Source organism: Streptococcus ferus DSM 20646 (genome assembly GCF_000372425.1).
Taxonomy (GTDB): Bacteria; Bacillota; Bacilli; order Lactobacillales; family Streptococcaceae; genus Streptococcus; species Streptococcus ferus.
The window spans coordinates 1-115,343 of sequence record NZ_AQVD01000002.1; the positions used below are offsets into that span (position 1 = coordinate 1).

107 protein-coding genes, 2 pseudogenes and 1 other annotated feature (1 of these 110 running past the window's edge) are annotated in these 115,343 nt (G+C 41.9%); of the genes and pseudogenes, 3 read left to right on the forward strand and 106 right to left on the reverse strand.

The window, feature by feature from the left end; translation table 11 throughout:
- The 9 genes from A3GY_RS0102945 to gloA form a co-directional block, all read right to left on the reverse strand.
- Window positions 1-514, reverse strand: a 514-nt coding sequence (locus A3GY_RS0102945; protein ID WP_018029914.1) for an Mbeg1-like protein, incomplete at its 3' end; no start/stop codon positions are given.
- Between the two features lie 2 nt (window positions 515-516).
- Entirely contained in the window at window positions 517-915 is a 399-nt protein-coding gene (locus tag A3GY_RS0102950; RefSeq protein ID WP_018029915.1) for a DUF1310 family protein, read from the reverse strand.
- A gap of 148 nt (window positions 916-1,063) precedes the next feature.
- Window positions 1,064-1,543 (reverse strand): thiol peroxidase, encoded by a 480-nt coding sequence (gene tpx / locus A3GY_RS0102955; protein ID WP_018029916.1) that lies wholly within the window; start codon window positions 1,541-1,543, stop codon window positions 1,064-1,066.
- A gap of 195 nt (window positions 1,544-1,738) precedes the next feature.
- Window positions 1,739-3,496 carry an ABC transporter ATP-binding protein gene (locus A3GY_RS0102960; protein WP_018029917.1) on the reverse strand — a complete coding sequence of 586 codons (1,758 nt, stop codon included), beginning with the start codon at window positions 3,494-3,496 and terminating at the stop codon, window positions 1,739-1,741.
- Window positions 3,486-5,288: an ABC transporter ATP-binding protein gene (locus A3GY_RS0102965; RefSeq protein WP_018029918.1), complete on the reverse strand. Its 1,803-nt coding sequence runs from the start codon at window positions 5,286-5,288 to the stop codon at window positions 3,486-3,488. The genes A3GY_RS0102960 and A3GY_RS0102965 overlap by 11 nt, the downstream gene beginning before the upstream one ends.
- Window positions 5,272-5,736, reverse strand: coding sequence for a MarR family winged helix-turn-helix transcriptional regulator (locus A3GY_RS0102970; RefSeq protein ID WP_018029919.1), 465 nt, complete (start codon window positions 5,734-5,736; stop codon window positions 5,272-5,274). The genes A3GY_RS0102965 and A3GY_RS0102970 overlap by 17 nt, the downstream gene beginning before the upstream one ends.
- Before the next feature lie 174 nt (window positions 5,737-5,910).
- Window positions 5,911-6,249 carry a GNAT family N-acetyltransferase gene (locus A3GY_RS10225; protein WP_111703017.1) on the reverse strand — a complete coding sequence of 113 codons (339 nt, stop codon included), beginning with the start codon at window positions 6,247-6,249 and terminating at the stop codon, window positions 5,911-5,913.
- A 347-nt stretch (window positions 6,250-6,596) separates the two neighbouring features.
- Window positions 6,597-7,946, reverse strand: a complete 1,350-nt coding sequence (gdhA, locus tag A3GY_RS0102985; RefSeq protein ID WP_018029922.1) for an NADP-specific glutamate dehydrogenase — start codon at window positions 7,944-7,946, stop codon at window positions 6,597-6,599.
- A 138-nt stretch (window positions 7,947-8,084) separates the two neighbouring features.
- Window positions 8,085-8,456, reverse strand: a complete 372-nt coding sequence (gene gloA, locus A3GY_RS0102990; RefSeq protein WP_018029923.1) for a lactoylglutathione lyase — start codon at window positions 8,454-8,456, stop codon at window positions 8,085-8,087.
- Window positions 8,457-8,594: 138 nt separating this feature from the next.
- On the opposite strand from gloA, the gene A3GY_RS0102995 reads away from it, so the two are divergent.
- Window positions 8,595-9,104 (forward strand): HdeD family acid-resistance protein, encoded by a 510-nt coding sequence (locus tag A3GY_RS0102995; protein ID WP_018029924.1) that lies wholly within the window; start codon window positions 8,595-8,597, stop codon window positions 9,102-9,104.
- Between the two features lie 122 nt (window positions 9,105-9,226).
- Here the strand turns inward: A3GY_RS0102995 and A3GY_RS0103000 are convergent.
- From A3GY_RS0103000 to A3GY_RS0103365, 74 genes and pseudogenes are all read right to left on the reverse strand, one after another.
- Window positions 9,227-13,600: pseudogene (locus A3GY_RS0103000) on the reverse strand (glycoside hydrolase family 70 protein); the annotation flags it as partial.
- A 252-nt stretch (window positions 13,601-13,852) separates the two neighbouring features.
- Window positions 13,853-14,773 (reverse strand): AEC family transporter, encoded by a 921-nt coding sequence (locus tag A3GY_RS0103005; RefSeq protein WP_018029926.1) that lies wholly within the window; start codon window positions 14,771-14,773, stop codon window positions 13,853-13,855.
- Window positions 14,774-14,838: 65 nt separating this feature from the next.
- On the reverse strand, window positions 14,839-16,611 hold the full coding sequence (locus A3GY_RS0103010; protein ID WP_018029927.1) for an ABC transporter ATP-binding protein: 1,773 nt from the start codon (window positions 16,609-16,611) through the stop codon (window positions 14,839-14,841).
- A 4-nt stretch (window positions 16,612-16,615) separates the two neighbouring features.
- Complete coding sequence (locus tag A3GY_RS0103015) at window positions 16,616-18,355, reverse strand: ABC transporter ATP-binding protein (RefSeq protein WP_018029928.1); 1,740 nt, start codon at window positions 18,353-18,355, stop codon at window positions 16,616-16,618.
- A 17-nt stretch (window positions 18,356-18,372) separates the two neighbouring features.
- Complete coding sequence (locus tag A3GY_RS0103020; protein WP_018029929.1) at window positions 18,373-18,846, reverse strand: GNAT family N-acetyltransferase; 474 nt, start codon at window positions 18,844-18,846, stop codon at window positions 18,373-18,375.
- Window positions 18,846-20,720 (reverse strand): ABC-F family ATP-binding cassette domain-containing protein, encoded by a 1,875-nt coding sequence (locus tag A3GY_RS0103025; RefSeq protein WP_018029930.1) that lies wholly within the window; start codon window positions 20,718-20,720, stop codon window positions 18,846-18,848. Before A3GY_RS0103025 ends, A3GY_RS0103020 begins: the two co-directional genes overlap by 1 nt.
- The gene (locus A3GY_RS0103030) at window positions 20,717-21,925 is read right to left on the reverse strand and encodes a CCA tRNA nucleotidyltransferase (RefSeq protein WP_018029931.1); all 1,209 of its coding nucleotides are present in this window, start codon (window positions 21,923-21,925) and stop codon (window positions 20,717-20,719) included. Before A3GY_RS0103030 ends, A3GY_RS0103025 begins: the two co-directional genes overlap by 4 nt.
- Window positions 21,922-22,689, reverse strand: coding sequence for a 4-hydroxy-tetrahydrodipicolinate reductase (dapB, locus tag A3GY_RS0103035; RefSeq protein WP_018029932.1), 768 nt, complete (start codon window positions 22,687-22,689; stop codon window positions 21,922-21,924). Before dapB ends, A3GY_RS0103030 begins: the two co-directional genes overlap by 4 nt.
- Before the next feature lie 12 nt (window positions 22,690-22,701).
- Window positions 22,702-23,544 (reverse strand): DegV family protein, encoded by an 843-nt coding sequence (locus A3GY_RS0103040; protein ID WP_018029933.1) that lies wholly within the window; start codon window positions 23,542-23,544, stop codon window positions 22,702-22,704.
- A gap of 4 nt (window positions 23,545-23,548) precedes the next feature.
- Window positions 23,549-23,923, reverse strand: coding sequence for a DUF1149 family protein (locus A3GY_RS0103045; protein WP_018029934.1), 375 nt, complete (start codon window positions 23,921-23,923; stop codon window positions 23,549-23,551).
- A gap of 68 nt (window positions 23,924-23,991) precedes the next feature.
- The gene (locus A3GY_RS0103050) at window positions 23,992-24,513 is read right to left on the reverse strand and encodes a hypothetical protein (RefSeq protein ID WP_018029935.1); all 522 of its coding nucleotides are present in this window, start codon (window positions 24,511-24,513) and stop codon (window positions 23,992-23,994) included.
- 52 nt (window positions 24,514-24,565) lie between these two features.
- Complete coding sequence (locus tag A3GY_RS10230) at window positions 24,566-24,778, reverse strand: hypothetical protein (protein WP_145980032.1); 213 nt, start codon at window positions 24,776-24,778, stop codon at window positions 24,566-24,568.
- Between the two features lie 99 nt (window positions 24,779-24,877).
- Window positions 24,878-26,710, reverse strand: a complete 1,833-nt coding sequence (locus tag A3GY_RS0103055; protein WP_018029936.1) for a bifunctional homocysteine S-methyltransferase/methylenetetrahydrofolate reductase — start codon at window positions 26,708-26,710, stop codon at window positions 24,878-24,880.
- Between the two features lie 12 nt (window positions 26,711-26,722).
- The gene (gene metE, locus A3GY_RS0103060) at window positions 26,723-28,960 is read right to left on the reverse strand and encodes a 5-methyltetrahydropteroyltriglutamate--homocysteine S-methyltransferase (protein ID WP_018029937.1); all 2,238 of its coding nucleotides are present in this window, start codon (window positions 28,958-28,960) and stop codon (window positions 26,723-26,725) included.
- A gap of 245 nt (window positions 28,961-29,205) precedes the next feature.
- The gene (locus tag A3GY_RS0103065) at window positions 29,206-31,155 is read right to left on the reverse strand and encodes a PTS fructose transporter subunit IIABC (protein ID WP_018029938.1); all 1,950 of its coding nucleotides are present in this window, start codon (window positions 31,153-31,155) and stop codon (window positions 29,206-29,208) included.
- On the reverse strand, window positions 31,152-32,063 hold the full coding sequence (gene pfkB, locus A3GY_RS0103070) for a 1-phosphofructokinase (RefSeq protein ID WP_018029939.1): 912 nt from the start codon (window positions 32,061-32,063) through the stop codon (window positions 31,152-31,154). The genes A3GY_RS0103065 and pfkB overlap by 4 nt, the downstream gene beginning before the upstream one ends.
- Window positions 32,060-32,803 carry a DeoR/GlpR family DNA-binding transcription regulator gene (locus tag A3GY_RS0103075; protein ID WP_282705052.1) on the reverse strand — a complete coding sequence of 248 codons (744 nt, stop codon included), beginning with the start codon at window positions 32,801-32,803 and terminating at the stop codon, window positions 32,060-32,062. The genes pfkB and A3GY_RS0103075 overlap by 4 nt, the downstream gene beginning before the upstream one ends.
- 149 nt (window positions 32,804-32,952) lie before the next feature.
- Entirely contained in the window at window positions 32,953-33,963 is a 1,011-nt protein-coding gene (locus A3GY_RS0103080; RefSeq protein ID WP_018029941.1) for an NAD(P)/FAD-dependent oxidoreductase, read from the reverse strand.
- A 71-nt stretch (window positions 33,964-34,034) separates the two neighbouring features.
- Window positions 34,035-34,748 carry a tRNA (guanosine(37)-N1)-methyltransferase TrmD gene (trmD, locus tag A3GY_RS0103085; RefSeq protein ID WP_026161899.1) on the reverse strand — a complete coding sequence of 238 codons (714 nt, stop codon included), beginning with the start codon at window positions 34,746-34,748 and terminating at the stop codon, window positions 34,035-34,037.
- Entirely contained in the window at window positions 34,738-35,256 is a 519-nt protein-coding gene (rimM, locus tag A3GY_RS0103090) for a ribosome maturation factor RimM (protein ID WP_018029943.1), read from the reverse strand. Before rimM ends, trmD begins: the two co-directional genes overlap by 11 nt.
- An 82-nt stretch (window positions 35,257-35,338) precedes the next feature.
- Window positions 35,339-35,578: a KH domain-containing protein gene (locus A3GY_RS0103095; protein ID WP_018029944.1), complete on the reverse strand. Its 240-nt coding sequence runs from the start codon at window positions 35,576-35,578 to the stop codon at window positions 35,339-35,341.
- A gap of 6 nt (window positions 35,579-35,584) precedes the next feature.
- Window positions 35,585-35,857, reverse strand: a complete 273-nt coding sequence (gene rpsP, locus A3GY_RS0103100) for a 30S ribosomal protein S16 (RefSeq protein WP_018029945.1) — start codon at window positions 35,855-35,857, stop codon at window positions 35,585-35,587.
- Window positions 35,858-36,012: 155 nt separating this feature from the next.
- Window positions 36,013-37,275, reverse strand: a complete 1,263-nt coding sequence (locus A3GY_RS0103105; protein ID WP_018029946.1) for an ABC transporter permease — start codon at window positions 37,273-37,275, stop codon at window positions 36,013-36,015.
- Window positions 37,276-37,291: 16 nt separating this feature from the next.
- Window positions 37,292-38,005, reverse strand: a complete 714-nt coding sequence (locus A3GY_RS0103110; RefSeq protein ID WP_018029947.1) for an ABC transporter ATP-binding protein — start codon at window positions 38,003-38,005, stop codon at window positions 37,292-37,294.
- 6 nt (window positions 38,006-38,011) lie between these two features.
- A complete protein-coding gene (locus tag A3GY_RS0103115) occupies window positions 38,012-39,211 on the reverse strand; it encodes an efflux RND transporter periplasmic adaptor subunit (RefSeq protein WP_018029948.1) in 1,200 nt (399 codons plus the stop codon).
- A gap of 187 nt (window positions 39,212-39,398) precedes the next feature.
- The gene (gene carB / locus A3GY_RS0103120; protein WP_018029949.1) at window positions 39,399-42,578 is read right to left on the reverse strand and encodes a carbamoyl-phosphate synthase large subunit; all 3,180 of its coding nucleotides are present in this window, start codon (window positions 42,576-42,578) and stop codon (window positions 39,399-39,401) included.
- An 80-nt stretch (window positions 42,579-42,658) separates the two neighbouring features.
- Window positions 42,659-42,985, reverse strand: coding sequence for a hypothetical protein (locus tag A3GY_RS0103125; protein WP_018029950.1), 327 nt, complete (start codon window positions 42,983-42,985; stop codon window positions 42,659-42,661).
- A gap of 14 nt (window positions 42,986-42,999) precedes the next feature.
- On the reverse strand, window positions 43,000-43,401 hold the full coding sequence (locus tag A3GY_RS0103130; RefSeq protein WP_018029951.1) for a hypothetical protein: 402 nt from the start codon (window positions 43,399-43,401) through the stop codon (window positions 43,000-43,002).
- Between the two features lie 10 nt (window positions 43,402-43,411).
- Entirely contained in the window at window positions 43,412-44,656 is a 1,245-nt protein-coding gene (locus A3GY_RS0103135) for a Tle-like phospholipase domain-containing protein (protein WP_018029952.1), read from the reverse strand.
- Window positions 44,657-44,666: 10 nt separating this feature from the next.
- On the reverse strand, window positions 44,667-45,281 hold the full coding sequence (locus tag A3GY_RS0103140; RefSeq protein ID WP_018029953.1) for a hypothetical protein: 615 nt from the start codon (window positions 45,279-45,281) through the stop codon (window positions 44,667-44,669).
- A 366-nt stretch (window positions 45,282-45,647) separates the two neighbouring features.
- Window positions 45,648-46,265 carry a hypothetical protein gene (locus tag A3GY_RS0103145; protein WP_018029954.1) on the reverse strand — a complete coding sequence of 206 codons (618 nt, stop codon included), beginning with the start codon at window positions 46,263-46,265 and terminating at the stop codon, window positions 45,648-45,650.
- Between the two features lie 98 nt (window positions 46,266-46,363).
- Complete coding sequence (locus A3GY_RS0103150; protein ID WP_018029955.1) at window positions 46,364-46,612, reverse strand: hypothetical protein; 249 nt, start codon at window positions 46,610-46,612, stop codon at window positions 46,364-46,366.
- An 18-nt stretch (window positions 46,613-46,630) separates the two neighbouring features.
- Window positions 46,631-47,332: a hypothetical protein gene (locus tag A3GY_RS0103155; protein ID WP_018029956.1), complete on the reverse strand. Its 702-nt coding sequence runs from the start codon at window positions 47,330-47,332 to the stop codon at window positions 46,631-46,633.
- 214 nt (window positions 47,333-47,546) lie between these two features.
- Entirely contained in the window at window positions 47,547-48,626 is a 1,080-nt protein-coding gene (locus A3GY_RS0103160; protein ID WP_018029957.1) for a carbamoyl phosphate synthase small subunit, read from the reverse strand.
- A gap of 43 nt (window positions 48,627-48,669) precedes the next feature.
- A complete protein-coding gene (locus A3GY_RS0103165) occupies window positions 48,670-49,596 on the reverse strand; it encodes an aspartate carbamoyltransferase catalytic subunit (RefSeq protein ID WP_018029958.1) in 927 nt (308 codons plus the stop codon).
- Between the two features lie 9 nt (window positions 49,597-49,605).
- Window positions 49,606-50,838 carry a uracil-xanthine permease family protein gene (locus A3GY_RS0103170; protein ID WP_040803831.1) on the reverse strand — a complete coding sequence of 411 codons (1,233 nt, stop codon included), beginning with the start codon at window positions 50,836-50,838 and terminating at the stop codon, window positions 49,606-49,608.
- A gap of 45 nt (window positions 50,839-50,883) precedes the next feature.
- Window positions 50,884-51,405, reverse strand: a complete 522-nt coding sequence (gene pyrR, locus A3GY_RS0103175) for a bifunctional pyr operon transcriptional regulator/uracil phosphoribosyltransferase PyrR (protein ID WP_018029960.1) — start codon at window positions 51,403-51,405, stop codon at window positions 50,884-50,886.
- 279 nt (window positions 51,406-51,684) lie between these two features.
- Window positions 51,685-53,157, reverse strand: coding sequence for a CHAP domain-containing protein (locus A3GY_RS0103180; RefSeq protein WP_040803723.1), 1,473 nt, complete (start codon window positions 53,155-53,157; stop codon window positions 51,685-51,687).
- Between the two features lie 300 nt (window positions 53,158-53,457).
- Window positions 53,458-53,625 (reverse strand): hypothetical protein, encoded by a 168-nt coding sequence (locus A3GY_RS10240; RefSeq protein WP_018029962.1) that lies wholly within the window; start codon window positions 53,623-53,625, stop codon window positions 53,458-53,460.
- A 72-nt stretch (window positions 53,626-53,697) separates the two neighbouring features.
- The gene (locus A3GY_RS0103190; RefSeq protein WP_018029963.1) at window positions 53,698-54,315 is read right to left on the reverse strand and encodes a TipC family immunity protein; all 618 of its coding nucleotides are present in this window, start codon (window positions 54,313-54,315) and stop codon (window positions 53,698-53,700) included.
- 1 nt (window position 54,316) lies between these two features.
- Window positions 54,317-56,008, reverse strand: a complete 1,692-nt coding sequence (locus A3GY_RS09885) for a T7SS effector LXG polymorphic toxin (RefSeq protein ID WP_018029964.1) — start codon at window positions 56,006-56,008, stop codon at window positions 54,317-54,319.
- A 155-nt stretch (window positions 56,009-56,163) separates the two neighbouring features.
- Complete coding sequence (locus A3GY_RS0103200) at window positions 56,164-56,559, reverse strand: hypothetical protein (RefSeq protein WP_018029965.1); 396 nt, start codon at window positions 56,557-56,559, stop codon at window positions 56,164-56,166.
- A gap of 209 nt (window positions 56,560-56,768) precedes the next feature.
- Complete coding sequence (locus A3GY_RS0103205) at window positions 56,769-57,044, reverse strand: DUF4176 domain-containing protein (protein ID WP_018029966.1); 276 nt, start codon at window positions 57,042-57,044, stop codon at window positions 56,769-56,771.
- A gap of 28 nt (window positions 57,045-57,072) precedes the next feature.
- On the reverse strand, window positions 57,073-57,726 hold the full coding sequence (locus A3GY_RS0103210; protein ID WP_018029967.1) for a DUF443 family protein: 654 nt from the start codon (window positions 57,724-57,726) through the stop codon (window positions 57,073-57,075).
- Between the two features lie 10 nt (window positions 57,727-57,736).
- Window positions 57,737-57,916, reverse strand: coding sequence for a hypothetical protein (locus A3GY_RS10245; RefSeq protein ID WP_145980034.1), 180 nt, complete (start codon window positions 57,914-57,916; stop codon window positions 57,737-57,739).
- Window positions 57,917-57,929: 13 nt separating this feature from the next.
- The gene (locus A3GY_RS0103220) at window positions 57,930-58,253 is read right to left on the reverse strand and encodes a hypothetical protein (protein ID WP_018029969.1); all 324 of its coding nucleotides are present in this window, start codon (window positions 58,251-58,253) and stop codon (window positions 57,930-57,932) included.
- Window positions 58,240-59,880 (reverse strand): T7SS effector LXG polymorphic toxin, encoded by a 1,641-nt coding sequence (locus A3GY_RS09890; protein WP_018029970.1) that lies wholly within the window; start codon window positions 59,878-59,880, stop codon window positions 58,240-58,242. Before A3GY_RS09890 ends, A3GY_RS0103220 begins: the two co-directional genes overlap by 14 nt.
- Window positions 59,881-60,052: 172 nt before the next feature.
- A complete protein-coding gene (locus A3GY_RS0103230) occupies window positions 60,053-60,508 on the reverse strand; it encodes a DUF5085 family protein (protein WP_018029971.1) in 456 nt (151 codons plus the stop codon).
- Window positions 60,508-60,924 carry a hypothetical protein gene (locus A3GY_RS0103235; RefSeq protein WP_051048378.1) on the reverse strand — a complete coding sequence of 139 codons (417 nt, stop codon included), beginning with the start codon at window positions 60,922-60,924 and terminating at the stop codon, window positions 60,508-60,510. Before A3GY_RS0103235 ends, A3GY_RS0103230 begins: the two co-directional genes overlap by 1 nt.
- Before the next feature lie 108 nt (window positions 60,925-61,032).
- Entirely contained in the window at window positions 61,033-61,683 is a 651-nt protein-coding gene (locus A3GY_RS0103240) for a hypothetical protein (RefSeq protein ID WP_040803726.1), read from the reverse strand.
- Window positions 61,684-61,685: 2 nt separating this feature from the next.
- Window positions 61,686-62,117, reverse strand: a complete 432-nt coding sequence (locus tag A3GY_RS09635) for a hypothetical protein (RefSeq protein WP_018029974.1) — start codon at window positions 62,115-62,117, stop codon at window positions 61,686-61,688.
- Window positions 62,118-62,165: 48 nt separating this feature from the next.
- Window positions 62,166-62,600, reverse strand: coding sequence for a hypothetical protein (locus A3GY_RS0103250; protein ID WP_018029975.1), 435 nt, complete (start codon window positions 62,598-62,600; stop codon window positions 62,166-62,168).
- A gap of 141 nt (window positions 62,601-62,741) precedes the next feature.
- Entirely contained in the window at window positions 62,742-63,050 is a 309-nt protein-coding gene (locus A3GY_RS0103255) for a DUF4176 domain-containing protein (RefSeq protein WP_026161907.1), read from the reverse strand.
- Window positions 63,043-63,927: a hypothetical protein gene (locus A3GY_RS0103260; RefSeq protein ID WP_018029977.1), complete on the reverse strand. Its 885-nt coding sequence runs from the start codon at window positions 63,925-63,927 to the stop codon at window positions 63,043-63,045. Before A3GY_RS0103260 ends, A3GY_RS0103255 begins: the two co-directional genes overlap by 8 nt.
- A 1,317-nt stretch (window positions 63,928-65,244) precedes the next feature.
- Window positions 65,245-65,541 (reverse strand): DUF4176 domain-containing protein, encoded by a 297-nt coding sequence (locus A3GY_RS0103270; protein WP_018029979.1) that lies wholly within the window; start codon window positions 65,539-65,541, stop codon window positions 65,245-65,247.
- Complete coding sequence (locus A3GY_RS10445) at window positions 65,541-66,233, reverse strand: hypothetical protein (protein WP_018029980.1); 693 nt, start codon at window positions 66,231-66,233, stop codon at window positions 65,541-65,543. Before A3GY_RS10445 ends, A3GY_RS0103270 begins: the two co-directional genes overlap by 1 nt.
- Window positions 66,227-67,831, reverse strand: coding sequence for a T7SS effector LXG polymorphic toxin (locus A3GY_RS10405; RefSeq protein ID WP_018029981.1), 1,605 nt, complete (start codon window positions 67,829-67,831; stop codon window positions 66,227-66,229). The genes A3GY_RS10445 and A3GY_RS10405 overlap by 7 nt, the downstream gene beginning before the upstream one ends.
- Before the next feature lie 18 nt (window positions 67,832-67,849).
- On the reverse strand, window positions 67,850-68,227 hold the full coding sequence (locus A3GY_RS0103285) for a TIGR04197 family type VII secretion effector (protein WP_018029982.1): 378 nt from the start codon (window positions 68,225-68,227) through the stop codon (window positions 67,850-67,852).
- Between the two features lie 15 nt (window positions 68,228-68,242).
- Window positions 68,243-72,592: a type VII secretion protein EssC gene (gene essC / locus A3GY_RS0103290; protein WP_018029983.1), complete on the reverse strand. Its 4,350-nt coding sequence runs from the start codon at window positions 72,590-72,592 to the stop codon at window positions 68,243-68,245.
- Window positions 72,593-72,604: 12 nt separating this feature from the next.
- The gene (essB, locus tag A3GY_RS0103295; protein ID WP_018029984.1) at window positions 72,605-73,819 is read right to left on the reverse strand and encodes a type VII secretion protein EssB; all 1,215 of its coding nucleotides are present in this window, start codon (window positions 73,817-73,819) and stop codon (window positions 72,605-72,607) included.
- Window positions 73,820-74,056, reverse strand: a complete 237-nt coding sequence (locus A3GY_RS0103300) for an EsaB/YukD family protein (RefSeq protein ID WP_018029985.1) — start codon at window positions 74,054-74,056, stop codon at window positions 73,820-73,822.
- A gap of 3 nt (window positions 74,057-74,059) precedes the next feature.
- Complete coding sequence (gene essA, locus A3GY_RS0103305) at window positions 74,060-74,515, reverse strand: type VII secretion protein EssA (RefSeq protein WP_018029986.1); 456 nt, start codon at window positions 74,513-74,515, stop codon at window positions 74,060-74,062.
- Between the two features lie 48 nt (window positions 74,516-74,563).
- Window positions 74,564-77,629, reverse strand: a complete 3,066-nt coding sequence (esaA, locus tag A3GY_RS0103310; RefSeq protein ID WP_018029987.1) for a type VII secretion protein EsaA — start codon at window positions 77,627-77,629, stop codon at window positions 74,564-74,566.
- 216 nt (window positions 77,630-77,845) lie between these two features.
- Window positions 77,846-78,142 (reverse strand): WXG100 family type VII secretion target, encoded by a 297-nt coding sequence (locus A3GY_RS0103315; protein WP_018029988.1) that lies wholly within the window; start codon window positions 78,140-78,142, stop codon window positions 77,846-77,848.
- A 112-nt stretch (window positions 78,143-78,254) separates the two neighbouring features.
- On the reverse strand, window positions 78,255-79,166 hold the full coding sequence (locus A3GY_RS0103320) for an RluA family pseudouridine synthase (RefSeq protein ID WP_018029989.1): 912 nt from the start codon (window positions 79,164-79,166) through the stop codon (window positions 78,255-78,257).
- Window positions 79,150-79,617: a signal peptidase II gene (lspA, locus tag A3GY_RS0103325; RefSeq protein WP_018029990.1), complete on the reverse strand. Its 468-nt coding sequence runs from the start codon at window positions 79,615-79,617 to the stop codon at window positions 79,150-79,152. Before lspA ends, A3GY_RS0103320 begins: the two co-directional genes overlap by 17 nt.
- 9 nt (window positions 79,618-79,626) lie before the next feature.
- Complete coding sequence (locus A3GY_RS0103330) at window positions 79,627-80,532, reverse strand: LysR family transcriptional regulator (protein ID WP_018029991.1); 906 nt, start codon at window positions 80,530-80,532, stop codon at window positions 79,627-79,629.
- Between the two features lie 93 nt (window positions 80,533-80,625).
- Window positions 80,626-81,135: an NAD(+) diphosphatase gene (locus tag A3GY_RS0103335; RefSeq protein WP_018029992.1), complete on the reverse strand. Its 510-nt coding sequence runs from the start codon at window positions 81,133-81,135 to the stop codon at window positions 80,626-80,628.
- A gap of 89 nt (window positions 81,136-81,224) precedes the next feature.
- The gene (gene rpmA / locus A3GY_RS0103340; protein ID WP_018029993.1) at window positions 81,225-81,518 is read right to left on the reverse strand and encodes a 50S ribosomal protein L27; all 294 of its coding nucleotides are present in this window, start codon (window positions 81,516-81,518) and stop codon (window positions 81,225-81,227) included.
- 16 nt (window positions 81,519-81,534) lie between these two features.
- Window positions 81,535-81,876: a ribosomal-processing cysteine protease Prp gene (locus A3GY_RS0103345; protein WP_018029994.1), complete on the reverse strand. Its 342-nt coding sequence runs from the start codon at window positions 81,874-81,876 to the stop codon at window positions 81,535-81,537.
- 8 nt (window positions 81,877-81,884) lie between these two features.
- Complete coding sequence (rplU, locus tag A3GY_RS0103350; RefSeq protein WP_018029995.1) at window positions 81,885-82,199, reverse strand: 50S ribosomal protein L21; 315 nt, start codon at window positions 82,197-82,199, stop codon at window positions 81,885-81,887.
- Between the two features lie 37 nt (window positions 82,200-82,236).
- Window positions 82,237-82,309 (reverse strand) — a sequence feature (ribosomal protein L21 leader region).
- A 149-nt stretch (window positions 82,310-82,458) separates the two neighbouring features.
- Window positions 82,459-83,640, reverse strand: coding sequence for a CapA family protein (locus A3GY_RS0103355; protein WP_018029996.1), 1,182 nt, complete (start codon window positions 83,638-83,640; stop codon window positions 82,459-82,461).
- 77 nt (window positions 83,641-83,717) lie between these two features.
- On the reverse strand, window positions 83,718-84,932 hold the full coding sequence (gene thiI, locus A3GY_RS0103360) for a tRNA uracil 4-sulfurtransferase ThiI (protein WP_018029997.1): 1,215 nt from the start codon (window positions 84,930-84,932) through the stop codon (window positions 83,718-83,720).
- Between the two features lie 3 nt (window positions 84,933-84,935).
- Complete coding sequence (locus tag A3GY_RS0103365) at window positions 84,936-86,078, reverse strand: cysteine desulfurase family protein (RefSeq protein ID WP_018029998.1); 1,143 nt, start codon at window positions 86,076-86,078, stop codon at window positions 84,936-84,938.
- Between the two features lie 129 nt (window positions 86,079-86,207).
- Here A3GY_RS0103365 and A3GY_RS0103370 point away from each other — a divergent pair, with 129 nt between their 5' ends.
- Window positions 86,208-86,624 (forward strand): DUF6556 family protein, encoded by a 417-nt coding sequence (locus tag A3GY_RS0103370; protein ID WP_018029999.1) that lies wholly within the window; start codon window positions 86,208-86,210, stop codon window positions 86,622-86,624.
- A gap of 74 nt (window positions 86,625-86,698) precedes the next feature.
- Here the strand turns inward: A3GY_RS0103370 and gorA are convergent, their stop codons facing one another.
- The 17 genes from gorA to A3GY_RS0103455 all read right to left on the reverse strand — a co-directional run bounded on the left by gorA (window position 86,699) and on the right by A3GY_RS0103455 (window position 108,831).
- Entirely contained in the window at window positions 86,699-88,051 is a 1,353-nt protein-coding gene (gene gorA, locus A3GY_RS0103375) for a glutathione-disulfide reductase (RefSeq protein WP_018030000.1), read from the reverse strand.
- Between the two features lie 120 nt (window positions 88,052-88,171).
- Window positions 88,172-89,014 (reverse strand): aldo/keto reductase, encoded by an 843-nt coding sequence (locus A3GY_RS0103380; protein ID WP_018030001.1) that lies wholly within the window; start codon window positions 89,012-89,014, stop codon window positions 88,172-88,174.
- A gap of 91 nt (window positions 89,015-89,105) precedes the next feature.
- The gene (locus A3GY_RS0103385; RefSeq protein WP_018030002.1) at window positions 89,106-90,737 is read right to left on the reverse strand and encodes a GBS Bsp-like repeat-containing protein; all 1,632 of its coding nucleotides are present in this window, start codon (window positions 90,735-90,737) and stop codon (window positions 89,106-89,108) included.
- Between the two features lie 89 nt (window positions 90,738-90,826).
- A complete protein-coding gene (locus tag A3GY_RS0103390) occupies window positions 90,827-91,753 on the reverse strand; it encodes a glycosyltransferase family 2 protein (protein ID WP_026161908.1) in 927 nt (308 codons plus the stop codon).
- 75 nt (window positions 91,754-91,828) lie between these two features.
- Window positions 91,829-93,091: a hypothetical protein gene (locus A3GY_RS0103395; protein WP_018030004.1), complete on the reverse strand. Its 1,263-nt coding sequence runs from the start codon at window positions 93,089-93,091 to the stop codon at window positions 91,829-91,831.
- 9 nt (window positions 93,092-93,100) lie between these two features.
- On the reverse strand, window positions 93,101-95,326 hold the full coding sequence (locus A3GY_RS09650; RefSeq protein ID WP_162137982.1) for a sulfatase-like hydrolase/transferase: 2,226 nt from the start codon (window positions 95,324-95,326) through the stop codon (window positions 93,101-93,103).
- A 233-nt stretch (window positions 95,327-95,559) separates the two neighbouring features.
- Window positions 95,560-97,311 carry a rhamnan synthesis F family protein gene (locus tag A3GY_RS0103405; protein WP_018030006.1) on the reverse strand — a complete coding sequence of 584 codons (1,752 nt, stop codon included), beginning with the start codon at window positions 97,309-97,311 and terminating at the stop codon, window positions 95,560-95,562.
- Entirely contained in the window at window positions 97,308-98,729 is a 1,422-nt protein-coding gene (locus A3GY_RS0103410; protein WP_018030007.1) for a glycosyltransferase family 2 protein, read from the reverse strand. Before A3GY_RS0103410 ends, A3GY_RS0103405 begins: the two co-directional genes overlap by 4 nt.
- A 23-nt stretch (window positions 98,730-98,752) precedes the next feature.
- Window positions 98,753-99,976, reverse strand: coding sequence for an ABC transporter ATP-binding protein (locus A3GY_RS0103415; RefSeq protein WP_018030008.1), 1,224 nt, complete (start codon window positions 99,974-99,976; stop codon window positions 98,753-98,755).
- Window positions 99,976-100,779: an ABC transporter permease gene (locus tag A3GY_RS0103420; protein WP_018030009.1), complete on the reverse strand. Its 804-nt coding sequence runs from the start codon at window positions 100,777-100,779 to the stop codon at window positions 99,976-99,978. Before A3GY_RS0103420 ends, A3GY_RS0103415 begins: the two co-directional genes overlap by 1 nt.
- Window positions 100,780-101,712, reverse strand: a complete 933-nt coding sequence (locus tag A3GY_RS0103425) for a glycosyltransferase family 2 protein (RefSeq protein WP_018030010.1) — start codon at window positions 101,710-101,712, stop codon at window positions 100,780-100,782.
- Window positions 101,702-102,856, reverse strand: coding sequence for a beta 1-4 rhamnosyltransferase Cps2T (gene cps2T, locus A3GY_RS0103430; protein WP_018030011.1), 1,155 nt, complete (start codon window positions 102,854-102,856; stop codon window positions 101,702-101,704). Before cps2T ends, A3GY_RS0103425 begins: the two co-directional genes overlap by 11 nt.
- Window positions 102,857-103,041: 185 nt before the next feature.
- The gene (gene rfbD, locus A3GY_RS0103435) at window positions 103,042-103,893 is read right to left on the reverse strand and encodes a dTDP-4-dehydrorhamnose reductase (protein WP_018030012.1); all 852 of its coding nucleotides are present in this window, start codon (window positions 103,891-103,893) and stop codon (window positions 103,042-103,044) included.
- A 123-nt stretch (window positions 103,894-104,016) separates the two neighbouring features.
- Window positions 104,017-104,352 (reverse strand): metal-sulfur cluster assembly factor, encoded by a 336-nt coding sequence (locus A3GY_RS0103440; protein ID WP_018030013.1) that lies wholly within the window; start codon window positions 104,350-104,352, stop codon window positions 104,017-104,019.
- 11 nt (window positions 104,353-104,363) lie between these two features.
- A complete protein-coding gene (rpoD, locus tag A3GY_RS0103445) occupies window positions 104,364-105,473 on the reverse strand; it encodes an RNA polymerase sigma factor RpoD (RefSeq protein ID WP_018030014.1) in 1,110 nt (369 codons plus the stop codon).
- Window positions 105,474-105,481: 8 nt separating this feature from the next.
- On the reverse strand, window positions 105,482-107,260 hold the full coding sequence (dnaG, locus tag A3GY_RS0103450; protein ID WP_018030015.1) for a DNA primase: 1,779 nt from the start codon (window positions 107,258-107,260) through the stop codon (window positions 105,482-105,484).
- 104 nt (window positions 107,261-107,364) lie between these two features.
- On the reverse strand, window positions 107,365-108,831 hold the full coding sequence (locus tag A3GY_RS0103455; protein ID WP_018030016.1) for a hypothetical protein: 1,467 nt from the start codon (window positions 108,829-108,831) through the stop codon (window positions 107,365-107,367).
- A 155-nt stretch (window positions 108,832-108,986) separates the two neighbouring features.
- Between A3GY_RS0103455 and mscL the strand changes: the two genes are divergently transcribed.
- Entirely contained in the window at window positions 108,987-109,358 is a 372-nt protein-coding gene (gene mscL / locus A3GY_RS0103460; protein WP_018030017.1) for a large conductance mechanosensitive channel protein MscL, read from the forward strand.
- 170 nt (window positions 109,359-109,528) lie between these two features.
- Here the strand turns inward: mscL and A3GY_RS0103465 are convergent, their stop codons facing one another.
- From A3GY_RS0103465 to A3GY_RS09900, 6 genes and pseudogenes are all read right to left on the reverse strand, one after another.
- Window positions 109,529-110,143, reverse strand: a complete 615-nt coding sequence (locus tag A3GY_RS0103465; protein ID WP_018030018.1) for a TipC family immunity protein — start codon at window positions 110,141-110,143, stop codon at window positions 109,529-109,531.
- Window positions 110,144-110,151: 8 nt separating this feature from the next.
- Window positions 110,152-111,805: pseudogene (locus A3GY_RS09655) on the reverse strand (T7SS effector LXG polymorphic toxin).
- Window positions 111,795-112,154: a DUF3958 family protein gene (locus A3GY_RS0103475; protein ID WP_018030019.1), complete on the reverse strand. Its 360-nt coding sequence runs from the start codon at window positions 112,152-112,154 to the stop codon at window positions 111,795-111,797. The pseudogene A3GY_RS09655 and the gene A3GY_RS0103475 overlap by 11 nt, the downstream one beginning before the upstream one ends.
- A 2-nt stretch (window positions 112,155-112,156) precedes the next feature.
- The gene (locus tag A3GY_RS0103480; protein ID WP_018030020.1) at window positions 112,157-112,432 is read right to left on the reverse strand and encodes a TIGR04197 family type VII secretion effector; all 276 of its coding nucleotides are present in this window, start codon (window positions 112,430-112,432) and stop codon (window positions 112,157-112,159) included.
- Window positions 112,433-112,673: 241 nt separating this feature from the next.
- Window positions 112,674-112,850 carry a 30S ribosomal protein S21 gene (gene rpsU, locus A3GY_RS0103485; protein ID WP_000048058.1) on the reverse strand — a complete coding sequence of 59 codons (177 nt, stop codon included), beginning with the start codon at window positions 112,848-112,850 and terminating at the stop codon, window positions 112,674-112,676.
- Between the two features lie 125 nt (window positions 112,851-112,975).
- Window positions 112,976-115,343, reverse strand: the 3' portion of a protein-coding gene (locus tag A3GY_RS09900) for a GBS Bsp-like repeat-containing protein (RefSeq protein WP_018030021.1). It continues 224 nt past the right edge of the window; only the last 2,368 of its 2,592 coding nucleotides appear in the window; the start codon falls outside the window, past its right edge; the stop codon is at window positions 112,976-112,978.

The following is a 115,343-nucleotide window of genomic DNA, read 5'->3' on the forward strand; positions in this document are numbered from 1 at the left end:
CACTATTGACACGGTTGAGGGCTTTTTCGGATAAATTAGCCATGGCGTACTGGGCATTCATCGAGCCTAGGGAATGACCGTAAAGATTGACCTTGGCATTGGGATAGGTTTTCATAATCTTATTCAAGGCATCTGAGGCTGCTCGTAATTGGGCAGTTGACTGGTCATAGTTCCGCGGATAGGGTGTTTTTTCTTCTGTCCAGATACGATTAGCCAGAACCATATCGTTTTCCAGCCAGTCATTCCGAAAATCCTCTGTCAGCACTTTGTCCGGACCTGCAGACCCTCGGAAGAGAACCGTCACTTCCTCAACCTCACTAGGCTTTTGATTGAGATTGTCTACTACCGCATAGACCTGCTCGCCAGCGCCAGAAGTATTGTCGTAGACTTTAGAAACATAACCTACAGTTTTACCATATTCAGTCTGGACTCGACGCTCAACCTTATCCATATTCGGCTGATACTCAGTCATAGCAATTTGAAGATTATCCTCGTTCAAATATTTGTCTTTCACCTCTATTCCTCCTTTCCATAGTATTTTTCTTGAGTTTTCCAAAACTTGGGAGAACTTGTATAATAAGCTGAATAGTATGTCCCATCTTCATTTTCGATTAAATTTAGGCCTACATCCATTTTTTTATCTTCATTGATAATTAATGTAACCATTAGCCCCCCCATGGGATTATAGTCCAAAGAACTTTTTTCTACTTGATAAGAATGGATAAATCCTTCACCAGTAAATGCATTAGGGTCTTCATTCTTCAAATAGTCCTCATAAACCTTCCTCGCCTCTGGGCTAGTGGCAATAGCAACCATTTTCTCATGTTCTCTGTGCTGCATGTAGGCTATTCCTCCTCCAATTGTGATAACGACTGTGGCAATAACAGCCAGAATAATTTTTACTTTCTTACTCATTACTTTAGCTCCTTTATGTTAGCCTATCAAGTAAGACAATGTCTTACCTCATAGTATAGCATAACTATCCTAAAATCTATATATCTAAATTAAATAAACAATCGGGCGATAGAATAACAAAAACCACAAGACTGTGGTTTTTTTTAAACTATTTGACTGCCTCAAGAGCGGCGTCGTAATCAGGGTGCTGAGACATTTCATCCAAGTACTCCACATAACTAATCTGATTGGTCTCATCAAGGACAAAGACTGCACGCGCCAACAGGTGCAGTTCCTTAATCCATACCCCGTAAGCCTCAGCAAAGGAATGGTCAAAATAATCCGATAAAATGCTCACGTGGTCAAGACCGGCCGCAGCACACCAACGCTTCTGAGCAAAGGGGAGATCAACCGAGACTGTAATCACAGCAACTCCACTATCAGCCAAAGCTTCATTGAAACGTCGCGTTTGCGCATCACAGACACCTGTATCAATAGACGGTACGACACTGATGATTTTGGGACCTTCAAAATCAGTCAAGCGCTTCTTACTCAAATCGGGTGCTGTCAGGAGAAAATCTGGTGCCAAATCTCCGACCGCTAAACGATTGCCTTCTAAAGTAATGGGTGAACCTTTGAATGTAGCCATATGTCAGCCTCCTTTATGCTTACATTCATTGTAAACCAAATCATATCGGCCTGCCAAACCATTTGATTGTGAAAAAAATCGTAAATCAGCTGACAGCGGATAAACTACCAAAAAAGAGACTGGGTAAAAGGTTCCAGCCTCTTTAGATAAGCCTGTAATCAGCTGACAGACCTGAGTGAAAATTATGCTTCTCTCTTAGGCTGCCTCTTCTGTAAACTGACTATTATACAAGTCAGCATAAAAACCGTTCTGAGCCATCAGCTCTTCATGATTTCCCTGTTCAATGATATTACCGTCTTTCATGACAAGGATTAAATCAGCGTTTCTGATAGTCGACAGGCGGTGGGCAATGACAAAGGAGGTACGTCCTTCCATCAGTTTATCCATGGCTTTTTGAATCAATTCTTCCGTTCTCGTATCAACCGAAGAAGTCGCTTCATCCAAAATCAGTAAAGGAGCGTTTTTCAGCAAGGCACGGGCAATCGTCATTAACTGTTTCTGACCAACTGATAAGCTAACCGAATCATCCAAGACCGTATCATAGCCCTGAGGAAGGGTCTTGATGAAATGATGTACTCCGACAGCCTTCGCCGCCCTTTCCACTTGATCATCACTGATACCTTCTTGATTAAAGATTAAATTCTCTTTGACCGTTCCTTCAAAAAGCCAGGTATCCTGAAGTACCATTGAAAAGGCATCATGTACTTCTTCGCGCTTCATGTCATGAATATTGACCCCATCAATCGCGATTTTACCGGTATCAATCTCATAAAAGCGCATTAACAGATTGACGATAGTGGTCTTACCGGCTCCCGTTGGACCGACAATCGCAACTTTCTGACCAGGCTTAGCCTGAGCGGTAAAGTCGTGAATAATGGTTTTGTTCGGATCATAGCCAAAGGAAACATTCTCAAAGTCAACCAGACCTTCCACCTTGTCAAGCTGCTGACTTTTTTGATCCTCTGCTTCCATTTCTTCCTCTCCTAGGAATTCAAACACACGTCCCATAGCAGCATTGGCCGACTGCAACTGGGTAATCCCTTGAGCAATCTGAGAAATTGGTTGAGTGAAAATACGAACATAAGTCATAAAGGCTACAATCGTCCCAATGGTAATATCCCCCTCAATCGCCAGACTGGCACCAACAATACAAACCATAACATAGCCAAAATTTCCGATGAACTGCATCATGGGCATCATAATACCTGAAAAGAATTGAGACTTCCACATACTGGCGTAAAGCTTCTGATTAAGAGACTCAAATGTATCCTTGCTTTGCTGACGGGCATTGTAACTGCTAACCACGTTATGACCTGAATAAATTTCCTCCACAAAACCGCTGATTTCAGCAAGATTAGCCTGCTGACGCTTAAAGAGAGGCTGACTTCTCACCATGATAATACTGCTAAGGGCAAAGCCGGCAAAAACAGAAATAATTGCTGTTGCTGCCAGACTGCCATTTGTCTTAATCATCATGAAAACAGAGCCAATCAAAAGGACAATAGAGGAGGTCATGGTGACCAAACTTTGGTTGAAAGACTGGGTCATCAAATCCACATCGTTGGTTACCCGCGACAGCGTATCCCCTTGAGAATGGCTGTCAAAGTAGCGAAGCGGAACCCTATTGATTTTATCGGCAATGGCATTTCGCAGCCGTTGTGAAAACTGTTGAATCAGAGTTGATACAATGAAGCTAGCAATATAAGAAACAAGGGCGCCACCAATGTAGAGCATGGCCAAGGTCAAGGCAATACTGGCAATTTTGTCCAGATCAATTGTGCCTTGAAGCCCTTTTGTAATGGTATCGGTCATCTCCTTAAGACGGTCTGGTCCCAGAACAGTAATAACACTTGAAATCGCCGTAAAGATAAGGGCCAGGCCAAAAGCTGCCTTGTAACCCTTTAAGTAAGGAGCCATCTGACCTAATAGTGATCTTGTCTTTTTAGTTTTCATTGTCCAACTCCTCCTTAGATAATTGTGAGTAAGCAATTTCCTGATAAATAGCATTGCTTTCAAGCAATTCTTTATGGGTTCCCTGACCAACAACCTTCCCTTGGTCTAAGACTAAGATCTGATCTGCATCCATAATGGTTGAAATTCGCTGAGCCACGATCAATTTTGTCATATCTTTCGTTTCCTCAGCCAAAGTTTGACGGAGCAGGCGATCCGTCTTGTAATCAAGCGCCGAGAAGGAATCATCGAAAATCAGAATCTCAGGTTTGCGGGCAAGGGCTCTGGCGATGGCCAATCTCTGTTTCTGACCGCCGGAAAAGTTAGAACCGGACTGAGCCACAGGACTGTCCAGCCCCTCTTCTTTGGCTTCAATAAAGTCTTTGGCTTGTGCCAATTCAAGAGCCTGCCAAATCGCCTCATCTGTCAAAGGAGAGGCTTTACTTTGGCCAAAGGTCATGTTCGATCTGACCGTACCGCTAAAGAGAACTGCTTTTTGAGGGATATAACCGACTTTATCATTCAAATCCTGATGAGAATAATCTTTCACATTAACCCCATCCACTAAAATTTTTCCTTCCGTCACATCGTAAAAACGCGGAATTAAATTAACCAAGGTTGACTTACCAGATCCAGTAGATCCGATAAAGGCAACCGTCTGACCTGCCTCAGCTTTGAACGAAACATGCTCAATAACCGCACGTGAATTTTTACTATAACGAAAAGAAACATCGTGAAATTCAATTTCTCCTGTCTGCCCATCTTCTGTCGCAGATGATGCTCTAAAGATGACAGAAGGTTCTAGATCCAAGACTTCATTGATCCGCTTAGCAGAAACCAAGGCTCTCGGAAGAATGATAAAGATAGCCACCATCATCATAAAGCCGATGACGACCTGCATGGCATAAGAAGAGAAAACAACCATATCGCTAAAGACGGATACTCTGTCTTTTATCGCTGAGGCTGCAGCAGCCATGCTGGTTTGAGGAATCTTGACATCATTAATCAGGTAGGCCCCTATCCAATAGATGGCTAAGGTCAGACCACTCGAAACCAAGGTCATGACTGGATTCATCAAAGACATGAGACGGTAAACAAAGAGGTTAAGCCTCGTCAAATTGTCATTGGCAGCCTTAAATTTATTGTCCTGATAATCTTCGGCATTATAAGCACGAACGACACGAACCCCTGTCAAGGATTCTCTTGTAATAGCATTAAGAGCATCTGTTAGTCCCTGTACCTTGCGCTGTTTAGGAAAAGCAACAAAAAGCAAAACACTTAAAAGAATCATTACGATAAAAACAGCAACCCCAACAGACATCGTCCATTCACTGCTTTTACCCCAGATTTTGGTCATGGCCCAAATTGCCATGATTGGCCCTTTGGTCACCACCTGCATCCCCATCGTAATTAACAGTTGGAGCTGGGTTAAATCATTCGTTGTCCGTGTCAAGAGACTAGGGATTGAAAAGCGCTTGACCTCCGCCTCTGAGTAATCCATGACCTGATGAAAAATATCAGACCGCAAACGAGTGGTAAAGCTGGCCGCTGTTCTAGCTGCAAGAAAACCAACTAAAACCGAGGTGAAAAAGCTGCCAAATGAAAAGAGGAGCATCTTGGAGCCTGGATCCATAATATCAGATACCTTTGTCCCCTTGGTTTGAAGCAGGGTTGTAATATCTGACATGTATTCAGGGGTTTTGAGGTCCATCCAAACAGCCAGTCCCACTAAAAGTGTACTGAGCAGAACCATCCCCCATTCTTTGGTATTTAATCGTTTAAAAATCTTCAGCATTCTCTTCTCCCTTCAACTGTTCCTGCCTGATATTTTCTTTCAGCTGCAGAATGACGCGCCTGACTGTTTCAAAATCCTCTGGACTTAGGTTCCTGCCCAACAATTCATGAACATGGTCCTTAAAGACTTGAAATTTCTTAGCTTTCTCCACACCATAATCGGTTAAGACAAGATATTTGACCCGCTTATCTGCCTGAGAGGGACAAACCCTGATAAAACCATTTTTTTCCATTCGCTTGATTAGGTTTGAAGTGACCGATTTAGAGGTCTCCAGCATCTTTTCGATATCCTTGATGGATAGCTGGGTCTCTTGATGGCTTAAGAGATAGGTGATGACCAGCCCTTGGGGTCCTCCTAGATGCTCAACACCGTGAATCTTAGCCTGATGATCCAAAAACTGCTCAACTTCCTTCACAAAACCTCTCAGCATTTGCAGTGGATTTACCATACAATCTCCTTTTGTTCTCATGAGAACCTTTTTTCGCTAAGAGTATTCTATCACTTTCTCCCCTCATGTCAAGAAAAAAAGTTCTCATGAGAACTTTTTTCACTCTTAAAGAATCCAATCCTAAACCACCTACGGTTTTCACGACACATAAAAAGGACTTGCCTAAAAGTCCTTTTACCTGAAATATGAAATCATATGCCCTTCCGACAACTTTTTCATCGCAAATAACTGGTAAAAATGGTTGTCTACGGGGTCTTCTAAATCTGTAACAACATGAAACATTCTGACATGGGAAAACTGATCCCAGACTTTTTGAAAAAGGGGTGCTGCCAATCCCTTGTTGCTGAAATGCTTTTTCACAATCAAATCTTGAACAAGTACCATATATTCTCCATCACCAATACAGCGGACAAAGCCTACTAAAACGTCCTTGTGATATGCCCCTAAAAGATAGAGAGAATGGTCAAAGGCACGCGCTAATTGTGGTTGTCGTCTGTTAAATAAGATAGCCAATTTGCTTCAGCGTAGATGTCTTTAACAGCTTCCAGCTCCTGACTGGTGACTTTTTTGTAAACAATCATCCCTTTTCTCCTTTTGTCGAAAAAATATAGACTCCTCGTTACTTATGTCTCCAGTCATAAATTGCAATAGTTGGTCTATCATTAGTTCCACCCCAAACGCTGATACTGTATTTTTCGTTAACTATAATCGAGTCATTTCCATCAAAATCATATCACAAGCAGTCAACCTTAGGCAAGTCAATAACATCTAAATGATAGATTGTTGTAGCGATGACAATTAGACGTCTGCTTAAATAAAAAAAGAAGCCTTAGGCTTCTTTTATCTTATTGGAGAACAACTTAAACAACACCTTGCGCTGACATGGCTTCGGCAACTTTGAGGAAGCCTGCAACGTTAGCACCCAGTACAAGATTGCCTTCTTGGCCAAATTCTTGAGCTGCTGCCGCTGCATTTTCATAGATGTCTTTCATGATACCGTAAAGTTTGGCATCCACTTCTTCGAAGGTCCAAGGCGTCCGCTGACTGTTTTGAGCCATTTCAAGGGCAGAGACAGCCACACCGCCTGCATTGGCAGCCTTGGCAGGACCGAAGGAGATACCTTCCTTATGGAAAACAGCAATCGCTTCAAGGGTTGAAGGCATATTGGCACCTTCGGCAACTGCGATACAGCCGTTAGCCGCCAGTGTTTTAGCGTCTTCTTCATTGAGTTCATTTTGAGTAGCGCATGGGAAAGCAAGGTCAGCTTCGATGGTCCAGATAGAAGGGCCGCCTGCTGGTGTAAAGACAGCACTCGGATGGTGTTCCGTATACTTCACAATACGGGCGCGTTCCACTTCTTTCAGCTGCTTCAAGGTATCCAGATCGATGCCATTTTCATCGTAAATATAACCTGATGAATCAGATACCGCAACAACCTTAGCCCCTAACTGGTGAAGCTTTTCTGTCGCATAGATAGCTACATTTCCTGATCCAGAAACAATGGCTGTCTTGCCGGCAAAGTCTTCACCGCGCGCTTTAAGCATTTGTTCTGCAAAGTAAACAGCACCGTAACCTGTCGCTTCTGTACGGGTCAGAGAACCGCCATAAGTCAAGCCTTTACCTGTCAAAACACCGGTATATTCGTTACGAAGACGTTTGTATTGACCGTAGAGATAGCCGATTTCGCGTCCGCCGACACCAATATCACCCGCAGGAACATCTGTATCTGCACCGATATGCTTGCTCAGCTCAGTCATAAAGCTTTGACAGAAACGCATGATTTCTTGGTCTGATTTTCCTTTAGGATCAAAGTTAGATCCTCCCTTACCGCCGCCAATAGGCTGACCTGTCAAGGAGTTCTTAAAGATTTGTTCAAACCCAAGGAATTTGATAATGGACTGATTAACTGATGGGTGGAAACGAAGACCGCCCTTATAAGGACCGATAGCGGATGAGAACTGTACACGGTAACCGCGGTTGACTTGTACTTGCCCTTGATCATCCACCCATGGCACACGGAAGGAAATAATCCGTTCCGGCTCAACCAAGCGCTCCAATAAGTTCTCTTCGATGTACTTAGGGTATTTGTCAAAGACGGGTACCAAAGATTCAAATACTTCTTCGACTGCCTGTAAAAATTCTGCTTCATGAGCGTTGTTGGCCTTCACTTTTTCGAACACACCAGCAACATACTCTCTGCCTTTTGTCATCTATCTTATCCTCCGTATCGGCTGTTTTAGCAATCAATCTAAGATTACCCTTAATATTATAAATTTTCAGAATATTCTTGTCAAGACTTTTTCCTAAAAAATAAGAAAGACGTGCTAAGGATAGCACGCCTAAGTTCCTTATAGTCTGATGACTTCCACCTTGTAGCCATCTGGATCGGTTACAAAATAATAGTGGGGCTGAGAGCCCGGAAGTCCTTTGAGGTCCGTAACGGTATAGCCCGCCGCCTGATGTTCGCTATGGCTCTTTTCTAAGTCTTCTACACCTACTGCCAGATGTCCATAGCCATTTCCCAGATCGTAGCCTTCATGACCGTAGTTATAGGTCAGTTCGATTTCAAAATCATCTCCTTGCGTCTTGAGAAAAACAAGTGTAAATTGGTGATCGGGAAAATCCTTACGGCGAACTTCCTTGAGCGGAAAAGCCTTGGTATAAAACTCAAGAGAGGCCTCCAAATCCTTGACACGGATACAGGTATGTAACATTTTCATCACATGACTCCTTTTTGATATGATATACTCATCATAGACCAAAATTTTGCCTTTGACAAGTAAAAAAAGCTTTTACTTTAGGGCTTTTTCTGTTATTCTTATAGGTAAGTTTTATCTAGATGATTAAGGAGATGTTTCATGAAAAATCTGACACTTGTTGTAGGTCTCTTAGCTCTTTTGCTGGGAATCTACCTTTTTACCAACCCCTTACTGACCGTAGCCTGGCTGGGCTGGCTGCTGGGACTGATTGTCTTGATTTCTGGAATTGTCGGTGTGGTCAGTTACCTCAATCGAGATGAAACCTCTAAAAATGTCTGGCAACTGATTCAATACCTCATCTCCATCTTTTTAGGGTTCCTGCTTTTGTCCAGTTCCATTTTCTCGATTACAAAAATCGCCTTCACCATCGTGGCCTATTGGACCGTTTTTATTGGCATCACACGCCTCATGGTTGGTTTTCGCCTCCGTCAGGCGGGTCTGACAAATGGCAATAGACATATCCTGTCAGCCCTTATCACTATTTTAATCGGCCTGATTTTTCTCTCACAGCCAATCTTGTCCTCCGCTATAATCGGTCGCTTTATTGCCCTTCTTTTTATCACAGCTGGGATTTCAACACTATTCTTATCCTTTAGACTGCCTTCTTAATAACCATTTAAGTCAAAAAACAGACGCCTAAAGCGTCTGTTTTTTTTGTCTCCTTACAAGTAGCGAGCTACGCCATTGCGGTCAATCGTAATGACTCGACCATTAGGAAGTGTTACCCGACGGCGATTATAGACAAGACTTCCTGTCTCTTTGTCATAATAACGCAGAATACCTCTTTCATCGGTTGCCACATCTCCTTTGACCTGAACTCCCTTATCGTTAAAGAAGAGTTTCTGACCGTTGATGGTTTGGCTGCCTTTAAGTGCCTTACCGTCCGCTCCGAGATAATACCAGTTGCCGTTGCTGTCTGCTTCAAAGCGGTTGGTTCTAAGTTCTCCAGAATTGGCATCATAGTAGGTCACATTGCCTTGCGCATCGGTGATAAAGACCCCTTTAGCTTGTTTGCCGTCGCTATAGAAATACAGTTTTTGACCATTGATGGTCTGACTGCCTGTGACAGCATTGCCGTTTTGGTTAAAGTAATACCAGTTATTCTGACTGTCAGCGACAAAACGATTAACAGCCAGCTCTCCGGAGTCTGCATCATAGTAGGTCTTTTGTCCTGAAGCTATTGTCACAATGACTCCTTTAGCCTGCTTGCCATCACTGTAGAAATACAGTTTTTGACCGTTGATGGTCTGGCTGCCTGTAACAGCACGGGCATTGGAAGCAAAATAGTACCAACTTTCACCTACTTGGACAAAACGATTGTAAACAATAGCGCCTGAGTCTGCGTCAAAGTAAACCAGACCGCCATTGTTCGGCAGGCTGACCAACTCGCCCTTGACCTGTTTACCATCAGCACCAAAGTAATAGACTGAACCGCTGATGGTCTGGAGACCTGTCAGGACAATGCCATCATTGCCGACATAGTACCAGTTGCCGTCGCTGTCGTTGGCAAAGCGATTGGCCGCCATAGTACCAGAATTATCATCAAAATAGCGTTTCTTGCCGTCTTTGTCTGTTACCCACTGTCCCTTAATCTGGAAACCATTGTCATCAAAATACTGGGTAACGCCATTAATCGTCTGAAGACCAACTGCCATACGACCGTCACTGAAGAAATAGCGCCAATTGGTGCCTGCTGCACTATCAAATGAATAATAGTTGTTCTTATATTGTTCTCCCAGATTACCAAAGTAGAACTTGCTGCCATCAGCATTTTCTAAGATAGCATTTCGTAATTGAACGCCATTAGAAAGGAAATAATAGGTCTCACCGTCTATGTCTTGCTTGCCATAAACCATGTAACCATTTTGATCAAAGTAATACCAATTATCTTTAGCGTCTTTAACGAAGGCTGCCTTGGCCTGATAACCGCTGGTCGAGTAGAAAGTCATGCCTTTGCTGTCTTTTACAAAGCCTGTCTTAGCCTCCTGATTCGTCAGCTGTTTTGGCAAATAGCTCTTGTCATCGCTCAGGGTGAAGTATTGGTCGCTCGCTCCATCTCCCAGAACATAATAAGCCCCTCTGCCCAGGATATTGGTTCCGTTGAAATACTTAGCTTCCCATTCGGTGATTTTTTCGTTTGTCGGCATCTTCTGACCATTTGAAATCTGTACTCGTTCAAAGATTTCTGGGTATTTAGCCTTAAGTTCATCTAAGAAGGCGCCACCATACTGACTTTGATAATCGCTGCCGCTTGACTTGGTATTGGCAACATAGAGTGTGTCCTTGATTTCTGATCCTTGACGGTAAACGCCATAATTATTGACACGTGTTGCTGTCACGACTTCTTTGCCAGGAAGATTATAAATTTGGTCTGGAACCCAGTCAGCAATCGCCTGAATGCCATTTCGGTGCAAGGTTTTCAGCACATTGATTAAATCTTCTTTGGAGCCGTATTTGTTATTCTTGCTCATCGCAAGGTCGTAGCGATCTTCAAAGGCATAACCATTGAGGATGATGGCATCAAGGAATGAGCCGTCTTCAGATGACACGTACTGAGGCGGAAGTTCAAACGAGGTAACGCCCCACTCTTTGAAGAGATTGATATTTTCAACAATCTTCTTATTGGTGTATTGAGACGGGTCTGTGACAAAGTCTTGGAAGTTTGAGAAGCCTTCGTAGATGAGCTGAGAGTCTAGGGCTGCTGAAGCATTGTAAACTTGACCGTCTGCATTAGCTTGATTACTGGCTGCAACGCGGACATCCTGATCCTCACTAGCTCCGACAGGAACCCAGACACCTAGGAAACCTGACACCTGAACATTGCTGTAGCCCTGAATATCAGCGGCTGTAAAGACAAGGTTACCGTTAGCATCTGTACGGCGGATTAAGCTGCTAGGTGTCTCTGCATCGGTAGCATAGATGGACAGGCCATTGGCTGTTGTTGTCACCAATGGACGGTAATCCTGATTGGCATGCGCTTTCCCCATGGCCAGAACCACTTGATCTGTTGCATTCAACTTCAGACTAGGATTATTGCTGGTAATGACACCCATTCCCTGTGTCCGAGTTGCTGCTGTTCCTGCGTCTGTTGCTTCATTGGCACCAGTACCATAGCGGACAGACGTTAGAACACCGTTATAAGACCAGTCCATATTGGCAGTATCTCCCTGAACATAGGTGATTTTCATGTCCTGACCGCCAGCAGCGTACTTGATACGGGCTCTTAGCAGGGCATCAATCGCATCATAATAAGGAGACTTGGTCGCCATATACTGTCCATCGTCCGTGTACATATCTCCATAATAAAGACGGGTAATCGAATCCTTATTGGACAGCATCAGGGCATAGGCCGTTGGGATGTTAAACTGGGTGTACTTCTTATCCGCCTGGCGCATATCTTCATTATAAATCTTAAAGGCCTGTTTCAGTTCATCTAGGGTAAAGGTCAAGCCATCGGTCTTAGGATTGATATTATCCTTGATGATTTTGGCAATAACAGTCTGCACCTCACTGTCATGGGCTCTAATGAAGATATAGTTAGCCATACGGTCACTGCTTTTGCCTTCTGCCGAACGGTCGTTCAAGCTATTGGTAATGGTTGGTTCTAGACCGCTGCGCTCGCTTAAGGGACGCGCCAAAGCGTACAAGAGAGATAGGCGCAATTTATTATCAATCGGCAGCTGAGCGCCTTTCGTATCCTGATTGTAGTATGGATCGTTGTCGGACCAGGCTTCCAAAATGGATAAGTGATTGATGGCATTGCTCTCGCTCTTATCAACTCCATAGTAGGATTTGAAATAGTCTGAAGCAATCTGCAAGAGGTCTGCATTGACATTATCGACAGCATCTACCCGAACACCGTCAAAGTTGGCTTCAGGATCATTGGCCACAATTGTCCCAAAATTCATCAGGTAATGCAGCCAGTTGAGCTGTTCTGCCTGTACGGCAGGGTTGGAGTTATCAATGTCATTGGCTAATAAGAATTCATAGCCACCTATTGAGTTGTCAACGAAATACTTCTGCTCTCCTGTCTGGCTGGTCGGTGTGCGATTCAGGAGACGATAGTCTGAATTAGCATAAGCTGTCAAATCACTATTTTCGTAAAGGAGGGCACCGCCCTGCAAATGATCTTTTGAGCTTGCTGAGGTGTCTGATTCCGTTGCGTTATTCCAATTATCCTGACTTTTAACAAAGCTCAGCATGATCTCACGCAGCCATTGAGTCCCCTTCACCTGAGAAATCTTAGCTTCAATTTTTTGCTGAACAAGCTGTGAAGCCAAGGTTAAATTTTCTTGACTGGTCTCAACATTATAGGTCACACCTGTTCCTAAACCTTGATCATTCATATAATTAAGGTAGGCCACCTGTGTCTGCTTATCAGGCCACCAAGTCATGAGCAAGGGTCTGAGATCACTTTCTGTGGAGGCAACCCACTCCTTACCATCTTTCAAAATGTCCTTAGGGCGGTACCAAGAATCGGCGGTCAGGTAATTGTCAACCGTTTCTAAGTTAGCGGATTCTAGAGAAAGAATCTGATTATGCGGCGTATAGTTGTTAACCAGTGAAGATAAACCTTCTGTAAACTGATAAGCAGAGGAATCTGTTACAGCACCTGTCTCCTTATCAAAGTAAAGCGTTTTTCCATCAACAGTAATGGCAAAATTCTTTTTAGCTTGTCCATCCTCGCCGATGTAGTAATATTTACCATCGATCTGTTTAACATTTGGGATATTAAGCAATGACTCAGTCGCACTAACCGCTGCAGCTGTCTGACTAGTGGTACTGGTCTGCGCTTGGCTGGAGGCTGTCCTACTGGCTTGAGTACTTAAAGTAGCCGATGATTCAGTGGTACTGGCCTGACTACTTGATGTGGTTTGCGCCTCCGTGGTGACCGTCTGAGTTGTCGTTTCCGCCTCAGTGCTGGAGCTGACAGCCTCTGTTCTTGACGAGCTGACCTGACTGGTCGTGGTCACTTGATTCGGATCGGTATCAGCTAGGACCGTCGAGCTTAGACCGGATCCTAAAACCACCACACTGGAAGCGACTGCGATAGTCACCCAATGTTTTTTAACTTTCCTAAGTTTGTAGATTATTTTCTTTTCCATAAAGAATCCTCCTTTTCTACACCCACATTATAAATTGGATTGATTATAAATAGTGTATCGTTTCCGTAACATTTTATAGACTTTGTTGCTATTTGGCGTCAAAAAAAGCCCAAAATAGCTTTCAAAGGCCTTTCTTTTCGTTATTGTCATCAAACTGTCATTAAAGGTTAGATTTGTTTTGATGATTCAAACCATAAATACCACAAAAAAGAGCCAAAAAGGCTCTTTGGAATAAAAACAATTTTATCAGTCTTATAAGTACAGAATATCTGCCAAAGCCATCAGCAAAGGAATACTGATGAGAGATAAGACGGTTGTTAAAAGAACAAGTCTCGAACCATATTCGTAGTCACCGCCATATACTTGACTGAGGAGAGCCGCATTTAAGGCTGTCGGTGAAATCGAGGCAATGGTCAAGGCTAGTTTGAGATCATGAGAGCCTACTGGTAAAAAGGCAATCATCATAATACTAATTAGTGAGGTCACGATAAGACGCAGAAAAGCGGTGTAATAAGCTGGTTTATATAAGAAAAGTTCCTTGAAGCTGGTCTTGTAAAAATAAGAACCAAGTACCAAGGTTGACAAGGGAGTATTGAGAAGGGCAAAAGAATCAATAGTGTCACTTAAGACAGCTGGCAGCTGAAAGGGAAGCATAAAAAGACTCAGCCCCACTGCTGTTCCGATAACCGCAGGATTGACAATCAAGGATTTCCAGTTAATCACCTTTCGGTCCTGCGAAATGAGGTAAAGGCCATAGGTCCACTGCATGCACTGGTTGGCGACAACAAAGCCCGAAATGAAAAAGACAGCATCGGCTCCGCCAACAGCATAAGCTAAAGGTGTTCCCATAAAACCAACATTAGCAAAGAGGGTGGCGTATTGGTCCGTGTTGCGGTGCTTAGGCAAAAGGAAGTTGACGATCGGAATTCTCACCAACAAAAGAACAAAGGCTGCCCCTATCATGATACCAAGAAGTCCCAAACGCTGCCAAGAAAAATCTTGTGCCACGAAGGAAGACACAAACAAACTTGGCGCTACAAAGCGTGTCAAGAGCTTAGATAGCTGAAACGTCACTTCCTTGCTAAAAATCTTTTGATGAGCAAAATAAAGCCCCAACAACATTAAAGCAAATAAAACCAGTAGTTTTTGAAATACCAATGCGGCAATCGTCATGACATCCTCCCTTGATAGCCTTTATTATAACATAAGAAGCACCGGATATCTGGTGCTTCTTGCAATTAAGCCTCTTTCTGACTGAACTGGCTCATATAGAGATCATAGTAAAACCCTTGAGCTTCTAAGAGACTTTGATGGTTTCCCTGTTCAATAATCTGACCGTCTTTGAGGACTAGAATTTTATCTGCCTCCTGAATTGTCGACAGACGGTGAGCAATGACAAAAGATGTCCGCCCTTCCATCAGACGCTTCATGGCTTTTTGAATCAGCAGCTCCAAGCGCGTATCCACCGAAGACGTCGCCTCGTCGAGAATCAAAATTTTAGGGTTGGCCAAGAGGGCTCGCGCAATGGTCAAGAGCTGCTTTTGTCCTAAGGAAATATTGCTTGACTCCTGATTCATTTCCATTTGATAGCCGCCCGGAAGCGTCCGAATAAAATGATCAACATTAGCTGCCTTGGCTGCCTCAATAATTTCCTCATCAGTCGCCTGCAGATTTCCGAAACGAAGATTGTCCTTGATACTGCCTTCGTAAAGCCAAGCATCCTGCAGCACCATACCGAACTGAGAGCGATAGGCTTGACGGGAGAGATGGCGAATATCATGTCCATCCACGGTGATGGCGCCTGAGGTGACATCGTAAAAGCGCATCAACAGATTGATAAGGGTTGTTTTTCCGGCTCCTGTCGGACCGACAATGGCAATCATCTGCCCCGGTTCAACATCTAGATTAAACTCTCGAATCAAAGACTTGTCTTCAACGTACTGAAAAGAGACATTTTTAAAAGAAACTTGGCCTGTCAGATCTTCTGACAACTCCTCCCTCACTTGAGAAATCTCATCGGCTTCGTCCAAGACTTGGAAAATCCGCTCCAGAGATGACTTGGCACTCTGCAAAACACCTGCCAGCTGGGTGATGGTCTGAATAGGCTGACCAACCTGCCAGATATACTGGACAAATGCCTGCATGTTACCAATCGTTAAAGTCCCAGACAAAACCTGTAAGCCTCCGAAAAAGGCAACCAAGAGGTAAGCCATATCTGAAATAGCATGCAGGACTGGCATCATTATTCCAGAGATGAAACTAGCCTTAAAACCAACTTCTTGCAATTCAGAAGTGATTTTCTGAAATTCCTTGCTAGAACGTTCTTCCCGTCCATAAAGTTTAAGGACATTAAAGCCAGTCAGATTCTCCTGGACAAATCCATTCATATCCCCAAGGACATTTGCCTGTTTTTTAAAATAAGGCTGAGACTTGCTCAGGATAAAGCGAGCACTGAAATAAGTTGCCGGAATACTGATGATCACAATCATGGCCAGCTGAAGATTGAGGTAGAGTACCATGCCAACCACTAAAATCAAGGTCAACACAGCATTGATGATTTGGAGAAAACTCTGCTGTAGCGCATTTGAAACGGTCTCGACGTCATTGGTGAAGCGTCCCAGCATATCTCCAAACTGATGCCGGTCAAAATAAGAGATGGGCATACGATTGATTTTCAAGCTCAAATCATGCCGCAGGTCTTTGATAGAGGCCTGAACAGCCTTAGTCATAAAATAGTTAGAACCATAAGAGCCAATCTCATAAAAGAGAGCCCGGGTAAAATAAAGCAAGAGAATCCAGAAGATATAAGGGGTGTTAATCTGAGCTCCTGGCAGCCCCTGCGCCATCGCTAGTAAGTTCTTGGTCAGTTCAGTGATTGCCAGACCCAAGATAAACGGCTCCAAAACACTCATTAGAGATGTCAGAGCCTTCAGAAAGACTGCCAATAGCAGAGAAACTTTGTAGGGTCTCAGATAAGACCAGGTTCTTAAAAAGACATTTTTTTCCTTCATGGACTCACCCCTCTTCCTGCAAGTGTTGGCTATTAAGCTGAGAATTGGCGATTTCACGATAGATTGGATTTGTTGCCACCAATTCCTCATGAGTGCCGCGACCCACAATTTCTCCCTGATCCAAGACAATAATCTGATCAGCGTCCATAATGGTTCCCACGCGCTGAGCGACAATTAAAACCGTCGCATCTTGAGTGATGCTTTTGAGGCGTCGCCTTAAAATAGCATCGGTTTTATAATCCAAGGCTGAAAAGGAATCATCAAAAATAAAGATATCAGGCCGTTTAATCACGGCTCTGGCAATAGATAAACGCTGCTTCTGACCACCAGACAGATTGCTGCCCCCTTCGGCCAGATGGGCTTCAAAGCCTTCCTCCCTGCTGTCAATAAACTCCTTAGCCTGAGAAACATCAGCCGCCTCTTCTAATTCAGACAGACTGGCATCTTCCTTACCATATTTTAGGTTGTCACCGATGGTTCCGGTAAACAAGAGAGCCTTCTGTGGGATAAAGCCAATCTTCGAACGCAGAGCCTTGACATGATAATCTCTGACATCAACGCCATCCACTAGGATTCTTCCTAAGGTCACATCGTAAAAACGGGGAATCAGGTTGACAAGCGAGGACTTGCCTGAGCCTGTTGAACCGATAAAAGCAATCGTCTCACCCGGTTTTGTCTTGAAGCTGATATTATGCAGGACAGGACTTTCTGTCTCCCCCGGATAGGCAAACGTCACATTATCAAACTCTAAATAACCTCTGGTCTTCGTTTCTTTAATGCCATCTTCGTTGGGATTGATGGAAATAGGCAAAGTCATCACTTCTTCAATCCGTTGACTGGAAACTGCCATCTTAGGATACATGGTAAAGAGATTGGCAAATATGAGGAAGGAAAACAGCGCATGGAAACTGTACTCAATAAAAGCAACCACATCACCAATCTGCAGCTGTCCCTTGGCTAACGGATCCAAAGCAAACCAAACAATGGCCACAATCATGGCAATGATAATCTGAACAAAGAAAGGTTCGGTCAGCCCCGTCAGAATGAACAGGCGTTTTGACGTATCCGCATAAAGCGCGTTTTTTTCTTCAAAGCGTTGCTCCTGAAACGCTTCACGGGCAAAGGCACGAATCACACGCAAGCCTGTTAGGTTCTCACGGACATACTGATTGAGTTTATCCAATGTCGCTTGTTGCTTTTCTGAGATAGGACGGGTTTTGACAGCCACATACCAGACCACAACAATCAAAAAAGGAATGGACACGGCAACGATCCAAGCCAAAGACGGACTGGTCAGTAAAATCATAACCACACTAAAGAGCATCATCATAGGCGTGACGATTCCCAGACGTAAGGCTTGTTCTGCAAACTGCATGAGAACAAAGGCATCGCTGGTCATGCGCGTCACCAAAGAAGACACGCCAATCTGCTCATATTCGTGATGTGAGTATTCCTGAAGCTTGTCATACATGTCATTACGCATATCCTTGATCATGCTTGTTGTCAATTTACCGGCTGCATAAATCAAAACAATACGGCCAAGAATACCAGCAAGCACAACCGCAAACATGACCCAGGTCCAAAAATAAAGAGCAGGCTCGTCATTCTTTGTCAGCCCCTGATCAATCATACGCGCTAAAACAGTCGGCAGTCCTAAATTAACCACTACAATGAAAAAGCCGCCAAAGATATCTAATATCAGCCATTTCGGGTATTTTTTTAAATAAGACCAGATGAGTTTCATAACATCCTTTCTTTTCCTTATAAATCTTTTAACATCCAAAGGTCCATGCTAGAGTGGCTACCAGCATCGGGTAGAGGAGCAGGCAAGGTCTGGAAACCGTAGGCTTCGTAAAGCCTTACGGCACTGACAAGTCTTGGCGTTGTTTCTAGATAGACCTGCTTATAGCCAAACTTTCTGGCTTCCTCAAGAACAAAGGTCAGCAGCTGACTGCCATAGCCCTGCCTGCGATAGGTTTTATCCGTGTAGAGTTTCTGAAGTTCACAAACCGTATCTGTAATAGGAGCGAGACCACCCCCTGCCACAACTGTCTTATCTTGCTTAATGACCCAGTAGCCAGCTCTGTTAATCCCTTGATAATAATGGTAAAGGTCGTCTAGCTGAGGATCCGTATAAGCAGTTCCTGGAATAGCCAGGCCTTCTGCTTCTAAAGAAGTCCGAATGAGGTTGGCAAGGTTCTCATTATCCTCAGGCGCCATCTTGCTGATTGTCATTAGGTCTCCAATTCACTTAAGTAGTCGTAGCGTTCGTATTTTTCAAGCAAGCGCTCGTTTTGAGTATCAACTTCTTCTTGCAGCTCCGACAATGCCGCAAAATCGCTGCCGCAGTCCTGCATAGCCTCTTCTAGACGAGAAATAGTCTCTTCAAGTTCAGCAATATCAGCCTCAATCGTTGCCCATTCTTGTTTTTCAAGGTAAGACATCCGGTCTTTAGATTTCTTTGGTTTTTCAGCTTTGGCAGAGACTTTTTCCATCAACGGATCCTTATCCTCCTGATGGTCTATAAACGCTTTTTCGTCCAAATAGTCCGTATAGTTTCCATAAAACTCTCGAATATCCCCTTCCTCAAAGGCTAAAACCTTAGTCGCTACCTTATCCAAAAAGTAACGGTCATGACTGACCGTGATAACAGGTCCTGAAAAATGCTGCAAAAATTGTTCTAAAACTGTTAAGGTGGCAATATCAAGATCATTAGTCGGTTCATCCAACAAGAGAAGATTAGGTTTTCCAAGTAGCAGTTTCAAGAGATAAAGCCTCTTCTTCTCACCTCCCGACAGTTTAGCAATCAGGGTTCCATGCATAGATCTAGGAAAGAGAAACTGTTCCAAAAGTTCTGAGACGCTGGTTTTTCCCAGACTTGTATCAACCTGATCAGCCACATCCTGAAGATAGGCAATCAAACGCTGGTTGGGATCCATATCCTTTATAACCTGTGAAAAATAAGCAATCCTCAGGGTCTCCCCTCTGATAATCTGACCAGAATCTTCTTGCAAATCCCCCTTGATCAAGTTTAGGAGGGTTGACTTCCCAACACCGTTATCCCCTACAATACCGATGCGATCCTTATTTTGAATCAGAAGATTAAACTGCCTTAAAATCTCTTTTGAGCCAAAGGAAAACGACACATTCTTAAATTCAACCACCTTTTTCCCAATACGACTGGTATCAAAATTCATTTCCAAGGAGGCAGACGAAGACACTCCTGTCAAATCACCTTTTAGGTTATGAAACCGATCAATGCGCGCCTGCTGCTTGGTCGCTCTGGCCTGAGGCTGTGTCCGCATCCAAGCCAGCTCCTGCTTATAGAGCTGCCTTTTCTTATGCAGACTGGCCGCATCACGCTCATCTTGCTCAGCTTTCAGGCGGACATAATCTTGATAGTTCCCTCGATACTCTGTCAGCTTTGCCTGATCTAGCTCAAAAATGCGTGTCGACACCTGATCTAAAAAATAACGGTCATGGGTGATAAAGAGGACCGTTTTTTTGCTGGTCTTCAAATAATCCGTCAGCCAGGCAATGGTTTCAATATCCAAATGGTTGGTTGGCTCATCCATAAGCAGCAAATTAACATCTGATAGAAGGACTTGAGCTAACTGGACACGGCGCTTCATTCCTCCTGATAGCTCTTTGATTTTCCCATGAATCGCTGTAATTCCCAATTTTGACAGAATTGTTTTGACTTCACTTTCAATTGCCCAGGCATTAAGCGAGTCCATTTCAGCCATAATTTGATTTAACTTCTCCTGATGACTGTCATCATAACCAGCCAAAAGTTCCTCATAAGCCTTGATAAGCTGCATTTCCCTCAGTTCTGATGACAGGACTGTCTTCAAAACAGTCTCTTCCTCATCAAAATAAGGTTGCTGCGTTAAATAAGCCATCCGATACTGACTTTTTGACGAAAAAGGAGACCGATCACCGTCAAATCCCAGTTTGCCCGACAGAACATCTAAAAGCGTTGATTTCCCTGTCCCATTGACACCGATAATGCCGATTCGGTCAAAAGCATGAATGATAAATGAAATGTTATGAAAGACAGTCTTATCACCGACTGTCTTGCTCAATCCTTCTACTAAAAAATCGCTCATTCGTGGTCTTTCTTTCTAATAAAATCAAAAATAGCTGCCTTGTTATTAGCCAACTGTCCTGCGACAATTAAGGCTTCTATTTCGTTCAGAAGACTGCCCAATTCCGGCCCCGGTTTAAGGTTCAGTTCTTTGATAAGGAGGCCTCCATTCACCACTATTTCATGACGGTTATGGATTAAAAGCCTCTTATCCAGTTCCTCAATTAAGTCAAAATCCACCTCTAATCCCTGAGCCTGCCTCAGCTCCTCACAGAGAAGCAACAAGTCTTTCCCATAGCGGTAAGCATCCATGGCCTGAAAGCTGCCAGATAACCGATATCGGTACAGAGATACCAGCTGGTCTACGGTTTTTTGAAAAGCATTTGACGTTTTCCACTTTTTTAAAAATAAATCTGGTTTTTGCTTGGCGATAGCCAGCAACAAAGCAGCCCAGGCTTGCTCAGAATTGGTAAAAACAAAATCGGGCTGATAAGCTGTCAGCAAATGCTTCAGACCCTCTTGGGCATCCTGCAATAGAGGAAGATAGCAATAAGCCTGACTCGTCAGCAAAAGCTCTATTCCTTTTTTCCAATAGGGGGCTGTCAGCAGCTTATCAAATTCGATAAAGGAACGCTCAACCGAAATTTTTTCCAAAAGCGGAGCGTGTGTTTTCATCGCTGCAAAGGTTTTTTCTTCAATCCTAAAATCAAGACTGGCAGCAAAACGCAAGCCTCGCATAATCCGTAGCGCATCTTCCTCGAAACGTTCGTCTGCTACTCCAACCGCCCGTAAAATCCCATTGTTTAGATCTTCCAGTCCCTTAAACTTATCAATCACCCTTGCTTCATCATCAAGAGCAAACGCATTGATGGTAAAATCACGGCGCTTGAGGTCTTCTTCTAAAGAGCGGACAAAAGACACCTGACTGGGCCTGCGATAGTCAACATAGACATCCTCAGTCCGAAAAGTTGTCACTTCATATTCGCGATTTCCTTCTAACACTAAGACCGTTCCGTGTTCAATTCCGACATCAATCGTTTTAGGAAAAATCGCCTTGGTTTCCGAAGGATAAGAACTACTGGCAATATCAACATCGTGAATAGGACGCTGCAATAAGGCGTCACGGACACTGCCTCCCACAAAATAAGCCTCATAGCCGGCTGCTTTGATTTTTTCCAATATGGGCAAAGCCTCCTGAAATTCAGAAGGCACGTTTTTTAATCTCATAACAAATGTTCCAAACCATAAACAAGCTGATGGCGTTTAACCACTTCTTTTATCCCAATGTTGACACCACTCATAAACGAAATCCGATCATAAGAGTCATGCCGAATCGTCAGGCCTTCTCCCTGAGCCCCAAAAATCACTTCCTGATGGGCAACCAGACCTGGCAAACGAACACTGTGAATCCGAAAACCGTCAAACTCAGCTCCGCGCGCACCTGCTAAACTTTCTGCCTCATCTTCTGCTCCTTGCTTTTTGAATTGACGGACATCACGAATCAATTCAGCGGTTTTTAGAGCCGTTCCACTCGGTGCATCCTTCTTCTTATCATGGTGAAGTTCGATAATCTCCAAATCTGGGAAATATTTAGAAGCCTTAGCTGCAAACTCCATCAGGAGAATAGCACCGATGGCAAAATTAGGTGCAATCAGCCCTCCTAGAGCTTTTTGCTGCGATAGCGCAATCAAGTCCTCAATCTGCTTTTCCGTAAAACCAGTTGTCCCAACGACCGGAGCAAAGCCATTCTCCAGCGCAAAATGAGTATTGTCATAGGCCACCTTAGGCATGGTAAAATCTACCCAGACATCAGCAGCAAACCCAACCAGCTGCTCCTTATCTTTAAAAACAGGAACACCGTCAAGTTCTTCTTCCTCAGCAAAAGGATCAAGTAAGGCAGCTAATTCTAAGTCTTTATCTCCTTTGACCATGTCAAGAGCGGTTGCCCCCATCTTTCCCTTAAATCCTGCAATGATGACCTTAATACTCATATTATCTCCTCCTTAAATAATCGGTGTAATCCCCAAAGCGATGGCCCCTTCACCCAAATGGGTCGCAATAATGCCATTAAAAGGCACTACTCTGACATTGTTGTGGTAGCCAGCCTCTGTCAGCATGTCTTTCAAGGCTTCCGCCTTAGAAGGCACATTGGCATGGATAATATCCACCGCATAGTTGCCTTCTGCCGTCACCTCATCCAAGATAGATAGAAGACGCTTGATTGCCTTTTTCTCTGTGCGTATCTTTTCATACACTTCAATCCGACCATCCTTAAAATATAGGATGGGTTTGATACTCAATAAATTCCCGAGAAGGGCAGCTCCATTAGACAGACGTCCGCCTTTAACCAGATGGTTCAAATCATCAACCAAGATAAAGGCATTTGTTCCGGCAATCTGCTGGTCCAATCTGACCAAAATATCCTCAAAGGCCAATTCTTCCTCTTCCCACTTAAAAATATTTTCAACCATCATTCCCAAAGGACTGCTGGTTATTTTTGAATCAGGAAAAGCAATTGTTAAGCCAGAATGCTCCTCTATCAAGTATTGAATGTTTTGATAAAACCCTGAAATACCGCTTGACAGAAAAAGACCAATCACATGAGTGTAGCCGTCATTTTCAAGATGCGTCAAGGTTTCGTCCAAAACTGCCAGACTGGGCTGGCTGGTCTTGGGAAGGTCCTTGGCCTGAGCCATTTTGCTGTAAAAAGACTCAAGTGTTAAGTTCTTACCTTCGATAAAACCTTGTCCATCAATCGAAATTTCAATATCAAGCACATAAAGGCCTTCGTGCCAATACCCTTGCGGAAGAAAGGCACTGGTGTCCGTGATAACCGCTAATTTCATTTACCTAAAACTCCAAATTAACACCAACGCGATCCAGCGCAATTTCAGTAACTTCGTATGTCAGACGATGCAGCATATCGAGCAAAGGCGCTGCTAACCCCTCAACTTCTTCTTGTGAGAACTCACACGGTTCATTGATAATTCTATCCTTAATCGTCACCATTTGCGAAATCACTCCGCTGATAACAAATTCTTCACGGACAATCATGAACTGGAGAACAGCAACCATCGTCGTTGCTTTTTGTTCCTCATCTTTATTGACTAGCTGAAAGGTCACTTCCACATTGGTCTCAGGTGTTCCGTTTTCTTTTTCCCATTCAAGATTCCGAGCATCATAATGGTATTGATTGACAAACTCTTGTTGACGTATAACTTCCATGGTTTTCTCCTTGTTTACATTACTTCCCATTATAACACAGTTAAGGGCAAAATTAAAGAAATCCTAGATTAGAATTTCTTTTTGGGATGCTTATCGATAATATCGGGATGCCGCTCCAGCAGCTCTTTCCCCTTGTCTGTCAGTAAGTAACCTCGGACGCTGAAAAGGTCCTCCAGCTCTGCCTGACTAAAGTTCGCTAGAAGCACTTGGTCAAGCTCCTGTCTTTTCAGTTTAGAGAGACCCTTGATGGCCTTCGTACCTAAAAATAGTTTAACTTGCCCTGCCGATAAATGGCGGAGCGACTCCATAGCTGATTCTACTCTGACATAGCCTTCTTTGATCAGCAGCTGCAGCTCTTTCTCCGCATCAATACCATAGCTCGTCGCAAAGTATTTATGATGTGGCGAATCCGTCCGATAGGTTCCAAACTTGATACGCCACAGCAGGATAATATGCCCCGGCAAAAACCCTTCTGCCGTTCTCACCATATTTCGCTTGGGAATCGGTTTAAGTATCAGTTCTTCCTTGTATTGTTCCGAAATAAATGGCATTTCTGCATGATCTTGATAGACGTCACTTAGTGTTTTCATGTTTTTATTATACCAAAAAGCCTCTTCTTCCGAAAAGGCTTATGCTCAGTGTTTATCGCCAAAATGAGCGTAACCAATTACCTAAGGTCGATTGTTCGGTCTCAATCCGGATATTTGGTCTCTGAGAACGCCGAGCAGTGCTTGATTGCTCCGGCCGCTTATTTTGCCGCTCTAAGGCTCTTTCAATGGCTTCGTTCATGAGATAAGGGTTCCTTGAGGATGTCTGCTGCTGCCTTGTTCTTGATAATAATGTACGGTTTGCCATGATAACGCCTCCTCTCTATATCCTATCAGGATAGTGGCAGTCTAACCAAGAAACCTTAATCTTAGCTTTTAGATTCCTTAAAAAATACTAAAAGAGCCCTCAGGCTCTTTTTTGTATGTAATCAATTAAACTACTCGTCAAATCATACCTCAGGAAAGGCGTAATAAGGTAAATCCCATTAAAATGCTCTAAGGCCTTATCAATCAATGCCTTACTCTCTTCCAGAGCCAGCTTCTGACAAGCTTCCTTGTCCTCTTTGACGGCTTCCAATCTGGCTAGGAATTCTTCTGACAAATCAATTCCCGGAACCTCATTGTGCAGAAAGACAGCATTGTTGTAAGAGGTGATTGGCATAATTCCAATGAAGAAAGGTTCTTCATAAGGCTTGGTCAGCTGACTGAGTTCGTCAATTTGATTTTGATTGAAAATAGGCTGGGTGATGAAATAATCCGCTCCCGCAGCTATCTTCTTTTCGATGAGGCGACCGGTTCGGCTGAGATTTTTCACATTAGGATTAAAGGCTGCTGCAACCGTGAAATTCGTCGCCTGCTTGATACTGGCACCACTGTACCCCTTCCCCTGATTTAGCTGTTTAATCATAGACAGAAGTTTAAAGCTGGTCGCATCATAGACACTGGTCGCACCTGGGAAGTCCCCGATTTTAGACGGGTCTCCTGTAATCGCCAGCAAGTGGTCAAAGCCATGAATGTGCATCCCTAAAAGTCGCGATTGAAGACCAATCATATTGTGATCGCGGCAGGCCAGATGGAGCAGAAAGGGTGTGTCAATCTCCTCCTTGAGAAGACTAGCAATGCTGACATTACAGATACGGGTCCTGGCCAGCGAATTATCGGCCAGCGTGATGGCTGCAATGCCTTTCTTATCCAGTGCCTTGACCCCTGCCACAAATCGGTCGATATCTAAAGTCTTAGGTGGATCAATTTCAGCGATAATAGTGACCTCTTTTTTGACCTTATCCACCAAGGTTTCACTTTTTTGAACCTGCTTAATCAGTTCTTCCTCCGTCATTAGAGGGGTGATGATTTTGCGGTCAATCGGTTTTAATCCTTTAATCCCGCGTTTAATAGCTTTAATGTGGTCTGGTGTGGTTCCGCAACAGCCACCAATTAGACGCACACCTTCTTCGACAAAAAGTTTAGCGCAGTGCTCAAAATAGTCAGCATTTTGGCTAAAAGCAAATTGATTCGTCTCACCATTATCCGAAAACGACAGCAGACTGGCATTCGGATAGACAGACAAATAGGACTGGGCAAACAACGGCACCTGCTTCAAAGACTGAATCATGTGGTAAGGCCCCAGATGGCAGTTGAGACCAACCACATCAGCCCCCAGCATGACCAGCTGACTAAAGGCCTCGACGAGAGGACGTCCATTTTCTGTAATACCTGCCTCATAAAGAGAAATATTGGCGATAATTGGCAGATCAGTGATTGGACGAATAGCCTTGAGAACAGCTGACAGCTCTTCAATATCGTAGTAGGTCTCAAACAGTAAACCATCAATCCTTGCCGTCTCAAGGAGATAGTTTACCTGTTCGACCGTTTCAGAAACAATCTCTTCTAAGGACAAATCACATTGCCTAAGGCCTCGAGAAGCACCAATAGTTCCCAGGACAAAAACATCTTTGCCTGCTGCTTGACGTGCCAAGGCTACCGCTTCCTGGTTGATGGCTTTGATTTGCCCATCATAGCCAAACCCTTTCAACTGGTGCCGCTTAGCGGCATACGTATTGGTCTGAATAATGTCAGCTCCGGCCTCAATATAGGCTTTGTGAATGGCTAAGATCTGCTGAGGCTGACTCAGGTTGTAGTATTCATGGCAAGATTCCAGTCCATTGGCATACAGGAGAGTGCCCATGGCACCGTCCGCCACTAGAATGTCTGTTTTCAGTTTATCTAGCAATTTGGACATGGCTTGCACCTCTTAATTCCCTAATTTTTCCCGCACTTCCTTGGTCGCCGCTACTAAAATCTCCAGAGCTGCAACCGTTTCTTTTTCCTGACGGGTCTTCAGACCGCAGTCAGGATTAACCCAAAATTGTTCCTTGGACAGCTGACGCAAAGGCCGTTCAATATTGGCAACCACTTCTTCTTTGGTCGGCACCCGCGGTGAGTGGATATCATAGACACCCAGACCAATTCCCAAAGGATAAACAGCTGTCTCAAAAGATTCGATAATATCTCCATGGCTTCGACTGGTTTCAATCGAGATAACATCCGCATCCAATTCCCGAATCGAGTCGATAATCTCATCAAACTTAGAATAGCACATGTGTGTATGAATCTGTGTCTCATCTTTAACCGACGAGGTGGCAATCCTAAAGGCATGTACCGCATCATCCAGATAAGCCTTTTGTTTCGCCTTACGAAGCGGCAATCCTTCACGCAGAGCGGCTTCATCTACCTGAATAATGGCAATATCGGCATCCTCTAAAAGTTTAATTTCATCTTTGATGGCTAAGCCGATTTGATTGAACAGCTGAGCACGAGGAATATCAGTCCTCTCAAAAGACCAGTTCGTAATGGTAATTGGACCAGTCAGCATCCCCTTGACAGGACGGTCTGTCAGACTTTGAGCGTAGACCGTTTCCTCAACAGTCAGAGGCTGGATATGCTGCACATCTCCATAGATAATGGGTGGCTTAACCGCTCTTGATCCATAAGACTGCACCCAGCCCAATTTGGTAGTGGTAAAACCAGCTAATTTTTGTCCAAAAAACTCTACCATATCGACCCGTTCAAACTCTCCATGAACGAGAACATCAAGATCTAAATCCTCCTGAATGCGAATCCAGCGTTCAATTTCGGCTTTGATAAAGTCAGTATAAGCCTGATCGCCGATGTTGCCGCGTTTCCAGGACAGACGTGTCCTTCTGATTTCCTGCGACTGAGGAAAGGAACCAATCGTTGTCGTTGGCAAAAGAGGCAGCTTCAGCTTATCCTGTTGGACTTGGTGACGCTCCGCAAAATCACTGGAGCGTCTCGTCGCAACTTCGTCAATATTTTCTAAGGCAACATTTCTAAAATCAGCCTGCTGCAAGGCATCGTACTGAGCAATATGTTCTTGATAGACAGGGTTGTCTATACCGTCCAGTTCATCAGCCAAAAGTTTAATCTCTAGCAACTTTTCATCCGCAAAGGCAAGCCCTTTTTGCAGAACGGGATCTAAATCTGTTTCATTGTTGGTCGTTACCGGCACATGGAGCAGTGAACAAGAAGGTTGAATGACCAAAGACCCGACCTTATCTTGAAGACTAGTCAAGAGCTGACTGGTACTAACAAAGTCATTGGCCCAAACATTACGCCCATCAACAACCCCTGCAAAGACTTCTTTGTCTTTGAAAAGACCACTTTCGACAGCTGCTAAATTGTCTTCCAGACCATGAACAAAATCCAAACCAAAAGCGGCCACAGGCAGGTCTGACAGTACTTCTGCATTGATCAAAGCTTCAAAATAAGTTTGGAAGATAAGGTTTGCCTGTGGAACTTCCTTGGCAAAATAAGCATAAACAGCCTTGGCTGCCTCCAGATAATCAGCTCCTTCATCGGTCGCAAAGATAGGTTCATCTACCTGGATATAGCTTGCACCTGCTTCTACTAACTCCGTAAAAATTTGTCGATAAAGCGGCAGTAAGCTCTTAACAGCCGCTGTAAAGTCCTCTACGCCTGTCGACAAAGCCACATAGGTAATCGGACCCGTAATGACAGGCTTTGCCTTATCTCCGACAACTTCTCTTGCCTCCACATAAAGATCCAAAAGACGCTGGTTGGTCAGCTGGGGCTTTTGTTTCGACCACTCCGGTAAAATGTAGTGATAGTTGGTATTGAACCACTTTTTCATCGAGGAAGCCACATTTTCCTTATTGCCACGAGCAATGGCAAAGTAGAGATCAATGTCATTTTCATCCTTAGCAAATCGCTTTGGAATAATGTTGAATTGAACGGACAAATCCAAAATCTGATCGTAGAGGGAAAAATCACCAACTGGAATCAGATCAAGACCGGCATCTGCCTGTTTCTTAAGAAAGGCCAGTCGCAATTGCTTAGCCTCTGCAAATAAATCTTCTTGGCTAATCTTCCGAGCCCAATAAGACTCAATCAATTTTTTCCATTCACGATTTTCTCCCAGGCGCGGATACCCCAAACTTGAAACTTTAGTCATTTCTTCCTCCCTTAGTCATAAGTTTTCCCAATGCCGAAAGAGCATCATAACCTATAAACTATAACTCTATTTTTTTACTTGACTTAAATAATACTAGATAAATACTGTAATGACAATAGATTTTGCCTTTTTATCTTTTTATGCCAAGGTATAGTTATCAACTATATATTTAGGGGTTGTTATAGCTAACAACTATATCTTAATCAAAAAAGCCGGGCCAAAGCCCGACTGTTGCGAATAGTATACTATTTAGCCTTACGAAGGTAGCCAAAGAGGAAACCTGACACAACCGCTCCAATAGCAACATAGAGAAGATAAAGGAGAGCATTGCTTGTCAGTGCGATAACGAAGATACCTCCGTGAGGTGCCATGAGTTTAATACCTGAAAGACCAACCAAAGCTCCTGTCAAGGCTGACCCTACAATGAAGCTTGGAATAGCACGCGCTGGATCTGCCGCACCAAATGGAATCGCTCCTTCTGTGATAAATGACAGTCCCATGATAATGTTGGTTAAACCAGCATCACGTTCTTCTTTAGTGAACTTATCTTTGAAGAGCAGAGTTGCTACAAAAACGGCGAGAGGAGGAACCATACCACCTGCCATAACTGCCGCCATGACGACGGAACCACCGCTTGTGACGGTTGCAGCTAAGGTCCCTGTACCAAAGACATAGGCTGCTTTGTTAACTGGACCTCCCATATCAACAGCCATCATACCACCAACAAGGAGACCTAGAAGAATAGCAGACCCGCCAGACAGACCATTCAGGAAGTTGTTCAGAGCTGTGTTGATGGCTGACATCGGAATGTTAACCGCCAGCATCAAAAGTCCTGTAATGATCACACCAAAGAGTGGCAAGATGAGGATAGATTTAGCCCCCTCAAGCGAGCGAGGAACTTTAACATATTTTTTAAGAGCTAATACAACGAAACCAGCTAAGAAGCCACCCACAAGCGCACCTAAGAAACCAGATGGAACACCTGCCAGCGCTAGGCTTGCCTTACCACCTGCCGCATAAGCTACCTTACCGTAGGCCAAGCCACTTGACGCAATAGCTCCTGCCACAAACCCTGATACCAGACCAGGTTTTTCAGCGATAGAATAGGCAACATAACCTGCAAAGACTGGAATCATGAAACCAAAGGCCGCCTGACCAATCTTCATAAAGATAGACGCAATCTCATTGTAAGAACCAAGATTAGACAACTGATCTTTTGGTACACCGATTATATTATCAAGCAAGAAGGCCAAGGCAATCATGATACCGCCACCAATAACAAATGGCAGCATTTGAGACACACCGCTCATTAAGTGCTTGTAGAAAGCACCTCCTAGGCTTGTTTTTTCGTCCGCTTCGTCTCTTGCTTCTCCAGCCTTAGCCTGATAGTTATCAGCCTTGCCATCCAAGATAATAGTGATGAGTTCTTCTGATTTTTTGATACCATCTGCTACTGGACGTGAGATCAAGGATTTGCCATCAAAACGAGCCATATCAACAGCCTTATCTGCAGCAATAATAACCCCTTTGGCTTTGGAGATGTCATCAGCGGTCAACTTATTGCCGACACCAGATGCCCCATTGGTTTCCACTTTAATACCTACTCCCATTTCAGCAGCTTGCTTTTTAAGGGCTTCTTCTGCCATGTAGGTGTGGGCAATCCCTGTTGTACAAGCTGTCACGGCAACAATAAAGTCTTGACCTGCTGCTGGAGCGGCAAGATCTTCAGTTGCTTTCTTTTCTTCCTCGGACGCATTAAAGAGATCAATAACCTGATCAGGACTTGTTACTTGGCGCAATTTATCCGCAAAACCATCTTTCAGCAGGTATTGAGATAACTCAGCTAAAGCTGCCAAATGCGTATCATTGGCACCGTCTGGAGCAGCTATCATAAAGAAGAGATCCGTCGGCTGGCCATCTAAGCTGGCATAATCAACGCCGTGATTTGATTTGGCAAACAGAACGGTCGCTTCCTTAACCGCAGCATTTTTACTATGTGGCATCGCAATACCATCACCAAGTCCTGTTGATGTTTGCGCCTCACGATTCATAATGCCTTCTTTGAAAGTATCAAAGTCAGTCACATCTCCATGCGCTACTAAACTGCCGATCATTTCATCAATAGCAGCTTCCTTAGTCCTTGCCTGAAGGTCAAGCAACATAACATCCTTTTTCAGTAAATCCTGAATTTTCATAATTTTTCTACCTCTACTTTATGATAAGTTTCTTTTATAAAATCAAGCTCTGCTAAGTCATCTGAGAAAGCTGTTGCGGTACCGCAAGCCACTCCCCATTTTAGAGCTTCGATAGGATCAGCCGTTTTGACAAACTCTCCCGTAAACCCTGCTACCATAGAATCACCAGCACCAACAGAATTCTTGACGGTTCCCTTAATCGGTTTCGCAAAATAGGCTGCATCCGGTGTTACCAGAAGGGCTCCGTCGCCTGCCATTGAAATGATGACATTCTGCGCTCCCATAGTCAAAATTTGACGGGCGTACCGTTCAACATCTGCCACACCAGCCAACTCTACTCCGAAAATAGCTTCCAGTTCATGATTATTAGGCTTAACCAAGAGGGGCTGATAAATAAGCGCATCTAGCAAGGTCTGACCTTCAAAATCGCAGACCACCTGAGCCCCAGCTTCCTTAACCAGAGAAATCAGACGTTTATAGACGGTATTCCCTAAACTTGATGGGGCACTACCTGCAAAAACAACCGTATCATCAGCTGACAGTTGGCCTAGCAAACCTTCTAACTCAGCTAGTTGTTGGTTTGAAATCTGGGGACCCGGACCGTTAATTTCGGTTTCCTGATCTGCCTTAATTTTGACATTGATTCGGGTATCTTGGTCAACATGGATAAAGTCTGCTTTAATACCTGCCTCAATCAAACCATCTTCAAGAAAGTTTCCTGTAAAGCCGCCGATAAAACCGGTCGCTGTGTTGTCATAGCCCAACGTTTTTAAAACGCGGCTGACGTTAATCCCTTTACCACCCACAAACTTATCATCACTGTCCATCCGATTGACACTGCCAATAGTGACTTTATCGATACGGACGATGTAGTCGATTGAGGGGTTCAAGGTTACTGTATAAATCATACTTCAATCACCTTTGTTTTCTTCTTTATTTGTTCTACTAAAGGGCTATTTGAACGGTTGGTAATCAGGCCGCCCTTTTCCAACCGATCCACTTTGACAAACGAAGTTTGGTCAAGTTTCGAGGCATCTGCTAGAACAAATACTTGATCAGCATTGTCCATAATGGCCTTTTTGACGGCCGCCTCCTCGATATCCGGTGTTGTGAAATAACTCTCATCAACTCCGTTCATTCCAATAAAAGCCTTATCAAAATTAAGCTGATGAATCTGCTCAATCGCAAAGCGCCCGATACTGGCATCTGTCACATTCTTGACAAAGCCACCGATAACTAGCGTCTTAACATCGTTTTCTACCAACTTGCTGGCATGATGAATGGAATTGGTCACTACTGTCAGCTCCTTTTGCTGCAAATACTGCAACAAGAGTTCTGTCGTTGTTCCCGCATCAATAAAAATGACATCTGCCTCTTCAATCAGGCTGCCTGCTTTCTGGGCGATAGCTGCTTTTTCCTGAACGTTTTTGATAGATTTTTGGAGATTGCTGAGTTCCTCCTGTAAAGAGTGGGCTCTTTCCGCACCTCCGTGAACGCGCTTCAATTTTTTTTCGTTTTCTAATTCGTCTAAATCTCTACGAACGGTTGATTCAGATGTACCGAGCATATCGACTAAGGCATCCAAGGTCACAAAGTTATCCTGAGACAGCCGATCCACAATAATCTGCTTACGTTCAGATTTTAAGATAAGGAACACCTCCTATCTGCCTGTAATCGTTTACAAAGTCTATTATACCTCCCGAACCTTTCATTGTCAAGCATAATCTTCCATTTTCTGTCATTTTTGTCGCTTGGCAGACCCAAAATAAAAAAGAAAGTTAAACACTTTCTTTGGGGCTAGTCCTGAATCAGCGAGGTCGAGTGAACAACACGATTATCACGATCCGGGTAGATATACTTGATGGCCTGATTAACGGCAATGGGGGCTTCACCAAATCCAGTAGCAATCAGAGCTACTTTTCCTTCATAATCAGCAGCATCTCCAATCGCATAAATCCCTTCCTGACTGGTTTCAAAAAGTGAAGACACGAGAATACTGGAACGTTTGCTGTCAAGCTGCCAAGTTTTGAGATTTTTATTGGAGGTCGAAAATCCATAGCTGACAATCAAGGCATCTAAGTCCAAGGTCGTCACTTGGTCTGTCTTAACTTTTTGGACCACGAGCGCTTCTGCCTTATCCCCCTGTCCCTTCAATTCAATCGGCAGGTAAGGCGTCATTAACGTCACTTTGGAATCTTTAAGAAGCTCAACACTATGTTCATGAGCTCTGAAGGCATCACGGCGATGGACCAAGGTCACGCTGTCTGCAAGATCGTCTAGTGCCAAAGCCCAGTCAACTGCGGAGTCACCACCACCGCAAATCACGACTTTTTGACCGGCAAATTGCTCTAACTGATGGACATTGTAAAATAAATTCTGATCTGCAAAAACTTCTTCATTTTCCAGCCCTAAGGTCCGCGGGGCAAAAGCGCCGTTGCCGCAGGCAATAATAATGGCTTTTGAAAAATGCTGTCGTTTGTCTGTTCCAATCGTAAAAATGCCGTCGACTTTATCAAAGGTTTTAACTTCTTCTTTCAGGCAGATGGCTGTTCTGTCAGCAAAACGATCCAGCTGCTTGAGGAGACTCTCAACCAGAGACTGGCCAGAAACAGCCGGGAAGGCTGGAATATCATAAATCATTTTTTCTGGGTAAAGAACTGCCGGCTGACCACCAAGTTCTGATAAACTTTCAATAATTTTAACCCGAACACCTCGCAAACCTGCATAAAAAGCGGCAAAAAGACCGACTGGCCCTCCGCCAACAATAGTGATATCGTAAAGATCATTTTCATTTATCATGAGTGACATGTCATTCTCCTTCAAACCAAAGTAAATCCATTATAGCATACTTAGAACTGCAAAAACAAAAAGAGCGATCTTCACTCGCCCTTTATTTTGCTTAATATGGCTTCTTCTTCTTCTGATAATGAGTAAGTCTCCAGTAAATCCGGACGTCGTTCATAGGTTTTCCGTAAAGCTTGCTCTAAGCGCCATTTACGGATATTTTCATGGTGGCCGGACATGAGGACGTCTGGTACAGTCATGCCTCGAAAATCGTAGGGACGGGTATACTGGGGGTATTCCAGCAAGCCAGACGAAAAAGAGTCCTCTTGGTGACTAGCTTCTTTGCCAATCACCTCTGGAATCAGACGAACCGTCGCATCAATGATAGTCATGGCTGCCAATTCTCCTCCCGTCAAAACAAAGTCTCCTAAAGAAATCTCATCTGTCACCAAGGTCTTGATACGTTCATCATAACCCTCATAGTGGCCACAAATAAAAATGAGCTCGTTTTCCTGAGCCAATTCCTCCGCATAGCTTTGATCAAAAGTCCGACCGGCTGGATCAAGGAGAATCACACGAGGCTTGTTGACATCAATTGTTTCAATTGTATCAAAAATCGGCTGAGCTCTCAGCAGCATTCCCTGCCCCCCGCCATAAGGTTCATCATCCACATGACGGGCTTTTTCCGCATAATCTCGAAAATTATGATAATGGATATCCAAGAGCCCCTTTTCCTTGGCCTTCCCAAGAATAGAGTGCTCCAGAGGCGCAAACATTTCTGGAAAAAGACTTAAAATATCAATCTTCATCATCCAATCCTTCTAATAGTTCCACATCAACACGATGATTTGGAATATCAACATTTAAAACGACAGGCGGAATATAAGGCAAAAGCAAATCACGCTTTCCTTTTCGTTTAACGACCCAAACATCATTGGCCCCTGGCTGAAGAATTTCTTTAACCTGACCAATCAAGTCCTCGCCTTCATAGACATCAAGGCCAATAATTTCATGGTAGTAAAACTCTCCATCTGCCAGTTCGGTTAAATCCTCTTCTGCGATTTTCAGGGTGAATTCCTTGTATTTCTCAACCTCATTGATATGATAAAGGCCCTTGAATTTCACAATATCAAAATTCTTATGCTTGCGATGACTGGCAATTTCAAGACTGGTCACAAACTGGTCTTTCTTATCAAAAAGCGCCAGACGGCTGCCTTTTTTAAAGCGTTCTTCCGCAAAATCAGTGACTGACAGCACACGAACTTCCCCCTGAAGCCCTTGTGTATTGACAATTTTTCCAACGTTAAAGTAATTCATGTTGACTCCCCAATCTTAATCTCTTTCATTCTATCATCTCAGTCAATCTTTCTCAAGCAAGAAAAAAGCAACAGCTGGGCTGCTACTTTTCATCAATAACAAGTCTTACTTTTTTACCTTGCGTCGGAACGGAATAGACGATTGATCTTATGGCAGTAATGGTGCGGCCCTTTTTACCGATAATGCGACCAATGTCAGTCGGATCCAAGTCAAGATGATACTCAAGAAAATCTGGAGTATCTTCGATTTTTATGGTGAAATTTTCCGGTTGTGAAATCAAGGGTTTCACAATTGCTACAATAAGGTTTTCAATCGTATCCATAGGCTTTTATTTTGAATATTTAGACTCGTGGAATTTTGTCATCACTCCAGCTTTTGAAAGAATGTTACGAACAGTATCTGAAGGCTGAGCTCCTTTAGACAACCAGTCAAGTACACGGTCTTCTTTAAGCGTTACTTGATTTTCAGCGACAAGCGGGTTGTAAGTACCAACAGTTTCGATGAAACGTCCGTCACGTGGTGCACGTGAATCAGCAACATTGATACGGTAGAAAGGTTTTTTCTTAGAACCCATACGAGTTAAACGGATTTTTACTGCCATTTTAAATAATCTCTTTTCTGTTTTTTGTTTGGTCCATAGCAGTGCTATGAACTTACTTTTACTATTATAGCAGATAAACAGATGGTGTCAAGTTTTTTTCTTGACACCACCCTCTTTTTTATCTTACTCCGCAGAAATTCCGCTAATCACTAGCGTTACTCATACCTTAACGCTTCAATCGGATCCAGTTTACTTGCCTTATTGGCTGGTAAAATACCAAAAACAACACCGACAAAAGCTGAGAAAATAAGGCTGATTACAACAACCTGCAGCGAAATAGCAGGAATGATATTTTGGGATTTTAAGACGGATGTCAGTCCCTTAACACCCAGATAGGCAAGTCCCAAGCCAATTAATCCTCCTAGAAGGGTCAATACAATAGACTCAATCAAGAATTGATTCAAAATCTTGCCTCTGGTTGCTCCCAGAGCTTTACGCAAACCAATTTCACGCGTCCGCTCGGTAACAGATACCAGCATAATATTCATCACTCCAATACCACCTACAAAGAGAGAAATCCCTGCAATAACCCCAAAAGCAATGGTGTACATAGAAGCTATCATATTAGCCTGTTCAATGATACTATCCATATTGAAATTTTCATAAAGACCATCTCTGGCACCTGATATTTTGGTCAGTTTTTCCCCGGTCTCTTTCCCGATTCGGTTGGCCTGGCTGACATCATCAATATGAAAGAAAATCTGATCATTTTCCTTAACGCCAAACTCACTGGCAACCTGAGTATTGGTCATAATGGCATTGCCTCCCGAAGTCATACCATAAAGGGACGAACCTGCATCAGGATCCTTATAAACACCCACAACCAGATAGCTCTTATTTGCTAGAGTAACGACTTTATTAAGCGCTTCGGTGTCTCCGCCAAATAATTTTTGAGCTAAGGCAGAATCAAGCATAATGATTCGGCCAAATTTGATATAGTCATTAGACACAAAAGAACGGCCAGCTATGATTTTAAATTTCTTAATAGAAAGATAGGTTTTGTTAATTCCTGTTATATTAACATTTTTAGCTGTTTTTTTCCCGTAGGCCACCGTAGCACTCGTGCTGTTGGTGATGTAATAACCTGAAACCCCTTTTGTATCCTTGGCTATTTTCTCGACCCAGGCCTCCTGAATATCAGGGGCTTTAGCCGTACTTGATTCACCAGCCGTACTTGATTCACCGGTTGGGTAATAGTTCGGGTCTTCCTCCGCCTTTTTTTCCTCTTTCGTCTTGTAGTAGACATTGAGGTTTTTTTGCGATTTATTTACCTGATCATCAATACCATTCTTTAAGCCCTGACCTAAAGCCATAATCAAGACAACAGAAGCCACACCAATAATAATCCCCAGCATGGTCAGAAAAGACCGCATCTTATGACTCAAGATTGAAGAGAGGGCAAATTTCCAATTTTCCATTATTTGTTCCCTCCTTCTATCCTTGGTCCGGCGTCAAACTGTCCTGCGTAATTTCACCATCACGAATCACAATTTGACGTTTGGCATAGGCTGCAATTTCCGGCTCATGGGTTACCATAATAATGGTTCGACCTTCCCGATTCAGCTCTGTCAGCAGCTCCATAATCTGGTTTCCCGTCTTGGTATCCAGAGCTCCAGTTGGCTCATCCGCTAAAACGATACTCGGATCATTGACCAAAGCCCGAGCAATAGCAACCCGCTGCTTTTGTCCACCGGATAATTCTGACGGTAAATGTTTCATCCGTTCAGTCAGTTCGACCTTTTCCAGGTAGTTCTTAGCCATTTTTTTGCGTTTTGAGGCGGGAACTCCTGCATAGATGAGAGGCAGTTCCACATTTTGCAAAGCATCCAGCTTGGAGAGCAGGAAAAACTGCTGAAAGACAAAACCAATCTCCATATTCCGGACATGGGCTAATTTGGCGTCGCTGAGACTTTCAACCGCCTGACCCGACAAATCATAAGAACCTGCCGTTGGCCGATCTAAAAGGCCGATGATATTCATCAGAGTTGATTTACCTGATCCCGAAGGACCCATAATCGCCAAAAACTCACCCTCATGAACAGACAAATCAATCCCTTTCAAGACCTCAAGTTCTTGATCCCCATTTCGGTATGATTTTGTAATCCCCTTAAGGTGTATCAGTTCTTTTTTACTATCATCTACTGTCATCAGAGATCACCCCTCTTCTGAAGAGGTCTTTTCCTCTTGGGGTTTATCAATCTTCTTGCCTTCTTTCAGGTTATTATCAGGATTGGTGATAATCTCTTGATCCTTTTCAAGACCTGTTAAAATTTCTTGAAGTTTCGCATCAGCATCACCTGCGGTGACTTCTTTGCGCAGGACACGTGAATTAGATTTATCGTAGAGCCAAACATAGTTCTTATCTCCCTTAGAAACAAGGGCTGATACTGGAACAACTAGGCTCTGCTGGTCATTGACCACTTCTACTGAAACGGTAAAGCCTTGTTTTAAATCTCCCAAATCACTGGTCAATTCAGCCTTGTACTCATAGCTTGGCGAACTGGTGCTACTGGAAGCAGTTGCATCAGCAGTTGCTGCCGTAGCCGATTGACTTGGATAATTTGAGATATACGTAATCTTACCATCCCATTCTTTATCAGGATAAACTTTGGATTTGATTTTGACAGCCTGATCCACCTTGATATTCGCTAGATCATATTCGGTCAAGGTTCCTTCAACTTCTAGTTTACCTTCGCTGGTAATATGAACCATGGCTTGATTTGATTTACCAGTTGGATCAATATTGTTGTTGACCTCAACAACTGTACCATTAACCTCACTCAAGGCAGAGGTGCTATTCAAAGCAATCTGTGCCTTATCAACCTCTCCTTGGGCATCAGCCTGCGCATCGTAAAGCGCCTGCAATTGCTCTTGATAAGTCCCTTGAGTTGTAATACCGCTAGTGGTAGTCTGACCTGTACTTTCATCAACTGATGTTTCCGGAGCAGAAGCTACACCAGTTGTCTTTAGGCTGGTAATTTGTCTTCCGATTTTATTGTAGTTTCGGACAGCTTGATCATAAGCCGCCTGAGCTGCAGTGGTGTCGTATTGAACCACTTGCTGTCCCATAGACACTTGATCACCAACATTAACCGTCACCGTAGGGTTACTTCCTTTGGTCGCATCGAAATAAACATACTGTTCAGATTGCGCCTTAATAGCCCCTGAGAGCAGGGTTGATGAGGCTACCTTGCCTTCTGTCACCTTGCTGATCGTATAGGTTTGGCTGCTAGCCTTGGTGCCTTGCAGAGATTGGGATTTCCACCATAGTAGACCTAGCAGGACAACCGCTGCAGCTCCTCCAAGGGCAAACCATTTCTTTTTCCCTTGTATCCTTTTGCTTTTCCTAGTCATGTGTCTCCTCCTTTGTTGCTTTCCTTTATCTTAACATAAAGCCTTTTACAAAAACTTACGCTTTTGTAAGATTCCTAAGATTTCATAACTTGTATTAATCTTATAGTTCAATTATACAACGTAATCAAACCCTTGTCAAACCATTATCAGATTTAGCAAAAAAGATGACAAATGTCATCTTTTCAATTTAGATAGGCTTCGTCAGGAAAGCCCGACTTTCCAGAACACGTATCATGGCATCCGCTGTATCAATGGCTGTAAAGAGAGGAACTCCCTGCTCGATAGCTGAGCTGCGAATGGCTTGCCCATCCTCATCAGCTGTTCGTTTCGTTCCGACAGTATTGATGATGGCCTGCACAGCCCCTTTGCGGACAAGAGCCGGGATATCATTCTCGTCATTTTCGCCTAATTTATTGACCAACTTTACAGCTAATCCATTTTGGGCAAAATAGTTGGCTGTTCCTTCAGTTGCGGCAATACTGTAACCGATATTATCAAAACGCTTCGCGAGTGCCAAAGCCTCTTCTTTGGTGTCGTCTGCGATTGTGAAAATGACATTTCCAAAAGTAGGCAAGTGGAAATAGGAAGCCTCAAAGGCCTTGTAAAGGGCTTTTTCCAGTGTGGCATCAGACCCCATCACTTCACCCGTAGATTTCATTTCAGGTCCCAGCAAGCTATCTACCTTAGCCAACTTGGTAAAGGAGAAGACGGGTGCTTTTACATGAACTTGCTGACTTTCAGGGTAAAGTCCATCCTTATAACCCAGATCTGTCAGAGATTTCCCCAAAATCAGCTGCGTCGCTACCTGGGCCATTGGGATATCGGTTACCTTGGATAAAAATGGAACGGTTCGACTGGCACGCGGATTGACCTCAATGACATAAACGGTTTCATCTTTAATAACAAATTGAATATTCATCATACCGATACAGTTAAGCCCAATCGCCAACCGCTTTGTATAGTCGGCAATCGTTTCTTGGACTTTCTGAGACAGATTTTGCGGTGGGTATACTGCCATGGAATCTCCTGAATGGACACCTGCTCGTTCGATATGTTCCATAATCCCTGGAATCAAGACATCTTTGCCATCTGAGATAGCATCTACCTCACACTCTTTTCCTACGATATAAGAATCAACCAAGACGGGATGATCCGGACTGGCCTTAACAGCAGTCCTCATATAAGCACGTAAATCTTCCTCGTTTTCAACAATTTCCATGGCACGGCCGCCAAGGACATAAGACGGTCTGACAAGAACTGGAAAACCAATCTTTCTGGCTGCCGCAACAGCTTCTTCTTCATTCGTCGCTGTGTGACCAGGAGGCTGCGGAATCCCAAGATCCTGGAGGGCCTGCTCAAAGAGATCGCGATCCTCCGCCCTGTCTAAATCAGCCACCTGTGTTCCCAATATCTTAACACCTGCCTGAGATAAAGGTTCCGCCAAGTTGATGGCCGTCTGACCGCCAAATTGAACAATCACACCTTTGGGTTGTTCGAGTTCGATGACATTCATCACGTCCTCAAACGTCAGCGGCTCAAAGTAGAGCTTGTCAGAAACAGAGAAGTCTGTTGAGACGGTCTCTGGGTTGGAGTTCATGATAATGGCTTCGTAGCCAGCTGCCTGGATGGCCTTGACAGAGTGGACAGTTGCATAGTCAAATTCCACGCCCTGACCGATACGAATGGGGCCTGAACCCAAGACGATAACGGATTCCTTGTCGGACTTGATGGATTCATTTTCCCATTCGTAGGTAGAATAGAAATAAGGGGTGGCAGATTCAAACTCGGCTGCACAGGTATCTACCATCTTGTAGACTGGGATAATCTTGTTATCGACACGACGTTTCCGAACGGCCTTGGCATCCATACTCCAGAGTTCCGCAATTTTGCGGTCTGCAAAGCCATAACGTTTGGCTTCTCTTAGCAGGTTCACATCCCCCACCTGAGCCGCCAGTTCTTGTTCTATTTCATAGATGTGCAGCAATTTGTCAAGGAAGAAAATATCTATTTTCGTCAATTCCGCAATTTCTTCGATAGTATAGCCACGGCGAATAGCTTCAGAGACATAAAAGAGACGGTCATCTTGAGCCTTGACAATTTTGGCCACTAAATCATCATCACTGACTTGCCCAAGTTCTGGTATTTCATTATGAAAGACACCGATTTCCAGAGAGCGACAGGCTTTTAAGAGGCTTTCTTCGATATTTCTGCCAATGGCCATGACTTCTCCCGTCGCCTTCATCTGTGTCCCTAGGCGGCGTTCTCCTTTTTCAAACTTATCGAATGGAAAACGAGGAATCTTCGCTACCACATAGTCAAGCGCCGGTTCAAACATGGCATAAGTGGTTCCGGTAACAGGATTAATCATCTCATCCAGTGTCAGACCGACTGCAATTTTAGCAGCCAATTTAGCGATCGGGTAGCCTGTCGCTTTAGAGGCTAAGGCTGATGAGCGAGACACCCGAGGGTTTACTTCTATAACATAGTATTTAAAACTATGCGGATCAAGCGCCAACTGGACATTACATCCCCCTTCAATTTTGAGGGCACGAATAATTTTTAGGCTGGCATCACGCAGCATTTGGTTTTCAATATCTGATAAGGTCTGGGTTGGTGCAAAGACAATAGAGTCTCCCGTATGAATACCCACGGGATCAAAGTTTTCCATGTTACAGACTACCAAAGCATTGTCGGCTGCATCACGCATCACTTCATACTCAATCTCTTTAAAACCAGCAATAGAACGCTCAATCAAGCACTGGGTTACTGGAGACAGTTTGAGGCCATTCTCAGCGATTTCTCGCAACTCTTCTTCATTGGCACACATACCGCCGCCTGTTCCTCCTAGGGTAAAGGCTGGTCTAACAATGACAGGATAGCCAATTTCAGCCGCAAAGGCAGCCGCTTCTTCTACTGTATTCACAATATCAGATTCGGGGATAGGCTGGTCTAGATCTTCCATCAGCTGTTTGAACAAGTCACGATCTTCGGCCTGATCAATGGCCGACAATTTGGTTCCTAAGAGTTCTACTCCCAGTTCCTCCAAAATACCCGCCTTGGACAATTCCATAGCCATGTTAAGCCCTGTCTGACCGCCCAAAGTTGGCAAAAGTGCATCTGGACGTTCTTTACGAAGGATTCGGGTCACAAACTCTAGGGTAATCGGCTCAATATAAACCTTGTCAGCAATTTCTTTATCCGTCATAATCGTTGCTGGATTAGAATTGACAAGAACAACACGATAGCCCTCTTCTTTCAGAGCTAAGCAGGCTTGTGTTCCCGCATAATCAAATTCCGCAGCCTGACCGATGATAATAGGACCAGATCCGATAACCATAATTTTCTTAATATCTGTACGTTTTGGCATCTTGTTACCTTTCTTCTATAATCTATTACACCTGTTAGTAAACCTTGTATACTGACCAAATTTAATGTTGACCATATCGTTTAGATATCATCCCAATCACCATTATTCTTAGTCAAACTAGTCTGAATTGCTGTTCCAAATTCTCCCTTAATATCACTATCAAGTTGGTTTCTGATAGATTCTATACCTCCTTTGGCATCTTCAGCAATATCATCAACAGTCTCATCAAAATCTTTCCTTATCGTTTTTCCCTTGGCTAATTTCAATGGTGCGTAAACCGTATTTACTAGTTCTCTCTCAAGTGCTTTTTCAACTCTGGCGTACGCATCCCAATCGCTCAGACCTTCTTTTAATCCATCGTAGGCATCTGTTATAGTGTTCCAGGTATTTGATAGTAGATTTCCCACGCTTCCCTCCATCATTATTCTTGTTCTAATTGTTTCAATTTGTGATAAATGTTTTCTATCCTTTCTTCTTGGAGGATAGACTGCTTTTTATAATTCTGATTAAGTTCGTCTGCTTTATCTTCTAGCTGAGCCAATTGAAGCCTATATACTTGGTCATTTGTTTCGAGATAGGTTTGAAAAACGTTGTTGGCAATGCTAAAGTAGTCACCTGCCTCTTGATTAGTTACGGCACGTAAGTGACTCTGTACACCGTCAATTTTGCTTTCCAGCCGCTCTCTAATTCCTCTGCTAAAGTGGTCAAGGCGAAAGCCTTCCTCCTCTAGCTCCCGTTTGGCGTATCGATAGGCTTCCTCCAAATCTTCTGCTTTTTGCTGCTCTTGTCTTAAGTTATCTAGTATTAAATCTCTCTTATCCATACCCTTTCCCTCACGATAAACCAAAGAGCTGAGCCAGCTCTGCATCTTGCTCAACCTTAGCCGCAATGCCACGCTCAATCTGACCTTGAAGCGTCGTGAAAGTGGTCGCAAGTTCGGAGACCTTCTTCCTCTTCTCAGAGCAATGCTCATCAATAGCCGTCACAATACTGTTATAATCAACACCTGCTTCGGCATAGGCTGCGCGCATTTCATCCGGAGTCAGGATAAAGTACCATGGCACATCATCGAGTTCCTGATATAGTTGCTCCGCTTCCTCATGGCTCTCTTTTTCCTTGGCTGTGACCAGTTCCAGAGCGGCTTCTGCCACTTGGCTAATCCCCGCTGAAACAATACTGGCTTGGACAGAATCTAGGTAAATCATCTCCCTGCCCGAAAGACTGCCGTCTGCCATAAAGGCCGATTTCTTGGCCGAAAGGTCAGCCATAGAAGCCTTGACTGCTTGGAGTGTTGTTGTCGGAGCAGCTACTGCAGTGAGAAGACTGCTAATTTGAGAAACTTGATTGGCATCATTAACGATAGCATCCAGACCGTGACCGCCGGAAGCGCTCAAGATATATTCTTGACCGAGATAAACGCCCTTTCCTTTATCCGCATAGCGATTAAGAGGGTCTTTTTCAGTAGTGATGCGGGTAACCTGCCCTGTAAAGGCCTTAAGATCCGACTGAATCGCTATAAGATTAACCATGCTATAAGGGGTACCGCCTATACCAGCCCCGACAGGAATATAAAGCGGCGCTGAATTGTAGACTGTGGTACGTTGGACATTATACCTCAGTGCCACCCGCTGGGCAATGTTCCCTCCCAAAGAGTGACCTGTCAGGTTAACTTTATCCGCCCCATACTTCTCAGCAATCTGCTCGTAAAAGGCAAAGGCCGGACCATAGTGCGTTCCTTGACCGAAGCCGATATCTGCGATATCCGTATAAATGTCCCTGCCATACTCCAGTTTGCCTCTAAGGCCTTCCCCGTTGGGATTAGTCCCTGTGTAGGCAATAATAATCTCACCCGTCTTTGTATCTTGAAAAGCCGTCCCACTGGTTCCCGTCCCACTGTCATAAAAGTCATCCACATAGCTGAGATTTTGCGGGATGGCTGTTTCTTCTCTGACTCGTTTTAAAAGATTCCTTGTATTATCAATATTCGGATAGTTCATGCGAACTCTTTCTACTTGATAGGATAAATTTGATGCATCAAGGCTTGGAATTAAGCTTCCCGTTTCTGTAACTATACTCAATATACTTCTCCTATTTTGGTGTACCTGCTATTGTTTCTCTAAAATAATAGTTTTCATTAGCCTTATCTTCAAAAATAACCGAATAATAATAACCACGATTACTGTTGCTTCCACCAAGTCTAAATTTAAGTTCCTTATTTTTAGGTTCATTAAGATAATTGTTAATCATTTTATCCACAATATCATAATCAATACCAAACGCTCCATTTTGAAAGTTATAGTGTTTGTCCGTCATATCTAAACGATTTAAGAATGACTTCTTGACAGCTAACTGTTGAAATAAAAAAACTTCATAAGGCCAAAATATTTTGGCCTTAGCCTCATCTGAAAAAACAAACTTTTTATCCTTATATTCAACATAAATGGTTGTGATTTTTTCTCCTGTTCCTTGATTAATTTGAGTTAAAGTCCCTTTTATAGACCGAGTATCACTATCACCAGATAATTCTATCTCATAGTCATAGTCTCCATCTGTATGTGTCTGTTCAATCCTAAACCCATCCGGAAATTCCTTAAACAAATCCTCCACATTTTGGGTCGGATAGACACGACTGAGCTCCGTTCCAAATTTATTTTCCAGCCATTCTCGGCTATTGCGCTTATCACAACCTGATAATAGTGTCATGATGATACCTCCTATTACAATTACAAATCCTAGTTTAAGTCTTTTTGTCACAGGAATGCTCCCTTTCTTATTAGTTACGTTCAATCAAGCAGAGGTGCTTAACTGAAAGCAGCTAATAAACTGAATATACGTCTGTCCTATCCACCTGAAAAACTATCCCACTGTCATAAAAGTCATCCACATAGCTGAGATTTTTAGGGAGGGTAGTTCCTCCTTCTTTTACTTTTCTTAAGAAACCTGAAGTTCTGTCAATGTTTGAACAATTTAATCCTAACTCGTTCTACCTGATAAGCCAAGTTCGAAGCATCTAGGGTTGGGATTAAGCTTCCCGTAGTTGAAACCGTACTCAAAACATGTTCTCCTTATCTAATCAGAAATAATTTCTGAGAATTCTGTAGCCTCATCATATTCTATTGAAAGTACATAATAATAATTATCTTTTTTATAGTTGCTTCCGGCAAGTCTTAGTGTAAAAAATTTATTTTTTTTCTTGTCTAAATAGTGATTAATATTCTCATTTTGACTATGATAACTAATGCTAAAAGCTCCATTTTGAAAGTTATAATTTTTATCAGTCATTTCTAAATTGTTTAAGTGAGATTTATCAACTGTCAAGTGCTGAAATAAAAATCCATTAAACGGCCAAATCTCCTTTGCTTTTTCCTCGTCGGAAAAAACAAGTTCTCCATTTTGGTATTCTACAACAACACTAGCAGTCTCTTTCTCATCCTTTGTAGAAAGATCAATCTGATTTAGAGTACCCAAAATTGAGTGTGTCTCACCATCACCTACTAAGACCATTTGTGTTAATAATCCGTGAGGCCCGCCAGTTCTGTAACTCTGGTCAATTTTAAACCCATCTGGAAATTCCTTAAATAAGTCTTCCACATTTTGGGTCGGATAGACACGACTGAGTTCCGTTCCAAACTTATTCTCCAGCCATTCGCGGTTATTGCGCTTATCACAACCTGATAATAATGTCATGATGATACCTCCTATTACAATTACAAATCCTAGTTTAAGTCCTTTTGTCACAGGAATGCTTCCTTTCTTATTAGTTACGTTCAATCAAGCAGAGGTGCTTAACTGAAAGCAGCTAATAAACTGAACATACGTCTGTCCTCTATCACCTGAAAAACTGTCCCACTGTCATAAAAGTCATCCACATAGCTGAGGTTCTGAGGGATGGCTGTTTCTTCTCTGACTCGTTTTAAAAGATTCCTTGTATTATCAATATTCGGATAGTTCATGCGAACTCTTTCTACTTGATAGGATAAATTTAATGCATCAAGGCTTGGAATTAAGCTTCCCGTAGTTGAAACCGTACTCATTTCACTCTCCTTTCACTCTTAATTGTTCGTATCAAAAATCCTTTCGCTAAAATTAAATTGATTGATACTTTTCCCTTCTCTAACAGATATAGAATAATAATAACCTCTATTACTGTTGCTACCTCCAAATGCAAGGATATGGCTTTTGCCATTATCAAGTTGGAGATAGTGACTAATTATAGAGTTATCTAATACATATTGAAGTCCAAAATCGCCATTTTGAAAGCTATACTGTTTGTCTTTTAACTTCTGACTAGATAAAAATGATTTATCAATAGAGAGATGTTGAAAAAGAAAACCATTATAAGGCCAAAGCGTTTTTGCCTTATCCTCATCTGAAAAAACAAATGACCCATTCTGATAGTCAACCTGAATGACGACCTCATCAACACCTGTTTTTCGTAAGGTTTGTTTCAAGACCCCACTAATTTGTCGTGTTTCACCATCTCCGCTTAATTCCATTTTTATACGATACTTCCCATCCGTATGAGTCTGTTCAATTCCAAACCCATCCGGAAATTCCTTAAATAAATCCTCCACATTTTGGGTCGGATAGACACGACTGAGCTCCGTTCCAAACTTATTTTCCAGCCATGATCGACTGGAACGACCATTAGTCAGTACGTTATTGAGCATTTCCAGTGCTATAAAGGGAACTATGAGTAGTAAGGCAAATACAGTCACTATTATTAAATTTTTGAGATTTCTTTTTTGTTTCATAGCATTTATTTCTATAAAATGTAATTCTATTATCAAGCAACAGACGTACGCTTCAGTATTCCTATCAGCCTTTTAAAAAATCATCATAGAGGCAGCTCACTCTATGATGATTTTCTGCGCTTGATGAAATACTAAAGTCAAAACCATCACTGATGAATAGGGCACCAATACGAATTATTGATGCCTCTCTTTCATCTCGGCAAATCAACTAAATCTAGCGAGAAGCCTTAAAAGCATCAATCATTTCTAAAAACTCATCAAAGAGGTAGGAGGCATCATGAGGCCCAGGTGCAGCATCGGGGTGGTACTGAACTGAAAAGGCTGGGTAGTAACGGTGCCGAATCCCCTCCACCGACTTATCGTTAATTTCTTCATGGGTGATAATCAGCTCATCAGGTAAATCCTCACGAGACACGGCATAACCATGATTCTGACTGGTGAAGTCAACCCGCCCGGTTGCAATTTCACGGACCGCATGGTTAAAACCACGGTGACCGAATTTCATTTTGTAGGTGCTGGCTCCATTGGCCATGCTGAGGAGCTGGTGACCAAGACAAATCCCAAAAATCGGAATCTTCCCTTGAATACCCCGGATCATGTCCAGCGCCATAGGGACATCCTGTGGGTTACCAGGACCATTGGAAAGCATGACGCCGTCAGGGTTGAGATTGAGAATCTCTTGGGCAGTTACATCATAGGGCATCACCGTCAGATTGCAATTGCGCTTTGAAAATTCTCGTAAAATCGAATGTTTGAGACCAAAGTCAACCACCACTATATTTTTCCCTACGCCGGGAGCCGGATAAGCGGTTTTGGTAGACACCTGTTCGACGTTGTTCGTCGGCAAAACAGTCGCCCGCAGCTGATCCTGAAGATGGCTAATCTCATCCCCTGCTGTCGCCAATGTCGCCTTCATCGTACCATGCTGGCGAATAATTTTTGTCAGGGCACGGGTATCAATTCCCGAAATCCCTGGAATATTCTTTGAGGCCAGAAATTCATCTAACGTCATTTGGTTACGCCAGTTATTCGCTCGGCGGGCATTTTCCGAAACAACAACCCCTTTACAGGTCGGCAGAATACTTTCGTAATCATCACGATTGATTCCGTAATTACCAACTAAAGGATAGGTAAAGGTTAATATCTGCCCATTGTAGGATTGGTCTGTAATGGATTCTTGGTAGCCTGTCATCCCTGTATTGAAGACAATCTCACCCGTCACATCAATATCTGCACCGAATGCCTGACCTTCAAATATCGTTCCGTCTTCTAAAATTAAAAGTCTTTTTGTCATTTTTATAACCTTTCGTAGGACCTCTCAGGTGTCCCTTAACGTTCTATGCTTTTCCATTTAGGATGGCTTCTAAGATGGCCATTCTCACAAAAACACCGTTTTGCATCTGTCTGGCAATACGTGATTTCGGAGCCTCAACCAAACTGTCTGCAATTTCCACATCGCGATTCACCGGGGCAGGGTGCATGATGATTGCAGACTCTTTCAGCTTTTTATAACGCTCTTGCGTCAGACCGAATGCCTCGTGGTAAGCTGTTTTTGCAAATGATTCTTTGCCATCATGGCGTTCATGCTGAACCCGCAGCAACATCATCACATCAGCCGTCTCAATGACCGCATCCAACTCCATATACTTACCATAAACATCAAACTCCGAGGAATACCATTCCTTGGGACCTGCAAAATAAAGCTCCGCCCCCAAACGCTTGAGAATTTGCATATTGGACTTGGCGACCCGCGAATGGGTCAGGTCCCCCGCGATAACCACCTTGAGATTTTCAAAATGACCAAATTCTTCGTAAATGGTCATCAAATCAAGAAGGCACTGGCTGGGATGCTGCCCTGAACCATCACCGCCATTAACAATCGCAGTCTGAATCGTCCGACTGTCAACCAAATCCTGATAATAGTCTTCATCTGAATGACGGATAACACAAATATCGACACCGAGGGCACTCATTGTCAGAACAGTATCATAAAGGGTTTCCCCCTTATTAACCGAACTTGTTTTGGCATCAAAGTCAATCACGTCAAGGCCCAGTTTCTTTTCAGCTACTTCAAAGGATTTGTGCGTCCGTGTGGACGATTCAAAGAAAAGATTGGCCGCAAAATACTGCCGCTTTAAACTGAAATCCGCCTGCTTATTCTTAAAGGCAAGCCCTCGGTTGATCAAACCCAGCACTTCCTCATTGGACAAGGTTTCCATTGTTACTAAATGCTTTAAAGAGACACCGTTATCTGTAATCGCCATAATTAAGCCCTAATCCTTTTCTGGAAGAATTTGATATAAAAGAATTCCTAATAGTGTCGAGAAGGTAACACCCGTAATCTGCAGTCCATTGATTTGAAGGGTTAAGCCGCCAATGCCTGTCACTAGAATAACACTGGCAATCAGCAGATTCTTTTTATTATCAAAATCAACCTTGTTGCTAATTAAAATTTTCAAACCGCTGGAAGCAATGACCCCGAAGAGGGCGATTGAGATACCGCCGATTACCGGTGCCGGAATGGAGGACAGCAAGGCTGAAACCTTACCGATAAAACTCATCGCCACTGCAATAAGAGCCGCACCGGCAATCACATAAACACTGTATATCTTATTAAGAACCATAACACCGATATTTTCACCATAAGAAGTTACCGGTGGAGCCCCAAAGAAACCGGCAATCATCTGCGCCAAGCCATCTCCCGCCAAGGTTCTATCCAACCCCGGATCCTTGAAAAAATCACGATTCGTTAGACTATTGAGCACCATAACATGGCCGAAATGCTCTGTCATCGTTACAAATGCAATGGGTGCCATGGTTAAAATAGCACTAGGGTATAATTTGAAACCATAGTCTAGGCCAATGATATCAAAGTTAGGTACCTGCAGCCAAGCAGCCTCTTCTACCCCACTGAAACTGATAATCTCCTGACCCGTTACAGCCCCCAAGACAAAAGCCAGACAATACCCAACAATTAAACCTAACAAAATCGGAATAATACTGATAAGACCACGACCGTAAATATTAAAGAGGATAACAGCCAGCAAGGTCACCAGACCAATCAGCAAATAGGTAAACTGGTACTTGCCATCTTTGAACATCACATCATTCACAGCAGTTGTCGCCAGACTTAAACCGATTACCATGATAATGGGACCAACCACGATAGGCGGCAGTATCTTGTCAATCCATTCATTGCCTGCAAATCTTACAATTAAAGCGACAATCAGGTAAACCAGACCGCCTGCGATAGCCCCCTGAGCAACTGCCGCAATCCCATCTGTCTTCATCAACGTCTGCATGGTAGCAATATAGGCAAAGCTTGAGCCCATGTAAGCAGGGATTTTAAACTTGGTCACACTGAGATGAGCCAAGGTTCCCAATCCACTCGAAAACAGAGCAATGGCTGGATCAATTCCCACCAAAATCGGAACCAGGACCGTCGCCCCAAACATCGCAAAAAGATGCTGGAAGGACAGGCCAATTAAGTGACCTGGTTTTGGCATATCTTGCACATCGTATTTTATATCCTTCACCTTGACCTCCTGCTACTAGGCATTTTCAACAATGCTGACGCGGTCCTGTCCGTCAATTTCGGTCATTTCAACCACAATCTCCTCAAGGCTGCTTGTCGGAATATTTTTTCCAACATAGTCCGCACGAATAGGCAGCTCACGGTGGCCTCGGTCAACTAAAACCGCGAGACTGACGCGAGCAGGCCGGCCAAGGCTGACCAAGTTGTCAATCGCAGCCCGGATCGTACGACCGGTATAGAGGACATCATCAATTAAGATGACATCTTTATTGGTAATGTCAATCGGCATATCTGTCGTATCTTCCTCAACCTTGACATCATCTCTAAAAGGCTTGGTATCTAACTCTCCAATCGGAACATCCAAGTCTTCAATCTGCTTAAGACGTTCCTGAATACGTCTAGCAATAAAGACTCCCCGTGTCTTAATACCGGCAAGGACAATCTGATCTAAATTCTTGTTTCGTTCGATAATTTCATAGGTAATACGCGTAATCGCACGCTTCATGGTCACATCATCGACAATTTCTTTTGCTTTCATAAAAGATCCTTTCTAAATACAAAAAATCTCCTTGACACAAGGAGATTCCACAAAATACGGCACCGTTTGACAGACAGCACACCTTATTGATCCATTCTCTCCTTGCCTGCCTCACGGGACAGTATTAAAGGATTTTATTTACTCTATATACTACCAAAATTATCACCGTTTGGCAAGAAATATCTGGGAAAAAAGAAGCAAGGGTCCCACCATGTTTAAGGACAAATATAAAAGACAGAATGATTACTATCATTCTGTCTTTTATATTTGGTAATTGTACTAGTCTAGACCATGTCCTTTGACATAAGTCAACTGTTTGGCTTCAGAAGCCTTGAAAGTTCTATAAGATACATTTCCTAAGCCCAATACATTTGACTCAGAGATTAAAATAGAGCCGTCTTCTTTCACCTCTTCTACAATAGCCACATGCCCGTATTTCCCATCAGCCCCTGCCTGTCCTGGTGAAAAGGACACCGCATAACCAACCGCGGGAACATGTGTCGTTTCATACCCTGCTTGAGACTGCCAATCGCCACCGTTCCCCATGAAGGCGCCAAAACTGGTTCCCAGTTCTAAGGCCCGATTATAGACATACCAGGTACACTGCCCCCAAGGATAAGCAGATGCTACATATCCTGACGAATCAATCGGTTTTGAAATATTGAAACCGGTAGGAATTTGAGAAACGCTCGAAATACCAACTACCTTCAGAGAATCTGGTATTTCAGGAGTACCTCCATGCTCATCGATCCACTTATCAATCTTCTCCATTATTTGGGCTCTTCGTTTACCAGAACCAGTCGTATCCGTAAAATAGACACCACCTTCTTTAGAAACATCTAACTTCCCAGAAGCATTTTTTAACGCCTTTTCATCTTGACGCTTAAAACTGGTATTTTGGTTTTTTATGATTGTAACTTGTGTCAGCTGCTTGATAGCCACATCATCATTATAGACTTTAGCATTATCAGGGTTATCATCAAAGGCGCCGTATCCAAAAGCGTTCGCCCCTTTTTCCCTTGCAACACCTGCAGTCCCAAGTGAGCTTTCCGACATCGCGATAGCGATGATTGCTCGGGCATCCAAACCACTTTCTTTTTCCCACTCTAATATTTTCTTACCGTTAAAACGTTCTGAATCGTATTGAATTCCTGTTGATTTCAAAAAACCATCAAGCTGTTCTGCCGTAATCCCGTAACGGTGAGACAGTATATTGTGAGTGTAAGCATCTTTACCAGTCCAGTGTTCTACATAAGTACTGCCATTAACAACTGTAAGCCCTCCATCCAGTATAAAAAGAGCCGAATCAAGGGACGACAAAGAAGGCTGGCTTGGGTTCTCTTCCTGAGGACCAATAACCTTCTCAGAAACAGCTGGCTGATTTGCCTCCGTTTGCACTTTTGTGACAGCAGAGGCTACTTTTTGACTTGTTTCTGTTTCTGCTGATGACTTTTGTGAAGATTCTGTTGAGGTTGTCTCCGTTGTTGTTGAACTGACTTCTGGTACTGCTTCAGCTTCTGTTGTGGTCGAAGCTGAAGACTGCTCCGTCATTGCTTCAGTCACTTCTTCAGACTCGCCTGATTCAGTTTCTGTTGTTGTGGTGGTGGTTGATTCTCCCACTTCTTCAGCGCTAGAAGTCACACTTGTTTCATCCTGAGTAATGGCAAACACAGACGTTACCATCTGTGCCCCTTCCGAAACAAGCAAACCACACGCTACTATCCCCGCTATAACGTTTTGTTTCTTAAACATTTCTCTATTCCTTAATGATACTAATCTTTGGGATTCTCGATTTTAAAAATCACCGCTTTTTATTATACCACTATTTTTCATTTTTGTAACCTTGTTTAACATTTTATTGCCATACAACTTTAGAACATCTGGACTTTTATTAATATTTACGGTAAAGATGAAAATAAAACCCAGTTAATGATAGTTACATTCCAGAAGGGTTATATCTATAAGCTTTAATACGTTTGCTACTTTTGTTGAAAACCATGACATAATAACCCTTTTCTCCATTATCTATCAAAGCATAAGGACTCTCCTTTATTAAATAAACTTCCTTATGGTCATTAGACTGTTCAGCTGGTCACAGGTACTGTTATGTTCATAAGCCCCTGACTGATAGTGAAGATAGCCAAAAATCAATCCCCCGGCTAAAAAAGAAAGAATAATAGAGAAAATGATGATCAGACGGTTCTGTTTTTTAGTCAGCATCTGCCCTCTCTTCTCTTTATAAGTTATCATAAAAATCTTGTAATTATCGGGACTATTCTTTCTTTCGGAGAATTACCACTTCCTAATCACCTTGACCTCTCCCCAGTCATCTGAACTAAAACGGCTCTGGTAGACCGAAACCCAGTCCTTGAGGAGGAGATTCTTCATTCCTTGATTATAATAAGTCTCTAAATCCGATGAACTAACCTGATACCGGTCAAGATAGCTTTGGATGTCAGCTTTATTTTTAATGTATTTTCGTCTGGTCCCATCAGGAATAATCACACTAACCGTCTGTGTCAGACTTTTATTTTTTTCTTTGTAAAGACTGTGAAAGTAAAGGCTGACTTCTTGGTCAAGTTTGTAGGTAAAGTACATGGTCATGTGCTCATTCTTTTTATAGAAATTAAAACTATAACCTGCCTCTGTAATTGGCTGGGAAAGAGCCGCCTCCCTGTAATGCTCGCTTGGCATCTGCGCAAATTCGTCCCGCGCCTCAGCTCTATCCCAATTATTAATCCCAGCCACTTTTGACAAATGCGGATAGCCTTGCCAAGAATGAAAACCAGCATACTCATCTCGATAAATTTCAGAGAAGATATTGCGAGGAGCTGAGAGACTGCGATAGGTGAAAAAACAGAGGGCAAGGAGACATAAACCTATAATGAAAATGAAGCCCCTTTTTCCCATCTTATTTCTCCTTTTCTGCATAATTGCCCATATTACTATCCTCTTCTTCCAAACTTCTCAGGAAATCATAGGAATCTGGGTAATGTTTTTTAAGATACTTCCGCTTTTGCTCCTCAGTAGGTTCTTCATAAACAGTGACGCCTGGTCTAAGAAAGCTATACTTAACCTTACCGGAAGCACTGTCGGGTACTAAATCATAGACTTCATCTTTGATATGGTCAAGGTCAACGTTTTGCTTGAATAACTCTGCACGGGTAACCTGTTTGGTATCAGGATTAGCCGTATCTTCCAAATTGTTGTAATAATAGTTGGAAGCCTCCATAAAAGAAAGGTTCTTTTCTTCCATAATCTTGGTGATATTAACAGCATCCAAATCTGCCTTGTAGTCATCATTTCCCATGGAAGGATTAGCTTCAGCATCCTCTGTAGCATCGCCTCGCCAGCCAGAAACTTCTTCAAGATCCTCTCTTCCTCCAAACATAAGTTGACCTAATTCCCAGTCAGGGTTCAGATGAGTCGCTGTTGTGATTGACTGGTGGGCGAAATCTGTCTGTCCAATATAAGAATCCCACCGATTTCTAAATTCTTCATCAGTTAGCGGGCCATATATTTCTTCCATTTTTGATTTATACTTATTATAGGCACTTCTATCTTGCTCTTTTAACTTATCTGCGGTCTGTGTACTTTCCATTCCAGAAACCTGATTTTGAAGTCTGATATTATAGGATAGTTTCTCAGCCTCTTCCTTAGTTAGGCCTAATTCTTGATATATTTCTAAGAGTGACATCTCTGTATAATAAACATTATTGCCATTCCCCACGTGAAGCTTACTGAAATAATCTTTTAAATCACCTGCCGTATTATTCCAATTAAAGCCTTCATAAACAGGGGCTCCCAAGACTCGATTAAGCAAATAATCCCTTTCTTCCTGAGATTTATCAGGGAATTTCTTATCTATCCCCTTCTTGACTTTTAATATCTGCAAGACCGTTTCTTTATTAAAACCATAGATGCTGGCATAATTCATGATAAACGTTCGTTTTTCCCAGCTTTTATTCACCTTTTTGGTCCACGCTAAGTCTTTCTTACTGGGAAGGGGGAAACCACTCTGAACCGTGAAGCTAGAAATACCTGACTGAAGCTGAGAGATGCCTGTCGTCACCGCACTCTCCAGAGCCGCAATATCACTAAAGAAACCTGACGATTGGGCATCGTATTCCCGCAGCTTGCGGAGTTTTTCTTCCAACTCTGCCTTAGCGGCTGTATCGCTGGTAATAGTGTCCTTGAGGCTATTAATGCTGGATTGAACTGCATCCGTCATGGGGTCTGTCTTCCCAAGATTGTCTACTGAAGTTTGGTTGGCTTCTATGGTTGTCGCATAAGCGGAAATCTGAGCCGTCAGAGTGTCCTCATCCAGATCTTCGCCGCCTACCTGTGCGCGGTATTGATCCGGCAGTTTCTGAACATCGGCTTTGGCAGCCTCCGCCAGAAGGATAAAGGCTTTAACCAGAGGAGTCACAACACTGCTCCCATAATTTTTAACATTAGTATAGGCACTGCCCGAGAGCTTATCCTCATTGGCTAGGCTGTCAAAGGCACTGATAAGACTTTCAAATCCGGCCGTGTAATTGTCAGCCAGCGCTGCCACCGAACTCGCCTGACTGTCAGAACTCCCTAAAACCATTTTGACCATAAGTAATTCCTCTTCTCCCCTTATAACTAATTATCTAACCCCATTATAGCATAAAAACTGGGAGACCTATTCTTTATCTATAAACTGAAACTAAAGTGTAATCAAACCACACAATAAAGAGAAGGTACTCTTTTGAGGTAAAAAAGAGAGAACAATTATGTTCTCTTCAATTTCTCTTTGTTAGCTTCCTCTTGTTTTTCCATAAAGTCGCGGTAAGCTGTCCTAAGTTCCTGTAATTGTGATTGCAGAGAGTCTTGCTGCTTCAAACAAGTTTTCAAGCTATTTTCCAGCGCATCTTGAACAGACTCTCTCAAATAAGATTGGCGGTGCTGTAAATCAATGATGGACAGATTATCTGACTCTGATAAGTCATAATAATCCAGCTGCCGAAATTGTGATAGAGTTTGCGCAAAAGCGTCATCAATTTCCGACTGTCGCTTTTTAATCTCATCTGCCATCTCCTCAAAAGACAATAGCTCCTTTTTAACTTTATTAATTTTTTCCGCAAAAACAAACGGATCTTCTTTTATAGTCTGGCGGTAATTTGACATGATGATAACCTCTTTAATATGATAACTGAATTGTTTCCTAAGTCATTATATCATAATAAAAAAGGAGTGGAAACTTATGATTTTGACGCAAAAAAGAGAGAACGTTCGTATTCTCTCTAGCACATCTCTGTTAGCTTCACATTGTCTTTCCAGAAAATTGTGGTAATCTATCCTACTTTATATCTTCCAAGGGAGCAGTAACTTCTCCTTTAGGAAGATTTTTCCCCTCTGACATCAGCCATTTGTTGGTATAGTTCGTCAAATTGTTTCTCACTTTCATCATAGTATCCTTCAAAGATAACTTTTACGATATTTTGCTCATTAAAATAAAACACATTATTAACGTCTAAACCTACAGGAAACTTACACGCACTATAATCATACCAAATTTTTCCTTTGTCAGTTTCTAGTAAAGGAGCTCGATTTAAAATCATTAACTTTTGTGTACCTTCATGAAGTTGTACAATAGAACCTATACTTAACATCTTGTTCTCCTTTCAATTATCTTTAAACTCATTTAACCCAATAATCATTTGGCCCAAGAAAAATCAGATTACCTACACTCAAACAAAGTAACGGAAGGGTTAGTAAGTTGATATGAACAATATAATTATCCACTTGTTTTGTCCAAAAACCATAAATTATGGCAAAACAAATAGTTAATACCATTAAATAGGCAATAATATACCCAAAGAGAGGGATGAAAAATCGGGGAAAGATAAGCACCTTTTGATAACCTTTTTGTTGATAATAATCTGGCAATTGATATGCTCTAGTCACCCATAGACGGAGACCAATAACCATAAATAATATAAAAAAAGCTAATATATCGTTAAACATATTGGGAGAAAAATTCAAATACTTATTAATATCAAAAATACGCGCAAGGATAAGTGCAGTCCCCCCCGCTCCTAAGCCATAACGAAAACCATAACGACTTAGCACCTGTCTGGCTTGTGCTTTCATTTCAGGAGACTGTGATAGCTCTTCGTACTCAGCCTGTGTAATTGGATAGCAACGATGATGGACAAAATAAATGAATAATGGGAAAAAATAAGTAATAAACAAAGGTCTATCGACATCTAGAAGATAATATTGGTCTGTCGTTTTTAAGATGCGATAACGAAGATTTCGTATCTTTAGTTTTTCAATTTCAGCTTTTTCCATAATAAAACCTTTAGTCAAATGGATTAATAGATTTTAGTCCACTTGAAACAGCCTCTCCAACCTTACCCGAAGTATCTTCTGCCCAATCTTTAACATCAGCCGCTGTCTCTTTTGCTTGGTCAATGACATGATTATCCAGCCAATCACCATTGTTGGTAAAGTTTGCCAATGTTAAAGATGAAACTATCACCCAATTGATACAGTTACATTCCAGGAGGACTATATCTATAAACTTTAATACATTTCCCACTTTTGTTAAAAACCATGACATAGTAACCTTTTTCTCCATCATATATCAAAGAATAAGGACTATCCTTTATTAAATAAACTTCCTTATTGTCATTAGATATAACAGACGAATCAAATTTGCCATAACGAGTCTCAATTTCATGACGGCTTCTTCCAATTATCCATTGATCATCGTATTTCCAGTAAACACGACTGTAGAAGTATAAAAGGGTAAAAGAAAGTAAAATGACTATGAATACTCCAACAGCAATCAAAGCTATTTTCTTATTTTTCACCATGCTCTTCCTTTTGCCTTTCCACACTGTCATCTTCCAAGTTATAATATCGGTCAAAATTACCGCTCTCATTCTCTTCGCCTAGGCCCATATCAGCTCTAATAGCACTCTCTTTCCATTTCGAACCTATAAAGGGGACAGAAGACTTCCAATCATCAACTGCATCTGCATGAAATTCAACTTCTGCAGCAAATGAATTATAATTAACATTACCAGTTGAAACCGCCAATATTGCTTGACGCTCATAATGTGTTAAATTATTTGGATCTTTTACAGTAATATCTCCAGTCTCTGGATTATAAATATCATACCCAGCTTTTTGATTCAGTTCCTCCAGATAACTTGGAATTCGTCTTAACTTTCTAATTTCATTAGATAATCCTTGCTCAGACATTGGTCCAGTTCCCTTAGAAAGACGCTCCTCATCTTTTTTTATTTTAGCTAAAATATTATCCAGTGGTTGAGAATTAATAGTATTGGAGCCATTCTCTTGAATAACTTTACTTGTATATAAATCAGCAATTAAATAACTGGCATCACTCTTTGTATCTTTGAAATAGTCCAGCAAAATCCTATCAGCACTCTGATCTTTATCGGAAACAACCCTTTGAAATTCTTTATAAAAATAATCCGTATCTTGAATTGTTTCACTATCATCCGAAAATTCAAATAACTTAGTAATATCCGTCGAAATAAAGGAAATGGAAACACCGTGTCCTCCTTGTGAATCATCTAACTCACGCATTTTTAAGGCACTATAAGAATATCCTTCATTTCCTTTTATGCCATAGATAAACCAGTCATCATAGATCTCATCAACTGAAACCGATTGACCATCAATAATTACTGTGGTCTTCCCTTTCTCTTTCAATATTTCAGATATGGGTTTGGTGATGATGAAAAATCCATCGTCCGTTGCCTCTATGTCATTAATAGTGATAATATCACGAATATCTTTTGGTAGCGAATTATAAAAATCTCGTTTTTCCCACTGGCTGTTAACAGCCTTTGTCCACTCGAGATCCTTCTGACTAGGAAGGGTGAAGGTGCCGTTAAAGCTGGTCACCCCTGCCTGAAGCTGAGAAATCCCCGTCGTCACCGCACTCTCTAGAGCCGCAATGTCATTGAAGAAGCCTGAGGATTGGGCGTTATATTCTAGGAGCTTGCGGAGCTTTTCCTCCAACTCTGCCTTGGCGGCTGTATCGCTAGCAACTGCGTCATTGAGGCTGTTAATGCTTGTTTGAACGGCGTCCGTCATGGGCTCTGTCTTTCCCAGACTGGTTGCCGACGTTTGGTTGGCTTCTATGGTTGTCGCATAGGCCGAAATCTGAGCGGTCAGCGTCTCCTCATCTAGATCTTCGCCACCTACCTGTGCGCGGTATTCGTCCGGCAGTTTCTGGACATCGGCCTTGGCGGCATCTGCCAGAAGGATAAAAGCTTTCACCAAGGGAGCCACAACACCACTCCCATAGCTTTTAATATTAGTATAGGCATCACCCGAGAGTTTATCCTCATTGGCTAGGTTATCAAAGGCACTAATAAGACTTTCAAAACCAGCCGTATAGTTGTCAGCCAACGTCGTCACAGAACTCGCCTGACTATCAGAACTCCCTAAAACCATTTTGACCATAAACAATCCCCCTTATCCTTTATGATTAATCAGTTAGTTCTTATTATAGCATAAAAGCTAAGACACTCATTCTTTATCTATAAACTGAAATTAAAGTGTAATCAAACTACAAAATAAAGAGTAGGTAATTCTTTTGAGATAAAAAAGAGAGCTTCTTCAGCTTCTCTCTTGTCTAATAAGCGTGGCCAAGTAAAACTGTCACGCGTCCGTCCCCTTCGGTCGTCAAAACATGATAAAATGGTGTATTTTGATTCTGATGATTTTGCTCCAAGGTCCACAGTAATCGTGCATAAGCCTCTTTCGTGAGATTTTCATAATCATGATCAACTGAGGCCATAATCACATTGGTTAGTTCAAAATAAGAGGAAAATCGCATCCCTTCAATCTCAATGTCATCCTCTTCCAATGGTAGGAAAAATTCAATATCCATATAGCCACCTTGAGGGACATTATTCAAGCTGTACACCAGAGGCCCTGCAGGATGACCGCCAGATTTTTCCACTGCCATCACAAAATCAGCTAACTCCTCTCTCATCTGACTGACATGGAAATATTTCCGCTTTCTGATGATATTACGGGCTTCAAAAATATCCTCATTGGTTACACCTTGTGCCACAATATAGTCCATTAGTTCTCCTCCCAATTACTGTAGGCATCTACCGCCACGATATCCTCACTAGGATGATAAAGCACATGATAGACAGCTAGATTGTCTAAGTCTTCTGTTTGATATTTTGAAGATAAACTATCATAATAATCCTGCAACTGATTCGAAGGAAAACTGGCAAAGGCTTCACTAGCCACAAGAAGTTTCTGCTTAAAAAGCAAAAGTCCTGTATCCTCTCCAGTTGGACTGACCTGGTTACCAAAAGTGGTAAAAACGGTCAAGTGATTTGATTCAGAAAAAGGATAACTCTTGAAATACACAGGTCCATCCGAATAAACCGTATCCATCATGTCATCAATAAATGCTTTCCCTAAATCGTAAACAACTCGACAAAGCTGATTTGTCGGAATATCCAATTCATCTTCATAACCAACCATCTGAATAACCAACCATCTGAATAACCAACCATCTGAATAACACTTAATTTTTTGGGATAAATATTCATTCTCTTCTCCTTCTTCCTTTACGAATAGCACCAACCAATATCATTTCGATTCCGGACACTTTCTGACATAGACAGCCGCATAGAGGGCATCTACGAATACCGCAGATAATGTTGATGTCATCAGAATACCTAAGAAAAACCCAAAGACATTCTCTACATAACCGGTTAATAGAGCTGGTACCAAGAGTACGGCACCAAAGGTAATCCCAAAGTTGGTCAGCCATTCCCTCTTTTTATTCCCAGATTTTTGCTGGTTAAAAGCCCATTGTTTCCCTTGATTCTTAGGTAGATAATACCAAGAATAAAGGCCACAAGAAAGGAAAAAGAGGACTCCCATGATGGTATTATAAATTACTGAAATCATAGAATATAAGCCATCATTTCCTACACACATGATTAAACCAATAAAATTCATATCAAGAACCACAATAATGATAATCAAAGAAATCAATACATAAGTGAAACTTTGAAAGTGAAATATTAGTTTTTTACTAAAAGATAGAAGAATACTAAAAAAACTGATTGAAACACAAAATAAAAATATAACTTTAAAGATTCCAACTTTATCAATAAATGTTGTCCCCCATAGACTTATTGAAGATATAAAAAAAGTTATCCAAGGAAATAATTTAATATAACCCAGACTGACTCCATCTGTAATCAAGGGGCCATGGTATCTCTCATTTTTCATCATTATCCACCAAATAAACCTTTCAATCCTGATTTTACTACACCAGTCAAGGAGGAATCCTCTGATTTGCCCCATTTATGATCCATAAGCCATGAAATACCTATCCCTGCTGCTGCACCAACAACTGTTCCTAGGGGACCGCCGACCATGGTTCCGATTGCGGCTCCAGCAGCCGCAGCGCCAGCACCTGAAACGGTATCCACTCCCTGATCAATCGCAAAGTTTCGAATTTTTTCTCCCACAGAAGAGCTTTTATCATCAAAGAAGTGCTCCTTGATATTGCCTCCCACACTTAAAACGGTTCCAACAGCACCAAGTCCCTTAGCAGTTTTCCCCCACTTTGTGAGCTTAGAAGTATCTTTCCAATTGAAGTCATTTGTAATATTTAGAGAGGTTTTAAAGGTGTTTTTAGCAGAAATTTTGGCATCACCCAAAGCATTCTTCCAGCCTGTTGATTGGACACCTCTTCCAATATTAGTCTTTCAAATATCCTCTTCGCCTGTAACACTCTCAAAAGTCTTAGCTGTCCTATTCACATAAACACGACCGGTATCTCTATTGTAGAGATTAATTTGTTTTGATCCCATTCGGACACGGCCTTTAGAATCAACGGTAATATTACGACCATTGATAAAGCGCATTTCCCCTTTATAAGTAACATACTTATTATAAAGTGTCAAAGCTTTTTTGGATATACCAATTGGCTTCTTACCAGAAATAAGCCAATCTAAAGCTTCACTATAAGTAATTCCACCCGCATTAGCTAACTCTTCAGCCGATTGCTCCGTATTAGTTTTCGCAAGTTTGGCTTCCCGATCTTCCCACTGGCTGTTAATGGTCTTTGTCCACTCGAGATCCTTCTGACTAGACAGGGTGAAGGTGCCGTTAAAGCCGTCAGTATAATTATCACTCAGCATCCGATAGAAATCAACTGATCAGAAGCAAACCCTTAAATTCAGGCTAAGAATCTTATTTATTGTACCATATCACACTAATGTTTTCAAAAAGGGAAATAGAAAAAGAGACTGGTAACAGCCTCTTAGCAACAAAGATAAGACCTAATCAATTTGCTTACGTGGGATATTCAAATCCTCTGACCAATCACGATAAATTTCCATAAATCGCATTTCTTCATCATCTTTGTAACCCTCGAAAACTACCTTATCCACATTTTCATGTTGGAAAAAAATCGTTGATTCAGGTTGAAAACCAGCTGGATAAAGGACTCCCATATAGTCCGCAAACACCTGTTCACCACTATCGGTATCATCAAAAATAACCCCACGACCAATAATAACTAGCTTTTGTGTCCCTTCTTCAAGATAGACAACACTTCCAAGTGGAAGCAATTCTGTTGATTTATTCATCATTTAATAACTCCTTGTGTTTTTTCAAATATTTCTTTCCATACCAGTCTTCCAAGCTCTTTCCCTCCCATTCACGGTACTCTTCCGAATATTTCCATTTGTAATAACCTTGGAGAAAAAATGGAAATTCCATGTAAATAATCATAGCAATGATAGCTAAATTCAGAACAATCCAAGTGAGAAAAAGACCTAAAACAATCATGGAATCTGACAACTTTATAGAAAAGCTGGATAATAGGATTCGGATAACAACACCTAAACCTATAACTCCCATTCCATAAACAGCTATCTTATTGGCAATTTTATCACTTAAATTAAGGGGAACATCTATTCCGTATAGGAGAGTTTTAAGGCGTCTGACCCTGCCAGTAAACATGACATAGGCTAAGATTAACATCATCCCCAAGATAGCACCAATTCCCCAAAGAGATAAAGCCGGTAAGGAAACATCAATAGCTAATAAATTAAACTCTAAAGCAAACCAAATTAAAAATGTCATCACATGAAAACGATAGCGGTAAGCTAGGATATAGGTTCGTCTAAAGAATTTTCCGATTAACACCAGTATTAACCATATTAAGAGGCCAATGAGGTAAACTTCAACGGTCAATACAGGATATTGAGACACAGGCCGTGCCAATTCTTCTGGATTATCATGTAAAGATATTGAAAAAACATAGAACATAAAATTCATGCCCACAGGAAAAAGGAGGGTGAGAATTAAGCTCTGAATGGTAAACCAAAAGGAAGGTTGCCCTTTCTTAAAAGCTTTTCCAAGTTTATTGTAATAATCCTTCTTCTGAAACTGCAAAAATCCATCATCTTCTAGATTGAGACTCTCTTCAAATGATGCTTTAAGAATAGATTTTCTCTCCATATGTTATCACCCAAATCCTAGCACCTTGCCGATACCACCTATTCCCTTAGATACTGCATCTGCGGCTCCTTTGATACCCTTTCCAATATCACTCGCCATCTCTTTACTGCCCTTAATCGGATCATCAAAGAAATCAGGCTTCCAAGCTTTAATTCCTTGAATTCCTAGTCCAATGACACCACCAATAACTGCTCCAGGAACACCCCAACTGCAGCCCCAATGTTGCTCCTTCCAGAGGACCTACACTAGCTACTGCTGAGAGAGCTCCTTTTCCAACAGCCTTACCGACATCGCCCGTTTTTTGATATTCAGTAATACCACTCGAAATACCAGCAATTCCAAGTTCAGCGACGATCAACACAGTCCCTGCCTTAGCACCAAGCTTAACGGCCTTACCTAAAAAACCTGTTAGTTTTTCACCTTTGGATAGCCCCTTGGTCACAAAAGTTTCCAGAGTTTTGATATTCGTCACTTTTTCTAAGCCCCATTTAGTAGCTGATTTCAAAGGATTAGCAGCCTTTTCCAACCATTTAAAACCTTTGGAGAATTTTTCACCGAATTTCCCCATACTTTCATACTTGGACAGACCGCTAAGAACAGCTGTCACAAACTTATCCCCTTTGGCGCCTGTTTTCTCAACAGCTGCTAAAATTTCCCACAAACCATCAGACTTCAGAACTGCTTTAGTAAAATTTTTAGGAAGCAGAGCCATGGCCTGACTGAGTCGCTTAGCTTCATTGCTCCCCATCACATTTTTAAATTGTTCATAGAGAGTTTTCTGGTTTTCGTACTGCTCCTTAGCAGTTTCAACGGTCTCATCTATCNTCACATTAGGATGGCGTTTCTGATAAGCTTCAATCGCCTTAACATCTTCGTCATTAAGTTCTTCACCCTTTTTCCCTTTCTCAACCGCTTCAAGATAAGCTTCCCGCTCTTCCCACTAGCTGTTAATGGTCTTTGTCCACTCGAGAGCCTTCTGACTAGGCAGGGTGAAGGTGCCGTTAAAGCCAACAGTATAATATCAGTCAGCATCCGATAGAAGTTAACCGACCAGAAGTAGACCTTTGAATCCAGACAAAGAATCTTATTTATTGTATCATATCACACTAATGTTTTCAAAAGGGGAAACAAAAAAGAGACTGGTAACAGCCTCTTAGTAACAAAGATAAGACTTAATCAATCTACTATTATAAAATATTATTATATAAGGCTTTGGCCATTAATATAGCAAGTTCACCCAAACCCCCATTTTGATAGACTTCATAGAAGTCGAAGATTTTTTGTCACCACCTAGTTGTCGCACTGCCAAAATACTCTTTATTTTGGAATTCCCCGTTTTAAATTAGAAGGGTTTTCAATTACCCATTTGTGATATAATTCTGCAAATCTTCTCTCATCATCATCCGTATAACCTTCAAAGAGAACTTCATCAATATCTTCCGATTGACAATAGTAGACTTCTTCCGGATTGAGTCCTTCAGGATAGATACCTAAACCATAATCGAAGAATACTTGCTTGCCATCCTGCTCGACAACAGCTCCTCTATTAAGAACAACCATTTTTTGATTGCCTTCTGCTAAATAAACAACACTTCCAACTGGTAATAAAGACATTAGTCTTCCTCCTCTAAAAAAATAAATTTATTCCGACTTAACACATCAAAAAGATTTAAAAACCTAATAAATAAAATACTATAAACAGCTATGAAACCAAATAGCATAACCATATAGTTCCTGTTCAACGTAAATATAAAGCATACTGGCAAGCCAATCAAAATTTGCATAGCCTCTCCTACAGGCCCTGTTCTAGCTTTTCGTTTCGTACTAACATACCTCAGCTGAGGCTTTCGCTCAACCCTATAGCTTTTTTCCGTAACTAGTTGAGAGGGAGTCTCCGAAGTTCTATTCAAGCTAAAAATAATAGCGCCTATACTAGTAATATATAGTAGGAGGAGAAATTTCCAAAATACCAAAATATCATCATTGTGAATAAAATTAATCCCTAATAAAGATAGGATGGCAGATACAACTAGCCAAATAGCTGCAGACCATAATTCAATAAGCTGATGCCCAGAGGTCTGCCACCAAGGGAGAGATTTGATAGCATAGTGATCTTTGCTATCCGTAATATCATAAATTGTGTATTGTCTATTATGCTTTGGGAAAAAGCCTGAAAAATAATTGCGAATATCTCTTGGATTGGCATAATCAATAATGTAAAAGCGATTATGTAGCTCAATCACATAATACCTAAAGTTAAGCCAGCCTACCAATTTTGCGACATACAATTGCTGTTTTTTTACCATCCAAATGCTCCTTTGAGTGAACCGATAGGATTGCTAAAGGCTTTTCCAATTGATTTCACACCATCAGAAACTGCCTTTCCACCTTTATTCAGAAGGTCACCAGCACCATCAATGACATCCTTGACAGGCTTAATATTTTCATAAGCTGCCTTTAAACCAGCCGAAGCTACCGCTCCAACTGCTATACCTACAGCCAATGTTCCAATGGCTGGTAAAGCGGCAGCAGTTCCAATTGCTCCAGCCACTGCACCTGCTCCAAGAGCAACAGCGCCTCCAACAGCTCCATAACTTATAGCACGACCAACATTTTTGTGTTTGCTATAATGGTCGAACCCTTCTAGAGCGGCACTGACCCCAAAACCAAGAAATTTGGCACTATGTCCTATCAGCTTACTCGTACCATTAGACATGCCTTTTAACTTACCGGATAACCAAGCCCTAGGTTTGATGGTATCTTTAACAAAGCGCCCTAAAGCATCTCTTGGCTGCAATTTAGCTCCAAGGACTCGTCCAAGGTTTTTCCCTTGTTTAATTGCCACTTCATTAGCATCATCTAACATCTTACCAATAGTAGCCCAGCTCCATTCCTTGCCCCATTCTTTCGGATTAGCTGCTTTAGAAATCAGCGTTTCTGGGATATCGTCAAAACCATAGTAATACTCGTCCAAGGCATTTACAATTTGTTTCGATGGCTTTACATCAGGATGAAACTTAGCATAAGCGTTAATGGCCACAACATCAGCTTCTGTCAATACTTCCCCATTGTCAATCTTCTTCACCACATCTTGATAATTTTTATCAACCGTATAAACGTCCTTAGCAGCTTCAACAGTCTGATCTATCTTCACATTAGGATGGCGTTTCTGATAAGCTTCAATCGCCTTAACATCTTCGTCATTAAGTTCTTCACCCTTTTTCCCTTTCTCAACCGCTTCAAGATAAACTTCCCGCTCTTCCCACTGGCTGTTAATGGTCTTTGTCCACTCGAGATCCTTCTGACTAGGAAGGGTGAAGGTGCCGTTAAAGCTGGTCACCCCTGCCTGAAGCTGGGAAAGACCCGTCGTCACCGCACTCTCTAGAGCCGCAATGTCACTAAAGAAGCCTGACGATTGGGCGTCATATTCCCGCAACTTACGGAGCTTTTCTTCTAGCTCCGTCTTGGCGGTTGTATCACTGGTAATAGCATCATTGAGGTTATTAATGCTTGTTTGAACCGCGTCCGTCATGGGCTCTGTCTTTCCCAGACTGGTTACTGACGTTTGGTTGGCTTCGATGGTTGTCGCATAGGCCGAAATCTGAGCGGTCAGCGTCTCCTCATCCAGATCTTCACCGCCGACCTGTGCGCGGTATTCGTCCGGCAGTTTCTGGACATCGGCCTTGGCGGCATCTGCCAGAAGGATAAAGGCTTTCACTAAGGGAGTCACAACACTGCTGCCATAGCTTTTAATATTAGTATAGGCATCACCCGAGAGCTTATCCTCATTGGCTAGGTTATCAAAGGCACTAATAAGACTTTCAAAACCAGCCGTATAGTTGTCAGCCAACGTCGCCACAGAAGTCGCCTGACTATCAGAACTCCCTAAAACCATTTTGACCATTTTTAAGTCTCCTCCTCTTTAATTAAATGCTTCTGGATCAGCAGTTGTTGGAACACTTGTCCCATTGGCACTAGCACCGCTCGAGCGATTACTGCTAGCTGTGTCTGAACTCCAACCACTCAAACCAGAAACAGCACTTGCAATTTCAGCGTCTTTTTCCTGAAAGTTACTGTCAACTTTAGTGACACAATCTGAAAAACTTTCTACTCCTGTTGCAACTTGATTGGCGTTGTTGGAGAGACTATCAATAAGAGGGGATGCATTACTCACATTACCGGTAATCGTCGAGTCGGCATCTTTGGTCGCCGCACTATATCCTAAAACTGTCGCTGTGCCTGTATTTATTGTTGTTGCAATACTGCTGGCTGTGCCAGCATCTGATTTAATGTCTCCCATAAGCGAATCTTTCTCCTAATCTCTTGTAATCTTAAGTAATTCTTCTTTCCTGCGATTATGCAGATAAAGTGTATCAATCGCCAAGTACGGTTCTTTGGAATTGAAATTTTTCGGCAGGAAGTTTTGATCCAGCATGCGCATCCCAAATAGAATATGGCTTGTATTCTGTCTAAAGGACTTCGCAATATCTGTTCCGCTAATCGCCAGATAGTTCTTATAACCACCTGCAATCAAATGCATTTTGACTTTAGAAGCCTTATCAAAGATGATTTGTACCTGTTCCATACTCATCTGGCTTTGGGAAGCAAAATGCTCTAAATCAGGTATGATACCAAACCATTCTTTATATTCTGACGCATTCTCCCGACGGTGAATTTCCAGTACCAACTGTTCCAAACGTTCACTCATATTATTGCCATCAGCTGTAACATACGTTTTAACCTTATTAGCCAAGTTTTCGTAAAGACCATCCGTATCAAATAACATAACAGAAGCCTCTGGCAATGAAGCCAATGTTTCGACTAAATGTCTGGTCATATTGACTAAATGCTCTTCTGTATCTGAAATATAAGCCATCTGTTTAAGTTCTGACAGCGGAATAGCGACACTTTCCACCGTTTCCATACTGAGCCCAACTGGTAAGGCATTCGACTTCAGATCTCGCTGAACACTAGATTTGCTTATAAAGTCAGACATATTGACTACTTCTGGAACAATGGCGATTGGTTTCGGACGTAATCCTTCCCATGACTGATCAAGTTTTTGAACTGTTTCTTGTAAGTTTGAAAGAACTTCCCGATTTGTCTCACCCTCTGCTGGTAAAGCAAATTGGATAACTTCAGGATCAGGATAACGCATCAAACCGCGGCCCGGAATATCTTCCATGATATAAGCATGACGTCCGATAATTGTCCGAGACTCACCATCTTCTGCTAGCTTGAGCACTAAACGTTCACGAATATTAGCTTGAATCCCTCCTTTTAAAGTGGCGAGACGAGAAGCAGTGATTACTACTGTGATTCCCAAGCTGTTACCATCACGAGTCAGAACTTGAATAAAGGCATCTAACTTCTCATAAAGTGGACTGTCTCTCATTCCATCATAGTTATCAATGACTACGACAATCTGTGAATAGGTATTTCCCTGTTCACGATACATGTTGCTATTAGCAGCACCTTGAAGCTGTAAGAATTGCTTTCTCTCTGACATCAGTTGCGTCAGACGTGTAATGAATTTTGTTAGCTTCTCATCATCGGATGCTGTCATAAAGTCTGCTACATGAGGCAATTTCCAAAGTGGTAAAAGACCATTCGTCCCAAAATCAAGCAGATAGAATTGAACCTCTTCGGGGGTATGTCTTGTAGCTAATGACATCGTTAAAGTCTGCAAGAATGTTGTTTTCCCCATTCCTGGTTGTGACAGCAGCAATAAATTTCCCTGAGTTGCAGGATTATAGATAGCAGTTTCCTGAGCTTGACGACTTGGAATATCTACAACGCCAATAGCAGCATCATAGATTTTCAATATTGTAGGTAATTTCAATGTTGTCAGACTGATACGTTCTGATAGCGGAGGAAGCCAAGGCTGTGGCAGAGGCACAATTTTCTCCTCTTGCGTTAGACGTTCGATTTCCTCCACAATCGCATTCAGCTCTGTCGGTACTTGACTGATACTTGTTGCCTGATCCAGACCGGATAGGTCTTTATTCAGCGCCTCATATTGACCTAAAGCATTGATTCGTGAAATCGTGTAGTCGGCAATACCTTGACTGTCTTTATCTAACTGATAATCTGCGCCAGACCAAGCACTCTGAAAGAGTTCATAAACTTCATTATTTCCCACTTGAAGATAAGCACGTCCTGTTTGCGTAATTTCAGCAGCATCTGGCGTATGTAACATCTCTTGAGAATCTGACTTATCAGCCACCTTGAGAGCTATTCTAAAGTTGGAGTTGGACCAAATTTGATCATTGACGACACCTGTAGGTTTTTGGGTTGCTAAGATGAGATTGACTCCCAGTGAGCGTCCGATACGTGCCGTTGAAATAAGTTCGCTAATAAACTCCGGCTGCTCACTTTTTAGTTCGGCAAACTCATCGGATATCAAGAAGAGGTGAGGCATAGGCTCTTTGGCTTCACCTAGCTGAACTTTCTTCTGGTAAGCGTGAATATGGTTAACATGATATTGAGCAAAGAGTCGCTGACGTCTTTGCAGCTCTGCCTTGATAGAAGTCAGCGCTCGCATTGACTGGGCACCGTCCAAATTAGTAATTGTTCCTAAAACATGGGGTAAATCTTTGAAAAGATTCGCCATTCCTCCACCCTTGTAGTCAATCAAAAGAAAGGCAACCTCATGAGGGTGAAAGTTAACAGCTAAAGACAGGATGTAAGACTGAATCAACTCCGATTTTCCAGATCCAGTTGTACCAGCAATAAGACCATGTGGACCATGTGCCTTTTCATGCAAATCTAAATTGACGATATCATCCTGCCCGCGAAGACCTAAAGGAACGGCCATACTTTGATAGGCACGGCGAGACTGCCAACGCGATAAAATATCTAAGTCTGAAACCTTTTCTGCTCCATACATCTCCAAGAAGGTCACGCTCTCTGGAATAGAGGATTTCAATGTCTGTAAATGCCTGAGTGGTGCTAATCGTCTTGCTAATTGCTCTTTATCATACGCTTCTGGGAAATGATCCAAGGTAAAGTTTTGTTCCTTTAGAACTCCCTCTTCCATAACTAATTCGCCCGTTGTCTGATCCTTGAGACGTATGACCGTCTGTACATTTTCAGAGAGAGAACGCATCACATCCTGTACAAAGATTAAACTACAACCTAAGGCCGTTGGATCTTCTGAGAAGAATTCCATGATGACATGATCCATGACCAAGGTCTCATCCGTAATCAAAATCACATAATGTGGGGTGAAGAAGATTTCCTGATTATTACCTGCCGCAGCTAATTGTGTTTGGCGCTGTTTAAGAATTTGATTCAGGCTTCCCAGAACTTGATCCCTTGTTCGCTGATTATCCACAAAACCGCGAATATTTAAATCCCTTAGAGTTGCATGCGGAAGCCAGCGTAGCCACTCCCACTGAGGACGCTCATGTTCAGGCATGACAACTATGAACTGAACATCGTGATAAGAGTGAAAGAATGCCAACTGATGCACCAATAATTGAAGTTGTTCCAGAACTAAGGAGCGATCACCAACGTAACCCACAGGTCCATGTTGAAGATTAGCTATAACTGGCATAGCATTTAGTGTTTTATGGGATTCATAAAGTTCAAATCCTTCCATCTCTAGTGGATCTTTGACACCACTGCGCTCCTTTTGCGAATACATCAGTTGATAGCTTGGTGGTACTTGCCCCAGACCTAAGCGATAGTATAAAAAGTCAAATTGCTGTGGAATTTTTTCGTAAATTCTGTGAGAGTATCCTTGAGCCAATTCGTCAATTTCTTCCAAGTTTGGATAATGATAATACTGCCCAAAGCGTTGAGATTCTGCTAATTGTGTTAATTCGATTGACTTATCTGCTAGATAAGCATGATAGGCTGAAATTCGATCTTCTAAGCTCTGTTTATAGTCGCGCTTATTTCTGAAATAGTTTTGCACCGAAAAGACTGCCGTTGTAATCCCCATAGCAACTGACATGAAAATATAGAGCCCTCGCGGCTGGAATATCGAAATTAAAACAACAATACCAACCATGATTAAAGGCGGAATCAGCATTCTAAGCAACTCATTCCGAGGTTTATTGGGGACTTGAGGTGGTGCATTAACCGTCACCTTGTCTTCAATCGGTCGGTATATTAGACGAGGAGAACGGTGATAGTCTGGGTAATCCTCATAGTAGTGATACATCGATACTGCAACTTCAAGCAATCGCTCATTGGTTATTGTACCAGATAGCCAAACTTCCTTTGGGAATACTTTAATCATGCTATCCCCAAAAGCAATTTCCGAACCAAATCCAAGAATAGCTTTCTCAGGTGTTAAATGGTTATTGAGGTAAACCTGTTCTCCCAAACACTGCAGTTCCCAACTTTGATCCTGACTCTGACTGAGCACCAGAAGAATATCAGGGTTTTCTGGATTTAGGTCTCTGCCTGCCTCTGTACCAATCACAATCCGATTTTTTCCAGAAATACTGTAGCACTTGACCTGTTCTGGCCGGATATAAATTTCAAAATCTCCTAAGTGAACTCCTGAGTCAATCCGACCATTTTCAGATTCATACTGATATTTCAATTCTCCCTCTTCTAGAAAGACACTCAATTGATCGTTAAGTATCAACGAGCCTTCCTCTGGAACACTCAGTATCTGACGATAAGTTCCTTTGAGAGCAATAATCTCCATAAAATTCCTTCCTTATTTTGTGTTAGAAGATGTTGATGATTCTGAGCTATTTTTACTGTCTTCTTCACCTGCTAAGGCCGTTTTGCGATCATCCCAATACTGGTCATACTCGGACTGTAGCTGAGAAAGCTTCTCATCACGCTTTTTCGCAGATAAACTATCGTCCTTGCGCGTATCCGTAATTTCCTCTGCTAGAGCATAGAGGATTAAGTCCACATCATCCAGACGTTTGGCTGTATCGATAGCCTCCTCATTATCACCCCGTCCAACCTGAATCCAGTAGTTTAGATAAAGTTCTTCGGACTTTAAGGTTACATTATTAAGTACAACATTTTTTTGCTCGTCATTAAAATCTAGCCCTTGAATATAAGCATAAGCCAACTCATATCTCTGGGTATAAGGCAATTTGTCTAAGGAAACACCTTCCAAATCGTCAATGAGACCAGTGTAGTCTAATTTGAGAAATGACTTATCCGCCTGTAACATTTTTGTTTGAAAAGGACTTTTGAAGAAAACAAGGTAAGTTAGAGGAACACATAGAATAACTAAAACAGCTGATAGCCAAATGGTTGCATACTTGTAAGTTTTAAAGCGACGTTTGGAAACGAGACTCCGTGTTTCAGCTTCCTCTATTCTTTTCTCTTTATAGAGTTTTGAAAGGTAACTCTCTAAATCATCTATGTTTTCCGCATGAAGGACCGGCAATAAAAATTCTGGAAGTTTTAAAACTTCTAAACCACCCTCATACAATGTCACGAAATTCTCACCAGTAAATAGGCTAATGATGAGAGATTGAGCCTGCCGTAAAAAATCTTTTGGGGTCAAAACGGGGGGGACCATTGCATTCATCAAACTTCGATAAGCCACTTTAATCGTCAAATCTTTTGTAATAAAAAGATTGGCTGGATGCAAAATAAGCCCAAAGGGATACCGCATTGCTCCTTTTAAATCTAAGATATTCAAACAAAATCGTAAACGCTCAGACATTCTAAGGGTTCTGATACTCTCAAAAGACTCTCCCAAAGTCAGAATTTCGTAGGAGAAGATGATTTGTTCATCTTCAAATTGCCTACTTTGTTTTAGAAAATAAGAAGAATCTACTTCTAATAATTGAAGTTGTTCCAAATTGGATAAATTAATGTCTGAACGTTTAAACATCACCTGCCAACTGGTTTCATTTTTTTCGAAAATAAAATCTTGTCCTAAAAAAGCAAACTGTTCTTTCATCTATAGGCTCTCCAATCTTAAATAATCTCCCGTAGTAATAGGATAATCTGACAAGAGAGCTCCCTCAGAAAGAAGGAGCCCCTTATTCACCACAAGAAGTTGATAGGCGTGTTTAGCCTTAGGAATATTGAATATCTGGCTCAGCTCAAGACTCAACTGTTTTACTGTTATCCTAGTAGGAATACGCAAGTCAACGCTCTCCTTACCTAGATCAAGACTAATATTAATAAACTCCACCTTCTACTCCTTTTCACTCTTGTTCAGTCGGTACGTAAAGATTCCGGCGACACTTACAGCTAACAGAATCACACCACCATATATCAGAGTATTGCCTAAGTTCCACTCCTCTTCGTCCTGATTTGCATCTATACTGATGACATGCGTTACAGATGACTGAAAAAGATTGGTGGGCTTTCGCTTCAGACTCGTTGTAATAACTTTTCCTTTTTGAAACAGTTCTCCTTGTTGGCGAGACAAGGAAGCTTTACCGTCCTTGTCCTCAGCTAGCTTTTTAGTATCTTCTTCGTTAAACAGGTCCATCACTTGATTAGACTGTTCCCCCAAACTCTCTTTTTCATCTTGGGCAACTCTGCCAGAATCAAAGGTTAGACTATTATCCTTGATAGTATCTGCTAAAACTTCTGAAGAAAACAAGACAGTAGTGCTGACCAATAAAGATATAAAGAACTTTCTCATATAGGCCCTCTTTTCAATCTAGTCCTTTCCAATCTTTTGGTTTATTCATCAACTTTCCGATACTTTATAAGAATGGTTCTCCCATGGGAAACGTACGACTATGTTTAAAATAATGATAATAATTATACTGATAAATAGAGCTGAAACCACTCCTGCACCAACCGTAATATGATCAAAATAAAGCGATAATTTCTCTTCCATCAAAGATAAAATGTTCCACATTTTAAGTTTTTGAGCAAAATCTGTTGTTGCAACAGCCATCCCTGTAGCATTCGAAAAGTAAACAAAAGTAACAAGAGTATAGAGACTCAACCCCATCCCTAAAGCTTTCATGTGTTTCAAAAGGAAATACTGACCGTGAAGCAATAAGAAGCTAAAGAGAACAAAGATTAAAATCCAAGATGGTATTAAGTCTCTATCTAGGACCATAATCCGACTTGAAACAGCTCCTAATACAATACCTTCAACTAAAGCCAATGCTGATAACAGTAACACATTAAAAATGTCTGTATCTGCAAAAAGTCCCTTTGTAAATTTGTTTTTGACACGCCGAATCAAGTCTTGAGTGGCAAAGAGATAAGCTGTGAACAATGTAATCACACCCAGAAGAAGGACCCATGTGAATGGCCGGTATGTGTTAACTTGCGACTTATAAGATGTGGTCCGAGTAGCTACTGGACTTGATAAGAATTCCAGCAACGCTTCATTAGGAACACCATTATTATAGGCATTATCTAAAACAGTAATAAATGATTTGACAAAATCATTGCTTTCAGTCAATTCGGCATTGAATTTGTTCATCAGTTTTTGAGCTTCTTCTGATAATGTTTGACCATCAGTCTGTGCGGTCTCAACAGCCTTGTTAAAGGATTCAAATGAGGATGAAACTGATGAAGCAGCTTTTGCATTAGATGCAGCTGATGTTTTCAAGCTTTCTGACTGTGTAACCAATTTAGAGATTCTTCCTGAAAGATCCGATGATTTTCTGGTCCTCTCATTGTCAGCCTGTTCGCTTTCATTTCCTGCAGTCTGTGCAGCTTTTATACTTTTAAGTAATGTAATACTATCATTGATATCGGATTCAACATTATCATTTTGTTTTTGGATTTTTTCCATATTTTCAACAAGATTTTCACGAGTTGTTCTTAATGTTTCCAAAACATCCTTTACATCACGATTTGCTGAATAAGTATCCAAAGAGTTTTCAACAGCCTGGGTCAAAAGATTAACTAAAAGCGTCTTGGCACTCTGATTAAAGAAAGAATCAGTCAAATTGGTCTGAGAGCCATTCGGATAGTAGGTGGTCAAAAGACTTCCTGCATTATTGTAAGCATCCACAACCATCTGCGCCGTCGTAGTGTATTGTTCAACTGTCGCTCTATAATCCGTAAGATTAAAACGTTGTCCTTCAGTAATCTGAACACCACCTACAGATACCTTGATGGAGGCTGTACCCGTTTCAGTATTACCTCCCTGCTCCCCTTCAGCAGCTGTCGCCTGTTTAATATTATAATGGAACTCGTTATTCTTACTCAAGTCTACAGTAATTTCACTTGAAGGAGCAACCGGAGCCTGAACTTGTCCATCTTCAACAAGATACCAAGATTCAACGTCCACCCCAGTTGCTGCTAAACTAGCCTGTACTTTTGTGCTAACAGTTGTTGTTGCATTAAGATTATCCGTATTATAGCCCCTAACAGCTGCTGCCGCATTACCTAAACTAGCCTTCAAATTATTATTAGCCGCTGAGTAGCCATAATTTGAAACAGGTGTCGCATCAGAATACTGTGTGATTTTTAGGCTATAATCAGTATCTGTTACGCCTTTAAGATCCCCTGCTATATCCGCAGCTTTATCAGATGGTAAGGTACTAGCAGCATTACTTACCATAGTATTAATAGAAGCTTTATAATCTTTAAGACTGGTCGTTAACCCAACATTTCCCTGTTCAAGGATATCAGCTAAAGTGATTTCATTAAGTCTCTCAATATCCTTACCATAGTAACTTGACAACTCTTCCTCAACAATGGTTTCGACATCTTTAACAGCTGGATTATCTTTATCTTTTTCTGCTACGGTTTGCAGTTGTTTTTCTAGTTCATCAAGCTGCGTATTAAGAGTATTAGTGAGTTCTTTGTAAGCTTTGTCTTGATTAGGAGTGTTCTCTGGTTCAGAAGAGCCACCTTCTCCACTATCGGACTCTAAAAGTTGAGCTATCGAACCTTTATCTGCCTCTAAATTAGCAATAATTAGATCTATTTGACTAGATAGCTCATTTGGATTTTGCTGAAATACTCCTTCAGTAAATTGTTTTCCACTAATTGTTCCTTGGCTGTATTCTGATAATAAACTTTGTAGATCCGTCAAAATGATGGAAGTGTCACTTCCATCAGAATTTGCATTATCTGCTGAAGTGTTCAATAATTTAGCTAAACTATCATTAGCCGATAAGCTACTATTGGCTAATGATACCAAACTTGGAAAAACAGTTGGAAAACTCAAAGAAGATTTGTAAAGATTGCCCTGATAGCTCCCTATATTATCATTTTGTATATCAGAAACAAGTTGAGCATTTTGCTGAGCTGTATAAAGATTACCTAAAATAGACGCAAGGTACATATTAATCAGTTGGCTGTTAAGATTTGACACAATATCATTCCCAACTTTATTAGCCGCAGACTCAACACGTGCATTTCCCTTAGCATTAACCTTATAGGTAACAGTTACTTTATCAACCACAACACTATTGATATCTAGAATTTTAGAGGAGAAATTGCTAGGGATATATACAACTAATTGATAGTCTCCACGCTTAAGTCCCGCTTCTGCCGTTGAACGACTGGCAATCGTCCAATTTTGACTTTCATCTCTCTCAATCGTTTTGACATAATCAGCACCTAAATTGTAGCTTGTATTTTTATCCACCACTGTCTTATCTTCATTAACAACGGTCACATTTAAACGATCACTTTGATTACTTGTTTCATTTTTATTATTACTAGATTTCTGAACTAAAATATTCAAACCAATAATAGTTGTTAATAAAACCAAAACAAAAACAATATTGACAATCACCTTGACACTTCTAGGCAACTTTTTCTTTAAAAAAACCATTACTTCTATTCCTTTATCCTAAAACAATCCTTTTAATCTTTGATATTTCCACGAAAGCAAATCAATTCACTTCTACCTAACAAATTAATACCCAGAAGTATACATTTATGACGTGGGGTAATGGCATTGATAGCTCAATACCATTAACTCACATTACAAATACAATAAATAAGAGCGGGAGGGAACTTCCCTACCCACCCCTTTTAGCAACATGGATTATGACCCTGCAATCTGAGAAGCCATTGATGTGTCAACATCTTCAAGATTGCCAGCAACTGAGTTAAGCTGTTGGTTAATCGCTTCAAGCAACTCAGCGAATTGGCTTACTTTTGGTGACAATTCATTAAATTGTTGTTCAAAAGCGTCAAAGGCACTACCATCCCAATTTTCAGAAATAATAGCCTGTTCATTCGTAAGAGATGTCAATACATCATTAACACTTTGAGCTCCTGCAGTATATTTTGTTGCAGATGTACGTAGCTCATCTGGAGTCAGTTTAATTTGACCTGCCATAGGATCCCCTTCCTTTCCTTTAAGATACTACCATAATATCACGAAAAACCTTTATTTGCAATGGCTTTCCAACTCTTTTTTAATTTTACAATATTCCATCATTAGGCAGTTTTTAAGGATTTGAACATGATAACTCTCTTTTCCGTAATTTTTCCAAGGTCTCTTGAAAAATAGCCGGCGGCGGAGCAGTGAAGGTCAAAAGCTCTCCTGTTCTAGGATGTGTAAATCCCAAGGTTTGGGCATGAAGAAACTGCCCCTGACCGTTAAGGGTTTTTCGAGGGGCATATAGAGGATCTCCTGCTACCGGATGACCGATATAAGCCATATGGACCCTAATCTGATGTGTCCGACCGGTCTCTAGGGTTAACTCAACAAAGCTATAATCGCCAAAGCGCTCCAGGACCTGAAAGCGCGTGACCGCTTCCTTGCCTTTTGCCGTAACCGCCTGTTTTTTACGATCCTTATCGCTGCGACCGATGGGGGCTTCAATCAGACCTCTGTCATTTGGCAGATTGCCATGAACAATGGCTACATACTGGCGCAGCGACTTTTGAGCTTTCAGTTCAGCGGCCAAGGCCTGATGGGCTTGATCATTTTTCGCAATCATCAGGAGACCAGACGTATCCTTATCAATCCGATGGACAATTCCCGGTCTGACAACACCATTGATAGACGATAAATTGGGGATATGAAACAGCAGCGCATTAACCAAGGGACCCGATGTATGCCCCGCCGAAGGGTGAACCACCATGCCTTGCGCCTTATTGATAACCGCAAGATCTTCGTCCTGGTAGATAATCTCTAAGGGGAGGTCCTCTGCTGCATAGTCAAGAACTTCTTCAGGAGGAAGCTCGTAAGAGATAACATCTCCTTCTTTAACGGCATATCTAGCTTTTTGAGTCTGTCCATTAACGAGGACCTTTCCCGTCTTGATTTGCTCATTGGCCAAGGAGCGTGAGAGGCTGGTCAAATCTGCCAAAGCCTTGTCAAGCCTTGCACCAGCTTCTTTAATGATGATTTTCATTCTTAGCCTCTTCTTTCCATAACGCTATCACCAGCAGCAAAACACCAACCGACAGGCAGGCATCCGCCACATTAAAAATCGCGAAATTAACAAAATCCAAATGCACCATATCGACAACATAGCCCAAACGAACTCGATCGATAAAGTTTCCCAAACCACCTGCAATGATCAAAACCAAACCAGATAAAAGCCAGACACTGCCGTTGAGATGACCAAGCAAGTAATAAACAGCTCCCCCTAAGACCAGCAAAGTCATTAGCGCAAAAAACCATTGCTGATTTTGCAAGATTGAAAAAGCTGCGCCCCGATTCTGCAGATAGGTGAGGCTGAATACATGAGGGATAAAAGACCTAATCTCTCCCAGCTTAATATTGGAAACAACCCACCACTTACTAAGCTGATCAAGACCCACCAAGAGGCAGACAAAGAAAACCAAACCTAATTTTTTCATCTTTCCTCCTCAGGGTTTGTAAGTCTCAAAATAATTGAACATCACATTGATGAATTTAAGGGCGCAGGCAGACAAGTTGCTGGAATTGCGTCTGACATAAACCATGTGATTGTCTAAATTATCTTCTAAGGGAATAACGGTGATACCATTCACACTTCTGCTGTCTAAAAAGCCAGACCCTGTAGCATAGGCATCTGTTCGCTCCAAAATACCATTTAAGGTCGCCCGGTCCGTTACATTGTAAAGCAAGGAAGACTCACTGGTATCCACTAAATTTTCAGAATAATAGAGGTACTCGTCTTTTTCTTGGGTAAACCGTACGGTCTCTAGGCCAGCCAAATCCTCCATGGTCAGACTTTCTTTTTTGGCCAAGGGATGATCCTGTCGCAGATAGATGTGTGTCTGAAATGAAATCAATTCGACAGACTCTAGGCCAAGCTTGTCCATCCTCTGCTGAATCCCTTTGCGGTTTTGATTATTTAGATAGATAATGCCAATTTCAGAATGTCCCTGAGCGACTTCATCTAAAATTTGAGCAGTGGTGGATTCAAAAATCCTTAAATCCTTGTATTCAGGATATTGCTCTGAGAACGTTGTCATCAATGGGGGCAAAAAATCATAATGCTGACTGGCTACGGAAAACTGACTGTTAGCCGCATCTGGTTTCGTATATTGCTTTTCAAAAGAATCAAAACTCTTGACCACCTCCAGAGACTTCTCATAAAAGACCATTCCCTGACTGGTCAAAACAGCCCCTGTCGTTGTCCGCGTAAAAATTTGGAAACCCAATTCTTCTTCTAAATCTTTGACAGCCACTGATAGGCTGGGCTGACTGACAAATAGTTTCGCTGCCGCTTCTCGAAAAGTCCCGCTGTTGGCGATAGCCACCACATATCGTAATTGTTGAATGTTCATACTCTTCCTTCTTTCGCTCTTTTCATTATAACACAAAAGAAAACAGGAAAGGAGCAGGCTCCTCCAAGCCTGCCCTCCCTTTTCAAAGATAGCTCAGTCTTCTGCCTTATCAACCAAGCCCTGCTTATCCAACCAAGTCTCTAGAAAGCGCTGAGCCAAACTGTCTGGATAGATGATATCTCTAGCTAAGGCTGGCGAAAACCAAGCCGCTTGGTCAATTTCATGATTGCAGTTTAAAGCGGCTGCCTCCTTAACACGGCAGGCAAAATTAAGCATAAGGACGTTATTCTTCTCATAAAATTGACTGGCATTGAATTGAATAGAGGCCACATCGAGATTCGTTTCTTCTTTGACTTCCCGAACAACAGCAGCCTCTACCGTTTCACCCCGACCGACATAACCAGCCACCAAAATATGATTGGGATTGCCATACTGCTGAATAAGGAGGATTTTTTCTTCCAATTCATCATAGACAATGGCCGACATCGCGACATTATATTGTGGAAAACGATACTTCTGACAATATTGACAAAAAGGGACATATCCCTCGTTTTCCAACTCTTTCTCGATGAGTTCTGTTCCGCATTCAGCACAATAATACATTTTTGATTTCCCTTTTCAGTTTTCCTATCTTCTTGGATAAGCTAAAAAGCTCCCCTTACTATCTGGAGAGCTTTTTATGTTCTTGGTTTCTATTTCGCAATTGGGTATACAGAAACTTGTTTTTTATCGCGACCTTTGCGTTCAAAACGGACAACACCTTCTACCTTAGCAAAAAGGGTATCGTCACCGCCACGGCCAACATTAGCTCCTGGATAAATATGAGTTCCGCGTTGACGGTAAAGGATTGAGCCTCCTGTTACAGTTTGGCCGTCAGCCGCTTTCGCTCCAAGACGTTTTGCTTGTGAGTCACGTCCGTTAGATGTTGAACCGCCACCTTTTTTGTGGGCGAACATTTGCAAGTTAGCAAGATTCATTTTTAACATAATGTGGTTTCCTCTCTTAATTAGTCATTTGGATTTGGACGTCTACAAATCTTGATTGATTGTCAGCTAAGTTTGATATTCCCAAAAAGAAAGCCTCAAACAACAGCTGGACTTTTTCATCAGACTGATAAGGATCTGATGAGATATCAAGGTTCATATAACCGCCGTCCAAGTCATCCATATCTATATCTGCCTGGCAGTCTGTCAGCACTTCTAACGCATTAACCAAATTAATCGCAAGTGTCGAAACAGCTGCACACACAACATCAAAGCCAAATTCACCGCTGCCAGCATGACCTGAAAGAACAACTCCTTCAAGCTGACCTGATTGCCGCCGTGTAAAAATTGCTTTAATCATTGGATTGATTAGGCGTTAATCGCTTTGATTACAACTTTGGTATAAGGCTGACGGTGACCTTGTTTTCTGTGGCTGCCTTTTTTAGGTTTGTACTTGTAAGTAACAACCTTTTTTTGCTTACCTTGTTTTTCAACCGTTCCGACAACAGTCGCACCGGAAACCAAAGGTGTTCCAACAACTGTCTTTTCACCACCGACAAGAACAACTTGGTCAAAAGTGACTTCTGCTCCTGCTTCGACATCAAGTTTCTCAACGTAAATCGCTTGATCAACTTCAACTTTTACTTGCTTACCACCAGTTTTGATGATTGCGTATGTGCTCATGATGCACCTCCTATAAATTTTGTTTGAGGGATCTCCCTCTTTTGTGAAGACTCGCCTTGCACCGTGAGTTTAAAACTGCTTAAACGGTGTTCGTGCGGTTGCACAGGATGTGCATATAGTCAACTTTTACATTGTAACACGAATATTCTCTTAACACAAGACTTTTGCAGGAAATAATTCCTTTTTTCCTCTTTGAACCGCATCCCTTCACCTCAAATAACCTTACCATTTTTTGACAAGATCTTCCTGCCCTCCTATATTACCACTTGAGGTTTACCAGTTCAGTCATCTCTTGATAAGCCGCATCCGCTTTTGCTTTCATGGTATCGTCCAATTTATCTCGATACTTCCCGCCTTCAATGAAATCTTCCAGTATTAAGGTTCGATAATTCATATATTCATAGCCTTCAGCGCCTACTTGTCCTTTTCCCCAGGACCATACCAGAGTTGGGTGGGCCTTGACAGTTTTGATGGTGGTTTGACCAGCCTTTTTCTCAAAAGTAAGATCCATCAGAAGCCCGCGTTCTGTCCATTTGTTGTCCATGCGTTCGTAGGTTTGGTTGGAGAGAAAATTACCCATGGAGTAGATAATAAATTTCTTTTGCCCATCTTTTTTCAGCGTTTCCGATGGCTCAACAACATGGGGATGACCGCCGAAAATGACATCAGCTCCCCAGTTGACCATCTTGTGATAGAGTTTAACTTGTTCCGCTGTTGGTTCCAGCTGATATTCGACCCCCATTTGCGGCATAACAATGGTGATGTCAGCCTCTTGTTCAGCCTTCTTAAGGTCTGCCTTAATTTTCTTCTCATCAAGGTCAGACAGATGGGCTTCATACTCCTCTGTCGTCAGGTTGGACTCCATACCATTATAGGCGTAAGCATAGCCGAGTATCGCAATCTTAATCCCATTGACCTTCTTAATCAGAATACCTTCCTTGGCACGATCCTTGCGATAGACCCCAATCGTATCAAGGCCTAAATCGTTAAAGGTCTTAGCTGTGTTTAAGGCACCAGACAACTGAGAATCCAAAATATGATTGTGCGCTAAATCAACCACATCATAACCCGTATCTTTCATGCTCTGAGCAGCTTCTGCTGGAGCATTGAAAAGTGGATAGCCCGCCAAAGGGAAGTCTGGACTAATCGTCCCTTCAAAGTCACCGATCGCCAAGTCTGCCTTTGAAATCCAATCTTTGGCATACTCAAAATAGGGATTGAAATCATAAGACCCATCCTCTTGGCGTGCACTAGTGTAGAGAATATCATGATAAAGGATATCTCCATTAGCCATGACTCGCGCAGTATGTGTCTGATTTGATGAGGCACCTGACTGTTTTCTGCTAGTGAAAACATCAAAAATACCAGCAGCTAGCAGGCACAGCACGATAAGGGCTATGCAAAATAGCACAAGATTTTCAAAACTACTTTTCTTTAACATCTCTCCAACCTCCATGACCCCATTATAGCACTAAAATACAGCTAAAATAGGAAAAAACCTGATTAAAAATCAAGTTTTTATAAGAGATCTGCAATTAAGTCGTCTACTGGATCCGATGCCAGCTCTGGACCGATGTCACTTACGGTGATGCCAGCAACAGCACGCGCCACCAAGCCATCAACATCAAGGCGCTCCTCATATTGCTCCACATTCTTTAACTTGGGATTGGTCTTAGGACGGTCAGGAGCAAAAATCGTACAGCAATCTTCGAAGGGCTGAATGGAAATCTCGAAGGTGTCGATGGTCTGGGCAAGCTCAATAATTTCCAGCTTATCCATGGTCACAACTGGCCGAATGACAGGTGTCTTGGTAACGGCATTAATGGCCTGCATAGACTCCAGCGTTTGACTGGCTACCTGACCAAGACTTTCACCATTGATAATGACCAAGCCATGTCTTTGCTGGCGAATCGCATCTGTAATCCGCATCATAAAGCGGCGAGTTAAGGTCATCAGATAAGATTCAGGCGTTTTTGCCTTGATTTCCTCCTGAATTTCAGTAAAAGGTACTTCAATAAAGCTTATCTGACCGCCAAACTTGGTTAATTTTCGGGTCAAATCCTGAGCTTTCTTCAGGGCTCCCGGGCTAGTGTAAGGCGGGCTGGCAAAATGAACAGCCTCAATGGCCACCCCTCGTTTCAGTGCCAGATAGCCTGCTACTGGTGAATCGATGCCTCCAGACAGCATGAGCATTCCCTTACCGGATGTTCCCACGGGAAGGCCACCAGCTCCCTTAATATTCTCATAAGAAAGATAGGCCGCTTCATCTCTGATTTCAACTTTCAGGGTAATGTCTGGCTGCTTCATCTGGGCTTGAATGGTCGGCAAAACTTCAAAAACAGCTGCCCCCAATACCTGATTGAGGTCTCGGCTATCTAATTCAAACGAGTGGTCGCTTCGCTTACTTGAAATTTTAAAAGTCATGCCTTCCTGATAGAGGCCCAGCATAATCTCCTGAACTGCTTTTTTCAGCAGACTCATCTCCTTTTCAACCTTATAGGAGGGAGAAAAGGCTTGAATGCCAAAGATTTGCTTGAGTGACTCTGCAACAGGAACATAATCTGTCCCGTTCAGATAGACATGGGCCCGATCACGGTCTGCGGTTACCGTCACTTGGGGGTAGATTGATAAAACAGACTGGATATTACGTCTTAATTGATTGATAAAGCGCATCCGGTTTTTGCCTTTTGTTGACAGCTCACCGTACCGCACCATAATTTCAGAATACTGCATCGTTTACCTTACTTTACTTGTTTTGTGATAAATCTCTTTAAAAATGGTTAGAAACTGCTGAACCTGCTCCATGTCATTATCGTCATCTAGACTGATTCGGACAGCTGTTTCCGCCAGAGACTTGGGGATTCCCATAGAGATCAGTGTCCCTGCCGGCTTACCAGCCTTGGAAGAACAGGCACTCGTTGTGGAAATATAGATATCATGCTCTTCAAAGGCATGAACCAAGACCTCTCCTCTGACTCCTTTGACACCAAAAGTCACAATATTAGGCACAAAATCTTGATTGGCCGAAAATAGAATGACATCCTCATATCGACTGAGCTCATTAAAGAGGCGCTCTTTCATGGCAGCGATTTTACTCAGGTTTGCTGCGTCTTTATCAAATACAAGACGCAGTGCCTTTGCCATGGCTGCGATAGCAGCTAGATTTTCAGTCGTTGAACGCAGATCGCTTTCCTGTCCTCCTCCTGTTAAAAGGGGCGTGATTCTTTTACCTGCTTTTTTATAGATAAAACCAACACCTCTCGGTGCATGGAATTTATGCCCTGAAAAGGTCGCAAAATCAACACGGTCTGTCAGATAGTCTTCCAGCGGGATTTTTCCAATAGCCTGTACAGCGTCCACATGAAATGAAATGGTTGGTCTATCAGCCAAAAGATCCGAGATAGCCTTGATGGGCTGGATAGCCCCTATCTCATTGTTGACTGCCATAATAGAAACAAGGATGGTTTCTGGCCGGATCAGCTGCTCTAAGGCCTTTAGATCCACAAAGCCTGCTTTATTGACAGGCGCATAGTCTATTTCAAACCCCTGACTGACCAGCCATTTTGCTGATTCTTTCACGGCTGGATGCTCGATGTCTGAGACAATCACGTGATTGCCATAGGCTTGCTTCTCAAAGGCAACGCCTTTAAGAACCCAGTTATCCCCTTCGGTTCCTCCTGATGTAAAAAAGATTTCATTCGGTTGCTTAGCCAGCAAAGCTGCGATTTGCTGACGAGAAGCCTCTAATAATTGACCGGCCTGACTTCCCAAGCGGTGCAGGCTGGAAGGGTTCCCCCAAATTTTTGACGCCACTTCCTGATAGGTTCTTAGAACTTCCGGATAGGGGATGGTTGTGGCCGAATTATCAAAATATATCATTGCCTTACCTTTTTCTTCAATCGGAACCCATTATATCACATTTTAAAGGACTTCTAAAATATAGCTAACGATTTTTTTATGACATTTTAAGTGAAAAGGGGTATAATATCATTCAAAAAAGGAGGCATTATGGCTAATCAATATTCTCGACGTCAAAAAACCACGACTAAATCTGCCAAGAAAACAGGTAAAAATCCTAAAGAACATATCAAAACGGGTTTGACAGCCCTCCAAAAGACGATTGCTATTACGGCCAGTACCTTGGGGATTATCACAGCCCTAATCACTATTTATAACTTTAACAGCAACAGCAAATCCAAGGATAGCGGTACTTCCACAAAGACAACCATTATCAAGGAAGTCGACAGCAACAATTCTGCCAGCACTGATGCGGCTGCCAACCAAGACCAAAACGCCAGCAATAACAGTAATAATCAAGCAGCTACGACGATCGCCTCTGATGATTCCTCTGCGTCAGATAGCAATACCGGTCAAAGCGATGCCGTGACGCAGGCTGCAGAAGCTACCACTCAGGCTGCCAATTAGTTTCGAGAGAGGTGAAACCAAAACCTTATTTCTATAATAGAAACAAGGTTTTTAGTTATCTGTCCGAGGAGGTTTTAACGCATGGTGACAAACTCCTCTGCACCGGTTGGATGAATTGCTACGGTGCGATCAAAATCAGCTTTTGTCGCCCCCATCTTAATAGCAACCGCGAAGCCTTGGATCATCTCATCAACGCCGTATCCAATACCATGCAAGCCAATAATTCTTTCCTCTTCTACCTGAACAACCAGTTTCATCTTACAAATCTGTCTGTGATCCGTCACCGCAGTGTACATGGAGGTGAAACTAGATTGGTAAACCTTGATTGATTCCCGACCATATCTTGCAAGAGCCTCTTCTTCTGTCAGGCCAATCGTCCCTATAGCCGGATGACTGAAAATAACAGTAGCAATGTCTGTGTAGTCCAGCTTTTCATCCGGTTTATGATTGAAAAGACGCTCTGACAGACGACGGCCAGCGGCAACAGCTACAGGAGTTAGTTCCTTCTTGCCGTTCACATCGCCTAAGGCATAAAGGCCCTCAATCGTTGTGTTTTCATAGGCATCTGTTTTGATAAAACCTTTTTCGTTAAGTGCCACGCCTGTCTTTTCAAGGTTAAAGCCAGCAACATTGGGTTTGCGGCCAATAGCCCAAATGACTGCGTCAAACTCATAAGACTCACCATTTTCCAAAAATAAAGTCAGACTGCCGTCTTCATTTTGCACCAATTCTTTGGGGATTGAAAAAGGATGGAAGCTAGGACCGTCTTCTTCCATACTGTCCAGCAAACTAGCTACTATGTCCCGATCAAACTGCCGCAGGGGCCTGTCTTTGCGAACAAAAAGATGGGTTTTGCTTCCCAGAGCATTCAGCACTCCTGACAATTCCACCGCGATATAACCTGCTCCCACAACTGCTACCCGTTTCGGCAGCTCGTCCAATTCAAAAAAGCCATCTGAGGTCATGCCATACTGGCTGCCAGGAATATCTGGATAGAGAGCATGACCGCCTGTTGCAATCAAAATATGAGGTGCTCTATAAAGTTCTCCCCCAGCTTCAATGGTATGGGCATCAACAAACCGAGCATAAGCCTTTAGGTACTCTACTCCAGTCTTCTCAAATCCTTTTTGATAAGAAGCATGAATACGGTCGATGTAGGCCTCACGATTGGCTTTTAACGCCTTAAAATCAAATCGGTCAACCGTCACATCAAAACCATAACTTGGAGCATATCGATGGATGGCTTCAGCAACTTGTGCCCCGTACCACATGACCTTTTTGGGGACGCAGCCACGGTTAACACAGGTGCCACCAATGTCATTAGCCTCAACCAATAGCACCTTTGCCCCATAAATGGCCGCCCGATTAGCAGAGGCAATCCCGCCACTGCCACCACCGATAACAATATAATCATATTCTTTAACCATATCTGTCTCCTTTTTTTCTCATGACTTCACTTTATCACAAAAGACCCTGTCAAACAATTTTTCACTACCGGCCTTTCATTAAGGGGATCAAAAAAAGAAAGGGGAGCCTTTCTTTTTACTTTAGAAGTCTCGTTCATCTGGATTAGACTGAACCTTACCTCCTGTGATACGGTCCAATCTTGCCATATCCTCATCTGTCAAATCAAAGTCAAAAATAGCTAAGTTAGAGAGGATGTTTTTCGGAGTGACGGATTTTGGCAACGGCAAAAAGCCCTTCTGCAGCGACCACCTCAGAGCAATCTGGGCAACCGACTTGCCATAGTTGGCTGCTATTTCTTTAGCCGTTTCATTGGAGAAAATACTGCCTGTTCCCAGAGGGCTGTAGGCTTCCGGCAGAATATCATGCTGTCTGCAGAAAGAAACCAAATCGTCCTGAGGACAGCCAGGCGCTAAAAGAATCTGATTCACCATGGGCTTAATCCGAGCTGTCTCGAATAAAGCTTCTAGGTGATGCTGCATGAAGTTAGAAACCCCAATCGCTCTGATTTTTCCGGCTTCATAGTACTCTTCCATGGCCCGCCAGGTTTCTGCATTGGCTTTTTTCCAGGCCTCATTGGCACGAAGAGGCTTAGGATTGGGCCAGTGGATTAAGACCAAGTCCAAATAGTCAACCCCTAATTTTTTCAGCGATTCATCCATAGAGGCCTTGGCCAACTCGTAAGAATGCTTATCATTCCAAATTTTCGTTGTTAAAAAAATATCCTGACGCTTTAAGTTGCTGTCAGCAATCGCTTTACCAACACTGACCTCATTGCCGTAAATTTGGGCTGTATCAATATGCGTATAGCCAACTTCTAAGGCATAGGAAACGCTTTGATAGGCTTCTGAACCTTCGGGAATTTGCCAAGTCCCAAATCCAATTTTGGGAATCGTAACACCATTAATTAATGTATAGGCTTCCATTGTTCTCCTCCTTTAGTCTTGCTGACTTCATTATAGGAGAATTTCCCCTGCTTTTCAAACAAAAAACAGAGCCTAGGCTCTGTTGCTTGACTTAATCAGGATAAATATAGCTGACACGTCCCAAATAAGGCGCCGTTGGGTCAAACCAGCCTCGGAAATTTGCAATGTATTGCTGGTTTTTATAATTGGCCTCCTTCACTTGAATACGATTATTGCTTTCAACATGCGTAACATAGGCGACATGACCATAACCGCCATCATCCCAAGATACAACCGCACCGACTTTGGGCGTACTGCCTGTCCGAAAACCTTTTGCACGCGCATTAGCAGTCCACTGACCGCCATTCCCTAGCCAGTTGGGGATCCAAGGGGCCAGTTGTTTAACTCCCCAAGTACACTGACCGACAGGATAGGTATTAGCTTCGTTGATATAGGCCGTGATTTTAGGAGCTGGTGCCTGATTAAGGTTAAGCTGAGTCATCTGTTGAGTGGGCAAGATATAACCTGCCCGACTGCCATCCATAAAAGTCACATAGGCATGACTGTTATAGCTGCCTGATTTATTGCCATGTTTTTGAATATCGGCTGTGATACTCACTTTACCGTTGCTTACTTTGTTGGAGCTATACCAAACCATATTGGCTTGGTTAGCTTCAGACCAGATGGCCACATCAACTGATTTGATCCGTTTTGAATGGTCTGTTTCAGAAATGACAACATCAAACGTTCCCTTTGCAGCATTAACATTTGAAATGGTTCCGACAGGATTTTCATAATTGACAATCTGAGTCACATCAAAGCCTGTCGTCGACAAACCTTCTAGCTTGCCAGTGGCTTGGTTATTCCCGTAAATATGTGCCTGATAGCGTCCTAGTGCAAAACCGTGTTTCTTTAAAGGAACCCTGACCTTGTAGGTAGAAACATCCACTTTTTCGGTCTGATACCACACGATATCATCCTGACCATTACTATCAGACCAAACCGGAATCGTAACAGAAGAGATGTGACCGGGAACATTGGTGACAGTCAGTTCATAACTCGTATCAGAGAGTTTGGCAATCTGACTGCCTAATTTCGGCTGCGTCACCTGAACAACCTGACCTCCTACTCCTATTGATTGATTATCCTGATTGAGGTAGGTGTGGATATGGTAATTGCCATCCCCCTTGTGATTGGTGATAGGCACTGTGAGATTACCATTGGCATCCAAGGAATACCATTTCAAATCGTCCTGACCGCCTACTTCTGACCAGATAGCCACAGCCAGCTGACCATTCCCCGCAGGTTTTATCTTGGAGCTAAGTTGGATTGTTTTTTCAGTTACATTGACGGTTGGATTTGAGAGTGACATCTTTTGCTTGCCCAAGTCCTTTCCTTCGCTGCTGCCGTCTGTATAGGTGACATAAGCATGCGTGATATAAGAACCGGCTCTATTCCCATGATTGCTGACGTCAACATGAAGATTAGCCTGATTGCCATAAACCGCTGGTGAATACCATCTCAAATCATCTTGACCGTTTTCTTCAGACCAAACGGCTACTCTCATCTCTTTGATGCTTTTTCCGCCTTCTTGAGCCAAGGCATTAACATCAAAAACACCTGCAAATTCATTGTAATTACTGATGGAAAGACTGGCACCACCTGAATCTGCCTGAGCATGCTGTGAACAGGCTAAAGCACCTAAAAGACAAGTGGCAAAAAGCATTGATTTGACTTTCTTCAATAAAAATCTCCTTTTTCTTTTTTGTGTCACATTTTTCTTATTCGACAAAAAAGAAAAAAAGAGCCAAGTTTCCTCAGCTCTTATCCTAATCAACCCTTTTCTTTAATAATATAAACAGGTCTTTTTTTGGTTTCTAGGAAAATTTTGGCAATATATTTTCCAATGATACCTAAAGCCAGCAATTGCAATCCTCCAATAAAGAGAATAATCGAAACGAGACTGGCCCATCCTGTCACCGCATCACCAAACAAAAGTTTTCTGAACACGATAAATAAAATCCCGAAAATAGACACAATGAAGGAAATAGATCCGGTCCATGTCGCTATATTCAAAGGGGCTTCAGAAAAGTTAATAAAACCATCCATGGAATAGCGCAGCAGACTCCAAAAACTCCATGAGGTCTCCCCAGCAATCCGATCACGATTTTCATAGGAGATGTAATAGACATTGTAGCCGACCCAGGCAAAAATCCCTTTTGAAAAGCGATTCACCTCATTCAATTCCAAGATACTGTCAACAACTTGGCGTGTCATCAAACGAAAATCACGGGCACCGTCAACCATCTCTGTACTTGAAATTTTATTGATTAGCCAATAAAAGGTCTTGGCAAAAAATGATCGGATAGCGGGTTCGCCAGTTCGGTCAGATCTTCTGGTACCCACAACATCATATCCCTCTTGAATCTTTTGATACATGTCTACAAGCAACTCAGGAGGATCCTGAAGATCAGCGTCCATTACGGTCACAAAGTCACCATCTGCTGCCTCTAAACCTGCTAGTAGGGCTGCTTCTTTCCCAAAATTTCTTGAGAATGAGAAATAGTGAACATTATCGTAAAGTCTCGCAACTTCTCTCAAGGTATCCAGTGTCTCATCTTTTGACCCGTCATTGACAAAAAGATAATCAAATAAGACATCAGGAGCCATCTGGTGTTCAACCCTTTGACAGGCTTCCAAAAACGGGCGTATTGTTTTTTCCTCATTATAACAAGGAACGACGATTGATAATTTTTTCATAATAGCAGTATCATCTTTCATTAGCGGTAAATAATAATGACTGTGTCGGCAACTGAGCCTCTCTCAGAATAGAAACTAAACATGCTCTGCTTCATTTACAGCAGCATCTCTAGGGCTCAGAACTCTGTAGACTTCCTTTAAAAGGATGATAATAACAAGGAATACAGCAAACACAACCGGTTGGAAGGTACGGACACCAGAAGCGTGGATTGTTGGCGATAAAGAAACTAACATACGCCCAATATAAGCTGCTACCAATAAGAAGCTGGCTGTCATTCCTATTTGACTGTAATCTAATAAATCTAAAACCAGATAGGCTAATAGAAAGAGCAAGCTTGTATAGATTAAAACAGGATATATAAAAGCGTACTTATTTCCTAAGAGCTCCGAAAATTTTGAAAACTCCGGATTGATTTTCTGAATAGTTGACAAAAGTGTTGGGAAGTTCAAATAATTTAAAATCAGTAACAAGAACAGACCGCTTGCTATGACCAGAGAAGCCAGGTGTCTCTTGAGGGCAGCCACAATCAGCAACACGAGCACCAATAAGAACATCACATACAACAGATTAGGTCCTGAAAAGAGAATATTATTGGTATTCATGAAACCTTTATAAATCTTTTCAACAATTCCCATATTCTTAAATTCTGGGTACCATGTTGCCGTTTCCTTAACGGTTCTGATAGCATTTCCCGGTGACAGTTTGACAGAGATAATACCAGCCAAAGAAATGAGTGCAAAGCCAATCTTCTTGTAATCAATAGAGGAATGGTTTAGATAATCCTTGATTACTAAAAAGAGGTAAAAGAGGAATGCCACAACTGCCAATTGCTCCTGCATAACAGAAAAGATTTGAAGGAAGATTGCCAGCACTAAAAGTGATTTCTTATGCGATTGTACCAATAAATAAGCTAATACCAGCGTTATTAAAGGAAAATAATAGTTGGTAACCGTTGCGATAAGGCCCGCACCTGTATAAAAACTACTTGGAAACAATAAGAGGAATAAAAGAGGTGATCCGTACCTTAAAAGAGGGTATTGCCCCTTAGCAAACAAAATTTTATCAAGTCCGTAGAATAATAAGAATGTTGAAAGGAATAAAACACAAGTAAATATTCTGTGATGGACGGAAAAAAACATTGTTGCAGATTCAATCAACAAGCGGCTGCTCCAAGTATAATACCTTGTTACAGCATAACCTAGATAATCATAACCAATTTCCCGAGCAGTAGCCGCAAATCTCGTCTGATCTCCAGGGTCATTAATATAAACCACAGACTGGATTGTAAAAATCAAACTGATCGCAAAATAGTAAAGGTAAAACTTTAAATTTTTCATCTTCTCTCCTCAATTATCCTTGTTAAAAAAGTGCTTGGTTGTGCTGATATAATTTCGACCTGAAATGATGTCATATTCAATCAGTTTTAAGTCATCAGCAATTTCTTTTTGCTTAGCCGTTAACTCTTTTTTATCAACACTCGCGTAATTCAGAACCTGGGTAAGAAGAGCCTGATAAGGCGTGACTTTGGAATCCGTCGCTGCTAGAAGTACTGCTGTAAAATCACTAGAATTGACATAAGGATAATTTAATTTTGTATTTTTCTTATTATTCCAGATAAAATAATCCGTCTGATATTGACTCTCAGGATTGTTCTGGAAAGCGGAGCTAGGGTAAAATCCAGGTAGGTGGTCCCCGTAGAAAACAACCGTAATATTTTTATTTATTCGACTGAGTTTATCAAGAAAATCTTTGGTTTCAATATCTGTCTGGTAAAGCAATCGAGCATAATTAGAAAGTTGAGAATTTTCCGCATCTGAAAACTGATCACCCGTACCAGACACTGTCTCTGGCTTACCATATAACCAAGGTACATGATTTTGATAGGTGATAACTGAGAAAAATTGACTCTTCTTGTCATTAATCTTAGCTAACACGTTCTCATAGGTTGAGGCATCACTCGGGAATAAACCAACCTTTTTAATATTACTTGCTTTTTCATCCGTACCCGCTGCCGCAATAAAATGATCAAAGCCTAACTTCTTATAAACATCAGCTCTTGAGTAAGTTTTGGCGTCTCCCAAATGAACGGCATAGCGGTCAGCACTCGCAAATTGATCACTGATAGAAGGAATCACTTTCATTTGAGGAACAACTTCTGTGTATAGCGTCGCTACCCCTGTAGACATATTGTACATAGGAAGGCCTGTTAAGGACTGAAATTCCATATTTCCAGTTCCACCACCATAGCCATCTGATTTCATCAAACCACTCGTGGTTTTTTCCTGTACCCGAGTAATATTGGACATCACATCTTTCGATAAGGTGACGCCATCAATCCTGTCCGGATTTGCCAAACTTTCACTCAATACATAAATGACTGTCTGATCTTCGATATTTTGTTCACGGGATTTATTTATCTCAGCTGCTAACTTAGTATATTTCTGATAGACTTTTTCAATATTTTCCTTGCTGTAATTGCTCGGTTTTTCCATAATAGGTGTCGTAGCCTGTTTAAACCAAACATAAACCAAAGATTTCATTCTGGCATTAGTGGCATGGCCCATCCAGCTCACATCATTAAAATTATTCAGGGTGGATAAAACCGGTACGCCGTCCATAATTTTTTTATTTTTACCAGTCTGTAATGCACCCGTGATGATCAATAAGGTAGCAAAAACAGCAACAATCCCTGTCAATCTCCGTTTCCAGCTGTCTGTTATTGGCTGATAGAAAACCTTCTTCCTTAAATAGATATAAGTAATAACCAAAAAGCATAGGAATAAGAAAGCATAGAAAATATAGGTCATACTAACGAAACTGAGCACTAAGTCAAACTGCTTCAGCCACTTAAAATCACTCAATAAGAGCGGCTCTCCCCGCATGGTAAACTTCACATAATTAACAATGGATAAAATCGTCCCAATAATCAGTGACAAATAGGTGGAAATCAAAAACTTATTGATGAGGAGATAAATGGTGAAAAACAGCAAAGTCAGTATCAGAATCTGAAAAGCCGTTGCTCCAGGAAAAATATAGCGGTTGAGCAAAGCACCTTTCAAAAGGATTCCCAATTGAATGGTATAGTTAAAGATAATAGCCATCAAGAGGCTGATCGTGAATGCTGAACTCAGACTTGCCCTGTATCTAAAGAGATCACTAATTCCCTTTACAAAGAGATAGGACAGAAAAGAAAACAGAATAAAGAGAAAGGCAAAACTGAAGAGGGAATGAACCAGATTCTCTTGCTCTACTTTTAAAAAGCTACTGGTATTAAGCAATGATTTAAACTTTGTATCTGTTACAAACAGAGATACCATAATTTGAGAAATAAAGAAATTTTCTCTTGTTGATACCTGACTTTTTAGAAAGAAGGCGCTTTTCTTAAGATACTTATCGAAGAAAAAGAAGACTAAGGTCAGTCCCAGAATCAGGAATAAGTTAAAGGTATAGCCATTTTCTCTAAAAACCTTAGAGATGTCTAAGTAATCAAAGGCCACGTTATTAATATTTTGGGTGGCATAAAGAAAATAACTTAGCAACAAATAGATCAGATAGGACGCGCCAATTTTCACGTAAAGCCAAAAATTAAAGGTTGCTCTTATAGTATATAGGAGATAAGACTCACATATTATAAAGAGAATATTAAAAAGAGCAACCAGAATAGGATCTATTCCTAATCTATCCGAATACAATAAATTGACGCTTGACGAGAAGAATAGACCAGCAGTTACCAAACTGATAATAGCTGCTTCACTGGTAAAAAAATCTTTCAGTTTGCTTATATTTGTTTTCCAACTTTCACTGTTCATGATTTCATTTTTTGAAGGGAACGCTTGATAATATATTTCACAGCCCTGGCCGGACCAATAAAGATATATTTAAAAGCTCCCTTAATTCCTCCCATATGATTAAAGTCGACATAAGTATTCGGAGCAGAACTACCTCTTTCATTCAACAGCTTATTGTCAATAAAAGGGGTTAAGTCAACTGGATTTTTCGAAATTCTAAAGTCATAGTGTTCTGCCCAAGCAATATAAATCAGCAGGCGTTCAATCGCGTGTAAAATGGAGTTTTGCGGCAGCGGTTCTTCAGGAACGTCCTGATCTGTCAAATCCAAGTCAAACAAAGGTTTTAGAGCATCGTACTTAAACCAAACATAAGTGCCGTAGCTCATGACAAAAGTGTGAAAAGCATTGAAATCAATCGTTTTGGCTAGTCCCATCTCATGCCACAACTTATTCATCTCTGGTGCAATCAGGTGTTCGTTCCAGGCATCCACAATTTTGTTGTAACGAAAGAAAGTCGGCATATCCGCAATCACCAAGCCAATCTTGGGATTACGCTGTAATTCCGCCAAAATATGATCCGCCGGTTTAATCAGCATGTCAATTAATTCTTCTCGCCATGATTGACCTGCCCAAAAATCAGCTTCCTTCGATTTTTTGGTGTGAAAATGTCCAACAAAATCATAGGCAGACAAATATTCCTTTAATTTCAGCATCGGAAGCACATCACGTCCGATATTTCCCGTGACAAAAACTTGAGCTTCTTGTGCCTCTGCTGCCAGAATCTTTTCGATTTCAGCTTTCTTATCATCACTATCTGTCGTTATAAATAGATCATAAGAAAAATGAAATTGTTTGAAGGCTGTTAAGAACTCTTCGAGCAGATCCACATAGAAAACATGAAGGTGAACGGCAATCTTTTGATTGGTTAAATCGACTGCTTCTCCTTCCTTAATGTATTTATGTCCCAGCAAATAGCGGAAATCAGGGTAGTTAATTTCTGACATATGCGAAACAATTAGATCAATCGGATAATCTGAGATACGCTGAATGTCATTCAACAAATAGGGGGTAATATGCTGATTGTTGTCAATGGCCTTGACCTTGATAAAAGGGACCCGATGATTCAAAATGGCTGTTGGATTATAGTAGGAAAAGTCTGCATGAAGCATATGCGACGCATCTTCTTGAGTAGTATCAAATACTGCATCGTACTTAAAACCAGCATCTAAGAGAGTGGTTGTGACCTGGGTTTCATAATCATCAATCACACGCTGAACATCGGTATGGTTTTGGATGTTTTCCCAAAAATCGTGAAAAACCTCTGACCGAATAACCGCCTGTTTAAAGGTGATGAAGTAGCTTTGGATATGTTCCTTAAATTGCTTGGTGGCACGGTTGTTGGTCAGTCCCCAAAAATCAACCGCATCGCGCTTCTCATAAGATAGGTAATAATCTTTGATGTCCCACAACGGTCCAAAGCAGGTGTCATTCATAACGGTAATCACATCATAGGTATCCAGATTATCAAAGCCAATATGATTCATTCCATCACGCCAAGCCGCAAAATCAAATCCGATATTTTCTCTCTGTATAAAATCATCCATCAAGTGCTGTTCCTGCAGCTTTTCTTGATCTTCCTGAGACAGATGGCTATTCGTAATAAACACTACTCTTGAAAATAAGGGGCGCATTTGTGTCAGTTGGTAGTAAACATGAGAACTCACACGATTATATTTATTAAAATGCACATACAACAGCAGTCTTTTCATTTTCTTCTCCTGAATAGATTGATCAATTTTGTCGGAATTGTCCAACGGCGAGAGTGGGTGACAGAGTTGTATCGGACAACCATCTCTTCCAATTCAGCCTTATAGCGGTCACGCTCCTGCAAGGCTTGTTGGTAGTCAGCCTTGTAAGGCTTTAAAGCATATAATTCTTTTCTATAATTGACAATGTCCTGTGATAAAATATTGGCAATATAGTCTTCTGACCTAATATCGTCCACATTAAACATGGTATAAGCTAAACAAAACGATTTCTTTGTCACAGCCCTAATATCATAGATAAGCTGTGGGTCATTTTCTTTGAACATGACATAATTGCCAATTAACTCCCCATTTGAGGAATTTGGCAAAATTTCCGTTCCAAAGTCGCTATCCGTTAAGGCGACTCTGCGATAGAAACTGGGCAGCTCTGACAAGTCAATTCGTAAAGTAACCGTATCCTCCGGAACTTCAAATGAGATATTATCATGATAGCGTAGAGGAAATACAAGTGCATTTTCCTGCGAAAAGCTTTGTCCCTCATTCGCAAAATAAACCGTTACCTGCTGTGAATTGAGTTGTGAGTGAATAACGTCTTGTTGAGATAAATTCTTTTCAAAATCATTAACACGTTCCAGTAAGAGACGTAAAATGTCCTTGTCATCTGTATCGGGATACTTATCCAAATAGTAGAGTTGCGTCTTTAAAAGGCGGTCAAAACGATCCTGCAAGCCCTCAAAACGTTGCGGACGTGAGTCCGATCCTTCATTGACGCGATAAGCTACCGTTGCTTCCGGCAGGAAAGCGAAATGCGTCTGTTTGAATAAATCTAACTGGAGATTAAAGGTGTCATCAGCTGTGTGAATATCCTCATCCAACATCCTATTGACTGTCAGCATAAGCTCACGGTCAACAAGCCAGGTGGATGGTGCTGTAAAACCACGTGTAGCAAGCATTTTAGCATAGGAATCAGCCAATTCAACGACATGATTCGCAAAAACATTCCTTGCTGTTATGGTTCCATCGCTGTCTACAAAATTGATATCTGTTCCGCACCATTTTGATGCCGGATCTTGTTCTAACAGATGGACTTGTTTGGCTAGCTTATGATCATCAATCCAGTAATCATCACCGTCACAACGAGCAATGTAGTGGCCTCTCGCAGCCAGACATGCTTTTTTCCAAGTTTCAGCAATTCCTAAATTTTCCTCATTATAGAGAAGAACCATTTGATCGCTATGTTTTTCCGCAAACCCTTGGATGATTTCTCTAGAATTGTCTGTCGAAGCATCATCAATAACGATTACTTCAAAGGCAATATCTTTTTGAGCAAGGAGACTGTTAATCGTTTGAGTAAGCCATTTCCCTTTATTATAGACAGTACAAATAATAGAGACTGTCACAGAAGATTGTGTTAGAGGCATCCCCTGCTCCTTTCTTAAAAAATCTAGACGGATAAAATGTCCCACTTCCCATTTCGTTGAATAATTCCGGAAGCAGAATCCAAAGCAGATAAATCATCCAAAGGAATGTCATCACGATTGATCACAACAAGCGGTGCATTGGCCGTGTTCGCAAAGGCAAGCATTTCTTTTGATTTCCCCAAAATAGTAACCTGAAGTTTCAATTTAAGGTCGTTGACGTTTGGAATGGAGCAGGTGTAACGGTATTTCTTATGACCGCTGCCCTGAGTCGGGATATCCCAAGCATTATCATTGTAAATCCAGATATTTCTATCAATATCCGTCAATGAGAAAACAATATGTGTTTCTATATCGTCTAAAACATCGTAAGAAATGTCAAACATGATTGTTTCTTTCGGTGTCATAGGAGACTTGGAAAGCAGCTTCACTTCAAGGTTATCAACCTTGAGGACTTCTTGCTTTTCTTCCTCGTCATCTTCCTTATTGTCAGTTGTTTCAACTGGCACGGCGTTATCAAAGCTATATTGATTGGCGACATCATCTGGATCACCGATGGCTTTAACCAAACCATCTTCAATTAGGACGGCCTTGTTACAGTATTTCTTAACCGCCGCCATATCATGGGTAACCAAAATAGTTGTCTTACCGCTGTTCTTGCGTTCTAAGAAATAGTCATTACATTTACGCTGAAAGGCCTCATCACCGACCGCCAGAACTTCGTCAAGAATCAGAATATCGCCTTCTGCCTTAATCGCAACAGAGAACGCCAGACGAACCTGCATTCCGCTGGAATAATTCTTGAGCTTTTGATTCATAAATTCTTTTAATTCGGCAAACTCGACAATATCGTCATACATGGCATCTACTTCTTCTGTTGTAAAGCCAAGCATCGCACCGTTCATATAAACATTTTCACGTCCAGTTAGTTCAGGATTGAAACCAACACCTAACTCAATGAAAGAAACCAGCTTGCCGTTAACGGTCACTGTACCTTTTTCAGGAACATAAATCTGAGAAATAATTTTTAATAAGGTTGACTTCCCAGAACCGTTTCTGCCGACAATTCCAAAAAAGTCTCCCTTTTCGACATCAAAATGAATATCTCTCAGCACATGCTGTTCCTTGTAACCCTTGATGCCACGAAAACGATTGACCATCGCCGTACGTAAACTGTGCGTACTTTCTGTCGGCAGTTTAAAATATTTACTAACATGATCAACTTTGACTGCAATATTATTGTTTGACATTAGAGAATCTCCGCAAATTTCTTAGCCTGCTTGTTAAACACATAAAAACCAAGCGCAAATATAAGGACTGGAAGGATATAAGGAATGGCTACGATGGACTTATGATTAATGAGCTGCCAAACAGGAACATTGGCCTTATCAATAAGAAAGTAGCGCAAATCCTGAATAATCTGAGCGACAGGATTAAGCATGACAATCTTTGCTGCTGTCGGATTCGTATTTGAAATAAAGGTAATCGGATAAATAATCGGTGTCGCATACATACCAGCCTGAAGCACAACTTCCCATATCTGACCCAAATCTCGGAAACGAACAAACAAGGTGGCTAAAATCAGGGCAACGCCGGTAGCCAGCAAGAACAATTCAACGAAAAGAGGGACTGCAAAAATAACCGTCCATGTAAACTGAACACCGTTAAAGACTGAAAAAAGGAGAACGACAATCAAATTGATAAAAAAGTTGATAGCTGCTCCGCAGATGGCTGACAAAACAATAATGTGTTTTGAAAAATTCAGTTTTCTTAGTAGGTCTCCCCGTGTTACGATGGATACCATTCCCATATTAGTCGCTTCGGTGAAGAAGGACCAGGTCACATTGGCAAGTAAGAGGGCAACCGGAAAGTGAGGAATGTCTCCGCCCAAACGCAAGAATTGGATGAAAACCACATACATAATGGCAAAAAGCATTAGTGGTTTTAAAATCGACCAGAGATAGCCGATAGCCGACCCCTGATAACGTAATTTAAAATCTGTTTTAATCAGTTCTTTCAACAAGATTTTATTTTCTTTGCTGAATAAATTCATTTATGTTCTCCTATAACCAAATTTGGTAATAATCAACGTTCTAAAAACCAAGGTGTGAAAAGTTCTATTCTTAGCAAAACCATAGGTTCTCAGGCTCTTAAAGCGCTGAGCCAGAGATTGGTCCATAATCGTGACAAAGGCCTCTACCAGCTCTTTGTTCTCAGAAGACAAATCTAGGCTTAATAAGTGCTTAGCCTGCTTTTGACTTTGCGAAATCAGCGACCAATATTTGCTGACCAGCTTATGGGGCTGCAGCCAGTTTTTCACCCGTTTCGACCAGGTTCTGGCTCCTAGAACATTCGCTTCATGCTGGCGGTAAAGCTCGGTTGGAAAATCAAGATAGACCAATTCTCCAAAAGCACTAGCCAACAAAGCCAGATACCAGTCATGCATCAGAATATCTTGGGTGACGGTCCATTTATCTGCCAGCTCTCGGTTTATCATCATGGTTCCGCCGGTGACGGTATTTTCTGTTAATTCTTGTAAAAGCGAGGTGTTGGCATGGTGAGACTGAGTCTTTATCATGCTCTCATGGAGAGTGTTCAACTCCTTATCCACGACCTTAAGATCCGTATAAACCAATAGCGGCCTGCTAGGATCTTTTGACGCAGCTGCCGCCAAGGTCTTCTCTAATTTTTCAGGCAGCCAGATATCATCCTGATCGCTGAAGAAGTAAACATCCGCTGTCTCATATTTGACCAAGTGATAGAAACTGTTGATAACCCCAAGATTTTGTAAACTATCCGGATTAATCAGGCGAATACGGCTGTCCTTTTGAGCATATGCTTGAATAATATCACGTGTTCTATCACTTGAACCATCATCTCTTATCAGCAAGGTCCAATCTTGAAAACTCTGGTTTTGAATACTTTCAATCTGTTCTCCCACAAAGTCTTGACCATTGTAGGTAGCCATCAGAATATTAACTTTCATTTAAAAATAGTGCCTCATACTCTCCTACAATTTTTTCCCAAGTATACTGATCTGCCATATGTTTTTTGGCCGCCAGACCTAATAATGAAAAATCAATTTCTTGATCCACCTGATTGATTAAGGCAGATAGACTGTGATCCTCCTTGGACCAATAGAGAGCGGTTTCCAAGGCTACTTTTTGGTTAAAATCAACACCTAAAACAAGATTCAAATCGGTATGTGCCAAAGCCTCCAAAAGACCGGGATTTGTTCCGCCAACCTCATGACCATGAAGATAAGCAAAAGCATTCTCCCGAAGATAAGTCAACAGGGACCGGTCGTAAACAGTCCCGACAAACTTAACGCGTTTATCCTGATCGAAAGACGTCTTTTGGCGTAATGCCTCAAAATAGGGATTGCCTTCATGGTTACAGACAATGAGTAAATCACGCTGGGTTTTTGACCGCAAAAACTCAGAAATCACTTTTTCATAATTATTTTCAGGAACAAAACGGCCAACAATCAGGTAGTAATCCTTCTCTTTGGCAGCATGACGCTCAAAAAACTGTCTGACTTTAGTATCCCCAGGCATCAGCCCCGATGGAGACAAATCTGTCCCGTAAGCGATAAAGGTTGTTTTAGACCAAGGGTAGGTGTTTTTAATATAATTTTCAATGCCGACATTATCTGAAACCACTAAATCGGCTGACTTAGTCATACATTTCTCAGCATATTTCAGATAGGTTTGTATGGGTTTTGACCATTTGGACCGCTTCCACTCCAAACCGTCAGGATTGATATAAAAAAGACCGCCAGCTTTTTTTATGTTTCGTGCAAAAGGTGCTATAAAAGCACCGATTGTATTGCCTAGAATATAAAAAATAGGCTTTTTAATCTGGTCACGTTCGACGATAGAAAGCGCGTACTGAATGGCCATCATGTCATAGGCAATCACACGCGCCGGCCCCAACTTGGGGGCCTTGATTGTAAAACAATCGACGTTTTCATAAGTAAAGTGTCTGTGATGGTCTTTATCACTGAGACAGGCGACATGATACTGGATATCCTGTGACAGCTGATGCTTTACAAGCTCCGCCACAAAAGTCTCAAAACCGCCGTACTTTGCTGGCAGACCGCGACTTCCGATGATAAAGACATGACGCATACAAACCTCCCAATTTTACAATACAATCACCTATCATTATAGCATATTTTGCCAGCAAAAGCGAAAAAGAAAACGTTATCTGCTGTGCAGCTAATGACCGCTAGCTGATGCTTGAATTAAACGTGGCCGTCTGGGCTTTTCAATAATAAAAAAGCTTAGAAAAACCTTTCTAAACTTTTGATTGTTTATTTGATATCCTGTTTGTAAAACTCTTGGAGCGCTTCCTGCCAGGTCGGAATAACAAATCCGGTGGCCTTGGCTTTGGCTAAACTCATCGTTGAATTCAAAGGACGTTTAGCCTTGGCTGGAAACTGACTGGAATCAACAGGGAGGACCTCAACATCTGTATCTTTCAAAATTTCCTTAGCGAAATCATACCAGGTTGTATCTTCTTTGGCATCGTTTGATAAATGATAATAGCCAAACGCCTTTTGATTTTCTGCCAGATAGGTCATAAACTCTGCCAGGGTACGTGTCCAGGTCGGACGTCCGTGTTGGTCGCTGACGACGGTTAATTTAGGGTGCGTCTTAGCCAAATTCTGCATGGTAAAGACAAAGTTTTTGCCGTAGTTGCCAAAAACCCAAGCTGTACGAATGATATAAAACTGGTCGCTGTATTTTTCAACGGCTTCCTCACCCAGACGCTTGGTGCGGCCATACTCTGTTTTAGGGTCAGGCTGATCATCTTCTAACCACTCCTGGCCAACTGGCTTTTGTCCATCAAAGACATAGTCCGTAGAGATGTAAACCAAAGTCGCCCCATACTTATGACAAGCCTGCGCAATATTTTCAGTTCCGGTCACATTAATCGCATAGTTAAGTTCCTTGCCCTCATCTTCCGCCGCATCTACAGCTGTGTATGCTGCACAATGATAGACTAGACTTGGTTTAACCTGTGAAAAGACGTCATCAACCTTATCAGCATCTGTGATGTCCATTTCAGCAACATCAACAGCAACATATTCCTGCTTGCGTTCATCCAATAAGTGACGCAATTCTGTTCCTAATTGACCATTACTTCCTGTAATTAAAATCATCGTTTTCTCCTTATCAAACTGTTATATCTTATTTTACAACAAAAAAGCTGGAATTTCATCTTTTTAAGTATCTTTCTTACATCAGCCCTTTTTTCACAAAAAAAGACTGAGATCTCAGTCTTTTCATCTAATGCCGAGTGCAATTCTAGCATAACGACTCATTTTTTCGACTGTCCAGGCAGGGTACCAGACCAGTTTGACATCAACTTCTGTCACTTCTGGCACATCCTTCAAAACATCGTGAATTTGATCAGTAATGAGGTCTGCCAAAGGACACCCCATCGTCGTCAAAGTCATATCAATTTCCGTCCGGCCTGAATCTTCAAAGCGAATGTCGTAAATCAAACCTAGATTGACAATATCAATCCCAAGTTCGGGATCGATGACTAACTCCAAGGTTTCTAGAATCTTATCTTTTAGTTTATCAACCTCTTGGGGGCTGTACTGTGTTTCTGCCATAAAACCTCACCTTAATCTTCTACAAAGTCACGGAGCTGTTTGCTGCGGCTTGGATGACGCAATTTGCGCAGAGCCTTAGCCTCGATCTGTCGGATACGTTCGCGGGTCACATTAAAAACCTTGCCCACATCCTCCAACGTACGCATCTTGCCATCATCAAGACCAAAACGCAGACGCAGAACGTTCTCTTCACGGTCTGTGAGTGTATCCAGCACCTCATCCAATTGTTCCCGAAGAACAACCCGTGTTGTATAATCAATCGGATTTTCGATCACTTCATCTTCGATAAAGTCACCCAAATGGCTGTCATCTTCTTCTCCAATCGGGGTTTCAAGAGAAACGGGTTCCTGAGCAATTTTGAGAATTTCACGCACCTTATCCGGTGTCATGTCCATCCGTTCCCCAATTTGTTCAGGGGTAGGATCCTGGCCTAGTTCTTGCAGAAGGTTACGCTGTTCACGGACCAGTTTATTGATGGTTTCCACCATATGAACAGGGATGCGGATGGTTCTGGCTTGATCTGCAATCGCACGTGTAATGGCTTGACGAATCCACCAAGTCGCATAAGTTGAAAACTTAAACCCTTTGGAATAGTCAAACTTGTCTACCGCCTTCATGAGCCCCATATTGCCTTCCTGAATCAAATCAAGAAACTGCATCCCGCGGCCTACATAGCGTTTAGCGATCGAAACCACCAAGCGCAGATTGGCTTCCGCCAGACGCTGCTTGGCTTCTAAATCACCGTTTTCTACAGCAATTGCCAGTTCTTTTTCTTCCTCATTGGTTAAGAGAGGAACCACTCCGATTTCTTTGAGGTACATCCGAACTGGATCGTTAACCTTAGCAGAGTTACTGCCTAGCAACTCCTCATCTGTCAGCTCTTCTGGTTTAATTTCTTCAACTACATACTTGGTTGAAGGATTTCCGTCTTTATCTGTAATGGAAATACCACCGTCAGTCAGACGTTCTAACAAATCATCGATTTGATCTGCATCCAGTGTAAAAGGAATAACCAATTTTTCAGTTACATCATCGTCAACGGCAGTTCCTTCTTTTTTGTGGTTACGGATAAAATCAGCAACTTGAACATTAAATGTACTAGAATTTGTTTTTTTAGCCATCTTTTCCTCTATTCCATATTCCTTTTTTGTGCAATGAGCGCTTCTAATGTTTTGACAGCACCTTCCTGATCTCCTTGGTTGCTGCTGTCGCGAATTTTCTTATTCTGTTTTTCGACTTCCTGACGCTGCAAGTATCGATCCCGCTGTCGCTCTATCTGAGCCACTTCTCCATCTGCAACCTCATCAGGCAGGCGTTCTTCCAAGACCTGATAGTAAGCTTCCTGAACTTCTCGGCTTTGCTGAGCCAAGTCGTAGGTCGCAATCTCCCCGCTTTCCTTTAACAGTTTAAATAGAATATCGAGTTCCTTAGTCTCAAACGAAAACGTTTCTCGATTACGAAATTCATTTAAAAGATAGGGATGGTGCAGGAGACGATGGAAAAGATGGTTCTCAGCTTTTCGCAAGGCGTTAACCTGCTTGGTCACCGGCAAGTCACTATATACCGGTCCAGAAGTCTGGCTTACTTGAGCCACTTGCTGGCGCTTCATCAGACGCTGATTATTAACCGCCTGCTCCACCTGTGAATAACTGAAATGCGACAGCAAATCAGCCACCAGGTTAATATAGGTGTTTTGGGCTGTAATGGAGGGACTGCCCGCGATAATCTTGGCAATGCGGTCCACATAGTCAATTTCTGCCTGAAGATTTTCAGTGTTTTCTGGCTTGAGATAGTGAATCCAAAACTCCTCACTGCTAATCCGAGACTGGGTTAGGAGTTTGTAGAGTTCTTCTTCTGATGACGCTTTGATGTACTCATCTGGGTCCATCTTTCCAGGAATTCGAACAATTTCAACCGTCATCCCCTTCAGCAATTCCAGTGATTTCGCCATAGCATTCTGACCAGCATCATCCCCATCATAGGTCAAAATGACTTTCTGAGTAAATTTTTTCAGGTGGCGGACATGATCCGGCGTCAACGCAGTCCCCATAGAGGCCACTGCGTTGGTAATGCCAACTCGGTAAGCTGCAATAACATCCATAAAGCCTTCCATAAGGTAGACCTCATGTTCTTTTTTAGCTGTTATTTTAGCCCTGTCTAGGTGATAAATCTCATAAGACTTGTTGAAAATTTGTGTCGCACGTGTATTCTTGTACTTGGCTAACTTCTTTTTCGCATCATCCTTGGTCCAAATTCGTCCGGAAAAGGCAATGACACGGCCAGATTCATCCGTCAGGGGAAACATAATACGATTTCGGAAAGCGTCATAAACTTGATTACTGTCCGACAGATTAAAGAGTCCCGATTGGCTAATGGCAGTTTCATCATATTTTTTAGACATCGCCTGATAAAGATAGTCATACTCATCCGGTGCAAGCCCAATATTGAAGTACTCTAGCAGCTCGTCGGTCAGCCCTCTTTGATAGAGGTATTGACGCGCCTGCTCACCAATAGTGGTCGTCATCAAAACAGCGTGATAAAACTTAGCTGCATCTTGATTGATGTCCAATAAGCTTTGATGAGGATGCTCACGTCTTGGCTTTTGAGAAGTGCTCGGAAGAGTCAGAGCAATCCCTGCTTTATCAGCTACCAGCTGAACGGCTTCCATAAAAGGAACATTGCGGTACTCCTCGATAAACTTAAAAACATCACCAGACTTGCCGCAGCCAAAGCAATGAAAGAATTGTTTATCTTCCACAACATTAAAAGAGGGCGTCTTTTCTTTATGAAATGGACAGAGGCCCAAATAATTATGTCCAGATTTAGTGAGGGAAACAACTTCACCAATAACATCAACAATATTGACATTATTTTTGATGTCTTGAATCAGATCTTTATCAACAGCCAAGTCACCACCTCCACACAATAAACCTATTTTAAGTTTTATGTTTCATTTTAACATTTTTGAAAACATTTGTAAATTGAAAAGGAGACCCAGTCTCCTTTCATTTTTTAGTTGATCGTATTAGCGTAAATGGCATTCGCATAGTCAGACTGCAGATGGATGGGTTTTAAAACCCAATCATTTTTAGCAATCTGTTTCACCAAGGATGAGGTGAAGGTGTTATTGTAAATGCTGACGAGACCGACATCTGAAGAATGCTGACCGATACTTGCGCTGTAAGCAATAATTTTGCCGGAGCTGTCCTTGTAAGGCAGGAAAGCATTGTTGGTAATGACGATATTGCTGGACAGGTGGCGCTGGGCATTGTTGGCCGCGTAATTGGGATCAATATTCTTGATAAGATTAGCATCCCACATACCTGTGTTCTCTGCAGCATCCAACTGGATAGCTTCGGCATAGTAAAGGTGCAGGTCATCTCCTTCAGCAACGTTAGTTTTATTGGTTAAATCAGGAGCATAGCCCACAAACTGATTCCCGTCAAAGACGGAATTCTGGACAGAGCCCAAATCAAAGATGTGACTGCCCGATTTATGAACCATGGTAAAGCTGTTATTGATGATTTTCCAGTTTGTTCCATGATTAGCCATAATCATAAAGTGATCGCCCTTGGTTAAATCGCTAGCTTTAACATCAATGTTGCGCATGGTGAAATTTTTTACCCCATCTTCAGCTCCAGGACCTGTTGCCAAGCCAAACCAATAGGCTGTCCCTTCAACCAAAAGGGTCGTCTTATTCCCCCGCAGCTCCGTATCGGAACTTAGCAGTTGATAGTCCTGCTCCGGTGTCTGACTGCCAATTTTAAATTCTCCAGAAGGGAGTCCCAGCACCGTTCCAGGATTATCCTTCGCGTAGGCAAAAGCCTGACGCAGCACCTCATTATTCTGACTGGCTGAATTATCCGCTGACAACTTGACTTGATAGATAGTAGACAAATCACGCTCATGGATATTAGTATATTTAATCCCATCATCAAAGGTAATATCATACTTATAGCCACCGTCTTGACTGCGGTAATTAAGAGAAATATTATCGACCTTACCAGCTGTCCCTTTGTAATCAGACAGACTGGCACCGTCCAAATCGGTCTCTGCTGATTTCTTGAGCTGGATAATTTCGCCAACCTGGTACTTGGCTTTTTCCTTTGCTTGTATGACAGAGGCCTTCATCTTTTTTAAGACTTTCTTATTTTCAAAAATGATATCATAGCGGTAAGTATTCTTCTCTTTCAGATAATGAACTTGCTTAATCTTTCCAATCCAACCGCCATACTTCGCTAGGCTGGAATTGCTGGAAACCTTGATCTGTACATCTTGATTTTTCTTAAAGGAAGCCGTTTTTTTCTTAGGCGGAAAAATGACTTTGGTCACAGACGCAGAGGTTTCTTGCACCATCTTGGTTAAAATGGTAATCCCGCCTGTAAAAGCCAGCAATAAAAAGGCCGAAAACACAAAAATAAGCAAGGGAATAATCTCTTGTTTACGGACTAAACTCTTCGATTGTCGTTTTGTTGCCATAGCCTCCCCTTTATTTTTTTCATATTATTGTATTATGTCATCTTTAAATGAAGATGTCAATTATGTTTTTTTAAAGAAAAAAGAGCAAATCGATTGTCAAAGCTAGGTTTATCCTGTATAATTAATAATCGATTAAATATGAAAGGAAAAGTTTAATGATTAAGGAATTAAAAGATTTCTTGTTTAAAGGGAATGTCTTGGATCTCGCTGTTGCTGTTATTATTGGGGCGGCATTTGGAGCTATTATCACTTCACTCGTTGAAGATGTTATTACACCGCTCTTTCTGACACCAGCTTTGAAAGCTGCAGGTGCTGAAAACATTGCCCAGTTAACATGGAACGGTGTGGCTTATGGTAGCTTCCTGAGCGCTGTGATCAACTTCTTAATTGTTGGTACTGTTTTGTTCTTTATCGTCAAAGCAGCTAACAAGGCAATGTCATTCGGCAAAAAAGAAGAAGCTGAAGACGCTGCTCCGACACAAGAAGAATTGCTAACTGAAATCCGTGATTTATTAGCTAAAAAATAAAAGAAAGTGCTTCTGAGAAGCGCTTTTCTTTTTAGCTAATGATGAAAATGAAAACATCCTAAAATGGGACTCAACTAGAACAGACTCTCCTCTTGTGTAACATTACTGTTATAAGAAGCCATAGCTTGGCTGTAAGAAGCTCCCTTATCCATTCGACCAATGCAATGGTATCACCAATTTTCCCATTGGGTTTTAACGGTCACATCTCCGTAATCAGTCGGTGAAAACTTGCTGTCGTAAATCGAACACCAGTCTTTCAGAACTTTTTGATTGACGATTTTGTCATAATACCCGTCCAAGTCTTTTGTTGTGATACCATATTTTTTCAAATAAGACTTCACTTCTGATTCGTTGTCAATGTAGTTATTCGAGTTAATTAAACTAATTTTTGTATTTAAATATTTCTTTATGGTCATATAACGAACGTTAAAAATCATTGTCACTTTGGAATCAATGTGCTTTTCAAAATAGATATTAAGCCCTTTCTTTTGATATAAATTAAAAGTTATTCTCAAATTAGGATTATGGTCATTTAAATAATAATCTGGATACTCAATACTTGGTTTAAATTTATCAGTTTCATTCATATCCTTATCATAGATTTTATAATTCTTAATTTTAGTATCTTTAATCTGATAAAAAATATTTTCACCTAAATAATTCGCTTTCATCTCTTGATACAATTCATCAAAGATATTTTTAGGCTGACTAGCATAATGATAGTAAATGCCCGCCGATAAAGCAAGTGCCGCTAATACTAAAATGCCAATTATTTTTCGTTTCATAGCTCTTCCTACTCTCCTGCTACCCTTTCTAAACGTTCTAAAAATCGTGAAACACCTTTATAATTCTCAGAAACATAGGCTTTCGAAGCCTTATCCCCTTGGGTAAGAACCTCATCCGGAACAAGGCTGGCATAAATAGTTCCCTTGACCTCAGTCCAATCCTCATTCTTGAGAAATTCTTTCTCTCGGACGGACGACCCTTGGGTAACGTCATTGTAGTAAGAAGCCATGGCTTGGCTGTAAGAGGCTCCATTATCCATTCGAGCAATGATATTAACGGCGTCTAAATCAGCCTTATAGTCATCCTCGCCAATACTTGGCTTCATATCACTGGCATTATAGGTGGTATCCCCTTCCCAGCCTGATAAATCTTTGACTTGCTCCCTGCCCCCATATAGGTCAGACAGCTGAAAGCTTGCCGAATTGAGGTGGGTTGCCATGGTGATGGATTGGTGGGTGAAATCCGCATTCCCTGCCCCATTATTGGAGTATGCCTTTAAGCGCTCGTCCCAAAACTCCTCAAAACCTTTTGTTGTTCCATATGCATTTTTATACTTAGCCTTCGCATTTTTGTAGGTATTAGAACCTTCATTAAAATCAATATTGCGCATTTGCTTTATAGTATTTCCACCATTTGCCAAAGCATGCTGCAATCTCAGATTATAGGTCAACTGTTTGACTTCTTGTTCACTAAGCCCTAACGTTTGGAAGATTGTTAAAAGTGGCTTGACCTTTTTCTGCGTTTCACCCGTTGTGGGATTGCTGACAACATCTTCCGAAAAATAAGGTGTCAGATAACCAGCCGTCTCATCCCATTTGACGCCATCATAAGACACGGCACCTATAAGCCTTAGGAAGACATAATCCCGTTGCTTTTGGCTGTAGTTCGATAATTGCTTGTCTAGCGCTTTCTTCACAGTCAAGAGTTGCCGCGCCGTCTTCAGGTCAAAGCCATACTCTGCCATCAGACTGGTGATAAAGGCCTTATCTGCTTTACTCACCGTCAACTCTTTGGTGACTTGATAGGCGGAGAGATAGGTGACCCAGCTGAGGTTACTTGGGGTATTGAAAACACCTTCTGCCGCATTCCAACTGCCTTTAACCTGAGATAAACCCATGGTCAGTTGTGAGGCAATGTTATCCAAATCATCAAAAAGAGTGGCTGAATAAGGGTCATAGGCACGTAAATCTTCCAGGATAGTCTCATAGACACGCTTATTGGCATGGTGCCCTCGCAGTAACTCTGTGTTATTCTGACGGAGAGCGCTTTTTTGCTCACTGCTGGCCTCCATCTGAGAGATGGAGGTATTAAGCTCATCCAAGCGGGCAATCATGGTTTCTTCTTGTCTGATCTTTTCCAGCAAGTCATCTTCTCGCCAGCTTTTGGTATCTACCCTTTCCTGATAGGCTGCTGGCAGCTTAGTGATGGCTTGTGATAGGGGTCTCCGCATACAGCTGACCGCCCTGCGCTAACGGTAATAAGACGCTGTTGAAAAAGTCTCGGGCTGAATCATAAGCCTTTCCCTGTAGACTCTCAGTATCCTGTGCAAAGGTTTGAATGGCGGTCTGCAGGGATTGATAGGCTTCCAGCTGTGACTGGCATTGGGTGACCACGCTGGCACTCTGTGTCTCAGAGTCTTCTAAAAACATATCAATACCCATAACGCTTCTCCTCTTCTTCCCAAAATGCCTTTTGCTTCTCAGTATAAAGAACATCCAGCTGATCTTCAATATACCGCTCGTCTTTTTTCAGCCTGTCAATATAGTCTGTTAAATCATTGAACAACTGGAGCTTAGAAGCTCTCATTTGATTGGCAGTATCTTCCAGCTGCCAAGCGTATTTGCTTTGATAGGCAGCCTCTCGGAGCTGCTGTTCTAAAAACTGAGCATCACTGGCATACCATTCAAAATCGCTATATAGTTGTTCGGCTCGACCTCGCTGTCTTCCCTTGTCTTCCAACTGTTCAGACAGTTCCAATTCCTTCTGCCTTAGCTGATCTCCTTTCGTCATCCTTAACTCCTAAAACGATCTGCCTCTGCCTGATCGACAGCTTCAAACTCACTCGCCACTGAATGAAGATTGCTGGCGGTTGTTGAAACAGAAGAGCTAATGTTCGTCGCTAAGGTCTGTGCTTCCGTCATGACGTGATGGGCTCTGCCATTGCCTTGCAGGGTCGTTTGCGTATCCTGACTGGCTGCACTGATCCCCGTTAAGGTCTGACAGGCAGTTGCCAGCTGAGTTGCATAAGTTTGTGCCGTTTCCTGATGACTCCTAATCGTCGTTGACATCTCATCGTTTCTCCTTAATTTAGCAATTAGTTCTATTTTAACATAAAAAAGACCTTTGAAAAAAAGAAAATGAAACAGCTGCAGCAGAAGCTTTAGTCATCTTTAGATTGAAGGTAATACTCGATAAGTTCCTATTTGGAATAATTGTACTTAAAAATCAAAAAGCCCATACAAACCACACTCAAAAGTTAGAGACAATCTAACAAGAGGTGCAATGTGTATGGGCTTTTTTGTAGTCACTTTAGAATTTCTTGCGCTTACGAGCTGCTTCTGACTTACGTTTACGTTTGACAGAAGGTTTTTCGTAGAATTCACGTTTACGTGATTCTTGAAGTGTACCAGCTTTCGTTACAGAGCGTTTGAAACGGCGAAGAGCATCATCAAGTGATTCATTCTTACGTACGACTGTTTTTGACATTTATTTCACTCCCCTCAATTTCAATGTAACATTTTTACACGTTCCTACCTAGTATACACAATGACTGAAAAACTGTCAAGAAAATGTCATCATTTTCCTATCTTTTGATGCCTAAACCATAATCTTTAGGCCTGAATCTGATTTCCTGTTACACGGCTTTGAGCACCTTTTCTTAAAACAAAGTGGATAGGCTGCATGAACCAAGAATTGTTTTGCTTGCTGTATCTTTTGGCTAAGGTTGCCACAAATCGATTATTGGTTATTATCACATCTCCTACTTCTGAGGAATGCTGACCAAGGGTTGCTGAATAAGCGACTAATTTTCCTTCAGCGTTATAATAAGGCAAAAATTGGTTTCTGTCGATGGTAATATTGCTTGACATTTGATCCATGGCATTATAAGCCATGTAATTGCTGTCAAGGCGTTTAATCATAGAGGCATCCCAGCCTCCTTGATTATTCGAACGGTCTAACTGAATAGCCTCTGCATAATAGTCATGCAGATTGGCTCCGTCAGGAAGTCTTGTAACCCCTGTTAGGTTAGGGGCATAGCCAATAAATTGATTATTAGTGAAAACAGCGTTTTGAACACCACCTAAATCAAAAATGTGTCGTCCCATTTTTTGAACCATGGTAAAGCTACTGTTTTTAATCAGCCAATTATTGCCATGATTAGCCATCAGCATAAAGTAATTCCCTTGAACTAAATCATTGGCCACGATATGGACATTATCCATCACGAAGTTGGAAAGCCCGTCAATGCCCCTAGGCCCTGTTGGCAAACCAAACCAAAGCATAGTGCCATCAACGATTAATCGTGTTCCCTTATCATGTCCTCTTAGCTGTGTATTGGAACTGAGGATGATGTAGTTGCTTTGATCTGTTCGGCCTAAGTCTTCTTCTTGGATGTCACTTCCAATCATGAAACGTCCTTGAGGCAGATAAAGGGTAATATCTGGGTGCGAGCTGGCATATCGAAAGGCTTCCTGAAGCGCGATGTTATTCTGAATCTTAGTGTTGTACTCCTTGAGAGCAACATGGTGGACATAGCGTAGATCCTGTTCCAAAACATGAACATTTTGCTCACCATTGTTATAGGTGACATGGTACTCCCAGCCCCCGATGGCGTTATTGGTGTTTTTAGCAATATTTGTAACGCTTCCTATCCAGCCTTGATGATTTGACAGGGAGTAGCCATTGCTTTCATGTGTGGCATAGGCTTGGATTTGAATCGTTTGTCCAACTGAAAATTTAGCCGGAACTGAGACCACGACATCTGGAACATGGTATTGCGTACTGGTCAAGCCAAGCATCTTATTGGTTGAGGTCTTTCCATAAACGTGAACCACGTAATCTCCGATGTTGTATTTATGGTTAGCCAAACTAAACTGTAGCTGATAACGACCATCTTTTATGTTACTGGCTTTGTACCAAGAAATATCATCCTGATCATTTTTGACAGACCAAATTGGAACCATAACCTCTTTGATATAGCTTGGAACATCGGTGATGGTAACCTCAAGTACATTATTCCCTTTGTCTGAAACGTCAACGTTAACTTGCAATGACGGAACGTCATAGCTGGTAGAACCTAAGGCAATGAGGCGGCCATCTCCTGCCGCTTTGCCGTAGGCATGAATCTGGTAAAGCCCCGTCTCAAAATGATGATTTGAAATCGACACCTCCCAAAGAAAACTCCCATCTGGCTGCTTCTTGGCTGTATACCAGCTGATGTCATCTTGGTCCTTGTTTTGGGTCCAAGTTGGCAGCAGAATTTCTGAGATATAGGTTGGCTGACCCGTTACTTTTACCGAAAAGCCACTATCTCCTTTGGCAGCGGTACTGATCGTAACCTTAGTTTCTGGAATGTCAAAATGCGTCGCCTTCAGCCCTTCCATTTTTCCGCTGATGCTGCTTTGTCCGTAGACATGAACCTGGTATAAACCAGTTTCGTAGCGGTGATTTTTAAGCTGAATGCGTGCTAAAAAGCGTCCTTCCTCTACTTTTGTAGCAGCATACCATAAAATATCATCTTGACCTTTATGCTCTGTCCAAACAGGCAGCGAAAAACTGGTGATTTCTTTCCCAACATTGCTGATCTCAACGTCATAACAATCATCTTGTCTCTTTTTGATGGTAACAGCTGGTTCCACTAGTTTTATGGTGTATTGGACCGCTTTTAAGCCAATCATTTTCCCCTGAAGCTCATTATAAGCATGGATGTTATAGAGACCATAAGCCCTATGCGTTTTGGAGAGATCAATGGTTAGCTGCTGATGAGAGTCAGCGGTGTACCACCTCAAATCATCTTGCTGCTGCTCTTCCGTCCAAACAGCTACCTTGACCGAACTCCCTTGAGGGAGTTCTCCGTCATAAGTTATCTTCAGCTGACTGCCAGTTTGCGTCACAGCCAGTTCAGGGGCACTGGTTTTGGCTTCTGACACCGTTACAGCTGCTGTTTCAGGAGATGAAACTTCCTGGCTTGAACTGTCA

Coding starts and splice junctions, on each gene's coding strand:
- A3GY_RS0102950 (WP_018029915.1), bottom strand. CDS start 915: ATGAGTAAGAAAGTAAAAATTATTCTGGCTGTTATTGCCACAGTCGTT.
- tpx (WP_018029916.1), bottom strand. CDS start 1,543: ATGGCTACATTCAAAGGTTCACCCATTACTTTAGAAGGCAATCGTTTA.
- A3GY_RS0102960 (WP_018029917.1), bottom strand. CDS start 3,496: ATGAAAACTAAAAAGACAAGATCACTATTAGGTCAGATGGCTCCTTAC.
- A3GY_RS0102965 (WP_018029918.1), bottom strand. CDS start 5,288: ATGCTGAAGATTTTTAAACGATTAAATACCAAAGAATGGGGGATGGTT.
- A3GY_RS0102970 (WP_018029919.1), bottom strand. CDS start 5,736: ATGGTAAATCCACTGCAAATGCTGAGAGGTTTTGTGAAGGAAGTTGAG.
- gdhA (WP_018029922.1), bottom strand. CDS start 7,946: ATGACAAAAGGCAGAGAGTATGTTGCTGGTGTGTTCGAAAAAGTGAAG.
- gloA (WP_018029923.1), bottom strand. CDS start 8,456: ATGAAAATGTTACATACCTGTATCCGTGTCAAGGATTTGGAGGCCTCT.
- A3GY_RS0102995 (WP_018029924.1), top strand. CDS start 8,595: ATGAAAAATCTGACACTTGTTGTAGGTCTCTTAGCTCTTTTGCTGGGA.
- A3GY_RS0103005 (WP_018029926.1), bottom strand. CDS start 14,773: ATGACGATTGCCGCATTGGTATTTCAAAAACTACTGGTTTTATTTGCT.
- A3GY_RS0103010 (WP_018029927.1), bottom strand. CDS start 16,611: ATGAAGGAAAAAAATGTCTTTTTAAGAACCTGGTCTTATCTGAGACCC.
- A3GY_RS0103015 (WP_018029928.1), bottom strand. CDS start 18,355: ATGAAACTCATCTGGTCTTATTTAAAAAAATACCCGAAATGGCTGATA.
- A3GY_RS0103020 (WP_018029929.1), bottom strand. CDS start 18,846: ATGACAATCAGCAAGATGGCGCCTGAGGATAATGAGAACCTTGCCAAC.
- A3GY_RS0103025 (WP_018029930.1), bottom strand. CDS start 20,720: ATGAGCGATTTTTTAGTAGAAGGATTGAGCAAGACAGTCGGTGATAAG.
- A3GY_RS0103030 (WP_018029931.1), bottom strand. CDS start 21,925: ATGAGATTAAAAAACGTGCCTTCTGAATTTCAGGAGGCTTTGCCCATA.
- dapB (WP_018029932.1), bottom strand. CDS start 22,689: ATGAGTATTAAGGTCATCATTGCAGGATTTAAGGGAAAGATGGGGGCA.
- A3GY_RS0103040 (WP_018029933.1), bottom strand. CDS start 23,544: ATGAAATTAGCGGTTATCACGGACACCAGTGCCTTTCTTCCGCAAGGG.
- A3GY_RS0103045 (WP_018029934.1), bottom strand. CDS start 23,923: ATGGAAGTTATACGTCAACAAGAGTTTGTCAATCAATACCATTATGAT.
- A3GY_RS0103050 (WP_018029935.1), bottom strand. CDS start 24,513: ATGAAAACACTAAGTGACGTCTATCAAGATCATGCAGAAATGCCATTT.
- A3GY_RS10230 (WP_145980032.1), bottom strand. CDS start 24,778: ATGGCAAACCGTACATTATTATCAAGAACAAGGCAGCAGCAGACATCC.
- A3GY_RS0103055 (WP_018029936.1), bottom strand. CDS start 26,710: ATGTCCAAATTGCTAGATAAACTGAAAACAGACATTCTAGTGGCGGAC.
- metE (WP_018029937.1), bottom strand. CDS start 28,960: ATGACTAAAGTTTCAAGTTTGGGGTATCCGCGCCTGGGAGAAAATCGT.
- A3GY_RS0103065 (WP_018029938.1), bottom strand. CDS start 31,155: ATGAAAATTCAGGATTTACTGAAAAAGGATGTTATGTTGCTTGACCTT.
- pfkB (WP_018029939.1), bottom strand. CDS start 32,063: ATGATTTATACAGTAACCTTGAACCCCTCAATCGACTACATCGTCCGT.
- A3GY_RS0103080 (WP_018029941.1), bottom strand. CDS start 33,963: ATGTCACTCATGATAAATGAAAATGATCTTTACGATATCACTATTGTT.
- trmD (WP_026161899.1), bottom strand. CDS start 34,748: ATGAAGATTGATATTTTAAGTCTTTTTCCAGAAATGTTTGCGCCTCTG.
- rimM (WP_018029943.1), bottom strand. CDS start 35,256: ATGAATTACTTTAACGTTGGAAAAATTGTCAATACACAAGGGCTTCAG.
- A3GY_RS0103095 (WP_018029944.1), bottom strand. CDS start 35,578: ATGGATACGATTGAAAACCTTATTGTAGCAATTGTGAAACCCTTGATT.
- rpsP (WP_018029945.1), bottom strand. CDS start 35,857: ATGGCAGTAAAAATCCGTTTAACTCGTATGGGTTCTAAGAAAAAACCT.
- A3GY_RS0103105 (WP_018029946.1), bottom strand. CDS start 37,275: ATGGAAAATTGGAAATTTGCCCTCTCTTCAATCTTGAGTCATAAGATG.
- A3GY_RS0103110 (WP_018029947.1), bottom strand. CDS start 38,005: ATGACAGTAGATGATAGTAAAAAAGAACTGATACACCTTAAGGGGATT.
- A3GY_RS0103115 (WP_018029948.1), bottom strand. CDS start 39,211: ATGACTAGGAAAAGCAAAAGGATACAAGGGAAAAAGAAATGGTTTGCC.
- carB (WP_018029949.1), bottom strand. CDS start 42,578: ATGCCAAAACGTACAGATATTAAGAAAATTATGGTTATCGGATCTGGT.
- A3GY_RS0103130 (WP_018029951.1), bottom strand. CDS start 43,401: ATGGATAAGAGAGATTTAATACTAGATAACTTAAGACAAGAGCAGCAA.
- A3GY_RS0103140 (WP_018029953.1), bottom strand. CDS start 45,281: ATGACACTATTATCAGGTTGTGATAAGCGCAATAGCCGAGAATGGCTG.
- A3GY_RS0103145 (WP_018029954.1), bottom strand. CDS start 46,265: ATGACATTATTATCAGGTTGTGATAAGCGCAATAACCGCGAATGGCTG.
- A3GY_RS0103150 (WP_018029955.1), bottom strand. CDS start 46,612: ATGAGTACGGTTTCAACTACGGGAAGCTTAATTCCAAGCCTTGATGCA.
- A3GY_RS0103155 (WP_018029956.1), bottom strand. CDS start 47,332: ATGAAACAAAAAAGAAATCTCAAAAATTTAATAATAGTGACTGTATTT.
- A3GY_RS0103160 (WP_018029957.1), bottom strand. CDS start 48,626: ATGACAAAAAGACTTTTAATTTTAGAAGACGGAACGATATTTGAAGGT.
- A3GY_RS0103165 (WP_018029958.1), bottom strand. CDS start 49,596: ATGGCGATTACAGATAACGGTGTCTCTTTAAAGCATTTAGTAACAATG.
- A3GY_RS0103170 (WP_040803831.1), bottom strand. CDS start 50,838: ATGCCAAAACCAGGTCACTTAATTGGCCTGTCCTTCCAGCATCTTTTT.
- pyrR (WP_018029960.1), bottom strand. CDS start 51,405: ATGAAAGCAAAAGAAATTGTCGATGATGTGACCATGAAGCGTGCGATT.
- A3GY_RS0103180 (WP_040803723.1), bottom strand. CDS start 53,157: ATGTTTAAGAAACAAAACGTTATAGCGGGGATAGTAGCGTGTGGTTTG.
- A3GY_RS10240 (WP_018029962.1), bottom strand. CDS start 53,625: ATGCTGACTAAAAAACAGAACCGTCTGATCATCATTTTCTCTATTATT.
- A3GY_RS0103190 (WP_018029963.1), bottom strand. CDS start 54,315: ATGGGAAAAAGGGGCTTCATTTTCATTATAGGTTTATGTCTCCTTGCC.
- A3GY_RS09885 (WP_018029964.1), bottom strand. CDS start 56,008: ATGGTCAAAATGGTTTTAGGGAGTTCTGACAGTCAGGCGAGTTCGGTG.
- A3GY_RS0103200 (WP_018029965.1), bottom strand. CDS start 56,559: ATGTCAAATTACCGCCAGACTATAAAAGAAGATCCGTTTGTTTTTGCG.
- A3GY_RS0103205 (WP_018029966.1), bottom strand. CDS start 57,044: ATGTTAAGTATAGGTTCTATTGTACAACTTCATGAAGGTACACAAAAG.
- A3GY_RS0103210 (WP_018029967.1), bottom strand. CDS start 57,726: ATGGAAAAAGCTGAAATTGAAAAACTAAAGATACGAAATCTTCGTTAT.
- A3GY_RS0103220 (WP_018029969.1), bottom strand. CDS start 58,253: ATGGTGAAAAATAAGAAAATAGCTTTGATTGCTGTTGGAGTATTCATA.
- A3GY_RS09890 (WP_018029970.1), bottom strand. CDS start 59,880: ATGGTCAAAATGGTTTTAGGGAGTTCTGATAGTCAGGCGAGTTCTGTG.
- A3GY_RS0103230 (WP_018029971.1), bottom strand. CDS start 60,508: ATGGACTATATTGTGGCACAAGGTGTAACCAATGAGGATATTTTTGAA.
- A3GY_RS0103235 (WP_051048378.1), bottom strand. CDS start 60,924: ATGGTTGGTTATGAAGATGAATTGGATATTCCGACAAATCAGCTTTGT.
- A3GY_RS0103240 (WP_040803726.1), bottom strand. CDS start 61,683: ATGAAAAATGAGAGATACCATGGCCCCTTGATTACAGATGGAGTCAGT.
- A3GY_RS0103250 (WP_018029975.1), bottom strand. CDS start 62,600: ATGCTGAGTGATAATTATACTGACGGCTTTAACGGCACCTTCACCCTG.
- A3GY_RS0103255 (WP_026161907.1), bottom strand. CDS start 63,050: ATGAATAAATCAACAGAATTGCTTCCACTTGGAAGTGTTGTCTATCTT.
- A3GY_RS0103260 (WP_018029977.1), bottom strand. CDS start 63,927: ATGGAGAGAAAATCTATTCTTAAAGCATCATTTGAAGAGAGTCTCAAT.
- A3GY_RS0103270 (WP_018029979.1), bottom strand. CDS start 65,541: ATGTCTTTATTACCAGTTGGAAGTGTTGTTTATTTAGCAGAAGGCAAT.
- A3GY_RS10445 (WP_018029980.1), bottom strand. CDS start 66,233: ATGGTAAAAAAACAGCAATTGTATGTCGCAAAATTGGTAGGCTGGCTT.
- A3GY_RS10405 (WP_018029981.1), bottom strand. CDS start 67,831: ATGGTCAAAATGGTTTTAGGGAGTTCTGATAGTCAGGCGACTTCTGTG.
- A3GY_RS0103285 (WP_018029982.1), bottom strand. CDS start 68,227: ATGGGAGACATTAAATCAGATGCTGGCACAGCCAGCAGTATTGCAACA.
- essC (WP_018029983.1), bottom strand. CDS start 72,592: ATGGAGATTATTGCTCTCAAAGGAACTTATCGTCAGATACTGAGTGTT.
- essB (WP_018029984.1), bottom strand. CDS start 73,819: ATGAAAGAACAGTTTGCTTTTTTAGGACAAGATTTTATTTTCGAAAAA.
- essA (WP_018029986.1), bottom strand. CDS start 74,515: ATGAGAAAGTTCTTTATATCTTTATTGGTCAGCACTACTGTCTTGTTT.
- esaA (WP_018029987.1), bottom strand. CDS start 77,629: ATGGTTTTTTTAAAGAAAAAGTTGCCTAGAAGTGTCAAGGTGATTGTC.
- A3GY_RS0103315 (WP_018029988.1), bottom strand. CDS start 78,142: ATGGCAGGTCAAATTAAACTGACTCCAGATGAGCTACGTACATCTGCA.
- A3GY_RS0103320 (WP_018029989.1), bottom strand. CDS start 79,166: ATGAAAATCATCATTAAAGAAGCTGGTGCAAGGCTTGACAAGGCTTTG.
- lspA (WP_018029990.1), bottom strand. CDS start 79,617: ATGAAAAAATTAGGTTTGGTTTTCTTTGTCTGCCTCTTGGTGGGTCTT.
- A3GY_RS0103330 (WP_018029991.1), bottom strand. CDS start 80,532: ATGAACATTCAACAATTACGATATGTGGTGGCTATCGCCAACAGCGGG.
- A3GY_RS0103335 (WP_018029992.1), bottom strand. CDS start 81,135: ATGTATTATTGTGCTGAATGCGGAACAGAACTCATCGAGAAAGAGTTG.
- rpmA (WP_018029993.1), bottom strand. CDS start 81,518: ATGTTAAAAATGAATCTTGCTAACTTGCAAATGTTCGCCCACAAAAAA.
- A3GY_RS0103345 (WP_018029994.1), bottom strand. CDS start 81,876: ATGATTAAAGCAATTTTTACACGGCGGCAATCAGGTCAGCTTGAAGGA.
- rplU (WP_018029995.1), bottom strand. CDS start 82,199: ATGAGCACATACGCAATCATCAAAACTGGTGGTAAGCAAGTAAAAGTT.
- A3GY_RS0103355 (WP_018029996.1), bottom strand. CDS start 83,640: ATGTTAAAGAAAAGTAGTTTTGAAAATCTTGTGCTATTTTGCATAGCC.
- thiI (WP_018029997.1), bottom strand. CDS start 84,932: ATGCAGTATTCTGAAATTATGGTGCGGTACGGTGAGCTGTCAACAAAA.
- A3GY_RS0103365 (WP_018029998.1), bottom strand. CDS start 86,078: ATGATATATTTTGATAATTCGGCCACAACCATCCCCTATCCGGAAGTT.
- A3GY_RS0103370 (WP_018029999.1), top strand. CDS start 86,208: ATGGCTAATCAATATTCTCGACGTCAAAAAACCACGACTAAATCTGCC.
- gorA (WP_018030000.1), bottom strand. CDS start 88,051: ATGGTTAAAGAATATGATTATATTGTTATCGGTGGTGGCAGTGGCGGG.
- A3GY_RS0103380 (WP_018030001.1), bottom strand. CDS start 89,014: ATGGAAGCCTATACATTAATTAATGGTGTTACGATTCCCAAAATTGGA.
- A3GY_RS0103390 (WP_026161908.1), bottom strand. CDS start 91,753: ATGAAAAAATTATCAATCGTCGTTCCTTGTTATAATGAGGAAAAAACA.
- A3GY_RS0103395 (WP_018030004.1), bottom strand. CDS start 93,091: ATGAAAAATTTAAAGTTTTACCTTTACTATTTTGCGATCAGTTTGATT.
- A3GY_RS0103405 (WP_018030006.1), bottom strand. CDS start 97,311: ATGAAAAGACTGCTGTTGTATGTGCATTTTAATAAATATAATCGTGTG.
- A3GY_RS0103410 (WP_018030007.1), bottom strand. CDS start 98,729: ATGCCTCTAACACAATCTTCTGTGACAGTCTCTATTATTTGTACTGTC.
- A3GY_RS0103415 (WP_018030008.1), bottom strand. CDS start 99,976: ATGTCAAACAATAATATTGCAGTCAAAGTTGATCATGTTAGTAAATAT.
- A3GY_RS0103420 (WP_018030009.1), bottom strand. CDS start 100,779: ATGAATTTATTCAGCAAAGAAAATAAAATCTTGTTGAAAGAACTGATT.
- A3GY_RS0103425 (WP_018030010.1), bottom strand. CDS start 101,712: ATGAAAGTTAATATTCTGATGGCTACCTACAATGGTCAAGACTTTGTG.
- cps2T (WP_018030011.1), bottom strand. CDS start 102,856: ATGCGTCATGTCTTTATCATCGGAAGTCGCGGTCTGCCAGCAAAGTAC.
- rfbD (WP_018030012.1), bottom strand. CDS start 103,893: ATGATTTTAATTACAGGAAGTAATGGTCAATTAGGAACAGAATTGCGT.
- A3GY_RS0103440 (WP_018030013.1), bottom strand. CDS start 104,352: ATGGCAGAAACACAGTACAGCCCCCAAGAGGTTGATAAACTAAAAGAT.
- rpoD (WP_018030014.1), bottom strand. CDS start 105,473: ATGGCTAAAAAAACAAATTCTAGTACATTTAATGTTCAAGTTGCTGAT.
- A3GY_RS0103455 (WP_018030016.1), bottom strand. CDS start 108,831: ATGGCAACAAAACGACAATCGAAGAGTTTAGTCCGTAAACAAGAGATT.
- mscL (WP_018030017.1), top strand. CDS start 108,987: ATGATTAAGGAATTAAAAGATTTCTTGTTTAAAGGGAATGTCTTGGAT.
- A3GY_RS0103465 (WP_018030018.1), bottom strand. CDS start 110,143: ATGAAACGAAAAATAATTGGCATTTTAGTATTAGCGGCACTTGCTTTA.
- A3GY_RS0103475 (WP_018030019.1), bottom strand. CDS start 112,154: ATGACGAAAGGAGATCAGCTAAGGCAGAAGGAATTGGAACTGTCTGAA.
- A3GY_RS0103480 (WP_018030020.1), bottom strand. CDS start 112,432: ATGTCAACGACGATTAGGAGTCATCAGGAAACGGCACAAACTTATGCA.
- rpsU (WP_000048058.1), bottom strand. CDS start 112,850: ATGTCAAAAACAGTCGTACGTAAGAATGAATCACTTGATGATGCTCTT.